Genomic DNA, 85,077 nt, shown 5'->3' with positions numbered 1-85,077 from the left:
AAGCGATCGTCAAGGGCGAGAACATCCCGGAACCGGGCATCCCGGAATCGTTCAAAGTCCTGCTCAAAGAACTCCAGTCCCTGTGCCTCAACGTCGAAGTGCTGTCCTCCGACGGCGCCGCGATCGAGATGCGCGACGGCGACGACGAGGACTTGGAGCGCGCGGCGGCCAACCTGGGCATCAACCTGTCGAGGAACGAAGCGGCCACCGTCGACGATCTGGCGAACTAGGCGGCGGGCTGGATGCCGTCACAACAACGGCATCCAGCTTCCGCAACGGATTACCCCACTAGTGAACTTTTGCTCGAATTCGACCCGCACAGGGGAAAGGAAGTTACGTGCTAGACGTCAACTTCTTCGATGAACTCCGGATCGGCCTGGCCACCGCCGACGACATCCGTCAGTGGTCCTACGGCGAGGTCAAGAAGCCGGAGACCATCAACTACCGCACGCTCAAGCCGGAGAAGGACGGCCTTTTCTGCGAGAAGATCTTCGGTCCCACCCGGGACTGGGAGTGCTACTGCGGCAAGTACAAGCGCGTCCGCTTCAAGGGCATCATCTGTGAGCGCTGTGGCGTCGAGGTGACTCGCGCCAAGGTGCGCCGCGAGCGTATGGGCCACATCGAGCTGGCCGCTCCGGTCACCCACATCTGGTACTTCAAGGGCGTGCCCTCGCGCCTGGGCTACCTGCTCGACCTGGCGCCGAAGGATCTGGAGAAGATCATCTACTTCGCCGCCTACGTCATCGTGGCGGTGGACGAGGAGCTGCGGCACAACGAGCTGTCCACGCTCGAGGCCGAGATGGAGGTCGAGAAGAAGGCGGTCGCCGACCAGCGTGACGCCGACCTCGAGGCCCGCGCCCAGAAGCTCGAGGCCGACCTGGCCGAGCTGGAGGCCGAAGGCGCCAAGTCCGACGTCCGCCGCAAGGTCAAGGACGGCGGCGAGCGCGAGATGCGCCAGCTGCGCGACCGCGCCCAGCGTGAGCTGGACCGGCTCGAGGAGATCTGGAACACCTTCACCAAGCTGGCGCCCAAGCAGCTCATCGTCGACGAGGTGCTCTACCGCGAGCTGGTCGACCGCTACGGCGAGTACTTCACCGGCGCGATGGGCGCGGAGTCCATCCAGAAGCTGATGGAGAGCTTCGACATCGAGGCCGAGGCCGAGTCGCTGCGCGAGACCATCCGCTCCGGCAAGGGCCAGAAGAAGCTGCGCGCGCTCAAGCGGCTCAAGGTCGTCGCGGCCTTCCAGTCCAACGGCAACTCGCCGATGGGCATGGTGCTCGACGCCGTTCCGGTGATCCCGCCGGAGCTGCGCCCGATGGTTCAGCTCGACGGTGGCCGCTTCGCCACCTCCGACCTGAACGACCTGTACCGTCGCGTGATCAACCGCAACAACCGCCTCAAGCGACTGATCGACCTCGGCGCGCCCGAGATCATCGTCAACAACGAGAAGCGGATGCTGCAGGAGTCCGTCGACGCCCTGTTCGACAACGGCCGCCGCGGCCGTCCGGTCACCGGACCGGGCAACCGTCCGCTCAAGTCGCTGTCGGACCTGCTCAAGGGCAAGCAGGGCCGGTTCCGCCAGAACCTGCTCGGCAAGCGCGTCGACTACTCGGGCCGTTCGGTCATCGTCGTCGGTCCGCAGCTGAAGCTGCACCAGTGCGGTCTGCCCAAGCTGATGGCGCTGGAGCTGTTCAAGCCGTTCGTGATGAAGCGCCTGGTGGACCTGAACCACGCGCAGAACATCAAGTCGGCCAAGCGGATGGTGGAGCGGCAGCGGCCGCAGGTGTGGGACGTCCTCGAAGAGGTCATCGCCGAACACCCGGTGCTGCTCAACCGTGCGCCCACCCTGCACCGCCTCGGCATCCAGGCCTTCGAGCCGCAGCTGGTGGAAGGCAAGGCCATCCAGCTGCACCCGCTGGTCTGTGAGGCGTTCAACGCCGACTTCGACGGTGACCAGATGGCCGTGCACCTGCCGCTGTCGGCGGAGGCGCAGGCCGAGGCACGCGTGCTGATGCTGTCGTCGAACAACATCCTGTCGCCCGCGTCGGGCCGCCCGCTGGCCATGCCGCGTCTGGACATGGTGACCGGCCTGTACTACCTGACCCGCCTGGAAGAGGGCGCGAAGGGTTCCTACCAGCCGGCCACCAAGGACGCTCCGGAGCAGGGCGTGTACTCCTCGCCCGCCGAGGCGCAGATGGCGGTGGACCGCGGTGAACTCACCGTGCGTTCGCTGATCAAGGTCCGGCTGACCGACCAGCGCCCGCCGAAGGACGTCGAGGCGGAGCTGTTCCCGGAGGGCTGGCGCCGCGGCGACGCGTGGACCACCGAGACCACGCTGGGCCGGGTGCTGTTCAACGAGCTGCTGCCCGCGGACTACGCGTTCATCAACGAGCAGATGCCGAAGAAGCGTCAGGCGACGATCATCAACGATCTCGCCGAGCGCTACCCGATGATCGTGGTCGCGCAGACCGTCGACAAGCTCAAGGACGCCGGCTTCTACTGGGCCACGCGTTCGGGCGTGACGGTCTCCATGTCCGACGTGCTCGTGCCGCCGGAGAAGGCCGAGATCATGGAGCGCTACGAGGCGCAGTCGGATCAGATCGAGAAGAAGTACCAGCGTGGTGCGCTCGATCACCAGGAGCGCAACAACGCCCTGGTCAAGATCTGGCAGGAGGCGACCGAGGAGGTCGGTAAGGCGCTGCGCGCGCACTACCCGGCCGACAACCCGATCATCACGATCGTCGACTCGGGCGCCACGGGTAACTTCACCCAGACCCGTACCCTCGCCGGTATGAAGGGCCTGGTGACGAACCCGAAGGGTGAGTTCATCCCGCGGCCGATCAAGTCCTCCTTCCGTGAGGGCCTGACGGTTCTGGAGTACTTCATCAACACCCACGGCGCTCGTAAGGGTCTGGCCGACACCGCGCTGCGCACCGCCGACTCGGGTTACCTGACCCGTCGTCTGGTGGACGTCTCGCAGGACGTCATCGTGCGCGAGCACGACTGCGGCACCGAGCGCGGCATCGTGGTGCCGATCGCGGAGAAGCAGCTCGACGGCTCGATCATCCGCGACGCGCACGTGGAGACCTCCACCTACGCGCGGACGCTCGCGGCCGACGCGCTCGACGCGCAGGGCAACGTCATCGTGGCGAAGGGCGCCGACCTCGGCGATCCGGCGCTGGAGGCGCTGCTGGAGGCGGGCATCACCGAGGTGAAGGTCCGCTCCGTGCTGACCTGCACCACCGGCACCGGCGTGTGCGCGACCTGCTACGGCCGCTCGATGGCGACCGGCAAGCTGGTCGACATCGGTGAGGCCGTCGGCATCGTCGCCGCGCAGTCCATCGGTGAGCCCGGTACCCAGCTGACCATGCGTACCTTCCACCAGGGTGGTGTCGCGGGTGACGACATCACCGGCGGTCTGCCCCGCGTGCAGGAGCTGTTCGAGGCGCGCGTGCCGAAGGGCAAGGCGCCTATCGCCGAGGTCTCCGGTCGCGTGCGGCTGGAGGACGACGATCGCTTCTACAAGATCACCATCATCCCGGATGACGGTGGCGAAGAGGTTGTCTACGACAAGCTCTCGAAGCGGCAGCGTCTGCGCGTGTTCAAGCACGACGACGGCACCGAGCGTCTGCTCTCGGACGGTGACCACGTCGAGGTCGGCCAGCAGTTGCTGGAAGGCGCGGCGGACCCGCACGAGGTGCTGCGCATCATGGGCCCCCGTCAGGTGCAGGTCCACCTGGTCCACGAGGTCCAGGAGGTCTACCGCTCGCAGGGTGTGTCGATCCACGACAAGCACATCGAGGTCATCGTGCGCCAGATGCTGCGTCGCGTGACGATCATCGACTCGGGCGCCACGGAGTTCCTGCCCGGCTCGCTCACCGAGCGCGCCGAGTTCGAGGCCGCCAACCGTCGCGTCGTCGCCGAGGGCAACGAGCCCGCGGCGGGTCGCCCGGTGCTGATGGGTATCACCAAGGCGTCGCTGGCCACCGATTCGTGGCTGTCGGCGGCGTCCTTCCAGGAGACCACCCGAGTCCTGACGGACGCGGCGATCAACTGCCGCTCCGACAAGCTCATCGGCCTCAAGGAGAACGTGATCATCGGTAAGTTGATCCCGGCTGGTACCGGTATCAACCGCTACCGGAACATCCAGGTGCAGCCGACCGAGGAAGCCCGTGCCGCCGCGTACGCGGTGCCGTCCTACGACGACACCTACTACAGCCCGGACAGCTTCGGTCAGACCACCGGCGCCGCGGTTCCGCTCGACGACTACGGGTTCAGCGACTACCGGTAGTACGTCAGCCGCAACGACATTCGGCCCCCGCTCCGTCCGGAGCGGGGGCCGAGTGCTTTCGTCGACCTCTTCATCCGAAACCCTTCGTGCTGCGCGAGGCCGCGAGTCGGCACCGAGGACGTGGCGCGCTGGCGCATCGGGTCGGTGGTGGACAAAGGGGGGTCGGAGCCAGTAGAAATTAGAACGGGTTTCAGTTCTGGCTCTGGAGGTGGCGGTGGACGGCGCGGCGCTGGGCGATCTGGTGGTAGCCGGATTCCGGAAGCTGGGGTTCATCCAGTACGCCGGGATCGAGTGGGAGGAGTTCGCGGCGGGGCGGAACGTGGTGTCGATCGCGCCGCGGGCGGAGCATCTGAACCACAACGGGGATCTGCATGCCGCCGTGTTGTTCGGGATGGCGGAGACCGCCGCGATGGGTGCGTCGGTGTCGGGAATCGTGGACCTGATGGGGGACACGTTCATCGTCGCGAAGGACGGCCGCATCGAATACCGGGCTCGCGCGAAAGGGGAAGCGGGACCGTTCCGCGCCACTTCCGCGTTCCCCGACGAGACGTTGGCGAAGATGCGCGCGGACATCGAGGCGAAAGTGCCGCTCGAAATCGACGTGCCGGTGGATATCGCCGACGCCGGCGGAAAGATCGTCGCCGTGGCGGTGTTCACCGCGGTGCTTCGGCCGCGCCGATCCTGATCGAATCGGACACGGCCGGACCCGCCTTCACACGCAGCGGCTCACGCCCGTCGACCGGTTCGACTAGGGCGCGGTGACGTACGCGAGCGCCGCGTCGACGGCCGGCTGCCCACCGCCGACGACGTATCCGGCCATCGCGCCGATCGCCGCGCCCGCCACCGCGGCGGCGGGCACCGTGATGAAGTCGAGCACGAACAAGCCCAAGGGGAATCCGACGATGAAACCGATGGCGGCGCCGATGCCCGCGCCGGCCAGGATGGTCGGCATGGCCTTCTCGGCCTCGGCGTAGAACCGCTCCTGGGCGCTGATGTCGCGCAGCGGCGCGTCGGTCATCGCGACCGGTGCGATGGTGAGCCGGTGGCCCGCGTCCTCGAGCACGGGTCGCAGCGCCACGCGCTGATCGCCGATGCGCAGCGTCATCGGCAGCGCGGCGACCACATTGCCCTCGCGATCGGAGACCGTCACCACCCGGCCGTCGTGGGTCGATGCGAATGTCCCGTCCTGGATGGTCGCCACGGCAGCCCGGCGGTCTTCGGTGGCGGCGACCTCGTAGGCGATCTGGTGGAACGATCCCCGCAGGTCGAGGGGCGCGTCGGCGGGCGAGGGCTGTGCGTGTGCGGCACTCGTGGTGAGTGCGGTGGCCGCGAGCGCGGTCAGCGTCGTCGCGGTGAATCGGTAGATCCTCATCGTGCTCTTTTCCGTGTGCCGCCCCCGTGTCCGGTTCGTCCGGAAAAGATACCGTCCGGCGGCCCGGATCAGAAGGGGCTGGACGATAGTTCTTCGCCAGGGCCGGTCGCGAAAGTCTCTGTCGCACAGCGAGGGTGCGCGGCTCGGCCGCCCGCCGCCGTGGCTGCCGGTCGAGCCGTCGGCCCGTTGGGTGCAGGAGCGGGGTGGATTGCCTCTTGACGGCCGACTCTCGATACGCAACACTGAACTAGATGGTTCAGTATGACTTCCTGGATGCCTCCTTCGGGGCGCTCGCGGATCCCACCCGGCGTGGGATCCTGGAACACCTCGGCAGTGGGCCCGCGACCGTCAGCGAGCTGGCGGAACGCTTCGAGATGACGCTCACCGGCATCAAGAAGCACATTCAGCTGCTGGAGGCGGCGGGCATGGTGGTCACGGAGAAGCGGGGCCGGGTGCGGTACTGCCGCCTCGGCGAGAACGTCTTCGACCGCGAAGTGGCCTGGATGCAGGGCTACCGGCGGATGGTGGAAGCACGGATGGACCGTCTCGGCGCATTCCTCGAACGAACGGAGCAGGACTGATGAGCACAACCACGAACGACGCCGTCGTCACGGCCGACAGCGACCGCGCGATCCACGTCGAGCGGATCTTCGACGCCCCACGCGAGCGGGTGTGGGACGCCTACAGCAGGATCGAGTTGCTCGCCCAGTGGTGGGGACGCGGCAACCGGCTGGATATCGAGCGCTGGGAGTTCCGGCCGGGCGGGCACTGGCGTTTCGTCGAGCACTCCGACGACGGAACGCACGGTTTCGAGGGCCGTTTCCGTGAGGTCACCCCGCAGGAGCGCATCGTGTACTCCTTCGAGTGGGACGGCATGCCCGCCCATGTCGCGATCGACAGCGTCAGCCTCGTCGACCTCGGTGACGGCCGCACCAAGGTCGTTACCGACAGTCAGTTCCACACGCCGCAGGAGCGGGACGGCATGCTCCAGTCGGGTATGGAGACCGGGCTCAACGAGAGCTACCGCGCACTGGACGCACTGCTCGCGCGCGGCTGAGCCCCGGACGCTTCGGCTCCGGTCACGCCACGCGTGCGCGGAGCCGAAGCGCGGGCCGGCTAACCGTCGCGCCGGGAAATCTTCAGGCGCAGGCGATCCGGCTTCAAGGTGATCGTCTCTTTGACGCGCAGTTCGTAACCGGGATCCGGGGTCAGATCGAAGGCGCGCAGCAGTGTCGCCAGGATCAGCACCATCTCGTGCTGCGCGAATTGGCGGCCGATGCAGGCGCGCATGCCCACCCCGAACGGCCGGTACAGCTCGGGATGGCGGCCGCGCACCCGCTCGGGGAGGAAACGGTCGGGATCGAACCGCTCGGGATCGTCACCCCACAGCTCGTGCCGATGCAGCTGGAGCAGGACGATGAACACCCACTCGTGCTGCTCGAACGGATAGCGCCCGCCGAGCATCGTGTCCGCGCGGGCCTTGCGGAAATACCCCGGAGCCGTCGGCCACAGCCGAAGGGTCTCGTCCACGACGCGCCGCAGGTAGCGCAGTTTCGCGACCTGCTCGAAGGCGAGGTCGCCGCCGCCGCAGACCTCATCGATCTCCTGCCGGGCCCGAGCGGCGATCGCCGGGTCGATCGACAGGTAGTGCAGCGCGAACGCCAGGACGCCCGCGGTGGTCTCGTGCCCCGCGGTGAGGAACGTGAGGATCTGGTGCCGGACATTCGTCGGGTCGAGCAGTTTCCCTGTTTCCGGGTCCGGCACCGTCAGCATCCGGTCCAGCAGATCCCCGTGCCCACCAGCGCCCTCCCGCTGACGCCGGGCGATCACCTCATCGATCGTTCTGTTGACCAGTTCGACGTCTCGACGGTGCTGAGCACGCTGCTCGCGGAACACCGTGCGTTCGACGAGCGGATGCGAGTAGGCGGCACGGTTGATGTAGGTGAGGGCTCGCAGCATCGCGGCGACCACGGGGTGCGGGTCGGTGCGAGTGAACGACTGGAACTCGTAGCCGAACGCGGCCCGCCCGATGACTTCCAGCGCGACCTTGTTGGTATCGGCGGGGACGTCGACCCACTCGCCTGACCGGGCCGTCCAGTACTCGACGAGTTCGGCGGCGCAGGCCCGCATGGTGGCGTGGTATCCGCGCATGGCGGCCGCGGTGAACGACGGCGCGAGGATGGCGTGGGCCTTGGCCCAGTTCGGTTCGGAGTTGTGCGCGGTGAACAGGCCGTCACCGGCAACGGTCCGCAGGTCCCGGATCGGCACACCCAGGAATTTGGCCCACAGCGCGTCGTCGTTGATCTCGCGCAGCAGGTCCGGATCGGACACGTAGGTCACGCGGGTGCCGAAGATGTTGCGCTCGTAGATCCCGCCGTACTTCTGCGCGCCGCGCATCCCCCATTGACTGCTGTCGGTGACGTGCAGATCCCACACGTCACCGGCGATCGGCAGCCGGAACGGCGGGTGTGGCAGTTCCCGGTCGCTCGCCCGGATTCGACGCGTGGAGTTCGTCGTGGTCATCTTGCTCCGTCCAGTTGTGCGCGAAGGTAGGTCTGTGCCGGGACCCAATGCCGCGCGATACGGCGCAGCGTACGAGTCTCGTCGACGATGTCGCGACCGGGCGCCGAGGCGTGCAGCCGAAGGTAGGAACCGGGCTGCGCGCCGTCGGCTTTGCGCTGCAGGGCGCGCGCGATCTGTACCGCCTCGGCGGCGTCGGCGGGCACATCGGCCGGTATCGGCTCGGCGAATCGCCCGAGCACCAGCAGTGCGTCTCGGATCTCGACCGTCATCCGGTGCAGGCGCCGCCGCGGGTCCAAGTCCGGGTCGGCTTGCGACGGGCGCGGAATCTCGGCGCAGGTGGTCACCAGATCCCGCCACATCGGCGTCAGCTGCCGGATGGTTCGCGAGGCCGAGTCGATGCCCAGCCTGCGCGCGATCTCGGTGCCTACCCGGACGCCCGCGGCCAGCGAGCCGAGGCCGACCATGTACACGAAGTTGTTCTCGTTGGCGTGGAAGCGGAAGTCGACGAACGCCGCGCCCGTCCCGGTCGCCGCGCAGACCGAGCTGGTGAAGATCGAGACGGCCTCTTCCAGCGTCCACCCACCGACGATCAGGATCAGCAGGTAGGTGAGCTTGTGGGAAGGGCGTAACTGGCCAGCGCGCAGTTCCCGGACGCTGGCCGCGAACACCAGCAGGCCGGTCGCGCCGCACCAGCCGGAGAAGAACGCGAAGTAGGCGACCGTCTGCCACCCCTCGGTCCGGTCGATGTACTGCCCCAGCGCACGGGCGTGCGCGCCGAGCAGCAACATCAGCGCCATGGAGACGACCACCGCGCTCCAGACGGCCCTGCGCATCCGCCGGTAGCTGTCGGATTCCTGCTCCGACCACCGTTCCGACCACGATTGCGCAAGCACGATCAGCGGCGCGAAGGTCGCGACGATGAACGTGGTCCCGAGCTGCCTGGTGAAGCCGACGCTGAGCAGCCCCGCGTCGGCGAGCGCCTGCTGTACGGCCCCTTCGCGCAGGAGTGCCGCGATCACCGCGCAGATCAGGGCATAGGTCACGTGTCGTTCGCTGGGCCGTGCCCGGCCGTGCAGCCACACCAGCCGCAACGAGGCCGCCGCCGCGCTGCCCGTGATGATCAGCCACGCGATGACCGGTGGGGCCGAAGAGGTCACCCCTCACCGCCCCAGAACGAACGCATCGGCCGCGAGGAGCGCCAGCGTGAGACACCGGACAGCAGCAGGTCAGCGAAGAGTTCGGCCTCGTCCTCCTGGTGGTCGGCGAACTCACTGCGTCCGAGCACCCGCTGAACCAGGGCCGGATCGATGTTCGGCAGAATCCGTTGAATTCCGGTCACCCCCGCGGACCCGGCGTTGTGATCGAGCACCATATGGCCGGTCTCGTGCGCGATGATCTGATCGATATGGAAATCGGTCGTACCGGCGGCATAGGCGATCACGTCGACGTCCGTGCACTCCAGCCACAGCCCGCACGGTGTGCCGCGCCCCGGTTCCAGGGCTCCCGGCAGCAGCGCCGAAGCGACCGGCAGAAGCTCGATGGGCCGCCCGCGCCACTCTCCCAGGGCGGCCAGGAACCTCTCTCTGTTCCATGGCGACGGAACCAGTTCCATCACGGCCTCGCGCGCAGCCATCACCCGCTGCGTCGAGTCGTCCACCGAAACCCCCTCCCACCAAAAACCTTGTGGTGATCGGACTTTACCGCGACCGGCGGCCGCGGGCCGAGTCGAGAGGTGGGGGTGACGCCGATCGGCGGCGGCGCCGGTGCGCGGCGCGCGGAGCCGAATCGAGTTGGGCCGCTAAAGGCTTCGGGCCGGGCCGATACGGCGCTTGCGGGGCTTCAGATGCAGTCCGGGCAGAGGTGGCGCGGGAATGCGCTGCCGCGGGGGGTGGCCCGCGATGTCGGCGAATCGGGTGACGTCGTGGTTCTCCCAATCCTCCCGAGCCGCGACGATGTCCTCGTGGCTGCGGCCGACGAAGTTCCACCACATCACCAGCTCCTCGCCGAACGGCTCACCGCCGATCAGCGCGAAGTGCGCGCCATCGGCACTGCTGAGCCGCAGTTCGTCGCGTCCGGTGCCCAGATACAGCAGTGGACCGGGCGCGAGTGCGGTGTCCGCGACCGTGACCTGCCCCTCGATCACCAGGACCGCGTGCTCGAAACCGGGGTCCAGCGCGAGGGGGACGTCGGCTCCCGGCGCCAACCGCACGTCGGCGCCGACGATCGGTGTGTACGCGATCGCGGGCGAGGTCACTCCGGCCAGCGAGCCGATCAGCACGATCGCCCGGAGGCCGGGAGCCTCCAGGATCGGCAGTTCGCGATGCTGCTCGAAGTGCGGGGCGATGCCGGTGCGGTCGCCGGGCAGCGCGATCCACAGCTGCAAGCCGTGCCCGGCGGGCGCGCCCTCGACCGCGTATTCGGAATGGGCGATGCCGCGCCCGGAGGTCATCAGGTTCAGCTGGCCGGGTTCGATCCGCACGTCCGAGCCGACCGAGTCGCGATGGCGGATGCGGCCCTCGAACGGCCAGGTCACGGTTTGCAGGCCGATGTGCGGGTGCGGATCGATGTCCGGCGGCGCACCGGTGGTGGTGACCGTCGGGGAACCGAAGTGGTCGAGGAAGCACCACGCGCCGACCGTCGGCAGATCGCGCTGCGGCAGCACGCGTTCGACGAAGACGCCGCGTACACCGCCGAGCGGCACCTCACGTGCCGGATACTGCTCCGCGACCGGGCCCGGCCCCGGCGCGGGTTCGCAGAGCGTCTCGGCCGGACGTGCGTCCAGATCGCTCACCGCGTGACGCCCTTGCCGATCACGTGCGCGTCGTACTGCGGGTGCTTGTCCAGATACGCCTTGATGAACGGGCACACCGGCCGGACCACGCGCTCGCGCGCGACGGCGTCCTCGATCGCGTACTCGGCCAGCACGGAACCGAGACCCTTGCCGGAGAACGCGCCGTCGATCTCGGTGTGCGTGAACACCGTCTCGTCGCCGCTTTCCTCGTAGTCGGCGAAACCGGCCAGTTCGCCGCTGTGGAACACCTCGTAGCGATGCCGCTCGTCACTGCGGACGACTTTGGATTCCGAAGCTGCTTCGGTCATGGTTCCCTTCTCCTTCCGTGCGTGGACCGGATGGTCGCTCGAGAATCGAGACCCGGTCGAACGCGCCGAGGCGGCGCGGTAGTGCACGTCGAGGCGGTACGCGATGCTTCGGGCCTCATATTCGTGGGATGTTAGCCCTCGCCGGTGAACGGCGCAGCGTAGGCCGCGGGATAAGCGGACTTCGGTCCGGAGTTTGCGGGCGGGTCGCGCAGGCTCGCGCGACCCATCGATCACTGGGGCAACCCGTGGCGGTCCGGCGCCGCAGGCAACGCCGGACCACCACGGATCACCCGATCTCGGAGAACCGCCGCAGTTGGAACGGCTCGACCAGAACGTCCTCCAACGCCGTCGCCAGGGCCTTCAGATGGGGCGTCTGGAAGTGTGCGGCCAGGGCGGCCTCGTCGGTCCACTCCTCCAGCAGCACCATCCGGCTCGGGTCGGTGGGATGCAGGTAGAGCTCGTAGGTGAGGCAGCCGTCCTCCGCGAGCGTCGGTTCGATCACGCCTTGCAGCAGATTCCGCAATTCCGCCTCGCGACCCGGCCTGGCGAGGAACCGGACATTGAGCGTCAACGTCGACATGCGCGTCTCCCGTTCTGGTGTGGCTATTCCCGGCCCGCCGACGTGAAGGCCAGGTCCGCAGGCGGGTCCGTCTCGACTTTGCCTTCGTACAGGGCGATCTTGTAGTCCAGCACGGCCAGGGTCTGACGAAGTTCATCGATCTTGGCGAGTACCTCGGCGCGGGTGTCCCGGAACATCGCCAGCCGCTGCGGGAACGTGGCGTCGCCGGCCCGCACCAGTTCGGCGTAGCGGACCATGTCCGCCACCGACATACCGGTCGTGCGCAGGCGGCCGATCAGCGCCAGCCATTCCAGATCCCGGTCGCTGAACCGGCGCTTGCCGGAGTGGTCCCGGCCGATGTAGTCCATCAGCCCGATCCGTTCGTACCAGCGCAGCGTGTCCCGGCTCAGCCCCGACCGCTCGGACACCTCGCCGATCGAATACCGCGGCAGTTCCCGGTCCTCGCGCACGCTCGCGGGAGACGCCGTTTCGTTCACGATCGCGCTGTGTTCTCGAACGCTCATTGCACTCGCCTTTCCCGTTGAACATCGACGACGCTAGTCACCTGGAGTGCACTCCAAGCAAGGGTTTGTGTTCGATTCTCCAGCGCCCCACCGCCGGGCGATTCCCGCGGCTGCGGATCGTGCGCTCAGCTGTAGGTGGGCAGCTGCTGGACCGCCCACTTGTTGCCGTCCGGATCGGCGAAGAAGGTGAAAAGACCCCAGCCCAGGTCGCGGACCGGCGTGGCATCGACACCCGCGGCGATCAACTGCTGATAGGCGTCCTCGGCGCTGGCGACCACCATCTGCATTCCTTCGACGCTGCCCGGCGCCGCCTCGGTGAGGCCCTCGCCCACACAGATGGAACAGCCGGAGCCGGGCGGGGTCAGCTGTACGAAGCGCAGGTTCTCGTTCACCCGGTGATCGTGATCGGCATGGAAACCGATCTTGGTGTAGAAGTCCTTGGCGCGGTCGACGTCGGTCACCGGGATGGCGACGAGTTCAATTTTCCAATCCATCCGGCGAGCATTCCACCGTGCGCCGACAAAGTCCCGGATTCCGGCCTACGCTGGGAACATGCCTGGAAAGGACATCGACCGGATCAGGGCCCGTTCGGCCTGGGCGGCGGTCAAGGAAAGCCCGGTGATCACCGCTGTCGCGATCGCGCCGTTCGCGCTGGCGCTCGGCGTGGTGTGGTGGCTGTTCGGCGGTCTCGCCGCGTTCGCGCTGCTGCTCGTCCTCGGCGGGGTCGTCGTGGTGGGCGGCAAGTTACTGCGCTGACCGCGCGTCCACCGCGTGCGGTCAGCGCGGAATATGGAAGTGCACCAGCTCGCCGGTTCCCGTGTCGACGTCCGCCCAGGGCCGGTCGAAACGCAGCACCGCGAGCGCCGAGGTCGGGAACTTCCGGCTGAGTTCGACGGCGGCCGTGCTGTTGCGATTACCGGCCAGCTCCCACGCCGTCCACGGCATGCCCGGGCTGTGCCCGATCACCAGCAGGGTCGCGATGTCGTCGTCGCTGAGCCGAACCAGCTCCATGAGCGTTTCCGGCGACGCCTCGTAGATCCCCGCTTCGAAGACGACCGGCGCGGTGACTCCGGTGGCGGTCAGCGTCTCACGGGTCCGCGTGGCGGTGGAACAGCGCACGGCGTCGATCGCGGGCTGAGTGTCGCGCAACCACCGGCCCGCGAGTCCGGCCTCGCGCCGCCCGCGCGGAGCCAGCGGTCGTTCGTGATCGTCGACACCCTCCGGATACGCCGACTTACCGTGCCGCATGAGGATCAGAGTCCGCGCCATGGGGATACGGTAAGGCCTCCGGCCGCGAGGTCTCGACCACACTCGAGGCAAACTGAAAGCGGCATCACATCACGGGCGGCCGCGGGCGATCCCTGTGGCAATCGTGACGGACGCCGCTCATCTGTCCACCACAACCCCATGGGTGGCCACGGCCCACGTACTTCTTCGAGGATCAGCACATATGGCCTACGTAATCACGCAGCGTTGTTGCAACGACGCCAGCTGCGTCTCCGAGTGCCCGGTCGACTGCATCCGTCCCACTCCGGATCAGCCGGAGTTCGCGACGACCGAGATGCTCTACATCGACCCCGACACCTGTATCGACTGCGGCGCCTGTGTCGACGCGTGCCCGGTGGAGGCCATCTTCTCCGAGGACGACCTGACGGCTTCGCTGGCACGGTTCCGCGACATCAATGCCGCCTACTTCCAACGGCATCCGCTGGAATCGAACTTCGACCCGATCGTCACGCCGGCGCGTCCGCCGAAGGAACTGGGCACGCTGCGCGTCGCGATCGTCGGCGCGGGTCCGGCGGCCTGCTACGCGGCCGATGAACTGCTGCGCAGGGCCGACGTGGAGATCGAGATGTTCGACCGGCTGCCCACGCCGTGGGGCCTGGTGCGGGCGGGCGTCGCGCCCGACCACCCCGGCACCAAGACGGTCTCGGGCATGTTCGAGTCCGCGTTCCGTCGCGAGACGTTGCAGTACTACCTGAACGTCGAAGTGGGCACGCACATCTCGCACGAGGAACTGCTGCGCCACCACCACGCGGTGATCTACGCGGTCGGCGCCTCGAGCGACCGGAGGATGGGCGTGCCGGGGGAGGACCTGCCGGGCAGCCACTCCGCCACCGAGTTCGTCGCCTGGTACAACGGCCACCCCGACTTCGCCGATCGGACCTTCGACCTGTCCGGCGAGCGGGCGGTGATCGTCGGCAACGGCAATGTCGCGCTGGACGTGGCGCGCGTGCTGACCGTCGACCCGGACGAACTCGCCAAGACCGACATCGCCGACCACGCGCTGGACGCCCTGCGGCAGAGCAATATTCGCGAAGTCGTCGTGCTCGGCAGGCGTGGTCCGCTCCAGGCGGCCTACACCTCGCCGGAATTCCTGGCGCTGGCGCACCTGAAGGGCGTCGACGTGATCGTGGACGAGACCGACCTGGAACTCGACCACGCCAGCCAGGCGATCGTGGACGACCCGCAGGTCGAGCCGTCGCTGGCGTTGAAGTACACCCTGGCCCAGGAGTACGCCGGTGGGCGGCGGGCGGAAGGCAACAAGCGGATCGTGTTCCGCTACCTCACTTCGCCCGCCGCGATCACCGGGGCCGAACGGGTCGAAGCCATCGAGATCGTGCACAACGAGCTGTTCGAGGAAGACGGTCAGCTCGTGGCTCGGCCGACCGATCGCACCGAGAGCATCGACACCTCGCTGGTGCTGCGGTCGATCGGCTACCGGGGCGAACGGGTCGGCGAGCTGCCGTTCGACGAGCGGCGCGGCGTCGTGCCGAACGAGCACGGCCGGGTCATCGGCGAGGACGGGACGATGCTGAGCGGCGTGTACGTCAGCGGATGGATCAAGCGGGGCCCGCGCGGCGTGATCGGTTCGAACCGGATCGACTCCGAGGAGACGGTGGAGCTGCTGCTCGCAGACTTCACCGCGGGCAAACTCGCCGCGCCGCAGGCCGACCGCGCCGCGCTGAGGGCACTGCTCGCCGAGCGTCAGGCCGACCTGGTCGACCGCGCGGGCTGGCGGGCGATCGACCAAGCGGAGAAGTCCGCGGGCAAGTCCGCGGGCCGCCCCAGGGTCAAGTTCACCACCAGGGAGGACTTGCTCAAAGCCGCCCGCGGCTGACGATCGGGACGCCGGTCGGATCCCCGAGATCCGATCGGCCCCAGGCCCGGACCGGCCACCGGATATGCCCAGAACTCGAGCGGCACTCTACGCAGGACCTGAACCCGAATCCCGCGCTACCGCACTGATCGGACTAGAAATTCGGAGCGGCGGGCTGGCCGGGTAACGGCATGATGCGGACTACCGTCGTGGTGGTTCCGCCGACCACGAACCACAGCCGCAGCACCGGCTGTCCGGTCCGGTCACCCGGCTCGTACCGGCTGCGCACGCTCACGTGCTGACGCGCCAGCACCGGCGCCACGTACTCGATCACCGCGCGGTGCGGCCCTGCGAGCAGCTTCGGATATTCGACCAGGAACTGTTCCACCGCCTGCCAGTAACAGGCGTTGTTGACGTGGTTGTACTGGTCGATGTCGGTGGCGCGCACCGGGAACGGCAGGTCGGTATCCGACTCCGGCGGCGTGGCGTCGGTCAGGTACGGCCGCCAGCGCAGGCGGTGCTCGCTGGAGGTGCGGGCGAGGTAGGCCAGGCCCTCGTCGCTGATTCGCGCGGGCATCCCGGTGGACTCGCTGATATTGATCCAGAAGCCCTCGGTTTCGATCAATCCGCCGTTTCCGCTGGTGATCCGCACACGCATGTTGGTCCACCGGGTGGACATCGCCGAGCACCACCGCAGCAGCTGCACCTCGTCCGGCCACAGAATCGGCCGGATGACATCGATGACCGTCCGGCGGATGATCCAGTTCGGGTCGGTCCGGTGGAAGAACGTCTTATGCAGGTTTTCCCAGGCGATATCTTGCAGGTAGCGGGCGATGGCATCGAACCGCAACCGGTCGTAGGGATCCACATCACCAGCCCGGACGGGCCACGCCGAAGCAAAGCCCATGCCCTCCTGGGGAAGCGGGGCGAGTGGCTGATCGAGTGACACTGGTGCTCCTCGCGCTGCACGGTGTGCCGCGTTTCTTCATGCGGTGCTGTTGTGACGACTTTACGGGGCGTACGTCACACCCTCGCGTCGAGCCGTCCCTACCTCCTTAATAGTCCGCCTGCCGGGACCTGGGCCAGCAAAAATGGGGGCTTCCGTCTGCCGCTACGGTATGGAGGCCCGGTACGCCCGCCGGCAGCGCCCGGTAGTGGCGGCGCCCAGGTGCAGGTCACCGCAGTGTGCGGGTTCAGTAACCCTGGTAGGCGCCGCCCGAGTTCACGGCGGCGACGCCCGGGACGTTGCCGAGCGACCCGTAGCGGTCGATCGAGTACCGCACTCCGGCGATGATGTTGTCGACCGGGTTCCATACGTCGTCGTGGCCGGGCGCCTTGTAGGCGTTGAACGTGCTGTCGATGGTCTGCATCAGGCCCTTCGACGGATGCCCGGCCACCCAGTTGCTGTCCCAGCGGTTCTCCGCGTACGGGTTGCCCGCGGACTCGTGCTGGATGATCAGCGCGATCGCTCGCTCGTCGATGTCCTCGGGTGCGTACCCCATCGCGATGAGCTTCTGCTTCGCTTCGGCGATCCATCGCGCCACGTCACCGCTCGGCAGCGGGCCGGTCGGCGCGGACGAACTGGGCCCACCGTGATACGGCGTGCCCGACGACGAGCCGGAGTCGGAGTTGTACCCCGACATCAGCTGACTCGGCCGCTCCGACGAGGGGCTCGCGACCGGGGTGCCCGATGTGCTCGCCGGCACGGTTGCCGCGGGCGCGGTGGGAGCCGCCGCCGGTACGTTCGCGCTCGGCTCACCGAGCCCGGCGAACGCCGCCTCCAATTTCGCGACCGCGCCCTCGACCTGGGTCTCGGCCTGATCGGCCACGTCCTCGGCGGTCTTGAGCGCGTTGGTGAGCTCCCACGTCCGCGAGGCCGCCTGCAGCGCTTCCTGGAAGATCAGCCCCTCCACGTCGGCCTTGTCCGCGTGCGCGCGCAGATGGTCGATCCGCGTCTTGGCATCCACGGTGCCGTTGGGCGCGACGTCGAAGGGCGGCGACTGGTTCAGCGCGTCGTCGCGCAAGCTCAGTACCTTGGCGCGGGCCTCGATCAGGTTCTGCACCTGGGCGGTCAGCGCGGTCTTCAGCTCGAGCAGGGCGGCGCTCACCGCGGAAGCGCGGGTCTTCTCGGTCTGCATCCGGGCGTTCGCGGCGTCGCCCGCCGAACCGGACCACATCTTCGCCTCGGCGAGGGCCAGGGTGTCGTCCGCGCCTTTGGCAACGGCGGTGTCGAGGCCTCGCGACATCTGTTCGGCGAGCCCGCCCGCCGCCGAAAGCTGCTCCGGCTGCCAGTTCGCGACATCGGGGATGGTGAGCGTCATGGCAGTTGGAGTCCGATAGCGCGCAGCTTCGCCGCGAAGTCGTCCTCGGCCAGCTCGTACTTGCCCGCCGCGTTGTGCAGGTTGTCCGCGATCGTGGTGAGCCGGGACCCGATCCGCTCCAGGCAGCGGTGCGCGGCGTCGTTCGCGCGCTGGGCCACCGGGCCGAAGTCGGTGCCGGGCAGTGCCCCGGCCACGGCGCCGAAAGCCTCGCCCGCGCCGAGGTCGGTGACCGAGGTGGCCTCGGTGCGCAGCGTCTGCGCGAAGGAGCGCAGCGCCGCCGGGTCGACCTGCATCGTCGTCGCAGGTACCGACTGGTTTTGCTCGACCATGAATCCCCCTTCCCTCCCGACCGTGAGGTCGCGGTCAGCATAGCAAAATCGGGTGGTGCCGATGGGCGTCGTCGAGCCGCGACCGTTATGTTGTCGGTGTGGCGTCGGCACGGATCATGCCGTCGCGAGGACAGAGAGGTCAGCACATGCGCGCAGCCCAGGTCAGCAAGCTGGAAGGACCGGAAGCGGTTCGGATCGTCGATATCCCGGAGCCCGCGGCTTTCCCGGGCGGCGTCGTGATCGACGTGCACGCCGCGGGCGTGGCCTTCCCGGACGTGCTGATGACGCGCGGCCTGTACCAGATGAAGCCCGAGCTGCCGTTCGTCGTCGGCGGCGAGGTCGCGGGCATCGTGCGGGAGGCCCCCGAGGACGCGCACGTGCGGCCCGGCGACCGGGTGATCGCATTGACCATGCTCGGCAACGCGCTGGCCGAGACGGCCGTGACGCCCACGCAGATGGTGTTCCGGCTCCCCGACAACGTCTCGCTGGAGGCCGGCGCGGGCATCCTGTTCAACGATCTGACGGTGCACTTCTGCCTGCGCACCCGCGGCAGGCTGGCCGAAGGCGAAACGGTCCTGGTGCACGGCGCCGCGGGCGGCATCGGCACCTCGACCCTGCGGATGGCGGCCGCGCTCGGCGCAGGCCGGGTGATCGCCGTGGTGAGCACCGAGGAGAAGGCCGAGGTGGCACGCGCCAACGGCGCCACCGACGTAGTGCTCACCGACGGCTGGCTCGCGGCGGTGAAGGAGCTGACCGGCGGTCGCGGCGTCGACATCGTGCTCGATCCGGTCGGCGGCGACCGTTTCACCGACAGCATTCGATCGCTCGCCTCGGCGGGCCGGTTGCTCGTCGTCGGTTTCACCGCGGGGGAGATCCCCACCGTCAAGGTCAACCGGTTGCTGCTGAAGAACGTCGAGGTGACCGGTGCGGCGTGGGGCGAATGGGTGATGTCGCACCCGGGCTACCTGCAGGAGCAGTGGGCCGAGGTGGAGCCGCTGCTGGCCTCCGGCAAGATCGCGCCGCCGCAGCCGGTGCTGTACCCGCTGGACAAGGCCGCCGAGGCGGTCGCATCGCTGGAGAACCGGACGGCTACCGGCAAAGTCGTGGTGACGCTGCGCTGACGCACACCGGCCCATCCGCGTCATGAAACTGTCCAATCGTGTCCTCAATCGGACCCTGCTGGCCCGCCAGCACCTGCTCGAGCGTTCGCGGCTGACCGCGCACCAGATGTGTGACCACCTCGTCGGGCTACAGGCGCAGGATTCGCCGCCGCCGTACGTCGGATTGTGGAGCCGCGTCGCGGCGTTCGACCCGGCGACGGTGTCGAACGCGCTGGAGGACCGTTCCCTGGTCCGGATCACCCTGATGCGCGGGACGATTCACCTGGTCACTCCGTCCGACGCGGTGCGGATCGCGCCGCACGTGCAGCCGGAGCTGGAGAAGGTGCCCTTCCGCAAGGGCTTCAACTACGGCGCCATGATCGGACTGGATCCGGAGCAGGTGCGCGGGCACGGCGAGGCCGTGCTCGGCGACGAGCCGATGTCCGCGGCGGACCTGCGCGCCCGCGCCGCCGAGCTGTACCCCGACCGCGACCCGGGCGCGGTGGTACAGACCTGGCTGTATCAACTGCCGGTTCTGCAGACGCCGCCGCGCGGGAAGTGGAAGGACAACAGCAGGCCGATCTGGTCGCGGGTCCAGCCGTGGCTGGGTGTGCCGCTGGACCCGACTTATCCCCTGGCAGAGCTGATTTTCCGGTATCTGCGCGCGTTCGGTCCAGCGAGCACGATGGACATGCAAACCTGGTCGAAGCTGCCCGGCATGAAGCAGGCCGTCGCGGAACTCGGCGATCGGGTGCGCATCTACACCGACGAGCGCGGCCGCACGCTCTACGACGTCGCCGACGGTGCGTTGGCCGATCCGGACGTCCCCGCTCCGGTGCGGCTGCTCGGCTGGTACGACAACGCCGTGTTGTCGCATCAGGACCGGACCCGGATCGTGCCCGACGGCACCGCTCCCGCCCTGCGCGCCTTCGCGGCACAGGTCTCTCCGGTGCTGGTCGACGGCTTCCTCGCGGGCCTGTACAAGGTGTTCACGGATGCGAAGCTCGCCCGGCTGCGCATCAGCCCCACCCGGAGTTGGACGAACGCGGAGCGCGCCGAGGTCGAAGCCGAGGCGCACGCTCTGCTCGCCTTCCTCGAGGCGGACAAGCAGGCGAGCGTGGAAATCCTCGACGTGCACGCCGACCTGCGCCCCTGACCCGGATCGGCTCAGGGTTCCCGGGCTGGACGATAGGCGGGCGCCTTGGTGGTCCCGGTCGGGCCGAGCGTGCGCAGTAGCGGCAGCGCCCGGCGCGCCACCACGGTGGACAGCACGATGACGCTGTGCGAGCGCGTGACGGAGGAGGTCCGGTCGATGCTCAGCAGCACGGCTTGCAGCCCGGCGTGCGAGTCGGCCCCGATCCGGCACAGCACGTCGCCGGTGCCGGTGGTGGCGTAGGCCTCCAGCACGCCGGGGATGGCGTCGAGTTCGGCCGCCACGGTGTCCAGCGCGCCCTGGGCGATCTCCAGCGTGACGAACGCCTGCACGTCGAACCCCGCCGCGGTGACATCGATCTGCGGGTCGTAGGAGGCGATCACGCCGGACTCCTCCATGCGCGCGATCCGCGACTGCACGGTGGCCCTGGCGACCTTGGCCCGGCGGGACAGTTCGAGGATGCCCGCCTTCTGGTACTCGTGCATCGCGGTGAGGATGGCGAGATCGAGTTCGTCGAGCTTCGCCGGTGTGCGCGCCATGACCGCCCTCCGTTCCAGCACTCGGACGGGCTCGCTGCCCGTCGCGTCGGTGCTATTCAAATTGTCCAGCATCACCGCACGGTTCCTAGCCGAATTCGCCACAGTGTCTATCGAGAATTGTCGCTGTTGCCTACTCCGCCGACTCGGCGATTTCCTTGGGACATGACCATCGAGCACCTGCCGGACGCACCGCCCGGCGCCGTTCCCAGCGACGGCGAACTGCGCACGCTCGTGGGGCTGGTGGACCACGACGACAGCGGTGACCCGTTCCCGGTCATCGGGTGGGACGCCCTGGTCTGGGTCGTGGGCAACGCCACCCAGACCGCGCACTTCCTGGAATCCGCCTTCGGGATGCGGTTGGAGGCGTACTCCGGCCCGGAGACCGGCAATCGCGACCACAAGGCGTTCGTCTTGCGCAGCGGCGCGGCGCGTTTCGTGGTCACCGGGGCGGTTGACCCGGACAGTCCGCTGGTCGCCCATCACGATCGGCACGGCGACGGTGTGGTCGACATCGCCCTCGAAGTGCCCGACGTCGACCGCTGTGTGGCGTGGGCGCGCGCCCACGGCGCCACCATTCTGGTCGAACCGCACGACGACACCGACGACTTCGGCACGGTGCGCTCGGCCGCCCTGGCCACCTACGGCGAGACCAGGCACACCTTGGTCGACCGATCCGGTTACCACGGGCCCTACCTGCCGGGCTATGTCGCCCGCCGCTCCGACTATCAGCGGCGCGACGGCGCGCCCACCCGGTTGTTCCAGGCCATCGACCATGTCGTCGGCAACGTCGAACTCGGGCAGATGGACGAGTGGGTCGAGTTCTACCGGCGGGTGATGGGCTTCACGAACATGGCCGAGTTCGTCGGCGACGACATCGCCACCGAGTACTCGGCCCTGATGAGCAAGGTCGTCGCCAACGGCAACCACCGGGTGAAGTTCCCGCTCAACGAACCAGCCGTAGGCAAGAAACGCTCCCAGATCGATGAGTACCTGGAGTTCTATCGCGGGCCCGGCGTCCAGCACATCGCGCTCGCCACCGGCGACATCCTCACCTGCGTGGACGCCTTGCGCCGGGAGGGAGTCGAGTTCCTGGAGACACCCGCCGCCTACTACGAGGACCCCGAGCTGCGCGCCCGCATCGGCCGGGTCCGCGTCCCGGTCGAAGAACTCCAGCGCCGTGGCATCCTGGTCGACCGGGACGAGGACGGCTACCTCTTGCAGATCTTCACCAGGCCGCTCACCGACCGCCCCACGGTGTTCTTCGAACTCATCGAACGCCACGGCTCCCTCGGTTTCGGCAAGGGCAATTTCAAGGCGCTGTTCCAGGCGATCGAACGTGAACAGGAGGCGCGGGGGAATTTGTGAGAGCCGTGCGGCCGGGTGTGTCCCGCCGCTACCGCGACCGAAGGGCGAGCTCGTTTCGGCGCCGCGACGCGCCGTGGTGGCTCGGGGGCCGGGCGATCTTGTCGAGCCGGTCCGGCTGCCGCGTCGGTAGAGTTCTCTGCATGCGGATCAAGTCGGCGGTCGTCATCGCGACCGCCTTGGTGCTCGCGCTGACGGCCTGCGGTTCGGGCGAGGAAACCGAGGACTCGGGTCCTTCGCGGCCCGTGCCCAAGGTGGTGGCGCTCGGCCCGTTCGTCGGGGAGTGCGGTCATGTCACCGACGAAGAGGTGCGCACTCTCGGTGGCCTCGGCCGGATCTCCGGGGTGTTCCGCAACGCTGTCGGATGCAACTGGCAGTCGGCCGGAATCAGTTCTCCCAGTATCACTTTCGCCTCCTATCGGGGTAGTCCCATCGAGCGTGAGCGGGCGTGGGTAACCGTCAACGGCCGCGCGCCCGATCCGATAACGGTGGCCGGGCGCGACGGGTTCGCCGCCTTGGACCCGAGTGGAACCATCTGCGATCTGGCGGTGCAGCTCGGTGACGACTTCTTCGAGTGGTCGACGAATATCGGACAGTTCGGCGCGGGGACCGGTAACCCGTGCGACCGCAGCCGCGCGCTCGCCGAGCTGACGCTGCAGCGGATTCAGTGAGGGGTGCGGTGTGAACGTCGGTCGAGACCTGTACAGGCGCGCGGCGGCCGCCGCCGTCGCCGCGGCGTTCGTGCTGGCCGGGGCCGGGTGCGGGCAGGTGGTCTCCGGAACCGCGCAGCCGGTCGGCGGAAGCGAGCCGGTCAACACCAGGCTGGACAAATTGCTGCGCGAATGCGAGATCCTCTCCGACGAGCAGATCGGCAAGGCGATCGGTGAGAGCGTCACGATCAGCGATGCGTTCTTCGGCGCGGTCTGCATGTGGGACCTGATCGGCGCGCCCGGCGGGAACGGCATGGCCACGCTGAACTGGTATGAGAACGGAACGCTGAGCAACGAGAAGCAGACGAACAACAAGCTCGGCTACGAGACCACCAATATCACCATTCAGAGTTCGCTCGCGCTGCAGATCCGCAGGCCGAACGACCGTGACTCCTGCGGTGTGACGGCGAGCGCCCCGGACAACGGGGTGATCGGGTGGTGGATCAACTACCGGCCCGGTTCGGCGCATCCCGATCCGTGCGACGCGGCCAAGAAGTTGATGGAAATGACCTTGAACCTGGCCAGGTAGACGCTTGCGGAACCCACCCGCTTTGACCCTGTGTCCCGGCCACGGGTATCGTGGACCGCTGTGCCCGGAAGCATACGGGCAAGTTCGTGCGTGACCGTAGGCCAGCGAGAGCGGCCGACGACTCCAGCGTGCCCGGAATTCGGGCTCCGCGCCGCGCGCGACACGCCCGACCTCGGGACGCGAGAAACGTGGCCGGACGTGCGAGTGAAAGCTCGATGACAGCGGCGTGAACGACGGGCCCGGAAGCGGAAGCTCGCCTTCCCCAAGGGCCCCGGGAACGCCGCGAACTTACAACAGACATGAAGTCCACACACCGCGTTAACTAATAAGGAAAGCCGGTCTATGCCAACCATCAACCAGCTGGTCCGCAAGGGTCGCCGCGACAAGGTCGCCAAGACGAAGACCGCGGCCCTGAAGGGGAGCCCGCAGCGTCGTGGCGTGTGCACCCGCGTGTACACCACGACCCCGAAGAAGCCGAACTCCGCGCTGCGCAAGGTCGCGCGTGTTCGCCTGACCAGCTCGGTCGAGGTCACGGCCTACATCCCCGGCGAGGGTCACAACCTGCAGGAGCACTCGATGGTGCTCGTGCGCGGCGGTCGTGTGAAGGACCTTCCGGGTGTTCGCTACAAGATCATCCGTGGCTCCCTCGACACCCAGGGTGTGAAGAACCGCAAGCAGGCCCGCAGCCGTTACGGCGCCAAGAAGGAGAAGAGCTGATATGCCACGCAAGGGCCCCGCACCCAAGCGTCCGCTGATCAACGATCCGGTCTACGGTTCGCCGCTGGTTACTCAGCTGGTCAACAAGATCCTGCTGGACGGTAAGAAGTCCACCGCCGAGCGCATCGTCTACGGTGCGCTGGAGCAGGCGCGCGATAAGACCGGCACCGACCCGGTCGTGACCCTCAAGCGCGCGCTGGACAACGTGAAGCCGTCGCTGGAGGTGAAGCCCCGCCGCGTCGGTGGCGCCACCTACCAGGTTCCGGTCGAGGTCCGTCCGGGCCGCGCCAACACCCTGGCCCTGCGCTGGCTGGTCAACTTCTCGCGTGCGCGCCGGGAGAAGACCATGGTCGAGCGCCTGGCCAACGAACTGCTCGACGCCAGCAACGGCCTCGGCGCCTCGGTCAAGCGCCGCGAGGACACCCACAAGATGGCCGAGTCCAACCGGGCTTTCGCGCACTACCGCTGGTGACGTCTGCCCGGCCCGTCGTCTGGGTCGGGAGGCACAGCCGGAACGCGGCACTCACCGGCCGCGTCCGGCGTTGACAACAGAGGCGACCACAGGGTCGTCCCCGATAATCCCAACTAGCTACGAGCGGGGAAGATTTCCGTGGCACAGGACGTGCTCACCGACCTGAACAAGGTCCGCAACATCGGCATCATGGCCCACATCGATGCGGGCAAGACGACCACAACTGAACGCATCCTCTTCTACACCGGCATTACGTACAAGATCGGTGAGGTCCACGACGGCGCCGCCACGATGGACTGGATGGAGCAGGAGCAGGAGCGTGGTATCACCATCACCTCCGCGGCTACCACGTGCTTCTGGAAAGACAACCAGATCAACATCATCGACACCCCCGGGCACGTCGACTTCACCGTGGAGGTGGAGCGGTCGCTGCGCGTGCTCGATGGCGCCGTCGCGGTGTTCGACGGCAAGGAAGGCGTCGAGCCGCAGTCCGAGCAGGTGTGGCGTCAGGCGGACAAGTACGACGTGCCGCGGATCTGCTTCGTCAACAAGATGGACAAGCTCGGTGCGGACTTCTACTTCACCGTGCAGACCATCAAGGACCGCCTCGGCGCCAAGCCGCTGGTCATCCAGCTGCCGATCGGCGCGGAGGACACCTTCGAGGGCATCATCGACCTGGTCGAGAACAACGCCAAGGTGTGGCGCGGCGAGACCAAGCTCGGTGAGCAGTACGAGGTCGTCGAGATCCCGGACGATCTGAAGGAGAAGGCCGAGCAGTACCGCCAGGAACTGCTGGAGACCGTCGCCGAGTCGGACGAGGCGCTGCTGGAGAAGTTCTTCGGCGGCGAAGAGCTGACCGTCGAGGAGATCAAGGGCGCCATCCGCAAGCTGACGGTGACCTCCGAGCTCTACCCCGTGCTGTGTGGCTCGGCGTTCAAGAACAAGGGCGTGCAGCCCATGCTGGACGCGGTCATCGACTACCTGCCCTCGCCGCTGGACGTGGAGGCCACCACCGGCCACGTGCCCGGCAAGGAAGAGGAACTGCTCACCCGCAAGCCGAGCGCCGAGGAGCCCTTCGCGGCCCTGGCGTTCAAGATCGCGGTGCACCCGTTCTTCGGCAAGCTGACCTACGTCCGCGTGTACTCCGGCAAGGTCGACTCCGGCGCCCAGGTCATCAACTCGACCAAGGGCAAGAAGGAGCGTCTGGGCAAGCTGTTCCAGATGCACTCCAACAAGGAGAACCCGGTCGGCGCCGCCTCGGCTGGTCACATCTACGCGGTCATCGGCCTGAAGGACACCACCACCGGTGACACCCTGTGCGATCCGCAGAACCAGATCGTGCTCGAGTCCATGACCTTCCCGGACCCGGTCATCGAGGTCTCCATCGAGCCGAAGACCAAGTCCGACCAGGAGAAGCTGGGCACCGCGATCCAGCGTCTCTCCGAAGAGGACCCGACCTTCTCGGTCAAGCTGGACGCCGAGACCGGCCAGACCGTCATCGGCGGTATGGGCGAGCTCCACCTCGACATCCTGGTCGACCGCATGAAGCGCGAGTTCAAGGTCGAGGCGAACGTCGGTAAGCCGCAGGTGGCCTACCGCGAGACGATCACCAAGCGGGTCGAGAAGCTCGAGTTCACGCACAAGAAGCAGACCGGTGGTTCCGGCCAGTTCGCGAAGGTGATCATCGGACTGGAGCCGTTCGTCGGCGAGGACGGCGCGCACTACGAGTTCGAGAACAAGGTCACCGGTGGCCGCGTGCCGAAGGAGTACATCCCTTCGGTGGACGCGGGCGCCCAGGACGCCATGCAGTACGGTGTGCTCGCCGGCTACCCGCTGGTGAACCTGAAGGTCACGCTGCTCGACGGCGCCTACCACGACGTCGACTCGTCGGAAATGGCGTTCAAGATCGCGGGCGCGCAAGCGCTCAAGGAAGCGGCTCGCAAGGCCGGTCCGGTGATCCTCGAGCCGATGATGGCGGTCGAGGTCACCACGCCCGAGGACTACATGGGCGATGTGATCGGCGACCTGAACTCCCGCCGTGGTCAGATCCAGGCCATGGAGGAACGCAGTGGTGCCCGTGTCGTCAAGGCGCTGGTTCCGCTCTCGGAGATGTTCGGTTACATCGGTGACCTGCGGTCGAAGACCCAGGGCCGGGCGAACTACTCCATGGTGTTCGACTCGTACGCGGAGGTCCCGGCCAACGTGTCGAAGGAGATCATCGCCAAGGCGACCGGCGAGTAATAGCTCCCGGGCGTTTGTAATCCCTTTCCCCGTGTCCGCGGGGATGACCCCCGCACTGCTGCAATTGCACGCACCAACAAGTCCAGGAGGACAACAAAGTGGCGAAGGCGAAGTTCGAGCGGACGAAGCCGCACGTCAACATCGGCACCATCGGTCACGTCGACCACGGCAAGACCACGCTGACCGCAGCGATCACCAAGGTGCTGGCTGACAAGTACCCGGATCTGAACGAGAGCTTCGCGTTCGATCAGATCGACAAGGCGCCGGAAGAGAAGGCTCGTGGTATCACGATCAACATCTCCCACGTCGAATACCAGACGGAGAAGCGCCACTACGCGCACGTCGACGCGCCGGGTCACGCCGACTACATCAAGAACATGATCACCGGTGCGGCGCAGATGGACGGCGCCATCCTCGTGGTCGCCGCCACCGACGGCCCGATGCCGCAGACCCGTGAGCACGTGCTGCTCGCCCGTCAGGTCGGCGTGCCCTACATCCTGGTCGCGCTGAACAAGGCCGACATGGTCGACGACGAGGAAATCCTCGAGCTCGTCGAGATGGAGGTCCGCGAGCTGCTGGCCTCGCAGGAGTTCGACGAGGACGCGCCGGTCGTGCGGGTCTCCGGCCTGAAGGCGCTCGAGGGCGACCCGAAGTGGTCGGAGTCGGTGCTGGAGCTGATGGCCGCGGTCGACGAGTCCATCCCGGACCCGGTTCGTGAGACCGACAAGCCGTTCCTGATGCCGGTCGAGGACGTGTTCACCATCACCGGTCGTGGCACCGTCGTCACCGGTCGCGTCGAGCGTGGCGTGATCAACGTGAACGAGGAAGTCGAGATCGTCGGTATCCGTCCGGACAAGACCAAGACCACGGTCACCGGTATCGAGATGTTCCGCAAGCTGCTCGACCAGGGCCAGGCGGGCGACAACGTCGGTCTGCTGGTTCGTGGTATCAAGCGTGAGGACGTGGAGCGCGGCCAGGTCGTCGTGAAGCCGGGCACCACCACCCCGCACACCGAGTTCGAGGGCCAGGCGTACATCCTGTCGAAGGACGAGGGCGGCCGCCACACCCCGTTCTTCAACAACTACCGTCCGCAGTTCTACTTCCGTACGACTGACGTGACGGGCGTTGTGACCCTGCCCGAGGGCACCGAGATGGTCATGCCCGGTGACAACACCGAGATGCTCGTCAAGCTGATCCAGCCGGTCGCCATGGACGAGGGTCTGCGCTTCGCGATCCGCGAGGGTGGCCGCACCGTCGGCGCCGGTCGTGTCACGAAGATCATCAAGTGATTCGCTGAATCGCTGGTAACGGCGCCGCTCCTCCGGGAGCGGCGCCGTTCCCGTTTCTGGATCGGGTGCGCCGGCTCAGCAGGCGTAAGCGCGGCCGACGGCTGGCTCGCGCTCGGACTCCGGGAGTTCGCGCAGGCAGCCGAGCGGAACGACGCCTTCGCTGCTCAATTGCACGCCCGTGCGCTGGGTGGGATTCACGCAGCTGAGGCCGGTTGTCGCGAGGCGGCAGAGGTAGTCGCCGAAGGCGACGGTGCTGTCGTACGGCAACGTCTGGCCCTCGCCGTTGATGAACAGCCCCGGGTCGCCGCGGAATTGGCCCACCGTCAGCCGCTGCCCGGAGTAGGTCACGTAGCCGCCGAACCACTGGCCGTAGCCCTCACCCGGCGCAGGCACCGGTTCGCGCAACTCGACCATGCAGTCGAACCCGTCGAAATCGAATTCGACACCGGTGATGCAGCTGATCTTGCGGGTCGGGCTGACGAACGCGATATCGGCCGCCAGATCGGTCACCGGGCCGCCGGCGACCTGCGCCGAGTGGAACCGAGCGAGATCGACGGGCGAACCTTGCCGAACCCATTCGATCCGATCCCGCAGGTCCCCTTCCTTCTCCGGCGCACCTGTCTGCGACGGCCCCGTCCCCACCTGCGACGAGCCCGCCACCGGCTCCGGCTTCCCCGACGTGACCTGCGCGCATCCAGCCAATAGGAGCACCGAACCTACCGCAACCAGCCACCGCATACTGCTCACAGTATCCCTGCGCGGCAACATCATTCACCTCACGACTGGATATCGCGTATCTGTGCTCCGCTGTGCGCAGACGCTATGGAGTGGGGGAGTTCGCGGTGGTGACCAGAAGGCGGTGCAGCACCTGCGCGGGCGGCGCGGCTTGCACGCCGTTGAGGATCACGTCGGTGAACGCCTCGGCCAGAGCGGCGGCGGGATGGAACCGTCCGCGGTCGAAGCTGCGGCCACCCAGCTGTGCTCGCCATTCCTGGAAGCCGGACACCGTGCGATTCAGCGATCCCTTGTCCTCGGGGCTCAGCTGAGGCAGGTACGCCGTGAGCAGCGCCCGCTGCGCGCCGGCGCGTGCGCGGAAACCGCCTGCTCGGTCGAGCGCCCTGCCGAGTTCCCGCACGATCGCCGAATACACGGGCCGCCGTGCGCATCCCGGTGCGACAAGGCCTGCGTTGTCGGCCGCGGTCACGGACTGCTCGAACCGATTCGGGTCGGTCGCGACGGATAGCGCCAGCACGACACGCGCGGTGGACAGCGCCTGGTCGGCCGCGCCCTCGGCGTCGAAGAAATCGCTCGATTCACCAGGTGACGCCGAATCCCATTCCAGTCGAGCCGTTTCGCCGTCCGTCAGTTCCTCGATCCCGATGGCGCGCAGGGCGATCCGCGGGTATCGCGGCAGCACGTCGTCCACCGCGGCGACGATCTCGGTCAATACCTCCACCGCGATGTCGGGAGTGTCGAAGCCGAACGCACGCACACCGTGGCGCTCGGCGAGTTCCCGGGCGAGGCGGGCCGCGACCGACTCGGCGGAGGCGTCCACCTTCCGGTTCGGCTTCTCATCTTTCTGGTCCGGTCGTGCGGGCGGTCGTCCTGGCATGCGCGGCGGCGAACCGGGCGTGTTCGCGTCCGGTGCGGAGACCTTCGGCGGACGACCTGCGGTGGGTCTGGTCCAGGGCGTACTCGGCGCAGCGGCGGTGGGTTGCTTCGCCGCGCCGGTTGTTTGCTTCGTCGCGGCGGATTGATTCGCGGCGGCAGCGGCCTTCGCCCATGGTGAAGGCGGCAGAGTGCCCGGCGCGGGACGGGTGCGTGCGGGGTCCGCTTGACGAGGTGGGTGCGCGCCGGGGCCGGGCAAGCTCGGCTGCTCGGTGTCCCGGCCGGGCGGATTGTTCTCTGGCCGGCTCGGCTGCTGTTCTGGAGCGGACCCGTTCGCGGGTGTGCCCGGGGTCTGGGCGGGGGCGCTCTGCGAATCAGGTGACCAGTGGTCCGGTGGTGCGGTGGTAACAGTTCGCTGGGCCGGGTGTGTCGCCGCGGTGGGTAGCGGATGTTCCGCGGATGGCTGCGCGAGGGTGGGTGTGTCCATGGCGCTGGGGCCGAGCCGGTGTGTGAGCGTGGCGTTGTCCGCCACCGGAAGCAAGGGGGAACCATTCTGAAGCGCGTTGCCGGAATCGCGAATCCGCTGCCCGACGGCCCGATCCTGGTTCTCGAAGTTCTCCGCCAGGTGGCGCAGATCGGTGCCGGCCTGCTGGAGCACCTCGACGAGGCTGTTCAAGTCGGCCATCGTCCTCTTGTGTTCCGGGACGTAATATTCGGCGAACGCGCGCCCGGCATCGTCGTCGCCCCACGGCGCGCCTTCGCTTGCCAACGTTGTCCGCAGTCGCTGTACGGTCGCTGCCACCTCCGAGCCGATCTGGTCGAACGCCGGAGCCTGGGCCCGTAGGCGATCCAGATCTGCCGAGAACTGCTCGACCACAACTTCTCCCTACCTCCCGAGCTCTCTATTGTCGACCCGGCGAGCGCACCGCCTTCCCGAGGTTGACAACACTATTCCCAATGTTGGGGATGTAACACCCGCTGGTTCTGTCTACATTGGCGCTCAGGCTGCTAGAAGGTGCCGGGAGGCAGTCGGCTATGGATGCGCTGCTGGCCGAGGTGCCATCGGTTGTGCGTGACTTGGTCATCGGGCATTGGCCCGAGACGGACGTGGACGGCATGCGCCGCTGCGGTGACGCATATCTGCAGGCATGCCAGGAGTTAACTCAGTCCGCCGACCGTTACGAAGCGGAGGCGGCGTCGACCGAATCCGCGTTGACCGGCGTCACCCGGGATGGTCTGGCCCAGCGGCACGAGGTCGTCGCCCAAGCCATGCGGGACAAGGCCGCCGTGTGTCAGAGCATGGGGAAACAGTGCCATGACACGGCCGATTCCACCGTTCAGGTTCGACACCTTCTGGCGGCGATGGGAATCGCTCTCGCGGCGCAATTGGCCTATGACGCGTTGCTGTTCTTCCAGGGTGGCGGGGCCAAGGCGCTGATCGACCGGATCGAGGCCGAGCAGGCGATGCGCGCGGCGGCGATGAGATTCGCCGGCGAGGTGGCGGAAAACGCCGCATCCGGCGCGGCCCGGCGAGCCGCGCTGCACGGGGCCGTGCACGCCGCGAAGGTCGGCGCCCTGACCAGTGCGGCGATCAGTGCGGGAGCGCAGCTGTGGGACATCAGCGACGGCGTCCGCGACGGGTTCGACTTCGCCGCATTCTTCGAGCACATCTTGGGCGGTGTGGTCGGCGGCGTGGCGGGCGCGGAGGTCGGACGCAGGCTCGCTCCCGGCATACTGCAGCGGCTGGGCGGCAGGGCCACCACTACACAGGGCCGACTCGCCGCGCACCTCGGCGGGACCATGCTGATCGGCGGCGCGGGTGGAATCGCGGGTGGTCTGGCCGGCGTGATCCCGTCGCTGATCATCCATCACGAGGACATCCACAGCCTCGGTGACCTGTTCAAGATGGTTCGCGAATCCGTCGTCACCGGCTTCGGTAGCGGGTTCGTCGGCGCGGCGGGCAGTGCGCTTCGCGTACACACGGCGGGCCGCAACGCGTTCCGAGCGGAGAACGGCGCCCATCGGATCGCTTTGCGCCAGCGGGAGTTCGCAGTGCGCGTCAACGACCTGTTGAACTCCGGTGAACCACCGCGGGTCGAGGTGATCGAGCGATTCAGCACCGAGGGAAAGTCGGCGAAGGTGGTGGAGCGGCTCATCTTCCACGACGGCACCGAGGTGATCCACAAAGTGGTCGCCGATCCGCGACACGCGCACGCGGAGATCCTGAGCTCGCTGGTCGGCGACGCGGTGGGCGCGCGGGTGCCCGCAGTGCATGTCGTCGGGGAGCACGTCTATATGGAAGCGGTGCCCGGCGCCGTGGCGGCGGAGTCGTATCCGCGCAGTTCGTTCCCACCGGAGGTCATCAGCTCTCCGGCCGGAATGCGCCAAGGCGTGATGGATGTGCTGATCCGCATGCCGGACCGCAACGGCGACAATTGGATGGTCGACCCGGACGGGAACGTGTGGGGAATCGACCACAGCCGTGCATTCGAGAACCTCACCGACGCACAGTATGTCCCCGGTCCCTTCGCGGAGAACTTCCTGCGCTACGGACCCAACGACGAAATCCTGTTCCGGGAACACCATCTCACGCGACCCGAGATGCTGGAGATCCGGCAGCGGGTCGAAGAATTGAGCCCGGTGTTCTCCGCGGCAGGTCGTCGCGACTGGTATGACGCCATGCTCCAGCGGATGACCGCGCTGGAGGACCATGCCGCGCCCGGCGGCGACTCGCGCCGTGGGGCTCCGCCGCCCGTGGCACCACCGCCAGGCGGCGCGACGCCGGGTATGGCGAGCGAGGGCAGGGCGGTGTCCGTCACGCCACGTCAAGACCGGCCGCCCCGGATCGACGATCCGCTGCGCGATGGCCGCCCCCCGACGCCGCGCGGCGAGATCAACGCGGCGGTCGCGCCACGGGGCCGCGGGGACCAGCCTCCACCGCTGCCTCGGGAGGTGGATGCTCCGGTCGTGCGGCAGGAGGAGTTGACGCCGCGCGTACCGGTCGACGCGGCGGCGGATGGACGGCGGCCGGTGCAGGACGATCCGCACATTCCGGACCAGTCGAGGCGGGCTCCGATCGATGCGGCGGATTCGGACGGACGGCAGTCGTCGGCGGAGAAGGTGGCGGCGGGTCAGGAGGGGCCGGCCCCGCGCGCCCGGCCGGACGAACCGACCTACGACGGCCCGCCGACACAACCGCAGCCGCGCGTCGAGCGACACGAACAATCGGCGAGCCAGGACCGATACGCACTCGCGGCGGAGCCCCCGCCGGCCGGATTCACTCAGCTCTACCGCCATCCCGATGGTGGTTTCGTCGATGTGGTGCTGACCGGACAGGATGGCGCGCGGCTCCCGCTTCGATTGATTCCGGGGCAGGAGTACGTGCTCGGGCGCGGTGACGGCTCGCTGTTGAAAGACATGGCCACGGACCGGGTCTCGCGCCGCCACGCGACCATCACCGTGGACGAGCAAGGCCATGTCCTGCTTCGCGACGACCACTCGATGAACGGCACCTTCGTCGACGGCAAGCAGATGACCGGCGGACGCTGGATGCGCATCTACGACGGCCAAGACGTCATGTTCGGCCGTGATCTGGAACTTGGCGTCGCCTTCCAGCGTCAGATGGCCGAAGTCCGGCTGTTCGGTAACGAGGGGCCCGCGCTGAAGCTGCATCGCGGCCGGGAGGTCGAGATCGGGCGCGACATGGTGCATCCCGAAGCGCCTGGACGACAGAGTGTTTCGCGACGCCACGCGATCCTCGGCATGGACGAGAACGGCCGGGTCTGGATTCAGGACAGCGATTCCTCCAACGGCACGCGAGTGAATGGCGATCGGCTCGGCAGGGGGGAGCGCCGGATACTGGAGCCGGGCGATGAGTTGCGCCTCGGCTGGTATGACACCGAGGCGCGATTCGTCCCGACGGACGCGCCGGCGGACGTGAGCCCGGTGCGCGTGCGCATCGGCAGCGGGGCGGATGCGGCACCGGTGCGGCTCGCGCCGGGAGAGACGGTCGTGATCGGCAACGGCGAGAACTCGCCCTTCGCCGCCCAACTGCGTGGGGTTTCCGGTGTCGCCGAGCGGCACGCCACGCTCGGCTTGGACCATGACGGCCGGTTGTGGATCCGAGCCCATCCGGAATCGGAGGGGGTATGGGTCAACGGTGACAAGATCGCTCCGAACCAGAAGGTCAGCCTGGCCGAAGGTGACAATGTCGGACTCGGTCCCGATTACCTCGGGACAGCGCATATCGGGAGCAGTGAGCGCCCCAACCTGCCGCCTGCCGAACTGCAGTTCCCGCCGCATATGCACAAGCGCCCGATCAGCCTCGTCCCGGGGCAGGAGATCTCCATCGATGTCAGCCTCCTGAACCAATACACCATGTACGGAATGTCTGGACGGCAAGTCGCCCTCGGACGCGATCTCGACGGACGGATCTGGGTGCGCGACCCGGACGGGGACAGTTGGGTAGGGACGAAGGTCAACGACGAGCGGATACCGGCGGGTGAGAAGCGGTACCTGAACGCCGGAGACGAGTTGACCTTCGGTGGTGTGTCCTCGAGACTTCAGGTCGGTGCGGAAGCGCCGCTGCTGCTGAGATTGTCCGACGACGACAACCTGCCTCCGCTCGCACTGCGGCGCGGCGAGGAGGTGGTGATCGGCCGGGGGCCGGACTCGCCGATGGCGAGTCACTTGGCCGACAACATGCAGGTGTCGCGTCGCCACGCCACGATCTACCGCGACGAGTACGGGCACGTCTGGCTGCGCGACGAACACTCGACCAGGGGCACCTGGGTCGACCACGTCAAGGTCGATCCGGACCGGCCGGTACAGCTGCGCTCGGGTGATCAGATCCGTTTCGGCGATGATTGGGTGGGCGCGGCACGCTTCGACGACGGCTACCTGGAACGCAGCCCGCAGGTGTTGCCGGTGAAGCTGAACAACGTGCACGGCGACGTATCCCTCGATCTGGTGCGCGGCGGCGAGCCCCTGCTGCTCGGGCGCGACAGCGCGGAACTGCCCGAGGGCCTGTCCCGCGTCAACGAGATATCTCGTCAGCACGCCAGTGTCGGCGTCTACCCCTCCGGCCGGGTCTGGATCCGGGACGAAGGATCGACGAACCACACCTACGTCAACGGAAGGGAGATCACGCCGGGGACGAAGGTCATGCTGCATCCGGGCGACAGCGTGCGGCTCGGGGACGCATTCGAGTTCGTCGTCGCCTATCCGCCCGCCGACGGCGGCGCATTCGTGAACGTCATCGACCGGACACCCGAGACCTTGGGAATGCTGCGAGATCTCGCACGCGTGCCCAGCCATATCTACGCACGGGTGAGCGAGCATATGAACGCGATTCCGGGTGGCGGAATCGTCATCGGGAATCGCCCGATGCTCCAATTGCCCGGCACCGAGAGCCTGGCCGGCAGCACCCCATACGGCCGCAAACCGGGTACCAGCTGGAACACCGTGCGAGGCGTGTACCTGGGCGGCCCGCGGCGAATCGTGATCAACTCCGGCGGACACGGCGGTAGCCTCAACGTGGTCTTCCACGAGTTCGGGCATGCTGTCGACGCGGCATACGGCACCGGTGGGAAATGGCTCAGCGATGCGAAGGAGTGGCGTGACCTGCACGCGGCTATGCTCCAGTCCATCGGGCAGAACGCGAAGTGGAACAATTACTTCGACAAGCCGGTGGAAGCGTTCGGCGAGGCGTTCACGGCGTGGCTGCACGGCCCGAAACAGCTTCGCGATTTCGCCCTCGGTGACCGCCAACTCGCGAATCAGCTGAAGGATTACTTTGACCGCGTATTCGGATGACACCAGCCCGCCCATGCTCGCCGAGGACGGCGAGACGATCTTGGTTCGATTGCGCGGCCGGACCGAGGACGGCGTCTACTACAGCGGCTTCGAGGAATTCCATCCCGGCGACCCCGGTTACGACGAGATGCTCCCCACGGCGAGAGAGAACCCGATCTCCGAGGTGGAACCTCCGGAGCGCCCGGTGGACGACGAGACCCTGGCCCGCATCCTGCGGGAGGCGGGGCTGGACGGAATGGACCTGGGGAACGAATAGCGGTGCCCTCGGCGCGGGAGGGTCGACCACGGGAGCGGGGACGACGGGTGGGCGTTGGGTGATCGAAGCCGATCACCGGCCTTAGGCGGCGGCTGACGCCGTTGTCTCGCTGGGCCGCTGAGCGGGCGGTCGCACGGGAGAGTAGAACTCGAAGCTTCAATTAGCTGCTTGTATGCTGTCTTCGCGGCGACGCGGTAATTCGCGACGCAAGATGCCGGTGTCTGTACGGATAAAGCGGCACAATGTGGCGATGCGGACATTTGCCAATGTGTTGCGGACGGTCGTTGCCGGAGTGCTGGTCGCGGTAGCCGGTCAGGCCGTCACGGCCGCCCACGCCGCGAGCGACGCCCATATCCAGTTGCCCTGGGTGACATCCGAGCTGGACGCAGTGCAGGCGTCGGGAGCGGCGCTGGCAGAGGGAATCACCGGCACGGTGCTGTGGTCGCGACAGCCGGACACCCCGGTCCCGATCGCCAGCATCACGAAGGTGATGACGGCACTGGTCGTGATCAACGCCGGCGACCTCGACCGGGCCATTACGGTGCCGCGAGAAATCGTCGCCTACTGCACCGAGTACGACGGGAGCACCGCGGGCCTGGTTCCCGGCGAGGTGCTCACCACGCGACAGCTCCTCTACGCGCTGATGCTGCCGTCGGGCTGCGACGCCGCCTATACCCTTGCCGACGCCTACGGGCCCGGTCACGACGGCTTCATCGCCAGAATGAACGACACCGCGCGTCAGATGGGTTTGCCGAGAACGCATTTCACCGACCCCAGCGGGCTACCCGCCCCCACCGACCACTCCACCTACTCCACACCGGCGGACCTGCTGGCCCTCGGCCTGCGCGCGATGAGCCTGCCGGAGTTCCGCGACATCGCCAGGTCGAAGAGTTATCACGTGCCCGCGAGCCCGGACAACCGCGCTCACCTCTGGCAGACCACGAACTTGCTGCTGCGCCACTATCCCGGCACCATCGGCATCAAAACCGGATGGACCGACGCTGCGGGAACCTGCCTGCTGTTCGAGACGGTCAGGGCGGGCATACCGCTGATCGGTGTGGTCCTGCACAGCTCACCCGACAGCGAGATCGTCGCCAAGAACGACGCCGAGCGCATGTTGAACTGGGCCTACGACCCGATCCTGAGCGTGCTGCCGATCAGTTAGCCCGGCATGCCGTCCGCACTCGAGGTCCGGCGGTCGGTGGCCGTGTCGCGGGGTCCGGAGAGGACCCCGCGACCAGCTGTACTGCGCGAGCCGCATCCGTCAAGCGGCGTCGAGGGCCGCGGTGATCTTGCGGGCCATCGCAGCCACGGCCGCGCTGGGCTCGCCGTTGCGGGGCCTTGCGGCGGCTTCGACGGCGACGAGGACGGTATCGCGGAAGTTGCCGGCTTCGCCCGGATGCTGCTTGCCCAGCAGGCTCATGGCCGCGGTCAGGCTCGGCAGCACGTGGTCGGCGAGCTCGGCGGCGGTCCTGCCCGGCAGGTGAATGTCTTTGGACTTGGCGGCGAGCACGTGCCCGACCAGCCCGGTCGCCGAGGTCAGGGCGATGGAGCCGTGCGTGATGCCCTTGTGCGGCGCACCTGAGGCGGCCATCAGCGACACCGCACCGTAGGCGGCGGTGCGCAGGGTGCTCTTGTCCTGATCGGTCAGGGTGATGGTGACGGACATGGCGTGTACTCCTCGAAATCGGTTGTGATCAGCGACTGGAACCGTGTCGGCGCCCGGTCGTTTTGTTGATGTACACACTGTCGCCGGGCTGACTGACACCGCGCTGACACACACCTGATACCCCCACTGACACCGCGATCGGCCATTAACGCGCCAGCTGACCCCGCTGGTGATCACACGACCCGAGATCACGACATCCTGTGATGCCGCGAGTCGTGATGCCGCCCTGGTTCCCGGACGGGTTGGCTTCCTACGAGCGCAGCGCCTTCAACGACTAGGACGGCTGTAATGCCTCCCATCGGGTACCAGGGACTCGATCCCTGGCCGGATCAAGCCCTGACACCAGTCTTAAGTAACCGCTGAGCGCGTAATCGAGCTCAGTAACGCAGATTCGTGGACGCGACCACCCAACAGCGCAGCCGCCGACGGCCCCGGTGCGTCATGGTATTCAGCGATTGCGTTGCGGCACCTCGGCACTCGGGTCTCGATCCGAAGTGCGCAGGGGAGCGCCGACGTGGTGCAGGTGTCTCAGCGCCTCGCGGTATGAGGAGATCAGCCCGGTTTCGTGGTAGGGCACGCCGATTTCGGCGCAGTAGTCGCGGACGATCACCTGGGCCGGACGCAGGTTCGGCGTCGGCATGCTCGGGAACAAATGGTGCTCGATCTGATAGTTGAGCCCGCCGAGGGCGAGGTCGGTCAACGCGCCACCCCGGACGTTGCGGGAGGTCAGCACCTGGCGACGGAGGTAGTCGGGGCGGTCGTCGCCGGTCAAGGTCGGCATGCCCTTGTGGTTCGGGGCGAAGATGCAGCCCATGTACAGGCCGAAGAGGCCCTGGTGGACAGCGAGGAACGCGAAGGCCTTGTCGGCGGGCAGCACCGCGAACAGTGCGGCCAGGTAGGCGGCGAAGTGGCCGAACAGCAGCGCGCCCTCCAGTCCGCGGTATTTGACCGCTCGATTTCTGAGCGCACGTACGCCGGCCACATGGAGGTTCAGGCCCTCCAGCAACAGCAGGGGGAAGAACAGGAACGCCTGCGCCCTCCCGATGAGACGAGCCAGACCGCGGCTGGACCGTGCCTGCTGTTGTGACCAGACCAGAATGTCGGGCGCGACATCGGGGTCGAGTTCCTCGTGGTTCGGGTTGGCGTGATGCCGGGTGTGCTTGTCCTGCCACCAGCCGTAGCCCAGGCCGATGCCGGCGTTGCCGACGAGTCGTCCCACGAGCTCGGTCGGCTGCCGTAGCCGGAAGACTTGGCGGTGCGCGACATCGTGCATGACGAGGGCGATTTGAGCGAACGTCACGGCCATGAACCCCGCGACCAGCAGCGTCCACCACGAATCGCCGACGAGGACGAACGCCGCCCAGCCGGCTGCGAACGCGACCCCGACGAGGCCGAGTCGGACGGCGTAGTAGACGGGACGCCGGTTCATCAGGCCCGCGTCGGAGATCCTGCGCAACAGACGGGCGTAATCACCGTCAGCGCCGCGCCGCGGTGACCGTGGAGATGACTCGGGGACCAAGGCAGGTGTCGTCATAGATCTTCCTGTGAGCTGAGTCGGAGACGCCATCTCCGTCCGTCGACGATGCCGGCCGGTCGATGCCGGAGCGGGGCGCCGATTTCGATACCCCGAAGCTATCGGTCGCATCCTCGTTACCCGTAGCCCTCTGGTATGAGATGGGATCGGACTGCGGTGTGATATTCGGTGTCCGCCGTGGACCGAGGCGGCTGACCGGTTACGTGCTGCGGCCGGTCGACTTTCGTAGATGCTGTTGTGCTGGACCGGGTTCGGCGTATTACCGGAAGGCTGACGCGCCGTTCGCGGGTCGTGGGTCAGGTCGCCGACTAGACTTCGCCGTGTGCCAGGCTGTCGCTCGATCCCTTCGGCTGGAATCGCATGAGGGCCGTCGTGTACGACCGCTACGGCGGTCCCGACGTGCTGTCGATCGCGGAGGTCCCCGTGCCTTCCCCGGGGCCGAAACAGGTGCTCGTCCAGGTGCACGCTACGTCGATCAACCTCTCCGACTGGGAGACCCTGCGGGGGACACCGCTGTATTCGCGCATCGGCGGGCTCCGTGCACCGAGGCGCCCGGTTCTCGGATCCGATATCGCCGGGCGGGTCGAGGCGGTCGGCTCCGAGGTCAGTCTGTTCGCGCCGGGTGACGAGGTCTACGGCGACAATCTCATGCTCAAGGGCGGTTTCGCGGAATATGCGGTGGCTCCCGAATCAGCGTTGGCCCACAAACCGGCGGCGCTGAGCTTCGCCGAGGCGTCGACCCTGCCGCAGGCGGGAGCGATCGCATTGCAGGGCACGGCCGATATCGCAGCCGGCATGTCGGTGTTGATCAACGGTGCGGGAGGCGGCTCGGGTGCGTTCGCGATCCAGCTGGCCAAGAGTGCCGGGGCGCATGTGACCGGGGTGGACAACGCCGCCAAACTCGCGTTCATGCGCACGCTCGGCGCTGACGAGGTCATCGACTATCGCGCAGCGGACTTCACCCGAACCGGACCATACGACCGGGTGCTCGACCTCGTCGCCCACCGGTCGGTCTTCGCCTATCGCAGGTCGATCGCCCGCGGCGGCCGGTACCGCTGCGTCGGCGGCACCACACGCTCGTTGCTGAGGATCACGACGGTGGGCGCGGTCGTCGGGATGGTGACCGGCCGCAGGCTCGGGGTCCTCGCGGTCAAGGAAGGGCCCGCGCACTTCACACCCCTCGCGGAGTCGTGTGTCGCGGGCCGGATCGATATCCACATCGACCGCAAATTCCCGCTCGAGGAGACCGCGGCCGCGCTGGCCCACGTCGGTGCGGGGCGCGCACTCGGCAAAGTGGTGGTCGAGATCCGCTGATCGGGGAATGCGTTCACCCGACGCGTCCGGGCCAGTGCGACACGTACGTCACTTTCCTTTGGTAGCAACCGATCTCGGCGCCCCCTCGCCGCTCTGCCGGCGCGGTCGGGTTCGCCCGCGACCGGGTTCGGAGGTCGGGAAGTCGAGTTCTACTCAGGTGTCGGCAATAGTGGCCCATCGGCGCGTGAGTCGGCGGCATGCGTGGACGAGTTGGGGTGGGTGAAGGTCGGTGAGTTCGGTGTCGAAGGTGGCGAGGATGCCGGCGACGCCGGCCCAGGACCAGGCGCCGAGAGTGAGCCGGCAGTGTTCGGTGTCGAGGTGTTCCACGACGGAGCCGCCCGGCGCCCAGCGGGCCACGATGTGAGCGGGCAGGTTGAGCCGTGCGGTGCCGGTGCATGGCCAGTCGGCGGGGGTGTCGCCGCGGTCGTGGGTGCTCATCACGAAGCGGGCGAGGTCGTCGTCGGGAAGCGCGCGGGCGGAGAAGTGCTGCGTAGTGGGGCGGGAGTGCAGTCGATCGACGCGGTGCACTCGCCATTCGTGGTCGGTGAGGTCGTAGGCGACCAGGTACCACCGGGCGGCCCAGACGACCAGGTGGTGCGGCTCGATGCGGTGTGCGGGCCGGAAATCGGGGTCTCCGGGTTCGGGGCGTGTGCCGTCGGGACGCAGTGTCTCGATGACGAGTAGGTGGCGGTGGCGTACCGCGGTTCCGACGGCGGTGAGAACGGACGGGGCGATGGGAGGTGCGGGGAATTCCCAGTAGTTCTGCAGCCGGGTCAGGCGCAGGGATTCCATGGACGTCCGCAGCGCAGGCGGCATGACCTGGTGCAGAGTGGCCAGTGCCCGCGCCGCGTCGTCTCCGAGGCCGAACATCGTGCTGGGCGCGGTCTGCAGGGCCACCGCGAGCGCGAGGGCCTGGTCGTGATCGAACAGCAGCGGCGGCAGGGTGTGCCCGGCACCGAGCCGATAGCCGCCGTCGGGGCCGTGGATGGTGGTGATCGGGTAGTCGAGCCGGCGCAGTGCTTCTATGTCGCGGCGGACGGTGCGTTCACTGACTCCGAGCCGGGTGGCCAGCTCGCGCAGCGGCCACTGCCGACCTGATCCGAACAGAGACAGCAATCGCAAGGCTCGGTGTGAGGTGTTCGCCATCGTCCTATCCGACCGGTAGTGGCCATTCGGTGTCCACCACCGATGTCAGGGTGGGTTCTGTTCAGCGAGCACTGGCAGAGAGGACGGTCGGGTATGCGGGTGGTTGTGGTCGGTGGCGGGATCGGCGGACTCGCCCTGGGGGCCGGGCTGCGTCGCCGGGGATTCGAGGTGGCGGTATTCGACCGCGACACCGACGTGGCGGCGACAGGCGGCTACCACATCACGCTGGACGACCGGGCGCAGTCGGCGCTGAAAGATCTGGTGGAACCGAAGATCACGCAGCGGTTGCTGGCATCGGGGTCGGCGCTGCGGCTGCGCGAGCGTGACGCGTTCTGGGACCGCCGCGGCCGGCTGCTCGGCCACGGGCCGGATCTGAGCGACAGCGGCAGTGTCGACGTGGATCGGATCACCTTGCGGATGTTGCTGGCCGAAGCGGTGGGTGATGCCCTGCATCTGGGATGCGGCGTGTCCGGCGTTGACCATGATGACCACGGCGCGCCCCAGGTGTTGTTCACCGATCGGGCGCCGGTGTCAGCGGATCTGGTGGTGGGCGCGGACGGCACCCACTCCGTGGTAGCCCGCCACCTGGCGGGAGGCCCGACCAACAGACCGGCGGGCATCATCGGGTTCTCCGGCCGCACCCTCGTGCGAGACCTCAGCCGCAGGGAGCAGCAGCGACTGAGGCCACGATCGGGGCTGGCGATCGGCCCGCACGGGGCAGCGCTCTATATCGGCTTCCTCGATCCGGTCGGCAACGCCGCGCTCGACGCTCCCGAGCTGCGGATGTCGGTCACCACCGGACCCACCTACATCTGGGGCGCGATGTTCCCCGAATCCGCCGGCACCGACTCCCTGCGTGACCTGCGTGGCGGCGCGCTACAGGCCGCGCTGCTGGGCCGGTTTCGCAAGCGCGGCTGGGCCGAACACACACTCGAGGTCATCGCCCAGGCCGACCCGGACAGCGTGGCCGGGTTCCGCTTCAACGCCGCCTCCACTCGTGCGGACGATCTCGCACCCTGGCCCGCGGGTCGAATCACCGCGCTCGGCGACGCTGTCCACGCCACACCACCCACCGCCGGGATGGGAGCGGGCGCGGCCATCCGCGACGCCGCCAGCCTGCTCGAGCATGTGAGCGACGCTGCCGCCGGCACCGCGACACTCACCGACGCCGTGGAACATTTCGAGGCCGACATGCGTCAGCGCGGCGCAGAAGTCCTGACCCTGGCCATGAAGACCGTCCGGTGGATCCTGGCCACCGACACCACACTCGGCGCCGCAGCCACCGCCGTGAGCACTCCGATTCTGGCCGCAGCCGCCCGGCTACGTCACTGACGAGCCGCGCGACGTCCGTGCCCTGTATTCAGAACAGGGTGTCGCGCACGGGCCGGTAGGTCGGAGCTGGTTGACACGCGGCCGCGTCCGCCGCGGCGCGGTGGTAGCCGGGGTGATGCGCCTGGGAACAGTGCCCCCGGCACCAGGTCCGGCGTGATGACCGTCGCCGCCTCCGGTGGTACCACGGTCTTGCTGAGCCGCTGGTTCTATCGGCGATCTGTGACATCACCCGTCGGTGGAAGCTGCCGTCGCCTCGGATCTGAGGATCTCGTATCGGCGAATTCGACGTCGTGATGTGTGGGCGCGCATTGTGTTCGGCTGCCGCAGTGCACAATCGGGCGTATGACACGGTCTCTGCCCGAGGGCGAATCGCTTCTGGTGCGTACTGACTTCACCGACGACGCGGCGTGGGCCCGAACCCTCGCGGCGGTCATCGCGTCCTACGACGAAGACACGATGTCAGAGCTGACCCCCGTCGACGACGTGACCTTCGACGGGCTGACCCCCGCCGACCTAGGTGATCTGGTCGATGGCCAGACCTATGTGTTCCTCGCCGACACCACCACGATGACCGACCCTGAGCACCCACTGCTGGTGGTCGATACCAGCGACGAGGATGCCCGAGGGGACGCCGACGCGGTGTTCCGGATCGCGCCGACCGCGATGGCCGAGGTCGAGGCCAACTTCCTCCTCTCCAACATGGACTTCGAGGATTACGCAAGCAGCGTCGACGAGGACGGTGTTTTTCGCGGCTTCGATCGGTGAATGCGGCCGACACTCAGAACGCCGACTTGTTCGATGATGACGTGGATGATGTAGCTTGCCCGGCTCGAGGCTGCACCTATGGATTTAGCCACTGCGTATTCGACCGGGTTCGGAGGTTGGCCACCAGGACAGGAAGACGGCTGGCCCTGCGTCGATGTTGTGCCCTCGGCAGGACACACAAAACATGGGCAACTGGAAAACGCCTGGTCATTGTGAGAAAGTATGCTGTCTGAGGAATCTCCGTGCCCTGCAGCTATGAGCGGGTGATGATAATGTCTGGTCGGGCTGCCTACGTCTCACAATCTTGGGTATGTCGCCTGCTGCTGGCGCAATGCGATCCGTTGCCCACGCTGCGTGCTCGCCCGATTTCTGACCAGTCCTACCCGGCCAGTCGCCGTTGGCGCGGAGCGCAATCGACGCCGCCCGCTTCAGCAGGTCGACAGCCTGCCGCTCGGCATCGGTCCGTACCTCGATCCCCTCGATCTGATCGAGGCTCAAGCCGAGCTGGTGCCGGTTGAACATGGTGTCGCCGTACCGGTAGATACCTCGTACCAAACTGGTGTCGGGCTGCGCGGCGTACAGCCTGAACAGCGTTTCGTCCGCATCGTCACCGAAGCGGTGTATCTCGGCATGGTTTGATGTCCTGTACGACGATGTCTAAGTCACTTGGTCCCTACTCATCTCCTGCGGGGTCCATCGCAATTGTCAGGGGAGGAGTGTCGTCGGTCCGGTTGGTGATACCAGGTTATCGCCGGGTGCTGGACGCGGACATCGAGGCGTGCTCCGACTCGATCGACCACACCGCTCTGATGGATCGGATGCGTCGCCAGGGCAAGGACAAGCACGCCGGACTGTCACGACGTAGGCCAGCGGCGATGCTCGCGGATCACGCGGTGGTACTCGATCTCGCCTACCGTGACGCGGGGACGGCCTACTGGTGAGGTTTCCGCTGCTGTGGTCAGGCCTAGGAGCTGGCCAGTCGAGCGGGTCGGGTCCAGGGATTTCGCGACGCACCGTATTTCGGATGATCCTGCCGACGGCTATGCGACCTCAGCGCAATTGCGCACCGGGAAAACGCTTCCGAAACCGCTCGACTTCGTCCTCGTCGAGCTCGCCCGAGGAGCTCGCCCACGGAATCGACTTCGGATTCCCGGAATCCGGCCGCCCACCGTCGCGAAAGAACTCCTCGAGCGCGGCGTCGATCGTCCTCTCGACGAACCGATTCGGATCCCCGACCACCGCCACACGGGAGATACAACTGATTTCCAGCACCTTCCGCCCCTCCGGAAGATCATCGGTCGTCAGCTCTTCGTTGTATTCCAACCATTGCGCGACCAGTCGGAACGAGTCGAACCAATCCTCATCGATCGCGAAATACGTGGGCTCGTCACCGATTTCCAGCGCCATCCGCTTGGCATAGGTCCCGACGATCCGAACCGCATCGTCCATCGTGCCGTAGATGTACACACTCCCCCGAAACATGGCCATGAACAGTGTGTAACACCGACCAGCGCCGATCCGCAAGCCACTCGACGGCGACCTTCTCGCCGACTCGGACGGCACTCGGAAAACCACTTGCTGACCCGACGGCCGGTACCCTACTGTTTGGGTTGTCTGATTCTAAAAAGGGGGGATTCGATCATGTCCACAACCACGCGACTCTTCGCTGGTTCCGTACTCACCGCGTTGCTGCTGATCCCGGCGGTTCCGGCACACTCCGCTCCGGCGAACACCGTCGCACCCGCAAACATCGCCGCCGAACACGAATTCAGCTTCGCGAACAAGCCGAAGAAGACCGTGACGGTGAAATGCTATCTCATGAATCTGCAGAACGAAGCGACCGGTGAGGTCGTCTACGGCACCGGCAAAGATCGGGCGGCAGCTCAAGCCGACGCCAACAGTAAGGTTCCCCGGGGCCACAAGCTGAAGCACTGTGATCTCGTGCGTTGACCCTCGATTCCCGCACGGCAACGGTTGTGCGTGATCGACGGGCGTTCGCCCGGGTTCGTCGGCAGGTATACCAGGTATACACCGGCTTCTGTCAGCTCAGGGTCGATCTGGGCGAGCATCACGGTGCCACGACATCGGCGGCAGGGAGTACTACGACAACCCCCTCGTTCTGAGTGCCGGGGTACCAGTTCGGCGGCACTGTACCCACGATCCCTCTGTCGCAGGGGCTATTTCGAGCATGCTAGCTTGCATCGGCGTCCGCAGGTCGAACGAGTGATCCGGGCAACGGCGCTACCGCCGTTCGGCTTCCAGCCAGGAGCTGTCTGTCGAGTGTGCTCCCGATCCGGGTGCCGGTCGGCTCGTAGCAGGTATGCAGGGCTCCCGCACTGCGACGACCAGCCCGCACATAGGCCGGCTGTCTTGCCCGCGGTCGAATCTCGAGCAGCGGAGCGCGAGCGCACGATCATCGGGTCGGGCTAGCCGGTACTCCCAGATCAGTCCAGCGTGAAGCAGATCGAAGTGCTTGGAGTATTGCGTCCGGCGCGGCACGCCGGACTATTCTTGGTCCGGTGGGCGATGGGGATGAGCTGGTCGAATCGGCGGGAGTTGATCCTTGGGCCGCTTATCTGCCGGGGCAGGAATTGGTACCTGCCTACTTGGTGTCTCGGTTCGCCGCGCAGTATCGCGCGATCGTCGATGTGCTGGTCGAGGCACAGGACACCAGTCTGACCGGGATGTCGTTCGATGAGATCGCTACCCGGTTGCGGGCGTGGGTGAGTGAGCGTGCCGGACAGCAGGTGGCCGATCGGCTGTTGCACGAGGACTCCTTCGCGCTCGATGCTCGTTTGACCAGCCTGGTGCGGTGGGGAGTGCTCACTCGGTGGCAGGAGCCGGCGCGCACGGGGGAGGATTTTCTGCGGCGTCGTGATCGTTTCCAGCTGACTCCGACAGCGGCCCGCCTGCACGCGTTCTGGACTATGGATCTGGCCGCTGATGAGGATGCCGCCGCGGATCTCACACTGGCTCCCAGGGCGATTCACGACCGGTTGCGCGGGTTCGCCGACGCGGTGCGGGACCGGAATTTCCCGGCGGCTGCGGCGGAGTATCAACAGGTCATCGCCTTGCATCACGGGATGGCGGTGGCGGCGCGATCTTGGCAGCGCAGCCTGGCGCATGCGCTGTCCGGCGGGCCGGACCCGGACAAGCAGGAAGTTCTGTGGCGGACGCTGCAATCCTATGTCGGGATGTGGGGTGAGCAGGTCGACATTCACACTCCAGCTGTCGCGGCGCTGATGGCGGAGGTGCGTCCGCAGCTGACCGACTCGGTGCTGCGGGCGTGTGTGCGTGGTGCCCTTGCCGACGACGCACCCGACAACGTGGTGGACCTGCAGGTGCAGCGATGGATGCGCACCTGGGAATCGTTGCGGAGCTGGTTCGACGGCGCCGATGGGCAGGCCAGACGGTTGCGCAGGCAATTGCGCGACCTGGTAGCGCCGTGGGCCCGCAACATGCACATTCTGCTTGATACCGGTGGTGCGCTGACCCGGCGCGGAGAGTTGCTCGAGCTCGCTGGTGCGATCGAGCGCGCACCTGACGACGAAGCGGCCTGGCGCATGTGGGACACGGCCATCGGTGTGTTCCCGGCGCGTCATCTGCTGATCGCCGCTGACGGTGCCGACGACCACGCGTTGGCCTGGTCCGATGCCGCTGCGGCACCGATCACGGCACGGTATCGGGAACACGGCCAGCGGGCTGCGGTCGGCAGCCGGGTCAAGGCGATGAATACGGCCACCGGCCGGGCGGCGGCACGGCGGGCACGAACCGCGGCCTTGGCGCAACGGCGGGAGGCCGAGGCGGCTTTGCGCGCGCGATCGGGGACCGAACTGGCGGACTGGGCGCCGCTGTCGGAGCCCGAACTACGGATGTTGCTCGATCTGCTGGCGACGGCGCGGGGGCGACGTGGGGAGCCGCAACGTGCCGGGGTCACCGAAGACGGCCGATGGCGGGTCACTCTAACCGAGCCGGCGGTTGCCGGCACCACCACCCTGGACTGCCCGCACGGCCGGTTCGTGACACGGAACTGGCATTTCACGCTGGACCCGGCAGAGGTGGAGCACGGTGGATGACGATCGGGACGCGCTGTGCCGGCGCCGCGCGTTCATCGGGCTGCTGGCCAACCCGGTGGTCGACCGCGTCCGGCATCGGGAACTGTTCGGCCTCATTCGGCATCCCCGGCATCGGCCGGAACTGGTGAACTGGTTCTCCTCCCGCCTCGGCTACCGCTTGGTGGTCACCGACACCGCGGCCAGGTTGTTCCGCCTGCCCTTGGGTGACACCGTGCTCGCGCCGCGCCGGGTCAACCCGCCGCCGCGTCGGGCGCTGGTGCTGGCGCTGCTGGCCGCCGCGGCAGCTGAGGAAGCCGAGGACATCACCTCCACCCAGGACCTGTCGGATCGGGTGCGGGTGATCTCGGCGCGCGACGACTGCCCGGTCACTCCCTACGAGCCCGATCGGTTCACCGAGCGAAAGCTGCTTATCACGGCCCTGGAGCTGCTGGTGTCGGCCGGTGCGCTGGCGCCGGCGGGCAGCGATAGTGTGGACCGCCGTGACGGCTGGGCCCGGCAGTCGGACAAGGTCGGCGGCACCTATGGTGTGCAGCGCGAGATGCTGCTGCGTATTGCCGACCCAACCGCGCTCAAGGCTGCGCTCGACCAGCGCGGCGCGGTGTTCACCGAGGCGGCTGAACGATTCGCGGTGATGCGGCGGATCATCGAGCTGCCGGTCTGCCTTTACAGTGATCTCACCGAAGCCGAGCGTGCGTATCTGATCCGGCAGCGCAGCCGGGTGGTGGCGTGGTGCACCGAGATGACCGGTTGGACGGTGGAACAGCGTGCCGAAGGGTTGGCCCTCATCGCCGGTGAGGAATCGGCAACCGACCTGCCGTTCCCGCGGTTGCGTGCAGTCGATTTCGTTGCCCTCGTCGTGCTCGGCGACCTGTGTGGACGCCGGGACAACGACGGCGTGGTAACCGAGGCCGACCTGCTGAACGCCGTCGAACAGGTTGCGGTGCGGCATCCGAAGTCGATCACCGCCGAGGTCGCGGCGCCGACCGCGCGCCGGGAGCGGGTAGTGGAACTGTTGCGGGCGCTCGACATGCTTCGGCCGGGACTGCGCCCTGGACTGTGGCAGCTGACCCCAGCGGCCGCACGATACCGCGCGCCGGAGATTCTTGCCGAAACCGCACGTATCGAGGAGCTTCGATGACCGTCGAACTCGCCGGCACGCAAACCTGGGGGCAGGACTGGCTTCAGGCCGCGCTGTCTCGGCAACTGCCCTCGCCAGGCCGTCAGCGATGGCAACCGTTGCGCGTGGGCATCGTGAATCTGTGGGAATACGACGACGCGGAATTCTGGTTCGCCGACGGCAGACTGGTTCTGCGCGGCGGAAACGGTGCGGGCAAGACCAAGGTGCTGGAACTGACCACGCTACTGCTGCTGCGCGGAGAGATCGCACCATCAGTGCTCGACCCGTTCGGTTCCCAGCATCGCAGTATGCGTTTCAATCTACTGCCCACCGGCGACGGTGACGACCCACGCGAACCTGCCGATGCCGGACTCGGATACGCATGGGCGGAATTCGGACGGATCACCGAGGACGGGTCCCCGGCCTACTTCACCTGTGGGCTCGGTGCCTCGGCGCGCGCTGGCAGCGGGACCGTTCCGGTCAGCACCTGGCATTTTGTCACCAGGCAGCGGTTGGGCCGGGACTTCACCTTGCTCGAGGCAGGCCGCCCGCTCGAACTCAAGGACCTCAAGCAGATCGATGGGGTGGCATTGCTCAGCAGTGCTGGGGCCTACCGGGCCCGGCTGGCCGAGGAGCTGTACGGGCTCGGTACCGAGTCGTACGACAATCTCACCGAACTGCTCAAACAGCTGCGTAAGCCGAAACTGGGTGAGCGGCTCAACCCAGCCAGCCTGGCCATGACTTTGCGGGATGCATTGCCGCCACTGGCCGGTCACGAAGTCGATCAGCTCGCCGATGGATGGGAGCATCTCGAGCAACTCCGAGCGACGATGCAGCGCACCGAGGAGTCGGCGCGGGCGATCGCGATGTTCGTCCGTACGGGGTGGCAGCCGTGGGCCAAGCGAGTGATGCGGCTGCGCGCTGACGAGATGGCTGCCGCCACCACCAGCCTGGATAGAACGACGAGTGATAAGAAAGCCGCGGAGGCCACGCTCGCGGACGCGGTGGCGCTGCGTGGCCGATCCGACACCCGCCTCGCCGAGACCCGCCGCGCTCTCGGGGACGCGATGGCGGCCTTGCGGGAACTGCTCGAATCGGATTCCTACAAGGACGCGGTGTCCGCGACCGGACGAATCGAGGGACTGCGCCGAGAACTCCGTCGGGTGCAAGCCCAGCACGACAGCGCCGTCAAACTGGCTGAACGAGAATGCGTCTCAGAAGCGAATGCCGCGGCGAAAGCCACGAAGGCCGCAGAGAAGCTGCGGGAAGCCGGCGAAGCGCTGCGTGCCGCGGAGCAGTCGATGGCCGCAAACGCGGTGCTCGCGGGCCTGACGGAGTCGGTAGAACGCCACGTGGCCGCCCGGGATGTCGACGCCCTGGTCGGTGAGCATCGGTCCCGGCAGGAACGATTCCGACACCTCCGGAAACTCGACGAACAGCGTGCCGCGGCGGCGCAGCGGGTGGAGCGGTCCGGCAGGCTGGTCGAAGCTGCCGAGACCCGGCTCGCCCAGGCACGAGGGGCCGAAGAGGAGGCACTGTCGGCTGTCCGTCGCGCCGCGCAGACCTTGGAGACGCGGGTGCGCGACTGGTCCGGCGACGCCGAGGTGGCCCGGCCCACGGAGGAAATCCTGGCCGGCTGGTGCGATTCGATCGCCGAACTGACGGTCATCGAGGACACCGGCGAGGTTTCGGCCCAGCCGTCGGTGACAGCGCAGATGCGTGCCCACATCTCGGCCCAGCGCACCGTGTGGCAGGAGTGCAAGCAGTCCGCGCTGCTCGAACGCGCGCCGATCGCGGAACGGTCCGGTGCGGTCGCCGGAGAACTGGCCAAGGTGCGGGCGGAAACCGATGCCGCGCCGCCGGTCCCGACGACTTGGCGACGGCGAATGCGGCCGAATGTTTCCCAGGGGCAGGGCGCGCCGCTGTGGCGTCTGGTCAATCCGCTGCCGGGTGTGGACGACACGGAGCTGGAGGTGCTGGAGGCGGCACTCGCCGGGTCTGGCTTACTCGACGCATGGGTCGCACCGGATGGCACGATCGATCTCGAGTTCGCCGACCTGGGTCTGGCCGGCGGCGCCGCGACCGGAGATCGGTCGGGCACGAATCTGCTCGCGGTGCTGGAACCGGTCGAAGCAGGCGGGGTCGGAGTCGAACTCGTACGGCGGGCGCTTGCGCAGTTCGGTTGGCGTGCTGCCGGGGAACCCGAACCGGCCGGTGACTGGTTGGGCGCGGACGGCAGCTGGCGCGTGGGTGGGCTGGCCGGTCGCGCCGACGCCGCCGGACCGGCGACCTATGTCGGCACCGCCGCTCGGGAAGCGTTCAGAGCCCGCCGCATTGCCGCACTCGAAGCCGAGCAGGACGAGCTGGCTCAGCAATTGTCGGCCATCGATTCCCGGCTCACGAAAGCCGGTGCGGCGTTGGATCGGCTGGACGCCGAGGAGCAAGCGCTGCCGGAGTCCGAAGAGCGCAAGCTCAACGATGCGGTGGTGCGTTGGGGGGAACGCACTAGCGCGACGATCGCCCGTGCCGGTGAACTCGCCGATGCCGAAACCCAGCATGCGACCGAACTGGCTCGTCTCGATGTCGCGCGCGCCGTCCTAGCTGAATATGCTGCGACGCACCGGTTCTCCCAAGACCGCCTCAGCGACCAGGCGGATGCGCTCACCGCGTTGCGTGGCGACATAGACCGCTACGGCATGGTCCTGCGCCAGCTGGACACCGCTGAGGATGCTCATGGTGACGCGATGCTCACCTTCGAGGAGAACACGCAGCGGAGGGTGGAAGCCGAGTCCGCACGCGACGATATTGCGGAGGAACAACGCCGCCTCGAAGTGAAACTGCAGACCGCCGAGAAGGCGCTGGGTGCCGATCAGCAGCAGCAGTTGGCCAGCAAGGCGGAACTCGACGCCCGCATCGAGCGCTTGGAGAGCGAGCGTGACACCTATGACGAACAGCTCACTGGTGCGCGCGTAAATGAGGCCCGCGCTGAAGAAGTGCTGGCCAATCACGAACGGGAGCGGGCCGGTGCCGAGCAGCGCCGCGACCATGCGATCGCGCAGCTGTGGGAAGCGCTCGATCACGGGCTCGCTCAGCCGCTCGCCGTGGATGTACCGGAGCGCCGGAATGTGCAGGCAGCGCGGGATCTGGCAACCGCGGTGCGCCGGGAGATCGAGCTGAAAGCCGAACCCGCCGACGTGGATCGGGCATGGCGGGCATGCGTGAACAAGCTGGAGGAACTGCGCCAGGCGCTGCTTCCCCAGCAGGACGCACGAGTCCTCGACGACGATGAGACCCTGCCGCGGGTGGAGATCCACACAGATGCCACCGCGGGGTTCCAGTTGCCTCCTGCAGCCGCGGATACCCTGGCCGCACGGGTGATCGAACAACGCGACAGTTTCGACGCTGAGCAGCAACGAGTGCTGGCCACCCTGCTCGGCTCGACTTTCATCGAACACCTAAAAGACCGCCTCGACTACACCCAACGCACCTTCACCCACATCAACAGCCAGCTGGCCAAGCGCCCGACCCGCCAGGGCCACACCGTCAAGGTAGTCTGGCACGCGGATCCGGCCGAGCCGGATGCGGCGGCGGTCCTGGACGCGCTGGGCCAAGGTTATGCCGAATTGTCTGTCGACCGGCAGGAGATGGTACGCCAGTACCTCGCCCGCAAGATCGACGAAGCACGCTCCGAGGCAGCTGCCGAGGGTGCGGTGGACTGGAAACATCAGCTCGGCCGGGCACTCGACTATCGAGGCTGGCTGAAGATCGGTCTGCACTACCGGCCCGGCAGCACCAGCCGGTGGGTGCCGTTCGACGCGGCCAAGCACGGCGCCAAGTCGGGCGGTGAGAAGGTGGTGCTGTTGTCGCAGCCGTTGTTCGCCGCAGCGGTGGTCGCCTATGACGCGGCCGCGGCGCACGCACCGCGCTGGGTGTGGCTCGACGAGGCGATGACTGGTGTCGACGCCCAGGTGAAAGCATCCTTCATGGGGCTTACAGTCGACTTCGAGCTCGACATCATGCTCACCGCACATGATGAATGGTGCACCTACGAAACGGTTCCCGCCGTGGCGATCTACGAGCTCGCCAGGGAGAAGCACCTGCCTGGTGTCGACGTGCTGCCCTACCTGTGGTGCGGAGGCACGCTGACCGAGGTGGACGTGCACCGGCTCGGCGCAACGCACGATCCCATGCCGGTAGACGGCCTGTTCGGTCTCGACGATGGATGAACTGCCCGCAGGGTTGCTGGCCTGGGCCGCCTTACCCGGCCCCGCACTGGTTGTCCAGGCGATAAGCCGCCGCATCCATCGCGGTGGCGGGCTGGAACGCGGGTCGCTGAAAGTGACGCTGACGACCGAACAGCGGCGTCAAGTGGGACGGTTGCTGGGTGTGGACTGGGAGGTATCCGGGAAGGCGGTGACGTTGCGAGCGCTCAGTGTTGCTCTCGCGCATCACGGTCTCACCGTCGGCCGATTCGCCGAATTGCTCCACGGTGGCCCCTTGCCGGTGGCGTGGGAACTTGCGGCGGCGCAGCAGCGCGCGCAGCAGCGGGAACGCCGCCTGGTGCTGGAAACCCTCGGCAGGGCCGGGCTGTCCGGGGGCATCGTCGAGATATGGCTGGCTGGTCCCAGGGCTCCGAAGCTGGGTTCCGGCCGGGTCGAGGAGCTGGCCGGTCGTATCGCTGGGGTGTGGCCGCTGCTGCCCTGGACTGGTCCGCCGAAACGGCTCGGCCAGCTCGCCGCCGAGGCCACCGGCGACGCGCACGCGCTCGATTACACCACTGAACTGGGGCGCACGATCGCGCGTCTGATAGCCATCAGAAACGGTAGCCCGCCGCCAGCCCGGCCGGGCAGGCAGTGGCGGGCGGCGTGGGCGTCGGCGGGCGTACGCTGCGACACCGTGTCCTCGCGCGTGCTGACACTGAATGTTCCACTGGATATCACTGCCGGCCACCGGCGCGGTGCTCCCTCGTGGCTCACACTGCGGGATCTGCTGGGACCATGGTCTTTCGCGTCAGTGCCGTCCGTGTTGTTCGTTTGTGAGAACCCGGCTGTGGTGGAGGCCGCCGCCGATGAACTGGGCGAGAACTGTCCGTCTCTGGTGTGCACCGACGGAATGCCGGCGCTGGCCGCACTGGACCTGCTGATCGGCGCCGCGGAAGCGGGGATAGATGTCAGGGTGCGTGCGGATATCGACTCCGCAGGCATGGTTATCGTCCGGACTGTCCAGTCGGCGGTCGCCACCGCCCAGCCGTGGCGTTTCGACACCCAGACCTACGCCAGTCACTTCGGACTCGAGACGTGTGCGGACACCTGGCCTGCCGATCTGCACGCCCAGTACAGCAAGGATTTACATGAAGAGGCGATCCTGCCGTTGCTGCTGGCCGACCTCCGGGCGGCAGCGCCGCCGGTCTGCTGAATACACCGAGGAGCGCCTGCGCTGGCTCGCCTGCGTCGATGCGAGGTCCGCCGGTACTGGATTCGAGGCAGGCGGCCGTAAGGGCGTTCATCGGATTGCCGCCCGCCCATGTAGACAATCTGATGCTGAAGCGCATCCGCGCAAATTGGATGAGCTGGCGTAGCAGGGCCGTTGACCCTATGGTGCGTGAAGCGCTGGCACGATTGTTGCTCGATGCGAATCTCCCTGCCAGTCCCCGCCATCGGCGGTTACTGGACCCGTGCCAACGATGTGCAGATCGACATCGTGGGAGCGGACCGCGCACCGATCGCAAATGAGCTGTTGTTTGTCGGCTCGGTGAAGTGATTGGAGAATTTCCCAGTCGACAGGCACGATCTCGCGGTGCTCCACCGACACCGCGTCGCGTCCACGCCTGATCCAGTACCGGTGATCGCTGTCTCGTGCAGCGGGTTCGACCGCGCGGGGCTTGACGTTGCGTACGGCCCGGCGGAACTCCTCGCGGGCGTAATCCTCCTGAGTCCGGCCAGGACCCTTGTGTATCACTGCGACTCGGGTTGCCATGCTGACCGGCTTGTCGGATGGGTCGTCGAGAAGGCCGCATTCGTCCCACCAGGACCTTACATCTGGCGATCCCATCTGCGAACCGATTAACCGGGTGAACACGAACAGATTTCGTGAGGTCAAGAGTTGATCTAGTCTTGGGAGCGATGTGAAGGCTAGGGGGAAGGCGCGAGGTGAATTACGGTCCCCTGGGAGACTCTCCACAGCACGACCGCGCAGCTTACCGATTGGGCCACCGTCCGCTGGCGCAGGGCGGTCAAGCCGAGGTATTCCCCGCTGAGCACAAGGCGACCGGTGCCAGAGTGGCTTTCAAGCGACGGATGACGTGGAACGTCGATGCAGTGGCCAGGATGCGGCGGGAGATCGAGTTCGGCCAGTTGTCGTTGGGCAACGACCACATCGTGCCAGTGCTCGACTACAGCAAGACGTACGATTGGTTTGTTATGCCCTTGGCCGAGTGCAATGCCGAAGGCGCTCGCCCCTCGTTGTCGGATGATAGCCAACTCCGCGCTATGGTCCTGGCTGTCTGTTCGGCGCTGGAAGCAGCCCACGGGGCAGGATGGCTGCACCGAGATCTCAAACCAGCCAACCTCTTGTTGCTCAATGGGTGCTGGACGGTCGCGGACTGGGGATTTGGACGGCGGCCGAGAGGGGACACTACGTATACGGGCCGAACCACACCCGGTAGGTTCCTCGGAACCGTAGGTTTCGCCGCTCCGGAACAGGCGGTTGACGCTCACGAGGCGACGGCCAGCGCCGATTTCTACAGTCTGGGGCAGATCATCGGCTGGGCCAAGACCGGACGCACACCGCAAGAAGGATCCCCGCTGCTGCCCGAAGACGAGCCCTGGCGGACAATCGTTGCCGCGGCAACGCAGCACGACCCCGCTGCCCGACCCCAGGACGCGCACGAGTTCCGCGAGCTAATGAGGACTGCGTAATTGGACTCCATCGCGGGAAAGTACGCCCTGGCCCAAGAGCCACCTCGAACAGGTGGATTCGCCAGCGTTCACAAAGCTTTTGACCTCAGTGCTGGGGAAATGGTCGCGGTGAAGCTGGTCGGCCGCAGCACCAACCCCCTTCATGAGCTCGCCGTTACAAGGGAGTTGGAAAGCCTTCGCACGCTCAGTCACCGCAACATCATCCGGCTCCGGGACGCCGGAATCGATGAAGGTCACAACGCGCACTACCTCGTTCTCGACTGGGTTGAGGACTCTCTTGCCGACGTCCTGAAAGACCAAGGTGCTCATACTTGGGACGAACTCGGGGACCATGTAGCAGAACCCCTAGTTGGAGCGCTGGCCTACGCCCACCTCAAAGGGGTCGAGCACCGCGACATCAAGCCGAGCAACGTCCTCGTCACCAAGACCGGTGTACCTCTGCTGGCCGACTTCGGCATCGCAAAGGTCGCGCAGGGCGCTGTCAGCGAGCACACAGTCATGGGGTTTCGATCCGGCGCGTACACACCTCCGGAGGAAGACGGTTCGGTCAAGTACGTCCGCGACGTGTACTCGATGGGTGTGTTGCTGATCCAGGCAATGCACCAGGACCGGCTCAGAAACTTCGCGGATATCGAACCCGCTCTCCAGGCGATCAACGTCCCCCCTGATGTCCGCAAGCTCCTTTCCAGGTGCGTTCAACCCGACCACACCCAGCGGCCGGCCAATGGCGCTGTCCTCGCCGACGAGTTGAAGACTGTTCTTCGCGGACGCCCAATCGTCCCCGTCGCAAGCCGAAGCACCCTGTGGCTCCACCTCACACACCGTGCGAGGACGGAACTGCTGAAGCATTCGGGCGACACCGGCGCCACCGCCGAGGCAGTCGTGCTGGACGACCTCAACGACGATGTGTTCGCCGTGTACGGTCACGACAGGAGTCAACGCGTCGCCGACCGGTCGACCGTCGTCATCGCTGGGAAGCGATGGAAGTTCACCCTCAAGCTGGACGATCCTCCGCGGTTGATCGTCACCGGCGCCTGGCTGCTCGAATACGAGGTACTCGAACGCTTCCGGAAGGACGCGTTTAATGTCGCCCACTTCACCACGTGGACCTGCTCTGTACCACGCAACGCCACGCGTGCGGACGACGGACGTCATGGCCTGTTGCGTGCGCTCGACGACTTCGAAGAAGACAAACAGCTCCAGCGGAGCGGAGGTCTCGCGAGCGGTTACGAGGGGATCGACATCCTCCGCGAGTGGAACAAGGTCCTGCAGGCGCGCGAGGACCTAGCCCGCGGCGCCCTCAAGGCGATGCCCTACACGCACCGGACCATCCGCGGCCGCGAGGTCGATCTGGACCTGCGCGATCCGGTCGAGGAAGAACTGATCGGCACCGACTGGGAGATCATTGCCCAAGACTCGCGCCGTGTGCTCGCCTACGGCCAGATCATCAGCCAGGAGGACAACACCGTCACACTGCGCAGCAAGACCACCGTCCCTGCGCTGGAGCCGAACGGCAGCATCCGGCCCTCCCTCGGACCGACGCGAAAAGCCCTGCAACGCCAGCGCGATGCCGTCTCTGCCTTCCGCGACGGCACCGCGGCACGGCCGGATCTACGAGACAAGATCCAGAACCCTAGCGAGGTCCGAGCCCCCGTACCGTGGAAGATCGATGAGTGGACCCGAACGCTTGATACAGGCAAGAAGGAGGCCGTCGAATCGGCGCTGGGAGCTTCGGACATCCTCCTGGTGGAGGGCCCACCCGGCACGGGCAAGACCGACCTCATCGCCGAGATCGTCGTTCAGTCACTGCGAGACCGTCCGCACGCGCGGATCCTCATCGTCAGTCAGACGCACGTGGCGGTGGACAACGCCCTGGCTCGCTTGGAGCAGGCCGGAATTCCGGGCATCGTCCGGCTTGGCCACCCCGACGATCCGCGGGTCGACAAGTCCGTGCGTCACCTGCTGCTCGACCAGAAGATGACGAAATGGGCCGAAGGAATCCGACGCAATGCCCAGCGCCATCTGGAAAGGGTCGCCAGCGAACACGGCATGGATGTCGGGCATCTGCGTGCCGCGCTGTCGCTGAAGCAACTGGCGAAGGTGGTTCGCGAGCGTGAAGACGTCGAGCGCGAGATCGACCGCCGGGCGAACGACAGTAGTGTGACATCGAGACTGGCCACATCACTGGAGATCGTCGAGGAGGACAGCGATCTGCAGGAACGCATGGACGACCTGGCCAGCCGCTACGGCCAGCTCCACGACGACGCTGTTGAGCAGCTCGCGGGAGACCTGACCCTGTCCCGGTCCCTCACAGCCAAAGACGCACTCGCCGCAGCGGATGCGCTCCTTGGTCCGTCGACGTCTGCCCAGCGACTCCTCGCTCTCGTGGAGCTACAGGCGGAATGGCTGCAGCGCACCAGATCCGACCGCCAACTCGCAGAGGCATTCCTCGGCACCGCTCAGGTGATCGCGGGAACGTGCATCGGATTCGTCGGGCAGGCCGCCGTCCGCGACCTGGAGATCGATCTCTGCATCCTCGATGAAGCATCGAAGGCTACCGCAACCGAGGCGTTGGTTCCCCTGTCCCGGTCACGGCGAGCCATTCTAGTCGGGGACACCAAACAGCTTCCGCCACAGGAAGAAGAGCTGCTTCGTTCCACGGAGGTTCTCGCCGAACACGACATCGACAGCGAACTTGTCCAAGAGACTCTGTTCAAGTGGTTCGCCGACCGGCTGCCCGCGCACTCGAAGTTCCTGTTGCGCGATCAGTACCGGATGATCCGGCCGATCGGCGACATGGTGTCGACTTGTTTCTACGGTGGAGAACTCAGTTCTCCCAGGACCGAGGGGCTGCCCGGCTACGACATGCTCGGTAAACCTGTTCTCTGGCTGGACACCTCCCGACTGGGTAACGAGCGGCGCGAAGACCGCGGGCCGGGCGGGATCAGCTACGCCAACAGGGCCGAAGCACGGATCGTCTTCCAGCGGCTCGAGACATTGGACAACGCCATCGAAAAGGGGGTCGTGCGCCCCGCCGGTGGCGCAGGCGGAGCCCTGGAGATCTTGCTCATCGCTCCGTATCGCAGACAGGTAGCCGAGATGCAGCGGCGGCTTTCCTCCTCCCGCTTCAACCGGCTGAAAATCGACGTTCTCTCCGTGGACGCTGTGCAAGGCAGACAGTGCGACGTGGCGATATTCTCCGTGACACGCAGCAATGCCCAGCTCAAAACTGGTTTTCTCAGGACAGAGCACTGGCGGCGCATCAACGTCGCGGTGTCCCGGGCACGCTTCGGTTTGACCATCGTGGGCGACGCCGAATTCTGCCGATCCGCAGACGGCGCGTTGCAGGACATCGTGCGCTACATCGGAGACCACCCCGAAGACTGCGAGGTGCAGGAGGTGGAGAATGCTTAGTTCGAACCTGCGCCTATCCAAGCGATTCAGCCACGAACGCCCCGGCCTGCATCTGCTCGGAATCGAAAAAGCAGCCGTTCCAGTGACCGTCGTCGCTGCCGACATCCTGGCCCAGGAGGCCAAACCGCTTCCTCTGCTCGACGAATTCGTGCTGCGCCTGGTCAAAGCCGACGTCGCAGGGACGGCAGAGATCGCAGCCTTCCTGGGGCTGGAGCCAAAGCTCATCGACGCCACCGTCGCCGACCACTACCGAGAAGGTGCCCTGCTCGCCGGCCCAGCGCTGGGACAACTCAGACTGACCGAGCGAGGACGGAGGCTGGCCGACGAGCTCGAGTCGGTCAGACCGATCCAGAAGACCGTAAAAATCGCCTTCGACCGGCTCACCTGGTCGCTCGCCGACTACGAAAGCCGCGACCTCGTCACTAAGGCCGCAGCTCAATCCGAGGGTTGCATTCTGCTGCCTGCGCAACGAACGACCCGGATCAAGAAATCCGACATCACCCCGGCAGCGGTGAACTCCTTCCTGCGACAACCCGGCCGAGGCGCATCGCTCGACGTTCTCGACGTCATCAACGTAACCCCGTCAACCCACCGGTATATGCCAGTCGACATCCTGATCTACGGCGACAAAGACCGGGGTGAGGTCGAGACAGCGGTCGTTGTCGATGGAGACCCCAGCGAGAACCACGACACCGTGCTCAGCACTCTCGGCGGCGCGGACAAGCTCGGCTTCAGCGTCGAACCGCCAAGGCCGCACGCCCCACTGCCACCACACCTGGAAGCCGGCAGGGTAACGACAGCGCCTGGCACGCCCCAGGAGGAAAACCCACCACCGGTCCGGGAAATCCGGCTCTTCGATCACCAGACCGTACTGGCGACTGCGCTGGAAACCGCTGAAGATCGCCTCCTGATCGGCACAGATCTGGCCACCTCGTCAGTCGTGGACTCCACTTTTCTCGCCAAGTTGGACCAGAGGCTGAGGGCACGCGTCCAGGTGGACCTGATCCTTTCCCGATGCGACAGGGAAGCCGAGAAAAGACTTGACGTCCTGGCTCGGCGGCACCGCAGCAGAATACGTGTGCACCAGCTCGAGTCGGCAGTCCAGAACACCCTCGTGTTCGACGGAAATTGGGTGGTGTCGGACTTTCCTTGGTTGTCTTTCCGTGGGGCCGGGCGACCGTTTCGTGACTACACGGGAACTGTGGTGACGGTGCCCGATGAGGTGGACCACAAGTACGCCACCCTGCTGTCACTGCTCGCGGACTGACGCTTGTGAGGTTGCAGGAAGTCGAGAAGGGGCGACGTGGTGGTGATCATGCTAGTGAATGTGGTTGTGGCGGTGACGCTTTCATAGAGAGTCGCAGGTACCGCTACTCGGCAGGACACGCAAAACATGGGCAACTGGAAAACGCCTGATCATCGCGAATTCCTATTCGGTCTGACATCCACTGACCGCCGGTAGGGATCGGTTTCTGTGCCCATCTTCGATGTGCCCACGGCGGGGCACTGTGAACATGGGAATGGGCCTGACTGCGGTTTCTGATGGGACAGTTAGTGATTGAAGCCGACTACCAACTATGAGGGGTGCCGTATGTCGCTGATATGTCCCGGGTGTTCACTTCGCGTAACCATGTAGTCGGCTTCTGTGGTCTCCGGTCGATGTGATGTGTTCGCATCGGGTGGTTCGGTCCCCATTCGCTGGTCCTAACGCTAATCAATCCGAACCGCCTGACAGTGGACGGCCCCGAACTCTGGATCAAACTGGTCGGCACGCGCGTCGGTCGATTCACTGACGTGAACGCTCCAGGGGCTGGCATTGCTGACGCGGGTCGGGAGCTGCGCTGACCAAGGGTTTGGTGGGGAACATGCGAGATGCGGTTACCGCAACCGGACTGATGCCGGCTTCCCGGGGCGGCTGTTGGTCGGGGCGGTGGGCGTCGTCTGGCCGGTCGCCCCGACCCGGCGTCGGCTGCACCGGGACGGGGCGACACGCCCGATCGGGGGCATGGCCAGACCGGGTGCACCGGTCCGGGGTGCGCCCTGGTTGCGGAGTGTTTCCCCTGATCGCGGGCCTCGGGACATGGGCGGCCGCTGGGGCTACCGGGACTTGGATTCCGATGGGGGCTTGGCTTGATGGGGCGGTGTCGTAGCGCGTAGGAGGTGGAACGAGCTGGTCGGTCGGATGTATCGTGGCCCTGCCGTCGGCCGAAAGCGCCTTCGCAGCGTGACCGCTCGCGGCCTGGGCCACCGTCTCGCACGTAGCCGGTGACGGCGAGATCGGCGGCCACGCCGTCACCGGCTCGTTCCTCGACGACGCGAGCGTGGCCGACCTCGACACCACCACCACCACCACCGCGTCCCGGGCAGCCTTTGGTCGGTGTAGGCCCGGACTGTGACGGTGATCGACTGTTCCCGTTCGTACCGCGGAGTGCACCAGAGGATTTCGACACGATGCGGGGAGGGAAACTCGAGTCGCCGGCAACTGCTGGACCGACACGCACTGAAGTCAGAGCCCGAATATTGACTCCAGGTAGTTCAAGCCCATCGAATCAGAGATAGTCTGGGCCAGCATGATCAAACTGGGCTATGCTGCATTGCGGCAGGACCTCTCCAATTACCGTGGCTACGGCGAACCCGAGCTCAACAATCGCATTCGCAACGTCAGCACGATGCTCGCGTAAGGTCCCCGGGGCGTGAATGCCCGGGTCGGCAGCACGGACAGCTATGCAGTATCGCCCGATGGCAGCCCTGCCTGGAATAGTTGAGCCCCCTCTTCAAACATCATCTCATCTCGCTGTGGCACCTCACCCTGTGTAGCACCTCACTCGCAGACAAGGAGCAGTCATGACCGAGATCAGTCAGTCCCAGCTACGCCAAGAGGCCGTGGAGATCGCGCTGTGGCAGATGCCTTGCCCCGAGCCGGATGCCGCCGCGGTGTCCGTGCTCTCGCAGTTCGACTCCGGGAGTCAGGACCTGGCGGTGGGCAACAGCGCGGTGAGCGACGGCAGCTCGCTGCCCGACCTGGGGCCTCTGAAGAGCTTCAAAACGTGGGATTCCGTCGCCGCCACTATCGTGAACAAGGCGTATTCCATCACCAACTTCAACCCAGCCGTCACGGACTTCGACCCGGTCTCTTGGAACAACTTCCTCTATAAGTTCTCCACGATGCCGTTCTTCCAGGGCGGAACATTCTACGCTGACAACCGTACAGCGGGTATCTCCTCGCTCTCCCTGGAAAAGGGCGTCGATGCGGTGAGTGACCTGGTCCTGAGCATCGTGACGCCGGGGCAATTCGATGAAATCGTGACGACCATCAAGAAGATTGGCCAGCTGGCGTTCCAGAACAAAGGGACGGAGGAGAAGCAGACCAAACAGCAGACCGGGCTCTTGTCGTGCAATGGCGGCAATTACTACCTCGGAGCCGTCCGGACCGAGGTAGAGATGAAGTACAAGGAGGGCAAGGGGTACCAGCAGCTGACACAGGACCTCACACTCTACCGGGGCTACGGCGTGCTCGACTTCGACAAGTGCATGCGCAGCGCCAGCTACCTGCTCGACTGGGATGGCCAGGACGTGTCCGGTTGGGTGGGCGGGACGGCCAGTGCCTCGATGCCGCCCAACGCTAGCCCCGCTTGGAACCAGTAAGTCGGTTCAAGGTCCTTGCTGCAATCCACCCACCGGACTCCCCGGGGCAGGTCCCATGTTCTCCAAACAAGCGCTGCCTGAGGGCACGACGGCCTCGACCTTCACGCAGGTCCTTGCCGAGAACCTCGGCCACTCGGACAGTGGCTATACCTTCGTCCGAGAGGACGGGCGCGAGCACTTCGTGAGCTGGTCGGAGCTGTCGCGTGAGGCCCTGCTCCGGGGGCGCAGGCTGCTTTGCAGCGGCCTGCGCAAGGGCGAGCGCATCGCGCTCATCGTCCCCGAGGAGCAGGAGTTCGTTCTCACCTTCCTGGGCGCGGTCTCGGTGGGCGTCATCCCGGTCCCCCTGTACCCGCCCATGAACTTCGGCAAGTTCGAGGCGTACTGCGAGGACGCCGCCGGCATCCTGCGCGCGGCGGGGGCCCGGGTGCTCTTGATGCCCCGGAGCCTGGCGGACCTGCTGGACCCGCTCGTCCGAGCGGTCGAGGGCCTGCAATCCGCCGTCGCGGAGGAGTTCTTCGCCGAGCCTCTGGTGGGCAGTGCGCCCCAGCCCGAGGCGATCCTCCCGCAGGACGTGATGTTCTTGCAGTTCACCTCGGGGACCACGGCGGCCCCCAAGGGAGTGCGGGTCACGCACGCCAGCGTCCTGGCCAACTGCGCGGCCATCATCAGCGCCCTTGGCCTCGAGCGCGGGCGAGACCGGGGCGTGAGCTGGTTGCCCATGTACCACGACATGGGGCTGGTCGGTTTCGTGCTGGCACCGCTGATCGTGCGCTGCCCGGTGAGCTTCCTGCCGACGCTGCGATTCGCGCTCTCACCGAGGTTGTGGCTGGAAACGGTGAGCCGCTACCGCGCGACCGTGACCTTCGCGCCCAACTTCGGTCTGGCGCTGGCTGTCAAGCACACCTCGGCGGAGGAGCTCGAGCGGCTGGACCTGTCCTGCTTGAGGGTCGTGGGCTGCGGCGCCGAGCCCATCCACCCGGAGACGCTGCGCTCCTTCGCGGCGCACTTCGCCGCGGCGGGGCTGCGGCCGGGGGCAGTGGTGCCGTGTTACGGCATGGCGGAGGCGACGCTCGCGATCTCGTTCAGCGAGATCGGAGTTCCGCTCGCCCTGGATGTCATCCAGAAGGAGCCCTACCACGCGAGCGGCCTCGCGCGGCCCGCCTCGCAGACCGAGGCCCCCGGGACGCAGGTGGCGTTCGTGCCCTGCGGACACCCCATCGCGAATCACCGAATCCTCATCGTGGACGATGCGGGCAATCCGCTCCCGGAGCGGCACATCGGCGAGGTGGTCTTCCAGGGGCCGAGCGTGGCTGCGGGCTACTACGGTGACGCGGAGGCGACCCGGCGGAGCTTCACGGCTCACGGCCTGCGCACGGGGGATTGTGGATACCTGGCCGAAGGCGTCCTCTACGTGACGAGTCGTAAGAAGGACCTGCTGATCATCAATGGGCGCAATCACGACCCCCAGACGGTGGAGTGGGCCGCGGCCGAGGTGCCCGGCCTGCGTAAGGGCAACGTCGTGGCCTTCACCCGGCCAGGCCGGGCTACCGAGGAGGTGGTGATCGTCGCCGAGCTCCGCGGGGGAGACGCCGCCACGGCGGCGCGGCAGGTCCGCGGCCAAATCCAGGCGAAGCTGTCCCTGCCCGTTGCGGAGATCATCCTGCTGCCGCCGGGGGAGCTGCCCAAGACATCCAGCGGCAAGGTGAAGCGAAGCAAAACACGGCAGCAATATCTCGAGGGGCTGTGGAGCGCTCCCCCGGGCCAGCTGCACACCATCCATACACCCTTTACGAGGAGCAGCCATGAACACCCATCTGACCCCCCACGAGCGAGAGCAGCTGTACTCCCTGATCCGCGAGAAGTTGGATCTCAACAGCACGGAGTGCCGCGAGGAGAAGATCATGAACACCACCATGGTGAGAGAGCTGCCAGGGGTTGACTCCATGAAACTCCTCAGCCTTCTGGGCGCGGTCGAGCTGGGCTTCCGGGTCAACCTGGGCTTCCAGGCCATCCCCCAGGTGCAGACGGTGCAGGACATCGAGCGGTTGATCTGCGAGTCGCGCGAGCAACACGCCGCGCATGCATCCTGACCGCAGGAGGAAGGAGGACCGTGAGCACTCTGATTCGAGAGCAGTTGCGGCGGGAAGCGTTGGAGATCGCCATGTGGGCGGAGGGCAGGCAGGCGCCCCCACAGGAGATGCTGGCGAAGCTCGGGCTGCTGGGCCCCGACGGCTGCGAACTCGACGACAGCAACCAGGAGACAGGGGTCGGCAATGCCTACGGCGGGGACAACAGTGGGCTGCCCAGCCTAGGGCCGCTGTCGTCCTTCGGCTCATGGCAGTCCGTGGCCGCCACCATCCTGCGCAAGACCGAGGACTCCGCAGGCTTCGATCAGTCATCCACGGCATTCGATGTCTTTCGGTGGATCATATTCGCACTCCAGTTCGAAACGATGCCGTTCCTGGTCAACATCACCGGCGACAGCCGCAGTGTGTCCATCTCGTCCCTGTCCCTGTCGCCGGCCATCTCGGCGGTGACCGAGCTGGTCGGAGGGCTGGTGACGGCGGACACGCTCACCGGAATCATCAACTCCGTCAAGAAGATCGGCCAGCTGGCGGTCCAGAACAAGGGGCTGCAGGAGAAGGACAGCAATGTGCAGCAGGGGGTCCTGACCGTGGTGAACGGGGATCTGCGCCTCGGGCTGCTCCGGACCACGGTGCAGATGGAGTACAAGACAGGCAAGGGGTACCAGCAGCTCAATCAGCAGATCACCGTCAGCCGCCTGTTCGGGAGCCTCGACTACGACATGTGCATCCGCAACGCCGAGACACTGCTGGAATGGGACGGGCAGGACGTGGATGGCTGGGTGAATGGCGCCTCCAGCTATAACTACCCGCCCAACACCAGCCCCGCCTGGGGCAGCTGAATCGCTCTGGCCCCAGACCTGGGGCGGTGGCCAACCCGAGCCGGAAGCAGCGGGTGAAGGGCTGGCCGAGCCGGGTCGCGCGGGTGGTGGCAGTCTGGACGACGACGTCCTCCCATCCACCGAGAGGCCAGGCCGACCTCATCGAACCGGTGGATCACGTCCCGCACTGTGTCCTCTTCCGCCTGCGCAAGCCGGGCGATGACCGGCACTCGGTTGCCTTCGGCGGTCGCCAGGAGCATGATCGCCCGCCGGTAGCGCACTGTGTTCGTGCTGCATCGGCGCACGATCCGCTGTAACTGTTGCCCTCCTGATCTGTCAGTCGCGCGGCCGCAACTTCCACTGCGTCTTGCGCGCGCCGGGCTGAAAGCGCTGATTCGGTCTTGTCCCACCGCCGATCGTCTGATGTGCGACAGAACCAGCTTCGACGAGCATGGTCATGAGCTGACGCTCTCCTGAGATTCACAGCGCAGCAGAGCATTTCACGATTCGAGTCGTTGGTGTCCGTGACGTCTAGTCCGTGGCCGAGTCGCGGGTAGGCGTGCTCGGCAGGATTCGCAAAACGAGGGCAACTGGAAAACGCCTGGTCATAGTGGGTGTGTATCCGGTCTGACGATTTGCGGTGCGTCCGCGCGGATCGGTTCACCGTTCCCATGTTCGTCGTGCCCATAGCGGGGCACATCGAACATGGGAACGGGGACGACCTGCGGTTTCGGATGGTCGGCTGGTGATCGAAGTCGACTACCAACTGTAGGCCGGACACAACCCGAATCAGAGAATCATCACCGATAAAGTCGTGTGGCGGCTACGGCCATGCAAGTCGTCGACGCAGCCATTCTCCCGACACTTGCGCCGAACATGCTTGGTGACGGCGCAGTTTCGGCGAATGTGGAGGCGGGGGCACCCGGCTGCTGTGCACCCAGTAGCCGACCAGTGCACAGAGAAAGGCATCGACGGCGGCGGAGTCGGTTGTGCGGGTCACCGGATGGGTAGCAAGGATCGGATCGGGGTCTATCCCGCCTGGCGGTGATCGAGGGTGCCAGCGACACAAGGTCGAGCCAGGCGGCGCCGACGCAGGGCCAGGCCCAGTCGATCACCACGACTGTGCCGTCGGGACGAAGGAGCATGTTGTCCGGCCGCAGATCTGTATGCAGCAGGGTTGTACCGTCGGTGGCTTCGGGCCAGGTCGATTCCAACTCGGCCAGCCGATCCAGATTGCGCAGTGACCAACTGTCCAAGTCGACGGGCGGCCCGTGCTCGGCGAAGTGCCGCCAGCAGTTCAGCTCCGGCCCGTAGCTGTCGGTCATCGCGGGCACATCGCGGATCGGGCTGGGCGTCAGCACGTTCGTCAACTGCTCCACCGCCGTGAGCACCGCATCCAGCTCGGCTGGCTTATCGAGACGCGGATGGCAGCCCGCTACGTCGTCGAACACCATGACGAACCACCCGGCGAGCTCGGCGGTGAACTGGACCGCCGGTGTCGGGACCGTGGGCGGTAGCCGCGCTGCGGTGCGTGCCTCGGTCTGGTACATCCCACACAGTTGGTCATCACAGTTGATCACCTTGGCGAAAGCTCTGCGGCCGTCGTTCAACAGCAGCCGCACGGCCGCGCCGTGGCTGTACCCGCCCGTCTGCGTGACCGCCAACCGCACCGGCGCGCCGAGGCGGGCCTCGATCCCGGTTCGTACTGGCTGCGGCAACTGCCAGCAGTTGCACATTTCACTTTGGTGAGCTGTTGTGCCGGATAGACTCGGCAGGCGTCGATTTGGATGAACGATGCGTGTCGTAGATCCGCTCAATGCGGCCAGCCATGAAGCAGCAGGTCGGTCTCCTCCATCGACGAACTGCGTACGGCTGCGTTGAGGTCTGACGGAAAGAACGGCCGCGGGTTTGAGTCAGGGACGGCGAACACGATCTGCCCTGCCGAAGGTGGCGATCTCGATCCACGGCTGCCGGGTTCATGGAAGGCTGTGGTGCGATGGCGCGTACCGATCCGATCAATCGGACTCAGTTCGACGTTCTGCAGTGGGTGAGCGATGGCTGTCCGGAGGGGGTGATGACCGGCCACACGTACAAGACGACGGCGCACGCTCTCGAATGGCGCGGTTTGGTGTCCGTGTCGAAGAAGGGCGGAGTATGGCGAGCTGAAGCCACCGATGCAGGCCGCTACTACCTCGAGCACGGAGACTATCCTGGCGGGCACTGGGACAAGAAGCCGTCAATGGCCGGAGCGGTCCGGCCGAGCGCCGCACTGGTGAAGAGGAACGGATCCTCTGGCCCGACGGCCTCTCCACAGCCGCAAAAGGAGCGGCCGGCCTCCGCTGAGCCGCGTAAAGCGAAGCCACCTCCACGGTTGCGGCCGGTTGATCAGCTGATGGCTGATCTTGTTCAAGCGGGCGGCGTGTTACAGGTCAAGCGACCTGCCCGCGAAGGACCGGACTACGAGAGGTTGGTGGCGACCGCGATCCGGTACGGGAAGGTACCGGACGGGAAGCTACTCGTGATCGAACGCGGCAATTACTGGTACGAGACCTTCGTGATCAAGTTCGCCGATCCGCCGGCCTGGATGACCGTAGTGCTCGAACCAGTACACGTCCCGGATGGCCCGACGAAGTGGCATCCTGCTGTTACCCGGATCCGGGACTCCGAGAATCGGTTACAAATGAAGCGCCCGGTTCGCATGCGCGCATTGCGGATTCTGAACATGCTCGCGGTGACGGCAGTAGCGAAGGGGTACAAGGTCGCGACCGGGGCGGCTGCGCAGAGGCGCGGCTACAGTGGCCGGGCGGAGATTGCGGGCGACCTTCGGATCTCGATTCTGGAGCATCCGTTCGGGATTTCGGTCACTGAGCCAACCGACAAGATACCGCACGAGGCTACCGCGTCGGAATTGCGTCAGGCCGAACGGTATTCATGGACCCGGATCCCGAAATACGATCACGTGCCCAGTGGGCGGCTCACCCTCACGATCACCAACGGCCGTCCCTATCGACAATCGGGCTGGACGTACAAAGATGACACCGTTATCGACTTGGCGCAGGTGATGCAGGAGCTGGAGTTGCGTGCCGCCGACGCCGAGGAGGCGCGTCTGGCCGCTGAACGGAAGGCGGCTGAAGAGAAGCGGCAGTGGGAAGCGGCGATGGCCGCGGCGAAAGCCGCCCATGCTGAGGCGTGCCGTGCCGAGGTTCTGAAGGGGCAACTGCAGCGGTGGCGGTTGGGGCTCGAACTCGATGAGTACCTTGCGGCAATGCATCGACATATCGAGACGATCACCGATGTAGAGGAGTCTGCTAGTTCCAGGCAGTGGCTGGAGTGGGCAACCAGTTATCGCGATTGTATTGACCCGCTTCGGAAGAAACTGCAGATGCCGGCAATTCCCAACCCCGACGCGGAAGCCCTCAAACCATACCTGGACGGCTGGAGTTACTGGGGGCCGCAGAGAGGGACGCGGTGGTGACCCTGAGCCGCTTTGCATGTAGTTCGGAAACGACCTTGAGTCCAAGAACGATTCTCAACACCCGCCTTTAGGGGTGGTCAGGAGGTCACCAGAGCGGAGGGCCACACTCCGGCTCGACATTAGGGGCTTACCCTCCGCTACCGAGCTGAGCTGCTTGCGTGATAACAAGTTGTGGGGCAAGCATTAGGCGACTCCTTTGACAATGCGCTACATGGAGCGTGATAGGTGCGAGCATTGCCCATATGAGCATCCCGCCCGCTAGCCTCCGTCGTCGAGCGGCGGTCGGATACCCGAGGAATCCGGAGTCGCGAGAAACCCAGAGTTCTATCGACTCGACGACCCCAAGCACGACGGACGAGCAGCGTGCTGCGAATCCGGACGGTCGGAAACCGGTTCGCGCCTGGACGGACCACCTTTGGAAGGGACCCGAGCGTGGTTGTGAGGCGCCCGCCCGGAGTGGTGTCCAAGGCCCTCATGTAGAGACCCGGAACCCGTTGCCGCGCTTGCGCAGTCCGGCGACGATCGAGATTAGATCCTGGAGCGAGGAGAGCGCATTCCTCGACGGCTCTCGCGGACAGGAGTTTCGGATGCTCGCTTATAGTTGGATGCGATCGGCGAGCAGGGCCAGAGGGGAGTCGCGGTGGCTGGTGAACTTCGGGTTCGGGTCGACCGGCTTCGCGAGGAGTCGCGGTTCATTGCCGACAAAGCGCAGACGATCCGAGAGCGGCTCGCCCAACTAGATGAAACGGTCGGCAGAGAGCTGTTGGCCGACGGTTGGCGGGGTCGGGCGGCTTCGGCATATGACGAGTCCTGGGTGGAGTGGAAGCGCGGAGCGGATCTAATCGTTGCGGCGTTGGAGACCTCGGCAATGAACCTCGCCGACGCGGCCAACCGCTACGAGCTTCGCGATGGCGCCAATGCCGACGGTCTCACCGGGCTTGGAAATCAGGTGTAGCCGTGGCTGACGACGACTACAGCTACCGTGTGAATCTGGCGCAGCTCGATGACGCGATCGCGACCATGGCGAAGTTCGGCGCCGAGGTCGAAGGTTGGCTGCGTGAGGTGGAGCAGCACGTCGCCGATCTGCATTTGTCGTGGTCGAGTCAAGCCGCGGAGGCGCAGCGTGTCGCACACGACCGGTGGGTGGTCGGCGTCGGCGAAATGCGGGACAACCTCGATGAGCTACGTGAGGTGGCTCGTCGGGCGCACACGAATTACATCGGAGCAGCCGAGACCAACTACCGGATGTGGCCGCAGTGACGGCTCCGACCGTACCGGTTATCGTCCACCGCGCCGGTGAATACGCCTCCGCGGGTGAGGTGTTCGGCCAGATGTCGGCTGACACGGTGACAACGCACGCGGCGCTGATCACCGTGTTGAGCGCGTATGCGGGGATGGCTGGTAGCGACAGTGTCGGTGGTCAATGGGCCAGTGCCTATGATGAGGCCGCCCAGCTGGCGATCTCAGCGTCTTCGAAGCTGGCGACAGCGTGTGGTCAAACCAGGGATTTGATCGCCGTCGGAGCACATAACCACCGGCTCGCGGAGACCGGTTCCGATCCGCGTAACCCGTCCTCGCCTGCACCTCCGCAGCTGTCGATCGCGCCCTGTCTGGCCGAAGACGCGCCGTCGGCGGCTGGCGACGGGATCCCCGAGCCATTCGGGTGGTCAATCCTCAAGAACCTTGTCGGTTTCGGCTGGCCCAACGGTCACCAAGACCAACTCGACGCCGCCAAAACCGCATGGCACACCGCCTCGGCCGACTACCGCACCGTGGCTGCTCAGGTGCCCCGAGCAGTCGAGCTGCTGACAAACCAGCAGTCGCCGGAGATCGGGATCGCGGTCGGCACCTGCCAGGAACGCCAGAGCGATCTCAACGCCTTGGCTGATGCGTGCCAAACGCTCGGTGACTCCTGTGGCGAGTACGCCCATCACCTCGATGAGGCCCACCATAAGATTCTCGAGGAGGTCAAAGACTTTCTGATCGAAACCGCAGCCGCTGAGACCGTCTTCGCCGTGTTGGCGCCGTTCACCGCTACGGTTTCGGAATGGGTGGGCAACACCGCGCTTGCTGGTCGTATCGCGGTGCGGGCTCGTCGCATCGCCACCATCATCGGCGAGCTCGGCACCAGGGTGACCGAGATAGTGACGCGCGCCATCAGGCCGGTCACTGCGGCGCTGAAACCGCTACTGGACAAGGTCGGCAAATGGGTCGACGTCGCGAAGGCGAAGCTGTGGACACGCGAAGCCCGTGGGGCGACCCCTGGAAAGGGAACCGTCGATGAATGGCTCAGCGGCGGGCGGCGTCGGCCAGCGAATATGCTCGATGACCCCGCACAAACGAGGTGGGCCCAGGATGCCTACGACAACTTCACCCAAGACCCGCGTGACATCTCCGCGATCAGCCGCAACACCGACGATCTCGTCCGCGCCAACGGCGCAACAGGATTCTCCGAGGCCGAGATCGCCGCGATCAAGAAGCATCTGTTCGACACCGAACACCCGATTCTGGACTACGAGACCGGCCAAGTCGTGGTCCGGAAGTTCGATCCCGATCCTGAAATCGCCGACGCGTGGATCCGGCTGCGCTCCGGGAACGCCCTGCCTGAGGATCACGTCTTGCTCGAGCACGAGCTCGCCGAGTTGAATTATCTGCGAGCGAACCCGGGGATCACGTATCAGGATGCTCACCGGGTGGCGAACGAGTCGTTCGATTGGCAGACCCAGGTTCCGTTGAACAAGCGCGAAGACTTCGAAAGTGGATGGTGAACATGGCAGCAATCGTGTACTTCGCCAAAGAGTCCGAGAGTCCGGAAATCGTCGTATACGAGTTCGGTGACGACCCGGGGACTTTGACGAGGAAACTGGCCATGGACAAGGTTTCTCGGACAGCCCAGCCGGTCGACGGCGACGTCGACTACACCTTCCTCAAGGCGTCCAGGAAGATCAACTCCGTGTACAGCGAGTCCAACGCATGGCCGGAACGCGGTATGAGTGTGAGCTGACCCGACCCGAGTTTCGCGATGCCGCCCCAAGCGGCGAGCTTCTACCCGCCGTGGCGACAGTCACAGCACACACTTAAAGGGAGGTGGACTGCTCATGACGAACATGGGGCGATGGGAGCAGCAGCTTCAACAACAGCTCACCGAGATCCGCCGCCACGGCGAGCGAGTGACCGAGAAAGCAGCCGAGCTCCGCGGGCACGGCGAAGTCCGCGGAGTCCTCATGGAAGTCGATGCCAGCGGTGAGATCACCAGCTTGCGAATCGCGCCAGCCGCAATGAAATGGACCAGCAGCCAGCTTGCGGGCGCTGTGCGTGATTGCCACAGCAAAGCCCGCTCCGACATCAAGTCCAAGATCGAACGACTTCTGCAGAAGACCGACCCGCGCCTTCTCGACCAGGCGAAGCTGCTCCTAGCTCCAGAGGCGAGGAGTAGCGAACATCGAAGACCGTTGGACGAAGCGGCTGTGCAGGAAGCTGACGACGCCTTCTTCGAACGCCGCAACCTCTACGGCGGCTGGACCAGCTGAAAGCCAGACGCTGCGCTATCGACTGATGCCCCTACCGATAGCGCAGCAGGTAATCCTCGCGGCTAGAGAGGCAGGCAAAGTCACGCCAGCGTAATCACACCCGAACAAGTCTGGCTGTCGGGGAAGTTCTGCCATTGTTTCTGGAGGCAGCGGGCAGGAAGTCGAGAAGGGGCGAAGTTGTGGTGATCATGCCGATTAATTCAGTTGTGGTGGCGGCGATTTCATAGAGAGTCGCAGGTACCGGTACTCGGCAGGACACACAAAACATGGGTAACTGCAAAGCGCCTGGTCATAGTGGGTGCGTATCCGGTCTGACGATTTGCGGTGCGTCCGTACGGATCGGTTCACCGTTCCCATGTTCGTCGTGCCCACGGCGGGGCACATTGAACATGGGAACGGGGATGACCTGCGGTTTTCGGGTGGGCAGTTGGTGATCGAAGTGGATTACCAGCTGTTAGCAGGCGTATGCCGAAGCCCCGCCGGGCTGCTGCGTCGCACGATATGAGGGCTCTCGCGTGTTACTGGGTGAGAGCCTCGAGCAGGTATCTGACACGCGGATGTTGGGGCGGGTATTCGATGGCCTGGATTCGTGCCAGCGCACGGCGGCCCCGAGCGGTCGCGCTGGCAATGCGGACCCCTCGTCGTCCCCGGTGTATCCACACCAGGTCGAGATGGACTAGTGCCGTGTCCGGGAAGGTTGATGTTGTAATCGTCATCGGGGTGGCGGGTTGATCACGGCGGGGTGAGCGGTGATGCTGCCGGTGGAGGTGGTGCTGGTGGCTCGCAAGCCGGATGTGTTCATCAGAGCGGTGACCCCGCAGGAGGGCCGCAGGCTGGCTCAGATCGCCCGGCGCAGCAAGCAGCCGATCCGGATGCGGCGGGCGGTGGTGGTGATGGCGTCGGCGCAGCATCAACCAGTCGGGTTGATCGCGAAACTGATGCAGGTGTCGGAATCGTATGTGCGACAAGTGATCCACGACTTCAACGCGCATGGTTTCGAGGCATTGGACCCAAAATGGAGCGGGGGCAGGCCGGCGAAGACCGATCAGGCGACGCGTGATCGAATCTGTCAGATCGCCCGGTGCTGCCCCCGTGACCTGGGATGGCCGTTCGCGACATGGAGCCTGTCGAAGCTGGCGGAAGTGCTGCGGATCAACAAGATCGCCGCGATCAGCCGCGAAACCGTGCGGAAGATCCTGAAGGTCGGTGGGGTGTCATGGCAGGCCACGAAAACGTGGAAGGCCTCGGGCGACCCGGATTTCCAGGCCAAGATGGCGAGGGTGCTCGACCTCTACGACCACCCGCCCGCCGACGGCCGCGTAGTCTGCGTGACGAGTTCGGGCCGCTGAACCTGCAGCCCCGCCCCGGCCGCGGCTGGTTCACCGCCCGACGACCACGCCGGTTGCGCGCGACCTACCGGCGCACCCACGGCGTCCGGCACATGTTCGGTGCGTTGGACCTGCGTTCAGGCCAGTTGTACTACCGGATCCGGAACCGGAAACGGTGGACGGAGTTCCTGGCGTTCCTGAAATCGCTGCGAGCGCGCTGGCTGGGCCAGAAACTGTATCTGATCTGCGACAACTGCTCGGTCCACAAACGCGCTGAGGTGAAGGCGTGGTGCACGGCGAACGCGGTCGAGTTGGTGTTCCTGCCTACCTATTCCTCGTGGCTGAACCGTATCGAGTGCGAGTTCGCCGCGCTGCGGTACTTCGCTCTCAACGGCACCGACCACCGCAGCCACGGCGAACAAGACGAGGCGATCAGCACCTACATCCGCTGGCGCAACCAGCACGCCCGACCCATCCGCGACTACGCCGTCGGATCCAAGATCCGGCACCCCGATTACCTACCGAACGTTGCCTGACACAGCACTAGTTCGTCAAGATAACGTTGGTAGCGTTCGAGGGTGGCAGGCGCGGCGGAGGGCGCTGAACCGCGTATCAGTCGTGGCACCTCTATTTGACCGCATGCGGCGATTACCGACAGAAGCCAGTGGAGCCGCTCGCGGCGCCGGAGTTTTGCGGTTACGCCTTTCCCGCGACGAACCCCCGCTTCCATCAGCGGCTCCGTCGCAGCAGGATTCGAAGAACTTCCACTGCGGTTCTTCGGTGTTCACGGTCGCGATGGAACACGGCACCCACAGTGGCCACCAACACGGCGGCGGAGGCGGGAACACCTATCAGAAGGGACAACAGACCAGCTGCAATCGCGCTACTCATGGATTCGACACTGAAGTTATCCCGTCCGGTAGGCAAGCCACCGCTCGTTCGGACTGGAAGATGGGGGTGCAGTGCTGTGGAGCCAGTGGTCAGCCAGGCTAAATATCCAGATTGTGATTCCGATCACTGAGGTCGCTGTTCGTGTCGGAGTGGGCTGGCTGCTTAGGCACCTCTCCACCGTCACCGCACGACTCAGCGGCCACTCGGCTGGTCGGACTCGGCCTGAGCTGTGGTCGTGATTCTGTCGCGCATTTCGGGATCTGTCGCACTGCATCGCCGTGGTTTGATGCACGATAGGAACCCATGGGAACCTCTGACACTGCCGCCGAGTACGACGCCGCCGAAGGAACCCTTGTAAGCATCGGCTACGAGGGGATGACCGTCGGCGATCTCGTCGCCCAGCTCGTCGAGCAAGGCGTCGAGGTGCTCGTCGATGTGCGTTTGACTCCGCTGAGCCGCAAACCTGGGTTGTCGAAGACGAGGCTGGCCGAGTCCCTGGCTGCGGTGGGTATCGGCTACGTTCACCACCGCGCACTCGGCAATCCGAAAGACAATCGGGAGGGGTTCCGCGCCGGTGAGCCGGAGTCCCGTGCTCGGTATCACGACTTACTCGACAGTGCCGCTGCAACTGACGCTCTCGCGCACGTAAGTGAGCTTCTCGATGGTGGCGTGGTGGCGTTGCTGTGTTTCGAGCACGACCCTGCTGAGTGTCATCGTGACATTGTTGTGGATCGGCTTCTCGAAGCCCGGCCCAATGCCGCTGTGGTGCACGTCTAGAACAAGGCGAGTTCGGTCTTGGGGTACCAGACGCCGAGGACGGAGAAGGATCGGCGGTGTCGGTTCTGGTTGCCGACGTAGAAGTGGACGTCGCGGTCTGGTGAGAGCATTGTGTCGCGCCACTTGCCGAGGAGCATCTCTTGCGCTCGGAGGGCGCCGTAGGACTTCAGCCACCGTCGGCCGGCCTGCCCTGCCTCCCAGTCGAGCACTTTCTGGTCGTGGCTGGGGCACTTCGACGACTCGCAGCGGTACTTGTAGCGCACGGCGAATGGCGCCGGTTCCAGCGGTTCGAGTGAGGTGCCGAACAGATCCGGGGCCGATGACTTGTCGATCTTCGCCTGCTCCGCTGCGGACCAGGGATCTCCGGCGACGACGCTGACCTCGACATCGGTCGGTTTGATCAGCCCGAGCGACGGTGACGGGGTGCCCATGCCGCCGAGAGGGTTTTGTGCGAGGAGATCGCACATTGTGGTGGCGCCGATGAGGCCGTCGAGGTTCACCCGGCGCCGCTGCCAATTGCTGCTCGGTGGTAACGCATATGTGGGGGATGCCCGCACAAGTCCAACGTCTACGCACACTGGCGGACGCCCACGGGCTATTGCTGCTCGAAGACGCCTCCCATGCTCACGGCGCGAGCATCGGTGAGCAGAAGATCGGGACGTTCGGGCAAGCCGCCGCGTTCAGCATGAACGGGCCGAAACCGCTGTCCGCAGGGGAAGGCGGCTTCATCCTCACCGATGACGAGGACGTGTACCACCGCGTCTTGCTGCACGGCCAGTACAACAAGCGGTGCCGAAACGAAATCCCAGCCCGCTCCGACCTCAGTCGCTACGCCGTGACGGGCATGGGACTCAAACATCGCATTCACCCACTGGCCGCAGCCATTGCGCTGGAACAACTTCGACATCTGGATGACTACCTCACAGGGCGACAGCGCATGGCCGAGTACATCCACGACGAACTCCGGCGAGAGCCCGGCCTAACCATCACCTGGCACGAACCGCACACGCGACCAGCCTGGTACGGACTCACGATTCTCTACGAGAGTAAATTCTTCGACGACGTGCCGGTCGAGCGCTTTCACGCCGCACTGCAGGCCGAAGGCTGCACTGAGTTCGACCGACCGGGATCAACCTGCCCCCTTAATCTCCTGCCGCTCTTCCAAGAGCCAGGTCCACTGTTCCCAGCCTTCACCGGCAAACTGGCATACGCCCCCGGCGACTATCCGCGCGCGGAATCGCTGCACCACGCCACGCTCAAGCTTCCTGGGTGGCATCGAGACGAGGACCTGCCGCTCGTCGACCGTTACATCGAAGCGCTCGACAAAGTGATCACCCACCACGCCGACCTGAAAGGATAGGGCTCGATGATCGAGGCAACACTGCTGGAGAACTTGGCGCGCGAAGCCGACCGGGACGAGGTACGACAACTCGTCGTCGGTGCAGTCGTCCAGCACGGCGGCAAAGTCCTTTTACTGCAACGCCCCGCCGATGATTTCATGGGTGGGATCTGGGAACTACCCAGCGGCAAAGTCGATCCCGGCGAAGCCATCGACCAAGCCCTGATCCGGGAAGTCAAGGAAGAGACCGGCCTTGAGGTCACCGCCATCACGAACTACCTCGGCGAGTTTGACTACCAATCCGGCAGCGGCAAGAAAAGCCGACAGTTCAATTTCACCGTCGACGTCGGCTATGCCGAGCCCGTGGAACTGACCGAACACGACGCCTACACCTGGACCAGCCTGGTCGAAGAACCACCGGTCACCGATGCTGTGAAACAGGTTCTGGCGCGGTACCGCGACAGCTGACCGCACAGTCAAATCGGCCGCGCCGACGGGTACAAACCGAAGTCTCCGCAACGCCAGTAGCCCGCTCCTGAAACGGAGCGGGCTACGTTGACGGTGCAGTCCTTACTGGTCAGCTACAGCATCGTCGATCACCGGCATCACCTCGGTGTCGTCCCATCGCTCCGCCACCGCCGCGGCCTTGCCGATAGTGATGTACTCGTCGATACTTCGTCACCGATGTTATTCGCGTCCGACTCCCACGGATTGTCCCGCCCCGGCACATTCTCCTACCGCATGGCGTCCTTGCTGCGTCGTCTTCCACCAGTAGCCCAGCCGGAAGCGCAGCACGCCGGTGAAGATGATCGATCAGGTCCATGGGATGGCTACGAGAAGAAGCGACGTACTAAGCAGCCGTCTTCGATCCACGCCACGCTCACCACAGAACACTCTTCGCCGCCGAACAAGCCGCCGCCGCGCTGATTCCTACCGCACCCCCCAGAACCGGCCGCCGAACTACCGCCGGCACTAGACCAGACCGACACACTGCAGGCGGGACAACACCGAAAGAAGTTGTCCATGTTTCAAGTGCCCTCGGCAGGATTCGAACCTGCGACACCCGCTTTAGGAGAGCGGTGCTCTATCCCCTGAGCTACGAAGGCTTGGTGGGTGGGCTTGTGGCCCGCCCGGGACGCTCGCAGTCTACCGGGTAACGGGCTCGGAGGCCGCATCGCTGTCCCAGGCGTTGTGGAGGGGTCAGAAGCCGCCGCCGTCGAAACCCCCTCCGCCGTCGAAGCCGCCGGAGTAGTCGCCGCCCTGGTCGTAGCCGCCGGAGTAGTCGCCGCCCTGGTCGTAGCCGCCGTTGTCCGCGGCCGCTCCGTCTTGGAAGCCCTCGCCGTAACCGCTCTCGAAGCCGTGGGCGTCGTAGGCCACCCCGGACATTCCGGAGAACAACGAGGTGAACAGCAGGGCTGAGCCGACGCCCCAGGCGCCGGCGATCAGGGCGGGCTTCCACCAGGGCTCGGAGTACCAGCCCGCGGGTACCGGCCGTCCGGCCACTCGGCCGCCGGGGTAGTAGTTCGGGGTCGACGACGAGGGCTCGGGGGCGGCCGCGATCTGCCTGCCCTCGTATGCGACGACGCGCTTCTCGGTGACCTGCCCGGCGGTGTCCTGGCCGTCGAGGGCGGCGATCGCTGGGCCGGGGTCCATGTTCATCGCGGTCCGCGCGGCCCTGATGTAGTAGAGCCCTTCCAGCGCCGTCTGCTTCGCCAGCCGTGCCTGGGTGGGGGTGCGGGCCTGATCGAGTTGAGAGCCGGCCGCGAGATGCCGTTCGGAAGCGTCGGCCAGCGCCTGGACGGCGGCGTCGTTGCTGCCGGACAGGCTGTAGACCTGGCCGCCCAGCCGTTCGTTCACTTGCCGGGCGTCGGCGAGAGCGTCGGCCAGTTCGGTGGCGACGCGCTGTTTGCTCCGTCGTGCCTGCCATACCAGTAGGGCGACGAGCGTCACCAGGACCAGTCCGAACAACAGCCACCACATGGGGCACCTCTTCCGCTCGACCCCGGACCCCAGTTTACTGACGGCTAGCTGAGGTCCGGCTGAGCGTGCGGATCAGTGCACGGCGGCGGGTGCTTGCGCCTCGTCGTAGTCGGCGGGGTCGAAGGTCTTCGTCTTCCACCGGTAGAGCAGGGTGGCGCCGGGCCAGTTGTTGGTGATCCGGCCGGACGCGTTGCGGTACCAACTGGAGCAGAAGTTCCAGGGGGTGTCCTTCAACCGGTTCTGCAACCAGTCGTCCCAGCGCTGCTCGGTGGCGGCGCGTGCGGCGAGATAGCGACCGGGCCGGTCGGTCAGGTATCGCACGACCTGGCGGATGTAGCGGGCCTGGGACTCCAGCATGTAGATGATCGAGCCGGAGCCGACGTTGGTGTTCGGGCCGTACATCATGAACAGGTTCGGGAACTGGGGCACGGACAGGCCGAGATAGGCGCGGGCGCCCTCGTCGGCCCACACGTCGGCCAGCTTGCGCCCGCCGAGGCCGTAGATGTTCATCGGCGCGAGGAACTCGGTGCCCTTGAAGCCGGTGCCGTAGATGATGACGTCCACCTCGTGCTCGACGCCGTCGGCGGTGCGGATTCCGGTGGGTGTGATCGCCTCGATGGCGGTGGTCTCCACGGTGACGTTCGGCTGTGCCAGCGCCGGGAAGTATTCGTTGGAGAACAGCCCGCGCTTGCATCCCGCCGCGTAGTCGGGCGTCAATTTCGCGCGCAGCTCGGCGTCGGGGACCTGCTTTTCCCGGTGCCGGTCGGCCAGTGCGATCACCGGCGTCTTGATCCCCGGGATGTCGGTCAGCGCCAAGGCGAGCACCTCGAAGAACGACCAGATGGCGAAGCGCTCGGCGAGGCGGCTGGGTGGGAAGTATTTGAACAGCGCGTGGTGCACGCGGCTGTACTCGACGTCCGCCTTCGGCAGCACCCAGGCCGCCGAGCGCTGGAACAGCGTGAGATGCGCGGCGGCGGGCTGGATGCGCGGGATGTACTGGATCGCGCTGGCTCCGGTGCCGATGCAGGCGATGCGCTTGCCGGTCAGGTCGACGTCGTGGTTCCACTCGGCGGAGTGGAACGCGGGACCGGTGAAGGTGTCGATGCCGGGAATGTTGGGCAACGCGGGACGCGAGAGTTGGCCGACCGCAGGGACGAGGATGTCGGCGGTCAGTTGCGCGCCGTCGGCTGTGCGCACGAGCCACTGGCCTGCGTGCTCGTCGAACTCGGCGTCGAGCACTTCGGTGCCGAAGCGGATGAAGCGCCGCAGGCCGTGCTTGTCGGCGACGGTCTGCATATACCGGTGGATGTCGCGCTGCTCGGAGAAACGCCGGGGCCAATCGGATTTCGGCTCGTAGGACCAGGAGTACAGCGGGGAGGGCACGTCGCAGGCCGCGCCCGGATAGGTGTTCTCCCGCCAGACGCCGCCGAGGTCCGTGGCGCGCTCCAGGATGGTGAAGTTGTCCAGCCCGGCCCGCCGCAGCTCCAGCGCCATGCCGAGCCCGCCGAATCCGGCTCCGATGATGATGATGGACGGCGTTGTCATGCGTTCAGGGTACGGAAGAGTATCCGCAGGTCCGAAGACATCCGCGGTCATTCAATCGACATTTTCGGCCACCCGCGGCGTCAGCCGCCCGCGAGCTGACGCGCGATAACCAAGCGCTGGATCTGGTTGGTGCCCTCGAAGATCTGCATCACCTTGGCCTCGCGCATGTAGCGCTCGACCGGGAAGTCCTGGGTGTAGCCGTAGCCGCCGAAGACCTGGACCGCGTCGGTAGTGACCTTCATGGCGGCGTCGGTGGCGACGAGCTTGGCCACGCTGGCCTGGCGCGAGTACGGGAGCCCGGCGTCGCGCCTGCGGGCGGCGTCGAGGTAGGTGGCGCGCGCGGAGTCGACGGCGGCGGCCATGTCGGCCAGGACGAAGCCGAGTCCCTGATGATCGATGATGTGGCGGCCGAACGCCTCGCGCTCCTTGGCGTAGGCGACCGCCTCGTCGAGTGCGCGCTGCGCCAGGCCGGTGGCGACCGCGGCGATGCCGAGCCGGCCGGAGTCCAGAGCGCTGAAGGCGATCGCGAGTCCCTGGCCCTCGGCGCCGACGCGGCGTTCGGCGGGCAGGAAGGCGTCGTCGTAGGTGGCGGTGGTGGTGGGCACGGCGCGCAGGCCCATTTTCTCCTCGGGTTTGCCGAAGTCCAGGCCCTCGGTGTCGCGGGGGACCAGGAAGCAGGAGATGCCGCGGGAGCCTTCCCCGGTGCGGGCGAACAGGGTGTAGAAGTCGGCACGGCCACCGTTGGTGATCCAGGCTTTGGCGCCGGTGATCCGGTAGCCGCCCTCCACCGGGGTAGCGCGGCAGCGCAGTGCGGCCGCGTCGGAACCGGCGTGCGGCTCGGACAGGCTGTAGGCGCCGATGGTCTCGCCGGAGAGCATGTCGGACAGCCAGCGCCGCTTCTGCTCCTCGGTGCCGAAGGCGAACAGCGGATGGCAGGACAGGCTGTGCACGCTGACCGCGACGGCGACCGCGGCCCAGCGGGCGGCGAGTTCCTCGAGCACCTGCAGGTACACCTCGTAGGGCTGCGCGCCGCCGCCGTACTCCTCGGGATACGGCAGGCTGAGCAGGCCGGCCGCGCCCAGCGCGGGAAAGACGCCGTCGGGGAAGATTCCGGTTTTCTCGCACTCGGCCACGCGCGGTTCGAGCAGCTTGTCGGCGATGTCGCGGGTCAGCTCCAGCAGGTCGCGGGCCTCGGGGGTGGGCAGCATTCGGTCCACTGGCATGTCGTCTACTCCGCGGGTCGCTCGTGCGTTCTCCTGATTCACAGTAATCGGCAGGTCGGCGACGGCTCGTCCGTGTCGGTGGGCGGTCCCGTGGACGCGGGCGGCCGCGGGATGGCGAACCGGTGGGACGCGGCCGAAGGTCACGGTCCGGACCGGATTCCCGCGCACGCGAGCCTTGCGGTGCAGAATGTCCCGACCGTAGCGGCGCCGCGCCCGGCGGGGAGATGGGCGCGCGAGTCGCCGGAACGCTGAGATGTTGGTACCTGCACGTGCAGCTGTGTGCACAGGTGCGCGTGAACTTGCCTGTGCTGCCGCGTCATTGACGCTGGTCACGGCGTTTCTGTGGAATACGGCCCGAAATCGCCCCTGCGCCTGCGGACTTGGTTTGTCTCATTCGGGTGATATCGCTCCAACGGTCTGGCGCAGTGACGCCACCCTCGACTAAGACAAAGACTGTTCGAATTCGGGGTCGACCGGTGTGTCGGCGGCAACGCAGGGGGTGCCGCCGGCACGCCGGCCCGGAGCGACCCATGGCCTCGCGGCGTCGTCTGTTCTAATATCTGCGTATGAATGCAGATAGCCAGGAATTGCGACCGCCGCTCGCGGAGGATCAGGTCGGCCTGGTTGTCGAGGTGTTCCGGATGCTCGCCGACCCCACCCGCGTGCACCTGCTCTGGGCGCTGGTCGACCGCGAATTGTCGGTGAACGACCTGGCCGCCCAGGTCGGCAAGCCGGCGCCTTCGGTGTCGCAGCATCTGGCCAAACTGCGCATGGCTCGGTTGGTGAACACCCGCCGCTCGGGGACGACGATTTTCTACCGCCTGGAGAACGAGCACGTCCGGCAGTTGGTAGTGGACGCGGTGTACAACGCCGAGCACGCGGGACCGGGTGTCCCGGCTCATCACCGCGGCGTGGGAGCGGTGCGGGAATTACCAGGCCGCGACGGGGCGAGTGCGTGATGACCCACCGGCATCACCACCACGCCGGGCACCATCACCGGCATCGCTGGGGTGGGCTGCTGCGGGAAATCTTCGTCCCGCACAGCCATGACGCCGCCGACAGCGTCGACGACGCGCTGGAAGCCAGCGCGGCAGGCATCCGTGCGGTCAAGATCAGCCTGGTCGTGCTCGGGTGCACCGCGGTGCTGCAACTGATGATCGTCGCCGCGTCGGGTTCGGTCGCCCTGGCCGCGGACACCGTGCACAACTTCTCCGACGCGCTCACCGCCGTGCCGCTGTGGATCGCGTTCGCCCTGGGCCGCAAGGCCGCGACTCGGCGCTACACCTACGGATACGGCCGGGCGGAGGACCTGGCCGGCCTGTTCATCGTCGCGATGATCGCCCTCTCGGCGCTGATCGCCGGTTACGAGGCGGTGCGCAGGCTGCTCGCTCCGGTGCCACTGGAGCATCTCGGCTGGGTCGCCGCGGCCGGGTTGGTCGGGTTCCTCGGCAACGAGACGGTCGCGTTGTACCGGATCCGGGTGGGACGGCGGATCGGCTCGGCGGCGTTGGTCGCCGACGGTCTGCACGCGCGCACCGACGGCTTCACCTCGCTGGCCGTCCTGTTCGGCGCGGGTGGGGTGGCGCTCGGCTTCCCGCTCGCCGATCCGATCGTCGGCCTGCTGATCACCCTCGCGATCCTGGCGGTGCTGCGGCCCGCGGCGCGTGACGTACTGCGCCGGTTGATGGACGCCGTCGAGCCAGGGCTGGTCACCGCGGCCGAGCGGGCGCTGGCCGCCGAGCCCGGGGTGCAGGGTGTGCGCAGCCTGCGGATGCGGTGGATCGGCCATCGTCTGCACGCCGACGTCGAACTGGACGTCTCCCCGGCGATCACGCTCGCGGACGCGCATCGGGTCGCGCACGAGGCCCAGCACGCGCTCACCCATGTGATGCCCAAGCTGGACACGGCCGTGGTGCACGCCTATCCGGCGCATACCGAGGTCGTGGTGCCGGGGACGGTCGGTACCTGAGGCATCCGCTACCGAGGTCGTGGTGTCAGGAAGTATGGCCGAGGCATTCCCACTGGGTTCGCGGCGTCGCCTCGACCAGCGGGAACTGACGGCACCCGCCCTCGGATATGTGCCCGGTGGATTCCGCGATCGGCCTTGCCCGGGGCGGCCTACCGTTGGGTAGCATCGCCGGTGTGATGTGGCTCATGGTCGGTGCGTGCTGACAATGCCGGCGCGTGTACCAACCCTTCAGAAGCTGCCCCACCTGGTCCGACGTAGTCACATCCCGGAAAACCTCGACGCCGTGTCGATCGTGGCGGAGGTGGATCCCGCCGAGGCCGGTCCCGCTGCCGGCGACGCCGAGCGCATCCGGCAGCGCATGCGGATGCCGCATCGCGGCGGTGCGCATCCCGCCCTCCAGGTAAGCGCGCGCAGGCACCGCCGAGTCGTCTTGCCCCGGGCGCTGGGCCACGCGCGCGGCAACGGCCCCGAAACCCCCTGCGCCTTCCGTCATCTCGGCTTCACCGATTACGTGGCGTGGTTCGATCCCGGAGGTGCGCTGTCGTGCGCCGTGCTCACCAGCGGCGAACCGAATCGGTATCCCGAAGCGCCCGCTGGCTCGGGTCGCGCTACGGGATCACCTCGCAGACCTCGCAGGTGGCCGAAACCGACTTGGCTTTCTGACGGGAAGTCACCGAAGAAAAAGGAGTTCCGATGTTGAGCACCATGCAGGACGAGCCGTTGTCGCTGGCGACGTTGCTGCGCTACGCATCGACGTTCGCCGGCGATTCGACCGTGTCCACCTGGACCGGGACCGGCGTGCGCACCATGACCTACCGCGAGGTCGGCGCCGAGTCGGCGCGGTTGGCGAATGCGCTGCGCTCGCTGGGGATCGGGGTCGGCGACCGGGTCGGCACGTTCATGTGGAACAACAACGAGCACCTGGTCGCCTACATCGCGGTGCCAGCGATGGGCGCGGTGCTGCACGCGCTGAACATCCGGTTGTTCCCCGAACAGGTCGTCTACGTGGCCAACCACGCCGAGGACCAGGTGGTGCTGGTGGACGGCACGCTGGTGCCGCTGTTCGGTCAGATCCTGCCGCACCTGACAACGGTCCGGCACGTCATCGTGGTCAACGGCGACGCAGCGACGCTCAGCGCGCCGGAGGGCATCCAGGTGCACTCCTACAGCGAGTTGCTCGGCGCGCAAGCGGACACCTACGACTTCCCGGTGATCGACGAGCGCTCCGCCGCTGCGATGTGCTACACCTCCGGCACCACCGGCGATCCGAAGGGCGTG

General features: G+C 66.4%; 79 protein-coding genes and 1 tRNA gene. 52 read left to right on the top strand and 28 right to left on the bottom strand.

The window, feature by feature from the left end:
• From HOV91_RS14005 to HOV91_RS13995, 3 genes are all read left to right on the top strand, one after another.
• Positions 1-230: hypothetical protein (locus HOV91_RS14005; RefSeq protein ID WP_174185812.1), on the top strand; the 230-nt coding region annotated here is incomplete at its 5' end.
• A 107-nt stretch (positions 231-337) separates the two neighbouring features.
• On the top strand, positions 338-4,291 hold the full coding sequence (locus HOV91_RS14000; protein WP_174185811.1) for a DNA-directed RNA polymerase subunit beta': 3,954 nt from the start codon (positions 338-340) through the stop codon (positions 4,289-4,291).
• 208 nt (positions 4,292-4,499) lie between these two features.
• Positions 4,500-4,976, top strand: a complete 477-nt coding sequence (locus tag HOV91_RS13995) for a PaaI family thioesterase (protein WP_312884604.1) — start codon at positions 4,500-4,502, stop codon at positions 4,974-4,976.
• A 63-nt stretch (positions 4,977-5,039) separates the two neighbouring features.
• Here the strand turns inward: HOV91_RS13995 and HOV91_RS13990 are convergent, their stop codons facing one another.
• On the bottom strand, positions 5,040-5,663 hold the full coding sequence (locus HOV91_RS13990) for a DUF8020 domain-containing protein (protein WP_174185810.1): 624 nt from the start codon (positions 5,661-5,663) through the stop codon (positions 5,040-5,042).
• A gap of 251 nt (positions 5,664-5,914) precedes the next feature.
• Here HOV91_RS13990 and HOV91_RS13985 point away from each other — a divergent pair, with 251 nt between their 5' ends.
• Complete coding sequence (locus HOV91_RS13985) at positions 5,915-6,244, top strand: ArsR/SmtB family transcription factor (RefSeq protein WP_174185809.1); 330 nt, start codon at positions 5,915-5,917, stop codon at positions 6,242-6,244.
• Positions 6,244-6,720 carry an SRPBCC family protein gene (locus tag HOV91_RS13980; RefSeq protein ID WP_174185808.1) on the top strand — a complete coding sequence of 159 codons (477 nt, stop codon included), beginning with the start codon at positions 6,244-6,246 and terminating at the stop codon, positions 6,718-6,720. The genes HOV91_RS13985 and HOV91_RS13980 overlap by 1 nt, the downstream gene beginning before the upstream one ends.
• A 59-nt stretch (positions 6,721-6,779) precedes the next feature.
• Here HOV91_RS13980 and HOV91_RS13975 read toward each other — a convergent pair whose 3' ends face one another.
• The 8 genes from HOV91_RS13975 to HOV91_RS13940 all read right to left on the bottom strand — a co-directional run bounded on the left by HOV91_RS13975 (position 6,780) and on the right by HOV91_RS13940 (position 12,862).
• Complete coding sequence (locus HOV91_RS13975) at positions 6,780-8,186, bottom strand: cytochrome P450 (RefSeq protein WP_174185807.1); 1,407 nt, start codon at positions 8,184-8,186, stop codon at positions 6,780-6,782.
• Positions 8,183-9,343, bottom strand: coding sequence for an MAB_1171c family putative transporter (locus HOV91_RS13970; RefSeq protein WP_174185806.1), 1,161 nt, complete (start codon positions 9,341-9,343; stop codon positions 8,183-8,185). The genes HOV91_RS13975 and HOV91_RS13970 overlap by 4 nt, the downstream gene beginning before the upstream one ends.
• Positions 9,340-9,843 carry a hypothetical protein gene (locus tag HOV91_RS39865; protein ID WP_246350071.1) on the bottom strand — a complete coding sequence of 168 codons (504 nt, stop codon included), beginning with the start codon at positions 9,841-9,843 and terminating at the stop codon, positions 9,340-9,342. The genes HOV91_RS13970 and HOV91_RS39865 overlap by 4 nt, the downstream gene beginning before the upstream one ends.
• Positions 9,844-9,984: 141 nt before the next feature.
• On the bottom strand, positions 9,985-10,977 hold the full coding sequence (locus tag HOV91_RS13960) for a pirin family protein (RefSeq protein WP_174185805.1): 993 nt from the start codon (positions 10,975-10,977) through the stop codon (positions 9,985-9,987).
• The gene (locus HOV91_RS13955) at positions 10,974-11,285 is read right to left on the bottom strand and encodes a GNAT family N-acetyltransferase (protein ID WP_174185804.1); all 312 of its coding nucleotides are present in this window, start codon (positions 11,283-11,285) and stop codon (positions 10,974-10,976) included. The genes HOV91_RS13960 and HOV91_RS13955 overlap by 4 nt, the downstream gene beginning before the upstream one ends.
• 286 nt (positions 11,286-11,571) lie before the next feature.
• On the bottom strand, positions 11,572-11,865 hold the full coding sequence (locus HOV91_RS13950; protein ID WP_174185803.1) for a putative quinol monooxygenase: 294 nt from the start codon (positions 11,863-11,865) through the stop codon (positions 11,572-11,574).
• A 23-nt stretch (positions 11,866-11,888) separates the two neighbouring features.
• Positions 11,889-12,368, bottom strand: a complete 480-nt coding sequence (locus HOV91_RS13945; RefSeq protein ID WP_174185802.1) for a MerR family transcriptional regulator — start codon at positions 12,366-12,368, stop codon at positions 11,889-11,891.
• 125 nt (positions 12,369-12,493) lie between these two features.
• Positions 12,494-12,862 (bottom strand): VOC family protein, encoded by a 369-nt coding sequence (locus HOV91_RS13940; protein WP_174185801.1) that lies wholly within the window; start codon positions 12,860-12,862, stop codon positions 12,494-12,496.
• A 58-nt stretch (positions 12,863-12,920) separates the two neighbouring features.
• Between HOV91_RS13940 and HOV91_RS13935 the strand changes: the two genes are divergently transcribed.
• Positions 12,921-13,124 (top strand): hypothetical protein, encoded by a 204-nt coding sequence (locus HOV91_RS13935; RefSeq protein WP_174185800.1) that lies wholly within the window; start codon positions 12,921-12,923, stop codon positions 13,122-13,124.
• A 21-nt stretch (positions 13,125-13,145) separates the two neighbouring features.
• On the opposite strand, the gene HOV91_RS13930 is transcribed toward HOV91_RS13935, so the two are convergent.
• The gene (locus tag HOV91_RS13930; RefSeq protein ID WP_174185799.1) at positions 13,146-13,637 is read right to left on the bottom strand and encodes a SixA phosphatase family protein; all 492 of its coding nucleotides are present in this window, start codon (positions 13,635-13,637) and stop codon (positions 13,146-13,148) included.
• 181 nt (positions 13,638-13,818) lie between these two features.
• On the opposite strand from HOV91_RS13930, the gene HOV91_RS13925 reads away from it, so the two are divergent.
• Positions 13,819-15,489, top strand: coding sequence for an FAD-dependent oxidoreductase (locus tag HOV91_RS13925; RefSeq protein ID WP_174185798.1), 1,671 nt, complete (start codon positions 13,819-13,821; stop codon positions 15,487-15,489).
• Positions 15,490-15,622: 133 nt separating this feature from the next.
• Here HOV91_RS13925 and HOV91_RS13920 read toward each other — a convergent pair whose 3' ends face one another.
• The 3 genes from HOV91_RS13920 to HOV91_RS13910 all read right to left on the bottom strand — a co-directional run bounded on the left by HOV91_RS13920 (position 15,623) and on the right by HOV91_RS13910 (position 18,118).
• Positions 15,623-16,417, bottom strand: a complete 795-nt coding sequence (locus HOV91_RS13920; RefSeq protein ID WP_312884603.1) for an acyl-[acyl-carrier-protein] thioesterase — start codon at positions 16,415-16,417, stop codon at positions 15,623-15,625.
• A gap of 244 nt (positions 16,418-16,661) precedes the next feature.
• Positions 16,662-17,789 carry a transglycosylase SLT domain-containing protein gene (locus tag HOV91_RS13915; RefSeq protein ID WP_174185797.1) on the bottom strand — a complete coding sequence of 376 codons (1,128 nt, stop codon included), beginning with the start codon at positions 17,787-17,789 and terminating at the stop codon, positions 16,662-16,664.
• The gene (locus tag HOV91_RS13910; protein WP_174185796.1) at positions 17,786-18,118 is read right to left on the bottom strand and encodes a type VII secretion target; all 333 of its coding nucleotides are present in this window, start codon (positions 18,116-18,118) and stop codon (positions 17,786-17,788) included. Before HOV91_RS13910 ends, HOV91_RS13915 begins: the two co-directional genes overlap by 4 nt.
• A 146-nt stretch (positions 18,119-18,264) precedes the next feature.
• Here HOV91_RS13910 and HOV91_RS13905 point away from each other — a divergent pair, with 146 nt between their 5' ends.
• A complete protein-coding gene (locus tag HOV91_RS13905) occupies positions 18,265-19,239 on the top strand; it encodes an NADPH:quinone oxidoreductase family protein (protein ID WP_174185795.1) in 975 nt (324 codons plus the stop codon).
• Between the two features lie 22 nt (positions 19,240-19,261).
• Positions 19,262-20,374 (top strand): winged helix DNA-binding domain-containing protein, encoded by a 1,113-nt coding sequence (locus HOV91_RS13900; protein WP_174185794.1) that lies wholly within the window; start codon positions 19,262-19,264, stop codon positions 20,372-20,374.
• An 11-nt stretch (positions 20,375-20,385) separates the two neighbouring features.
• On the opposite strand, the gene HOV91_RS13895 is transcribed toward HOV91_RS13900, so the two are convergent.
• Positions 20,386-20,910: an Lrp/AsnC family transcriptional regulator gene (locus HOV91_RS13895; RefSeq protein ID WP_174185816.1), complete on the bottom strand. Its 525-nt coding sequence runs from the start codon at positions 20,908-20,910 to the stop codon at positions 20,386-20,388.
• 162 nt (positions 20,911-21,072) lie between these two features.
• Here HOV91_RS13895 and hppD point away from each other — a divergent pair, with 162 nt between their 5' ends.
• From hppD to tuf, 7 genes are all read left to right on the top strand, one after another.
• Entirely contained in the window at positions 21,073-22,275 is a 1,203-nt protein-coding gene (gene hppD / locus HOV91_RS13890) for a 4-hydroxyphenylpyruvate dioxygenase (protein ID WP_174185793.1), read from the top strand.
• Positions 22,276-22,415: 140 nt separating this feature from the next.
• The gene (locus tag HOV91_RS13885; RefSeq protein WP_174185792.1) at positions 22,416-22,943 is read left to right on the top strand and encodes a DUF3558 domain-containing protein; all 528 of its coding nucleotides are present in this window, start codon (positions 22,416-22,418) and stop codon (positions 22,941-22,943) included.
• A gap of 10 nt (positions 22,944-22,953) precedes the next feature.
• Positions 22,954-23,511, top strand: a complete 558-nt coding sequence (locus tag HOV91_RS13880; protein ID WP_312884602.1) for a DUF3558 domain-containing protein — start codon at positions 22,954-22,956, stop codon at positions 23,509-23,511.
• 342 nt (positions 23,512-23,853) lie between these two features.
• Positions 23,854-24,228, top strand: coding sequence for a 30S ribosomal protein S12 (gene rpsL / locus HOV91_RS13875; RefSeq protein WP_039801925.1), 375 nt, complete (start codon positions 23,854-23,856; stop codon positions 24,226-24,228).
• Position 24,229: 1 nt separating this feature from the next.
• Positions 24,230-24,700, top strand: a complete 471-nt coding sequence (gene rpsG / locus HOV91_RS13870) for a 30S ribosomal protein S7 (RefSeq protein ID WP_014988439.1) — start codon at positions 24,230-24,232, stop codon at positions 24,698-24,700.
• A 138-nt stretch (positions 24,701-24,838) separates the two neighbouring features.
• Positions 24,839-26,941: an elongation factor G gene (gene fusA, locus HOV91_RS13865; protein ID WP_174185791.1), complete on the top strand. Its 2,103-nt coding sequence runs from the start codon at positions 24,839-24,841 to the stop codon at positions 26,939-26,941.
• Positions 26,942-27,039: 98 nt separating this feature from the next.
• Complete coding sequence (gene tuf, locus HOV91_RS13860) at positions 27,040-28,230, top strand: elongation factor Tu (RefSeq protein WP_043698828.1); 1,191 nt, start codon at positions 27,040-27,042, stop codon at positions 28,228-28,230.
• Between the two features lie 75 nt (positions 28,231-28,305).
• Here the strand turns inward: tuf and HOV91_RS13855 are convergent, their stop codons facing one another.
• Positions 28,306-28,968: a hypothetical protein gene (locus tag HOV91_RS13855; protein ID WP_174185790.1), complete on the bottom strand. Its 663-nt coding sequence runs from the start codon at positions 28,966-28,968 to the stop codon at positions 28,306-28,308.
• A gap of 82 nt (positions 28,969-29,050) precedes the next feature.
• Positions 29,051-30,715, bottom strand: a complete 1,665-nt coding sequence (locus tag HOV91_RS13850; protein ID WP_174185789.1) for a WXG100 family type VII secretion target — start codon at positions 30,713-30,715, stop codon at positions 29,051-29,053.
• Between the two features lie 191 nt (positions 30,716-30,906).
• On the opposite strand from HOV91_RS13850, the gene HOV91_RS13845 reads away from it, so the two are divergent.
• The 3 genes from HOV91_RS13845 to HOV91_RS13835 all read left to right on the top strand — a co-directional run bounded on the left by HOV91_RS13845 (position 30,907) and on the right by HOV91_RS13835 (position 37,073).
• Positions 30,907-35,652 carry an FHA domain-containing protein gene (locus tag HOV91_RS13845; protein WP_174185788.1) on the top strand — a complete coding sequence of 1,582 codons (4,746 nt, stop codon included), beginning with the start codon at positions 30,907-30,909 and terminating at the stop codon, positions 35,650-35,652.
• On the top strand, positions 35,633-35,908 hold the full coding sequence (locus HOV91_RS13840; RefSeq protein ID WP_174185787.1) for a hypothetical protein: 276 nt from the start codon (positions 35,633-35,635) through the stop codon (positions 35,906-35,908). Before HOV91_RS13845 ends, HOV91_RS13840 begins: the two co-directional genes overlap by 20 nt.
• A 250-nt stretch (positions 35,909-36,158) precedes the next feature.
• Entirely contained in the window at positions 36,159-37,073 is a 915-nt protein-coding gene (locus HOV91_RS13835; RefSeq protein WP_174185786.1) for a D-alanyl-D-alanine carboxypeptidase family protein, read from the top strand.
• 99 nt (positions 37,074-37,172) lie between these two features.
• Here HOV91_RS13835 and HOV91_RS13830 read toward each other — a convergent pair whose 3' ends face one another.
• Positions 37,173-37,577, bottom strand: a complete 405-nt coding sequence (locus tag HOV91_RS13830) for a hypothetical protein (protein WP_174185785.1) — start codon at positions 37,575-37,577, stop codon at positions 37,173-37,175.
• 448 nt (positions 37,578-38,025) lie between these two features.
• Positions 38,026-39,033: a fatty acid desaturase family protein gene (locus HOV91_RS13825; RefSeq protein WP_246350069.1), complete on the bottom strand. Its 1,008-nt coding sequence runs from the start codon at positions 39,031-39,033 to the stop codon at positions 38,026-38,028.
• A gap of 438 nt (positions 39,034-39,471) precedes the next feature.
• Here HOV91_RS13825 and HOV91_RS13820 point away from each other — a divergent pair, with 438 nt between their 5' ends.
• A complete protein-coding gene (locus tag HOV91_RS13820; protein WP_174185783.1) occupies positions 39,472-40,425 on the top strand; it encodes an NAD(P)-dependent alcohol dehydrogenase in 954 nt (317 codons plus the stop codon).
• A gap of 153 nt (positions 40,426-40,578) precedes the next feature.
• Here the strand turns inward: HOV91_RS13820 and HOV91_RS13815 are convergent, their stop codons facing one another.
• Complete coding sequence (locus HOV91_RS13815) at positions 40,579-41,571, bottom strand: helix-turn-helix transcriptional regulator (protein WP_174185782.1); 993 nt, start codon at positions 41,569-41,571, stop codon at positions 40,579-40,581.
• Positions 41,572-41,664: 93 nt separating this feature from the next.
• On the opposite strand from HOV91_RS13815, the gene HOV91_RS13810 reads away from it, so the two are divergent.
• From HOV91_RS13810 to HOV91_RS41235, 4 genes are all read left to right on the top strand, one after another.
• The gene (locus HOV91_RS13810; RefSeq protein ID WP_174185781.1) at positions 41,665-42,903 is read left to right on the top strand and encodes an FAD-dependent oxidoreductase; all 1,239 of its coding nucleotides are present in this window, start codon (positions 41,665-41,667) and stop codon (positions 42,901-42,903) included.
• 342 nt (positions 42,904-43,245) lie between these two features.
• Positions 43,246-43,668 (top strand): DUF6924 domain-containing protein, encoded by a 423-nt coding sequence (locus tag HOV91_RS13805; RefSeq protein WP_174185780.1) that lies wholly within the window; start codon positions 43,246-43,248, stop codon positions 43,666-43,668.
• A gap of 354 nt (positions 43,669-44,022) precedes the next feature.
• Positions 44,023-44,307: a hypothetical protein gene (locus HOV91_RS13800; RefSeq protein WP_174185779.1), complete on the top strand. Its 285-nt coding sequence runs from the start codon at positions 44,023-44,025 to the stop codon at positions 44,305-44,307.
• 92 nt (positions 44,308-44,399) lie between these two features.
• Entirely contained in the window at positions 44,400-44,609 is a 210-nt protein-coding gene (locus HOV91_RS41235; RefSeq protein WP_174185751.1) for a hypothetical protein, read from the top strand.
• Positions 44,610-44,718: 109 nt separating this feature from the next.
• On the opposite strand, the gene HOV91_RS13790 is transcribed toward HOV91_RS41235, so the two are convergent.
• Positions 44,719-45,156 (bottom strand): hypothetical protein, encoded by a 438-nt coding sequence (locus HOV91_RS13790; protein WP_174185778.1) that lies wholly within the window; start codon positions 45,154-45,156, stop codon positions 44,719-44,721.
• 153 nt (positions 45,157-45,309) lie between these two features.
• On the opposite strand from HOV91_RS13790, the gene HOV91_RS13785 reads away from it, so the two are divergent.
• The 13 genes from HOV91_RS13785 (at position 45,310) to HOV91_RS13725 (ending at position 65,763) form a co-directional block, all read left to right on the top strand.
• Positions 45,310-45,618 (top strand): hypothetical protein, encoded by a 309-nt coding sequence (locus HOV91_RS13785; protein WP_174185777.1) that lies wholly within the window; start codon positions 45,310-45,312, stop codon positions 45,616-45,618.
• Between the two features lie 569 nt (positions 45,619-46,187).
• The gene (locus HOV91_RS13780) at positions 46,188-47,744 is read left to right on the top strand and encodes a DUF2397 domain-containing protein (protein WP_174185776.1); all 1,557 of its coding nucleotides are present in this window, start codon (positions 46,188-46,190) and stop codon (positions 47,742-47,744) included.
• Positions 47,737-48,882, top strand: coding sequence for a DUF2398 family protein (locus HOV91_RS13775; protein WP_312884601.1), 1,146 nt, complete (start codon positions 47,737-47,739; stop codon positions 48,880-48,882). The genes HOV91_RS13780 and HOV91_RS13775 overlap by 8 nt, the downstream gene beginning before the upstream one ends.
• Positions 48,879-53,087, top strand: coding sequence for a TIGR02680 family protein (locus HOV91_RS13770; protein ID WP_174185775.1), 4,209 nt, complete (start codon positions 48,879-48,881; stop codon positions 53,085-53,087). The genes HOV91_RS13775 and HOV91_RS13770 overlap by 4 nt, the downstream gene beginning before the upstream one ends.
• A 13-nt stretch (positions 53,088-53,100) precedes the next feature.
• Entirely contained in the window at positions 53,101-54,276 is a 1,176-nt protein-coding gene (locus HOV91_RS13765; protein ID WP_174185774.1) for a DUF2399 domain-containing protein, read from the top strand.
• A 213-nt stretch (positions 54,277-54,489) separates the two neighbouring features.
• Entirely contained in the window at positions 54,490-54,621 is a 132-nt protein-coding gene (locus HOV91_RS40520) for a hypothetical protein (protein WP_281370880.1), read from the top strand.
• 389 nt (positions 54,622-55,010) lie between these two features.
• A complete protein-coding gene (locus HOV91_RS13755) occupies positions 55,011-55,778 on the top strand; it encodes a serine/threonine-protein kinase (RefSeq protein ID WP_174185773.1) in 768 nt (255 codons plus the stop codon).
• Positions 55,779-59,192, top strand: coding sequence for a serine/threonine-protein kinase (locus tag HOV91_RS13750; protein WP_174185772.1), 3,414 nt, complete (start codon positions 55,779-55,781; stop codon positions 59,190-59,192).
• Complete coding sequence (locus tag HOV91_RS13745; RefSeq protein WP_174185771.1) at positions 59,185-60,459, top strand: phospholipase D-like domain-containing protein; 1,275 nt, start codon at positions 59,185-59,187, stop codon at positions 60,457-60,459. The genes HOV91_RS13750 and HOV91_RS13745 overlap by 8 nt, the downstream gene beginning before the upstream one ends.
• A gap of 1,577 nt (positions 60,460-62,036) precedes the next feature.
• Complete coding sequence (locus tag HOV91_RS13740) at positions 62,037-62,837, top strand: hypothetical protein (protein ID WP_174185770.1); 801 nt, start codon at positions 62,037-62,039, stop codon at positions 62,835-62,837.
• A 55-nt stretch (positions 62,838-62,892) separates the two neighbouring features.
• The gene (locus tag HOV91_RS13735) at positions 62,893-64,776 is read left to right on the top strand and encodes a fatty acyl-AMP ligase (RefSeq protein ID WP_217440337.1); all 1,884 of its coding nucleotides are present in this window, start codon (positions 62,893-62,895) and stop codon (positions 64,774-64,776) included.
• Entirely contained in the window at positions 64,739-64,927 is a 189-nt protein-coding gene (locus HOV91_RS13730) for an acyl carrier protein (RefSeq protein WP_217440336.1), read from the top strand. Before HOV91_RS13735 ends, HOV91_RS13730 begins: the two co-directional genes overlap by 38 nt.
• Before the next feature lie 20 nt (positions 64,928-64,947).
• Positions 64,948-65,763: a hypothetical protein gene (locus tag HOV91_RS13725; RefSeq protein WP_174185768.1), complete on the top strand. Its 816-nt coding sequence runs from the start codon at positions 64,948-64,950 to the stop codon at positions 65,761-65,763.
• Here the strand turns inward: HOV91_RS13725 and HOV91_RS41070 are convergent.
• The 3 genes from HOV91_RS41070 to HOV91_RS13715 form a co-directional block, all read right to left on the bottom strand.
• A complete protein-coding gene (locus HOV91_RS41070) occupies positions 65,727-66,002 on the bottom strand; it encodes a helix-turn-helix domain-containing protein (RefSeq protein WP_369009320.1) in 276 nt (91 codons plus the stop codon). The two genes, HOV91_RS13725 and HOV91_RS41070, sit on opposite strands and share 37 nt — an antisense overlap.
• 76 nt (positions 66,003-66,078) lie before the next feature.
• Complete coding sequence (locus HOV91_RS40515; RefSeq protein ID WP_281370879.1) at positions 66,079-66,201, bottom strand: hypothetical protein; 123 nt, start codon at positions 66,199-66,201, stop codon at positions 66,079-66,081.
• A 341-nt stretch (positions 66,202-66,542) separates the two neighbouring features.
• Positions 66,543-67,559: an aminoglycoside phosphotransferase family protein gene (locus HOV91_RS13715; RefSeq protein WP_174185767.1), complete on the bottom strand. Its 1,017-nt coding sequence runs from the start codon at positions 67,557-67,559 to the stop codon at positions 66,543-66,545.
• Between the two features lie 179 nt (positions 67,560-67,738).
• Between HOV91_RS13715 and HOV91_RS13710 the strand changes: the two genes are divergently transcribed.
• The 9 genes from HOV91_RS13710 (at position 67,739) to HOV91_RS13675 (ending at position 75,743) form a co-directional block, all read left to right on the top strand.
• On the top strand, positions 67,739-69,217 hold the full coding sequence (locus HOV91_RS13710; protein WP_174185766.1) for a hypothetical protein: 1,479 nt from the start codon (positions 67,739-67,741) through the stop codon (positions 69,215-69,217).
• 640 nt (positions 69,218-69,857) lie between these two features.
• Positions 69,858-70,172 (top strand): WXG100 family type VII secretion target, encoded by a 315-nt coding sequence (locus HOV91_RS13705; RefSeq protein WP_174185765.1) that lies wholly within the window; start codon positions 69,858-69,860, stop codon positions 70,170-70,172.
• 2 nt (positions 70,173-70,174) lie between these two features.
• Positions 70,175-70,477, top strand: a complete 303-nt coding sequence (locus HOV91_RS13700) for a WXG100 family type VII secretion target (protein WP_312884599.1) — start codon at positions 70,175-70,177, stop codon at positions 70,475-70,477.
• Positions 70,474-71,985, top strand: coding sequence for a WXG100-like domain-containing protein (locus HOV91_RS13695; protein ID WP_174185764.1), 1,512 nt, complete (start codon positions 70,474-70,476; stop codon positions 71,983-71,985). The genes HOV91_RS13700 and HOV91_RS13695 overlap by 4 nt, the downstream gene beginning before the upstream one ends.
• A gap of 2 nt (positions 71,986-71,987) precedes the next feature.
• Positions 71,988-72,221, top strand: coding sequence for a hypothetical protein (locus tag HOV91_RS13690; protein WP_174185763.1), 234 nt, complete (start codon positions 71,988-71,990; stop codon positions 72,219-72,221).
• 94 nt (positions 72,222-72,315) lie between these two features.
• Positions 72,316-72,747 carry a YbaB/EbfC family nucleoid-associated protein gene (locus tag HOV91_RS13685; RefSeq protein ID WP_174185762.1) on the top strand — a complete coding sequence of 144 codons (432 nt, stop codon included), beginning with the start codon at positions 72,316-72,318 and terminating at the stop codon, positions 72,745-72,747.
• Positions 72,748-73,508: 761 nt separating this feature from the next.
• The gene (locus HOV91_RS39860) at positions 73,509-74,096 is read left to right on the top strand and encodes a helix-turn-helix domain-containing protein (protein WP_312884598.1); all 588 of its coding nucleotides are present in this window, start codon (positions 73,509-73,511) and stop codon (positions 74,094-74,096) included.
• Positions 73,982-74,611 carry an IS630 family transposase gene (locus HOV91_RS39855; RefSeq protein ID WP_312884605.1) on the top strand — a complete coding sequence of 210 codons (630 nt, stop codon included), beginning with the start codon at positions 73,982-73,984 and terminating at the stop codon, positions 74,609-74,611. Before HOV91_RS39860 ends, HOV91_RS39855 begins: the two co-directional genes overlap by 115 nt.
• Positions 74,612-75,269: 658 nt before the next feature.
• Positions 75,270-75,743: a DUF488 domain-containing protein gene (locus HOV91_RS13675; RefSeq protein ID WP_174185761.1), complete on the top strand. Its 474-nt coding sequence runs from the start codon at positions 75,270-75,272 to the stop codon at positions 75,741-75,743.
• Here the strand turns inward: HOV91_RS13675 and HOV91_RS13670 are convergent.
• A complete protein-coding gene (locus HOV91_RS13670; RefSeq protein WP_498072312.1) occupies positions 75,740-76,210 on the bottom strand; it encodes a DUF8757 domain-containing protein in 471 nt (156 codons plus the stop codon). The genes HOV91_RS13675 and HOV91_RS13670 overlap by 4 nt on opposite strands.
• A gap of 80 nt (positions 76,211-76,290) precedes the next feature.
• On the opposite strand from HOV91_RS13670, the gene HOV91_RS13665 reads away from it, so the two are divergent.
• From HOV91_RS13665 to HOV91_RS13655, 3 genes are all read left to right on the top strand, one after another.
• Positions 76,291-77,103, top strand: a complete 813-nt coding sequence (locus HOV91_RS13665; protein ID WP_246350065.1) for a DegT/DnrJ/EryC1/StrS family aminotransferase — start codon at positions 76,291-76,293, stop codon at positions 77,101-77,103.
• 6 nt (positions 77,104-77,109) lie between these two features.
• Positions 77,110-77,550, top strand: a complete 441-nt coding sequence (locus HOV91_RS13660) for an NUDIX hydrolase (protein ID WP_174185759.1) — start codon at positions 77,110-77,112, stop codon at positions 77,548-77,550.
• 87 nt (positions 77,551-77,637) lie between these two features.
• The gene (locus tag HOV91_RS13655; RefSeq protein WP_174185758.1) at positions 77,638-78,009 is read left to right on the top strand and encodes a hypothetical protein; all 372 of its coding nucleotides are present in this window, start codon (positions 77,638-77,640) and stop codon (positions 78,007-78,009) included.
• A gap of 106 nt (positions 78,010-78,115) precedes the next feature.
• On the opposite strand, the gene HOV91_RS13650 is transcribed toward HOV91_RS13655, so the two are convergent.
• The 4 genes from HOV91_RS13650 to HOV91_RS13635 all read right to left on the bottom strand — a co-directional run bounded on the left by HOV91_RS13650 (position 78,116) and on the right by HOV91_RS13635 (position 81,830).
• A tRNA-Arg gene (locus HOV91_RS13650) sits at positions 78,116-78,188 on the bottom strand.
• Between the two features lie 94 nt (positions 78,189-78,282).
• Positions 78,283-79,062, bottom strand: coding sequence for a DUF1542 domain-containing protein (locus tag HOV91_RS13645; RefSeq protein WP_174185757.1), 780 nt, complete (start codon positions 79,060-79,062; stop codon positions 78,283-78,285).
• Between the two features lie 72 nt (positions 79,063-79,134).
• Positions 79,135-80,607: a flavin-containing monooxygenase gene (locus HOV91_RS13640; RefSeq protein ID WP_174185756.1), complete on the bottom strand. Its 1,473-nt coding sequence runs from the start codon at positions 80,605-80,607 to the stop codon at positions 79,135-79,137.
• A gap of 80 nt (positions 80,608-80,687) precedes the next feature.
• Positions 80,688-81,830, bottom strand: coding sequence for an acyl-CoA dehydrogenase family protein (locus tag HOV91_RS13635; RefSeq protein ID WP_174185755.1), 1,143 nt, complete (start codon positions 81,828-81,830; stop codon positions 80,688-80,690).
• Positions 81,831-82,396: 566 nt separating this feature from the next.
• On the opposite strand from HOV91_RS13635, the gene HOV91_RS13630 reads away from it, so the two are divergent.
• The 3 genes from HOV91_RS13630 to HOV91_RS13620 all read left to right on the top strand — a co-directional run.
• Positions 82,397-82,789, top strand: coding sequence for an ArsR/SmtB family transcription factor (locus tag HOV91_RS13630; protein WP_174185754.1), 393 nt, complete (start codon positions 82,397-82,399; stop codon positions 82,787-82,789).
• Complete coding sequence (locus HOV91_RS13625) at positions 82,789-83,799, top strand: cation diffusion facilitator family transporter (protein ID WP_174185753.1); 1,011 nt, start codon at positions 82,789-82,791, stop codon at positions 83,797-83,799. Before HOV91_RS13630 ends, HOV91_RS13625 begins: the two co-directional genes overlap by 1 nt.
• Positions 83,800-84,492: 693 nt before the next feature.
• The coding region (locus HOV91_RS13620) for an AMP-binding protein (protein WP_174185752.1) at positions 84,493-85,077 on the top strand (585 nt) is incomplete at its 3' end.

This window comes from Nocardia barduliensis (assembly GCF_013315795.1).
Lineage (GTDB): Bacteria > Actinomycetota > Actinomycetes > Mycobacteriales > Mycobacteriaceae > Nocardia > Nocardia barduliensis.
The sequence above is the reverse complement of the archived record's forward strand: the minus strand, read 5'-3'. Positions and strand labels throughout refer to the sequence as shown.

Excerpts from the sequence above, each read along its gene's own strand:
- HOV91_RS13990 (WP_174185810.1), bottom strand. The coding sequence starts at position 5,663 with ATGAGGATCTACCGATTCACCGCGACGACGCTGACCGCGCTCGCGGCC.
- HOV91_RS13985 (WP_174185809.1), top strand. The coding sequence starts at position 5,915 with ATGGTTCAGTATGACTTCCTGGATGCCTCCTTCGGGGCGCTCGCGGAT.
- HOV91_RS13980 (WP_174185808.1), top strand. The coding sequence starts at position 6,244 with ATGAGCACAACCACGAACGACGCCGTCGTCACGGCCGACAGCGACCGC.
- HOV91_RS13975 (WP_174185807.1), bottom strand. The coding sequence starts at position 8,186 with ATGACCACGACGAACTCCACGCGTCGAATCCGGGCGAGCGACCGGGAA.
- HOV91_RS13955 (WP_174185804.1), bottom strand. The coding sequence starts at position 11,285 with ATGACCGAAGCAGCTTCGGAATCCAAAGTCGTCCGCAGTGACGAGCGG.
- HOV91_RS13950 (WP_174185803.1), bottom strand. The coding sequence starts at position 11,865 with ATGTCGACGTTGACGCTCAATGTCCGGTTCCTCGCCAGGCCGGGTCGC.
- HOV91_RS13945 (WP_174185802.1), bottom strand. The coding sequence starts at position 12,368 with ATGAGCGTTCGAGAACACAGCGCGATCGTGAACGAAACGGCGTCTCCC.
- HOV91_RS13940 (WP_174185801.1), bottom strand. The coding sequence starts at position 12,862 with ATGGATTGGAAAATTGAACTCGTCGCCATCCCGGTGACCGACGTCGAC.
- HOV91_RS13935 (WP_174185800.1), top strand. The coding sequence starts at position 12,921 with ATGCCTGGAAAGGACATCGACCGGATCAGGGCCCGTTCGGCCTGGGCG.
- HOV91_RS13930 (WP_174185799.1), bottom strand. The coding sequence starts at position 13,637 with ATGGCGCGGACTCTGATCCTCATGCGGCACGGTAAGTCGGCGTATCCG.
- HOV91_RS13925 (WP_174185798.1), top strand. The coding sequence starts at position 13,819 with ATGGCCTACGTAATCACGCAGCGTTGTTGCAACGACGCCAGCTGCGTC.
- HOV91_RS13915 (WP_174185797.1), bottom strand. The coding sequence starts at position 17,789 with ATGACGCTCACCATCCCCGATGTCGCGAACTGGCAGCCGGAGCAGCTT.
- HOV91_RS13910 (WP_174185796.1), bottom strand. The coding sequence starts at position 18,118 with ATGGTCGAGCAAAACCAGTCGGTACCTGCGACGACGATGCAGGTCGAC.
- HOV91_RS13905 (WP_174185795.1), top strand. The coding sequence starts at position 18,265 with ATGCGCGCAGCCCAGGTCAGCAAGCTGGAAGGACCGGAAGCGGTTCGG.
- HOV91_RS13900 (WP_174185794.1), top strand. The coding sequence starts at position 19,262 with ATGAAACTGTCCAATCGTGTCCTCAATCGGACCCTGCTGGCCCGCCAG.
- HOV91_RS13895 (WP_174185816.1), bottom strand. The coding sequence starts at position 20,910 with ATGGCGCGCACACCGGCGAAGCTCGACGAACTCGATCTCGCCATCCTC.
- hppD (WP_174185793.1), top strand. The coding sequence starts at position 21,073 with ATGACCATCGAGCACCTGCCGGACGCACCGCCCGGCGCCGTTCCCAGC.
- HOV91_RS13885 (WP_174185792.1), top strand. The coding sequence starts at position 22,416 with ATGCGGATCAAGTCGGCGGTCGTCATCGCGACCGCCTTGGTGCTCGCG.
- rpsL (WP_039801925.1), top strand. The coding sequence starts at position 23,854 with ATGCCAACCATCAACCAGCTGGTCCGCAAGGGTCGCCGCGACAAGGTC.
- rpsG (WP_014988439.1), top strand. The coding sequence starts at position 24,230 with ATGCCACGCAAGGGCCCCGCACCCAAGCGTCCGCTGATCAACGATCCG.
- HOV91_RS13855 (WP_174185790.1), bottom strand. The coding sequence starts at position 28,968 with ATGCGGTGGCTGGTTGCGGTAGGTTCGGTGCTCCTATTGGCTGGATGC.
- HOV91_RS13835 (WP_174185786.1), top strand. The coding sequence starts at position 36,159 with ATGCGGACATTTGCCAATGTGTTGCGGACGGTCGTTGCCGGAGTGCTG.
- HOV91_RS13830 (WP_174185785.1), bottom strand. The coding sequence starts at position 37,577 with ATGTCCGTCACCATCACCCTGACCGATCAGGACAAGAGCACCCTGCGC.
- HOV91_RS13820 (WP_174185783.1), top strand. The coding sequence starts at position 39,472 with ATGAGGGCCGTCGTGTACGACCGCTACGGCGGTCCCGACGTGCTGTCG.
- HOV91_RS13815 (WP_174185782.1), bottom strand. The coding sequence starts at position 41,571 with ATGGCGAACACCTCACACCGAGCCTTGCGATTGCTGTCTCTGTTCGGA.
- HOV91_RS13810 (WP_174185781.1), top strand. The coding sequence starts at position 41,665 with ATGCGGGTGGTTGTGGTCGGTGGCGGGATCGGCGGACTCGCCCTGGGG.
- HOV91_RS13805 (WP_174185780.1), top strand. The coding sequence starts at position 43,246 with ATGACACGGTCTCTGCCCGAGGGCGAATCGCTTCTGGTGCGTACTGAC.
- HOV91_RS13790 (WP_174185778.1), bottom strand. The coding sequence starts at position 45,156 with ATGGCCATGTTTCGGGGGAGTGTGTACATCTACGGCACGATGGACGAT.
- HOV91_RS13785 (WP_174185777.1), top strand. The coding sequence starts at position 45,310 with ATGTCCACAACCACGCGACTCTTCGCTGGTTCCGTACTCACCGCGTTG.
- HOV91_RS13770 (WP_174185775.1), top strand. The coding sequence starts at position 48,879 with ATGACCGTCGAACTCGCCGGCACGCAAACCTGGGGGCAGGACTGGCTT.
- HOV91_RS40520 (WP_281370880.1), top strand. The coding sequence starts at position 54,490 with ATGCGAATCTCCCTGCCAGTCCCCGCCATCGGCGGTTACTGGACCCGT.
- HOV91_RS13745 (WP_174185771.1), top strand. The coding sequence starts at position 59,185 with ATGCTTAGTTCGAACCTGCGCCTATCCAAGCGATTCAGCCACGAACGC.
- HOV91_RS13740 (WP_174185770.1), top strand. The coding sequence starts at position 62,037 with ATGACCGAGATCAGTCAGTCCCAGCTACGCCAAGAGGCCGTGGAGATC.
- HOV91_RS13735 (WP_217440337.1), top strand. The coding sequence starts at position 62,893 with ATGTTCTCCAAACAAGCGCTGCCTGAGGGCACGACGGCCTCGACCTTC.
- HOV91_RS13730 (WP_217440336.1), top strand. The coding sequence starts at position 64,739 with ATGAACACCACCATGGTGAGAGAGCTGCCAGGGGTTGACTCCATGAAA.
- HOV91_RS41070 (WP_369009320.1), bottom strand. The coding sequence starts at position 66,002 with ATGCTCCTGGCGACCGCCGAAGGCAACCGAGTGCCGGTCATCGCCCGG.
- HOV91_RS40515 (WP_281370879.1), bottom strand. The coding sequence starts at position 66,201 with ATGACCATGCTCGTCGAAGCTGGTTCTGTCGCACATCAGACGATCGGC.
- HOV91_RS13710 (WP_174185766.1), top strand. The coding sequence starts at position 67,739 with ATGGCGCGTACCGATCCGATCAATCGGACTCAGTTCGACGTTCTGCAG.
- HOV91_RS13690 (WP_174185763.1), top strand. The coding sequence starts at position 71,988 with ATGGCAGCAATCGTGTACTTCGCCAAAGAGTCCGAGAGTCCGGAAATC.
- HOV91_RS13685 (WP_174185762.1), top strand. The coding sequence starts at position 72,316 with ATGACGAACATGGGGCGATGGGAGCAGCAGCTTCAACAACAGCTCACC.
- HOV91_RS13675 (WP_174185761.1), top strand. The coding sequence starts at position 75,270 with ATGGGAACCTCTGACACTGCCGCCGAGTACGACGCCGCCGAAGGAACC.
- HOV91_RS13670 (WP_498072312.1), bottom strand. The coding sequence starts at position 76,210 with ATGTGCGATCTCCTCGCACAAAACCCTCTCGGCGGCATGGGCACCCCG.
- HOV91_RS13665 (WP_246350065.1), top strand. The coding sequence starts at position 76,291 with ATGCCCGCACAAGTCCAACGTCTACGCACACTGGCGGACGCCCACGGG.
- HOV91_RS13660 (WP_174185759.1), top strand. The coding sequence starts at position 77,110 with ATGATCGAGGCAACACTGCTGGAGAACTTGGCGCGCGAAGCCGACCGG.
- HOV91_RS13645 (WP_174185757.1), bottom strand. The coding sequence starts at position 79,062 with ATGTGGTGGCTGTTGTTCGGACTGGTCCTGGTGACGCTCGTCGCCCTA.
- HOV91_RS13640 (WP_174185756.1), bottom strand. The coding sequence starts at position 80,607 with ATGACAACGCCGTCCATCATCATCATCGGAGCCGGATTCGGCGGGCTC.
- HOV91_RS13635 (WP_174185755.1), bottom strand. The coding sequence starts at position 81,830 with ATGCCAGTGGACCGAATGCTGCCCACCCCCGAGGCCCGCGACCTGCTG.
- HOV91_RS13630 (WP_174185754.1), top strand. The coding sequence starts at position 82,397 with ATGAATGCAGATAGCCAGGAATTGCGACCGCCGCTCGCGGAGGATCAG.
- HOV91_RS13625 (WP_174185753.1), top strand. The coding sequence starts at position 82,789 with ATGACCCACCGGCATCACCACCACGCCGGGCACCATCACCGGCATCGC.